The sequence below is a fragment of the Bacillus sp. SRB_8 genome, assembly GCF_003264205.1.
Classification (GTDB): Bacteria; Bacillota; Bacilli; order Bacillales; family Bacillaceae_G; genus Bacillus_A; species Bacillus_A mycoides.
In genome coordinates, this window is the sequence record NZ_NADT01000020.1 from 57,672 (window position 1) to 173,014 (window position 115,343).

The following is a 115,343-nucleotide window of genomic DNA, read 5'->3' on the forward strand; positions in this document are numbered from 1 at the left end:
TCTTCCTCATCATAATCCGCGGTCTCTAAATGCAAATCAAAATACAAACCAGCCATACCATTTAACTCTTCTTCCTCTGCATATTTAAAATGTGCACTCCACTTAAAATTAACAATTCGATGACCATTAGGCCACGGGTTGTCCACAAAATATATTCGATCCATATTCACACATTCCTTACTTTGTTTTATTTCTCGTATACTTACTTTAGATTCCGAGATGAAATGTAAGGCTAGACTAATGTCCCTCCAATACACTGCAAACTAATTTGTTGTTCCTACTCTGTAATTATACCATTACAATAATTTTCACAGTTCGTTTTTAACAGAATATTCCGTTTAAAATTAATGAATGATATACTGAAAAATAAAAAGGAAGCTAGATTTCTCTATCTTCCTTTTCTTACCTTTATATTTCCACACTTTCTTTCCCTTTTGCAACATAGCTCATATCTCCAACCGACTCGACTGTATATGTTCCATCTTGATATACAATCTTCGTCACACTAGCATTTTCCACTCCAAGTTTTGTTTTGGTACTGTCTAACATTTCAATTAATGCAGTAATCAAAAGCCCATGAACGACAACTAGAACGTTGCCACCTCCATTTTTAGCAGCTTCTTCACTAATTTTATCAATCTCTGTTTTTATGCGAGTAGAAAATAATTCCCAATCTTCCGCCTGTTTCGTAGGATCTGCTGCTCTAATAAGATTAATCACTTCTTGAATAGAAAACTTCATGAGTTCTTCTGGTGATGCAACGCCCGCAGCTTTTCCAACCACATCCCACATATTTTCAAGTTTTTCACCTTCAAAAATACCAAAATTTAATTCTCGTAAATTTTTCCTTTGCTCAAGTTTTAAGGTGGATTGCTCACTATATTTTAATACTAAATTAGCAGTTTCAATCGCTCGGCCGCTATCACTACTGTACGCATTCGCAAAATGAACATCTTTTAATCCTGTTCCTAAATTAGAGGCAACTTCCACACCTTTTTCTACTAACGGAGAATCTGCCCAACCTTGCGCGCGCTGGTTCGTATTTAATATTGTTTTTCCATGTCTTGTAACATATAACGTAACTACATTCTCATTGCTATCTGTTTCTCGCTTCTTCATTCTATTCTCTCCCTTTACATTTCTATATCAATTTTACCATCTCAATTATTCATTGAGCAAAATATACGTAAGTAGATCTGCTTAATAAAAAAAGCTATCTTTCTGTATATCCCTACAAAAAGATAGCATCTTTTATGATTACATTTCTTAACCGATACTCCTACTCAGCAAAAGCACTCGAATATTGTACAATTCCTTCTACGCCTTCAAGAGCACTCCCTCTTAATTCCATCACCATAAACACTTCATCTGGCACTTCAAATGGTGCTTTTATATTCCAATCACTTGCTTTCTTAAATCCGAATTTCGGATAGTACTCTGGATGCCCTAATACCACAACAGATTCATATCCAAGTTCTTCCGCCTTTTCTAAAGCAGAAGCGATTAGTTTTCCGCCGATTCCTTTTTTCTGATGGCCCCTAGCAACTGAAACTGGTGCGAGCGCTAATGATTCTACAGAAGTTCCATCCTGTTCTATCGTAATTTTTGATAACATAATATGCCCGACTATTTCCTCATCTACTGCAACGATTGATAATTCAGGAATAAACGCGTCACATTCTCTAATACGTTTTACAAGTTCATGTTCCTTTTTATCACTAAATTCTTCATTTAAAAATGCTTGTTTTACAACTTCTTCTGTCTTACTATAATCATTTTTTTGTTCTTGTCTAATCGTTACCATTCTATATTATCCTCTATTCTTTCTTATTTCTTTTTCAATTTTACGAAGCGCTTTTTTCGATCCGCGCTCCATATCGTGTTGCATTTTTCTTTCTTTATAATCAACAAATAGTGTATTTAAATCATATCCTTCTGGGTATAATTCTTTCGCCGCTACCTCTAAAGTAATACGTTTCACATTCACTTCAACGAATTCACCGTTATAATATACAACGACATTATAGAAATTATCTTTTTCCTTATATACAATCCCGAAATCGTTATGATCTAACAAATTCACACGGTCGCCGATTTTATATTCATAGTCATTTTCTCTTTTTTCTTGCACCATTTTCGGTTTTCTAATCTTACTTTCATTCACTTTTTCTATAGCGTATTCTTTATTTCCCATATACTCTTTCGCTCTTTGCAGTACATGTTCTCTCACATTCATTTTATTCGCAATCCAAAGTGCATTACTTTCACCTGATTTACCGATCACTAATTTATAAAGTGGCTCTAGTGTTTCACTATTAAATTGCATTGCTGCGTTCATAAAATCATCGTGCATTTCTGAAAAGCGTTTAATTTCACCGTAATGCGTACTCGCAATTGTAATACATCCCGCAAGGTAAAATTCTTCTAAAATAGATATCGCAAGCGCCGCACCTTCATTCGGTTCTGTACCGCTTCCTATTTCGTCAAATAACAGTAACGTATTATTATTTGACATCCTCATAATTTCAGAAAGATTTTTCATATGAGATGAAAATGTACTTAGTGCATTTTCGATACTTTGGTTATCACCAATGTCTACAAATATATTTTCGAAAATAGCAATTTCCGTTTCTTTATCTCCAGCGATGTGAAGGCCTGACATTGTCGCTAATGTTAACAATCCAATTGTTTTTAGCACAATTGTTTTCCCGCCTGCATTCGGCCCAGTAATAATTAAACTACGGTATTCTTGACCGATTTCAAAGTTTAATGGTACTACTTTTCCACTTAAAAGCGGATGCTTACAATTTACTAAATGAATGTAGCCATGATCGTTTAATTTCGGCTCTATTCCATCGATTGATTTACTAAACTTCGCTTTCGCAAATACCATATCATATTGGCTAATTAGTTCCATATTAATTTTTATATGATAAATATTTTCTAATACCATTCCTGATAAAGTCGCTAAAATTTGATACTCTTCCATCGCTTCTTCTGCTTTCCAACTTGCGAGTTCCGCATTTAACTTTGTAACCGTATGCGGTTCTATAAATACAGTTGAACCTTTAGCGGAAGCTTCAACTATACTTCCCGCAACTTGATTTTTATAAGAAGATTTAATTGGAATCGTATACCTATCGTCCTTCTTACTAATAAAGAATTCCTGAATATATTTCTTATTTGCACTACTATTTAAAAACTTCGTTAAACGTTCTTTTATTTTTCCGTCTACAGAATCAATGTTATTTCGAATTCGTTTTAACTCTTTACTAGCCGCTGCATCAATGCTATTTCCTTTAATTGAAAAGTTAATTTCCTCTTCAATACTTTTAAATTCAGTCATCGAATTCGCATAAGAAGCTAATACTGGTGCAAAAAATTCTTTATCTAACATAAATTTTTTAATCTTTCTACATCCACGTAAAAAGTCTGAAACACTCACTAACTCTGCTGGATCTAAAATCATCCCTTTTTCTAATTTTTGAATTGTACTAGCGATATTAGAAATTCCGAAGAAAGGCACATGCCCTTCTGCATCTACTATAGCTCGTGCTTCTGTCGTTTCATTTAAGCGATTTCTCACTACTTTTATACTCGTACTCGGCTCTAATTTATTTAATAATTCCTTACCTAATCCACTTACACAATAAGATTTCACTATATCCTTTAATTCGTTATATTGTAACTTTTCAAAAGTCATCGTATTCATTTTGTTTCTCCTCACTATGATTGGTTTTTATCATCAATGAAGATACCTACTCATTAGATTCCAATGAGTTCTACATTATTCAATTATCATTTTTATACATTAAAAACATATACAAAAAAGCTGCGGGGATACCGCAGCTTTTACATTTACAAGGCATGTGTAATAACATATGAGAAAATAAGCCATAAAAACAGATGGCAATCCCCTTATTACACGCTTTATAAAGTATTGTAGGTATCTTCATAGGTTTCGAAATAAGTGCATGACAAAATTAGGGTTATGATATACATAAAAATCCCCTGGTCTTATCCGATTTATTTCATTAAATTTTTCCTATTTAGTACCTACCGCACTCACAAAAAGCACCTCTCATTAATTTATATTTTATGTTCATTGAAATCTAATTTATTGAAATCATCATACTATATGTTTTATAAGAAGTAAAGGTGTCATACTTTAATAACTATGCAGAATGTAAAAAAGAAGAGGAGAACTTATATTTCAGTCTGCCCCTTCTTTTTTATCACAAATTTACTGCTGAATATATATTGAAACTGAGCCTCCATTTACATGGAACTGCCCCCATCCATCTTTATTAATTGTTACAGTATTTGTTTGATTACCCGTAATATCGTACCATACTTCCCCAGCGTTATTCTTTCCAACATCCATCCACTTTGATCCTCCTGGTCCGTCCGAGAGTAATGTCGCTAAACCAGAATTAGCATGTACACCATCGCCTTCTCTTGTCCAGCCAATCACATCTGGATGGTCTAAATAATCACGCTGCGTACCATATGCAAAGTTTTTTCGTGCCGTCAAAATTGGATCAATTTTATCTTTTAACGCTGGAATTTCATAACTACTATTTCCGCTTGTCCCATAGTAATCACCATAGAAAACTGAAGGATAACCCTCTGCACGAGTTAAAATAAATGCATATGCCAGCGGCTTAAACCACGGACTTACTACAGATTCCAATGACTGCCCAGGCTGAGAATCATGATTCTCAACGAGAGTAACTGCGAGTGCAGGGTGATTTTTCATTACTGTTCCATTTAAAATATTTCTCATATCATAATTCCCATTTCCTGTTGAAGCATAATGAAAATTGTAATGAAGCGGTGCATCAAACACAGATTGATTATAATTGACTTTCGCTAAATAATTGTTTAAAGCCTGAACATCATTTTGCCAATATTCAGCTACTGTAAACATTTCTTTCCCCGTTTGCTGTCTGGCATGATTTACCCAATCGCGTAAATATTCATGATCAATATGTTTAACAGCGTCCAAACGAAAGCCATCTAAATTTAATTCATTCGCATACCATGTTCCCCAATTTTTCATCTCATTCGCAACATCAGGATGATCAAAATCAAGATCTGCATACATCAAATAATCATAATTTCCATTTTCGCTAGACACTTCCCAATCCCACGCTTTATCTACACCCCTAAATTTATAAATTCGATTTAATTTCCTTCCTTCATCCCAATCCGTTCCGTCAAAATGATACCATTTCCATTTGAAATTAGAATAAGCATCTCCGCGCCCTGGAAAATTAAACCCCGTCCATGCACTAATTTGATAATCACCTGATACTTCAATATTTCGATTGTTACGGTCTACCTCAACAGCTGTTACGGTTTCAGTATAATCAGCCCCACCTTTATGATTCATAACTACATCACCGTATACGTCGATGTTTTGCTTATGTAATGCGTCAATTGCAGATTTCAACTGTGCTTTTGTCCCATATTTCGTCCGCACCGTTCCTTTTTGATTGAACTCCCCTAAATCATATAAATCATAGGCCCCATACCCTACATCATTTTGCGAAGTCCCTTTATATGCAGGTGGTATCCATACAGATGTGATTCCTTTATGAGCTAAACTTTCAGCATCGGAACGCAAACGATTCCAATGATTCCCATCATTCGGAGCGTACCACTCAAAATACTGCATTAATGTTCCATTGTTCACTGTTGCTGCTTCTGCCTTATTTCCCTCATATATATTAGGAAAAAGCAAAATAAACAATAAACAGACTACCGTAATCCTTTTCAACATATTTACACCATCCCCTTCAAGAAAACGTTTGCATAATTTGTTAAAGTTATTATAATATTCGTTCTACAGTTAGTAAAGTAACAATCTTTTAATCTCTCACATTATTTTTCAAAATATGAATTCAACTATTCCACAAGTACCCCATATAGTTTAAAATTCACATCGGATTCAAAATTGTTTACAATTTATCTATAAAAGCATAACGGAGGGATTTCTATGACCGACTTTCAAAAACAATTTTTTGCAAGATTAAATATAGAAGAAAAACACAAAGTTTCATTTGAAGATTTACCTAACATTATGTACGCAATGGCACAAACTGTCCCTTTTGAAAACTTAAATATTCTCGAAAACAACTTTAAAGAAATATCAAAAGAAAATCTAAAAGAAAAAATTTTAATAAACAACCGTGGCGGCCTTTGTTATGAATTGAATCCGGCTATGTATTACTTCCTTAAAGACTCTAAATTCGATGTCCATCTCGTTTCAGGAACAGTTTATAACGCTGCAAATTCTATATGGGCTGTAGATTCAGGGCATATCGCAACTGTTTTACAACATCATAATGAACTTTACTTAATTGAAGTAGGTTTCGGATCATATTTACCCCTTTCCCCTGTTCCTTTCTCAGGTGAGATCGTTCATTCTGTAACAGGCGACTATCGTATTCGTAAAGAAACGACTGAAAAAGGTAATTATATTTTAGAAATGCGTAAAAGCAATGAGTTTCTAGATCAATCTTCTACTGATGATTGGACAGTAGGTTATGCATTTTACTTGGAAGAAGTGGATGAAACGAAAGCAAATGCAGCACAAAAAATTATTGTTGAACATGAAGGTTCACCATTTAACAAAGTACCTCTTGTTGTAAAACTTACTCATGACGGGCACGCATCATTAACAAAAGATAGCCTTACAGTAACGAAAAATAGAAATAAAACAAAAGAAACAATTACAAAAGAGCAATATACAAACCTCCTTCATTCAACGTTCGGCATTACATTATAACTTTTAAAGCCTCGCCATTTCCGGCAAGGCTTTTCATTTTCCAGCAGGGATTTTTTGCAATTTGTTGTATTTCATAGTTATATAGGAATATAACTACATATTTAGAAAGGAAATGATTATGACTGAACTTAAAGATCGACTACAAGTAGCTGATAAAGAAAAATGGGATTTAACGGATATTTATCATACAATTGAAGATTGGGAAAGCGATTTTCATAAAATTGAAGTATTAACGAATGAATTACACAAGTTTAATGGAAATATTCACGATGGCAATAGTTTATTAGCTTATTTAACAAAGAGTGAAGAAATATCTAGCATAATATCTTTAATGTTCGCTTATGCACGATTACAATCTGATCTTGATACACGCGATACTGACGCTCAATCCCTTGTCGATAAAGTATCACAATTACACGTGAAAGTAAGTGCGGCTAAATCTTTCTTTTCCCCATTCTTACTTAGTGTAGATGAAAACACATTACATTCTTACATAGAAGAAACAGAAGGCTTACACTATTATAAAAAAGACTTATTTGAGCTATACCGTTATAAAAAACACGTTTTGAATAAAGACCAAGAAGAGATTTTATCACAAATGGGTGAAGCACTCTCCTCCCCGCAGCATACATTTGGCATGTTAAATAATGCAGATATAATTTTTGGTGAAGTGACTACTGATGATGGAGAAAAAGTAAACTTAACACGTGGAATGTATTCAAAGCTAATAGAAGATGAGAATCGTGAGAAACGTGAAGAAGCCTATAAAGCTTATTACAAACCATACGTTCAATTAAAGAATTCTATCGCTTCTACTTTGTCCGCAGCTATTAAAAACAATGTTACTGTCTCAAAGCTACGAAAATATCCATCAGCTTTAGAAAAATCATTATTTGGCGACATGGTTCCGAAAGAAGTATATGAAAATTTAATTGAGACAACGAAAAAAAACATTCAATCATTACATACGTATAATGAACTTAGAAAAGAAAAATTAAATGTAGATGAACTACGACAATACGACTTGAGTGTTGATTTAGTAAAAGGTGTAAAACAAGACATTCCATACGACGAAGCGTTTGATATAATGATCGCGTCACTAGCTCCTTTAGGTAAAGAATATATCGAAACATTAAAAAACTTTAAAGATAAACGCTATATAGACGTGAGAGAAACACCAGGAAAACGTTCTGGCGCTTATAACTTTGGTGTATACGGTGTTCATCCTTTCATTCTTTTAAATCATCACGATGATTTAAATAGCCTTTTCACCCTTACTCATGAATGCGGGCACGGTATGCATACGCATTACTCACACGGATACCAACCAAGAATTTCTGCACACTATACTATCTTTGTTGCAGAAGTCGCTTCTACAGTAAATGAAGTGTTATTAATTCATTATTTATTAAAAGAAGCAAAAGAAACGAACGTACGTAATCATTTAATTAACTACTTTATCGATAGCTTTAAAGGTACTTTCTTTACACAAATCATGTTTGCAGAATTTGAAAAAATTACACATGAAATGGCCGAACAAGGTAAACCATTAAATGCCCAAGTCTTTAGCGAAGTTTATGAAAACTTATTTAGAGAGTATAATGGCGACTCTCTCGTATTTGACGAAGAAGTAAAATACGGCTGGGCTAGAATACCGCATTTCTATCGTCCATTTTACGTGTACAAATACGCAACTGGATTCGCTTCTGCAATCCAAATTGCTGATAAGTTATTGAGCGGCGATCCAAATGCTCAGAAAAACTATATTGAATTCCTTAAAGGCGGAAGTTCTGACTATCCATTAAACTTACTGAAAAAACCTGGTGTTGATTTAACTACGCCAAAACCGATTGAAAGTGCACTAAATCGTTTTAGCTCACTTGTTGAAGAGTTTTCAGCATTATAAAAAGCATGCAGAGTATATACTCTGTATGCTTTTTTCATTTCGGTTACTTTATGCTAAATGTTGCTGTGTCACACAGTGAATCATACCACCATACGCAAACAGTTCATTTACATAAATACCAACAATTCTTCTTCCCGGAAACTGCCCTTCCATGATTTGAAGCGCTAACTTGTCATGCTCATCGCCATATATAGGAACCAATACAACTTCATTTCCAATATAAAAGTTCAAATATGAGCCCTTACAGTCTGCTTCTTTTACCATTTTTCTTGTCACCGGTACTGGTATGAGCTGAAATGGTTTTCCATCTATATTTCTTGCTTGTCTCAATTCTTGATAATGCTTTTCGTACGCCTCCAAAAGGTAGGATTCACTCTCCCCAAAAGGATCATATTCATAAAGAATTGTATTTTCATTTACAAAACGCGCTGCCCCATCAATATGGTAATCTGTATCTTCATCATAATTATCCTCTCCGCGAATACCAGTTATCCATATAAAATTCGTTACTCCCAAATACTTCGTTAACTCTATTTCAATCTCTTCCTGATTTAGTGTAGGATTTCGATTTTCATTTATAATAGAAGTTTTTGCCGCCATTAAGGTGCCATTTCCATTTATCTCTATTCCTCCACCTTCTATACAGACACTAGATTTAACTTTTGGAATGCTATACATTTCACTTATTTTTCCCGGAATAACAGCATCATTTTCATACGGATATTTATCCCCCCAACCATTAAATACCCAGTGTGTTAAACAGAGATTGCCTTCCTTATCTTTTACAAAGATCGGTCCATTATCTCTTATCCAAACATCATCCGTTTCTTCAATTAAAAAATCAATTTTATCCATATCTACATTCGCTTCAATTAACTTCGATTGTACATGTACTTTTTCTTCCTCATCAAATACAACAATATGCACATTCTCTCCGTAATGAAGCTCCTTTGCCATCGTTACCCAAATATCATCTAGCTTAGATCTGTAACCTTCGCCTCTATGAGCTTTATCATGAGGCCATTGGAGCCATGTTCCCTCATGTTTTTCCCACTCAGCAGGCATATAATATAAACTATTTCCCATATTTCTCATACATGTTCACCCCTTCTTCGAATGTAAGTTCAGTCTAAACTTTGACATCGTGTTAAGGTCCACAGAAATATATTAACTACTTCATAAACTGATTCTTTATTTTCCCTTGTGATACACTACTTCTCCTTGTAAAACCGTCACTAAAACTTTCGCATTCGGAATCTTATCGGCACTCATTTTAGTAATATCTTCATTTAGTAATACCATATCGGCTGATTTACCTACTTCAATTGAACCAGTAATATTATCAAGACCTAATGCTTTGGCGGGCTTAATTGTATATGCATCAATAGCTGCGTATACATCAGACAAGCCCTTTTCATCAATACTTAGTGCATTCGAAATCGTCACAAGTGGATTTAGTTCATTTACATCCCAATCACTACTAAGTGATACGTTTGCTCCTGTTTTCCAAATGCGTCCTAACGGCATAATTCGTTTCATCTGTTGATTTGAAAAATACGCACTTACCCAGCTTTGTTTAGGATCTTCTGCAAAATCATGGCCTACTTGGAAATCAGCACTAATACCTAACTTAGCAAAACGATTTATATCACTATCTTCTACCATTTCCACATGTGTAAGCGTATAAGGTTGATTCGCCCCTTCTTTTTTCGCTGCTTCAATTGCATTTAAACTTTCTCTTACTCCGCCATCTCCAATTGTGTGGATGAGTGCACCGTAACCAATTTTATTGAGTTCACTCAACCACCACTTCATTTTTTCTTCTGGAATATAGTTCAAACCGTACGGTGTTCCTTTAAACCACTCAAATTTATATTTTTCTAGTATTTTAGCTGTGCTGTTAATGCTAATTCCATCACTATACATCTTCACTTGATTAATAAGCATTCTAGATGATACATCATCACGCTTAATTTTTTTGAAATACTCCATTTGCTCTGCTTCATTTAAGTTCGGATATACCCACGGACGAAGTACTACTCGCGACGTTAACTTTTTCTCATCATTAACTTTATTCCAAACATCTAACCAGCCTCGTTTCCAATAAAGACGTCCATCGCCGACTGTAGTAATACCATTCTTCGCAACCTCATCTAAACCGTCTAACAAACCTTCATAATTTTTTTCAAAGAGATTGGGCTGGGAATTCCATGCTTTTTCCATCACGATATCCCCTGCTGTATCATACAGAAGCCCGAAAGGTTCTCCTGTTTCTGGATCCCGGATGATCCTTCCGCCTTGCGGATCTTTCGTCTCTTTATTTATTCCCGCTACTTCCAATGCTTTTGAGTTAACCCATACAGAATGAGAAGTTCTTTCCATAATTAATACAGGGTTATTAGGAAATAACTCATCAAGAACTTGTAATGGCGTTTGTTGTTCTGATTTTTCTTCCATATCTTTTAACAGCTCTTCCAAACTAAATCCTGTTCCGCTTATCCATTCGCCATCTTTCACATCTTTTTTACAAGCCTTTAAATACGAGCGTTGTTCTTGCAGCGCAGCATCCGGTGAAACACTACAATTCCCTGCTGCTGGTGATTTCGCCTCAAATATATGATTGTGATTGTCCACAAAACCAGGAAGAATAAAACGTCCTTGTAAATCCACCACTTTCGTATCTTCATTTATAAATCCTTCTACATCTTTGTTTGAACCAACAAATGTAATTTTCCCTTCTTTAACGGCTACAGCCTCTACAATGTCTTGCTTGTCATTTGAAGTATAGATTGTACCATTTTTAAACACTACATTTTTTGGCAACTGATTTGGTAGAACGAAGCTACCATTCTCACCTTCTCCTACTCCAGGAGTACACGCTGAAACCCATGTCATACTTAGAATCAGACAAATAATCATGATTGTTCTTTTCATATTCTTTCTCCTTTTTATTATGATGAATTACTTACATAAATAGAATAAGGATTGACATAATGTTAATGTCAATCCTTATTCTCAGTCTATTTTCGTAACTAAAAAACAAATTTGTGTCACATACTCCTCTACTAAACAATCACATTCAGGTCCCTTTATGTAGACCTCATATGGTGAACCATCTATTACATAACCATTTCTTTCAATCCATTTTTCTAACGCAATATAAGCGTAGCCTATATAGTCATAACTTCCATAATGCATAGTAGTAACGATTTGATGTGGATTTAATTTTTTCATTTCATATTCTTGTACTACATCTTTATTGTTCCCATGCATGACCGGAATCCTTAATTCAACATCACTTTCATTTGGAATATACTCTTCATCATAAAAGACCGTAGAGGGCGAACCGACCATTTGTAAGTTATGCTTTTGTACTTTTTCATATAAGTCATAAAAATAATCATCCATATCATCTATATTTATTTGCAGTCTTTGAGCAATTACTGTTATTTCATTTCTCATTCCAATAAATATATCGTAATTTCTATGACAAGCAGTATTTAAAGCATGATTCATATTTACCATTTCATTCATTTCTGAAATAACCTGTAAATTTTGTTTCACCTCATGAGACAACTCTATAATTTGTGATTGCATATGTTTAATAAATGAATCTTGATCTGATGATTGAAGAATTATTTTGATTTTCGGTAAAGGAAACTTATACTCCCTTAGCTTTTTAATTTTCAGCGCTATTTCAAGCTGCCCTTGCTCATAATATCTATATCCATTTACCGGATTCACATATGCTGGTTTCAATATTTCCTCTTTATCATAATGCCTTAGCATCCGTGTACTCATTTTACAAATCCGCGAAAACTCAGTAATTGTATACATATAAATACCCCTTGAATACATTTTCTTATATATAAGCTTATTTATTAAAACCAATCAAATATTTTTCTGATTGAAGAACCTTCATTCTGATCGTTCAGCCTTTTCATTTTTGAAGGTAACAAATGACTAGGACAATACCACGTTAAACAATTCATCGCGCCTCCCATTGTCGATATTTCTCCTACATGACTTTGAATAACTTGTTTCTCAGTATGCTGTTGAATATATCTTAAAACTTCCTCATCTTTAGCTAATCCAAACTTAGGAACGTAAAGCGTATCACATGTTTCTAACATATTTATATATAAACCTTTTGCTGACGCTATCTCTTCATCGTATTGCCCCTTCTCTGTATATGACGAAGGAACAACTATAAATTCAGCCTCTGGCATTTGCTCTTGAATAATCTCTTGAACCTTATATCTAAATTCATGATCCCCTAAAAAATCACTAATAAACATTGTATGTTCATCAATAAATTTAACCATCCCGTCTGCGTGTGCAAGTACATCTCCCTCTTCAGCAGGAATAATAATAACCCGACTCACATCTAAATCCCATTCCAGTTGCTCTATAATTTCTTCTTCCGTCCAATCATAATTATCATCAAATATGCGTTCCGTTAATATAACGGTATCTTTTTTATTCCAAATAAGATTTCCACCGTCTAATATCAATGGAGATGTCACATATTCAAAATCGTTCTTTTTCAACCATTTATTAAATTGTTGATCTAAATATCGTCCTTGATCTTTCGGTAAATAATTCGGTTGATATTTGAATTTAACTAGATGATTTGTTACAACTGGTGCAACATCTCTTAGCCAAATATCATCATACTCAAAAAAGTTTGTATGAAAGTCTTGCTCTTCAACAGATAAAGATATAAGTTGATCGGTAAATGCTTTATTTTCATTTAAGTATTCATTAAAATAAATAATGTCTTCATAAAATGGTCGATAATATTCATTCGATTCATCTGGTATTGCAGTAAAAATAATGCCACTATGTTTTTGTTCCATATTACTTACCTCGCTTTTTAATAATGATTGAATAACTGTTTTCAATAAGCCAACTATTCCCCAATTCATTTCTCTTTTCATTACAATTTTTGAAACGTGCACATTTCATGAATGGATTATAGCACGGAGAAATATTATATATTTATATAAAAAATATAAAGCCGTCGTTAAGCCGTAAACTGACTCTTGACAAGATTTTTAAATTTTAATCGTCGTACACAATGAAGGATTAGATGATTTTTTTATCAAGATTCAAATCCATTACTTCTAATAGAGCGTTTTGATTATATAAATTCACTAAATGCGTTTCTACACCAATGCAAATCCCTTCTAGCGGCAGATCGTTTGGATCTTGACCAAATGGATCCTCAATTTCAACTCCTATTGCTTCAATCCCTATAAATGCAAAACTTATAAACGTAGTTGCAAGTACTGTAAACCATCCAAGACTATCAACAAGACCAATCGATAAAGTCCCGCAAAATATGAGCAGTAAAATTTTAATATGAGCAAAATAAGCAAAAGGAATAGGCGTTGTTTTGATCCGATCACATCCACCCACAGCCATAAGCAGAGTATTCAAATCAGCTTCCATATTAATTATTGCATTTGGGTGAATTTGACCCGTTTTCAAACCTTTTGATAGTATAGTTTTTAACATAAAAACTATACTAATCGGTAAATGAATAGACTCAGCCAACATTTCTTTTTCCTTCTCAGAACAAATATCAAACAATGCTTTTATTTCGGATAAATCTTTTTCGTCTCTCAAATGTCCTTTCGCTATCTTTGGAAAAGCAATTAACAAATGTAAAAATTTTAATTTTTCCTGATTCGTCTTTTTCCCTTCAGACTCCCAATAACATAAAAAACTAACTGCCAAATTTCTAGTACAAGCACCAACCGTGCCAAATAACTTTCTACCTTCCCAATACCTATCATAGGCAGTGTTAGTACGAAAAACTAACAGTAGACCTAAAGCTCCTCCAACAATTACCCAAGGAGTTTGATTAATTTTTATTTCTACATAATAATAATTAATCACAGTTACTATCGTTGAAATACATATATATAATAAAATTTGCGGGAAAATATCTCTTATAACTGTTCCCTTTAATGTAAATATTTGATGTAAACTATTTTGATTATTGTAATGAACCATACTTACAAAAACCTCTTTCCTTATTAACCTTTTATTCTTTTAAATTATGAAAGTATACAATTAAATAGTAGAATCATAAACCCTATTATTATAAAACTGGTTAAGATTATTTCTTTCAATACTGTTACTCCTTTTTACCAAAAGATAAAACATCTTTTTTGATTTAAACAACAAACGTTCACTCTTCTAAATCACGACGCATTATTTTAGAATTTGCAATGAATAAAGCACTAATTAATACAAGAATCGCGCAAGCATATATCAATGAATCCATTGGACTATCATGGTCTATAATAATTAGACGAACAATAGCCGTAATACCTATATATATATAAAATATCGTAATGGAAAATGAAAGTTCATTTGAAAATACTTTATAATCATTACGATGAATTCAAAATATAAAAAGAATACGACAATGCTATCAATTAAATGATAACTAGATTCCTCACTATTTAATTTAAGTTCTTGTATAAATTGAATGACTTCTTTCATAAGAAACACACTTAAAACAATTCCCAAACAGATCAAAGCTACATTTATAATGTACTGTAGAACGATAGGGAAAAACGAAAATACTCTTTTAAAATTCTTTACCACAAACATTTTTCTCCTTTTCCATATAAACCAATAATGACAATATACTTTTATTCAATTATCGTTACATTGAAATTATACATTCCATTCTTGTTACAGATGTTAAAACAAGACAAAATAAGTAAAGATAGCATTTCACCTATTTTGTCTATAAAGCAACATAACGAAACTATAATCGATTACTTCAATTGAATCGGTTGTTGCTGTGTCACACAATGGATCATTCCGCCATTTTTATAAAGCTCTCTCACATCAATTCCCACTACTTTACGATCCGGGTATAATTTCTGAATCGTATCGTTTGCGATTTTGTCATTTGGATCATTATAGTTAGGAACCAATACAACTGTATTCCCAACATAATAATTGATATACGACCCCTTATAATCTAGAGTTTTTCCACCTTCTAAAGTAACTTTATCTTTACTAAGCGGTAAGTATTCGTACTTATATTTCTGTCCTGAAGCATTTTTTGCATCTAACAATTTATCCATATCTTTGTTTGACAAGCCCCATTCAGCCAAGTCATCTTCTGCCATCGTTACGATTGTAGATTTATCATGGAATTTAGCAAATCCATCAATATGAAAATCAGTAATATCTAAATTAGGCACTCCATCTAACCAAATAAAGTTTGTCACCCCAAGGTCACTTATATATTTTTCAATTTCCGCTTCTGATAAATCAGGATTTCTATTTTTATTCGTTACTGCGCTTCGAGTTAATAAAGCAGTCCCATTGCTGTCTAATTCAATTGCGCCACCTTCAAGGACAAATTTCCCCCAATCAATTCTTTCAATCCCTAATTGTTTACTAACATTCTCACGTATACGGGCATCATTTTTATATGGAGTTTTCTTTCCCCAACCATTAAATGCTGGATCTAATATTTTTAGATTTTTATTATTGTCATAAACAAAAATCGGTCCACTATCTCTTGCCCACACATCATCAGTAGGAGCGATAAAGAAATCAACTTTATCCATATTCAGCCCCTTATCTATTAAAAGCTTATTGATTCGCTCTTTCTCTTCCTCATCATATGCAACAATGTGGACTTTTTCACCCTCAGTTAAAGCACTTGCCATCTTAATCCAAATAGGTTCAACTTCTTGTTTATACTCTTGACCATATGTGTATTCATGAGGCCATTGTAGCCATGTACCTTCATGTTTATCTTTTTCATCCGGCATCGTATATTTTCCAGCGTTTTTCTGTACCTCTACTTTTTTATCCTCTTTCTCTTTCCCTTTGGCATTTTCATTATTCCCTTCAAAAGAACATCCACTAATAATCGTTGTAGATAATGTAGCTATTAAACAAAACTTTACTATTTTTTTCATTTTTCAACCTCCTGTTCATGTCTACAATACTGTAAGGCTTAACATAGTGTGAAGCTCAAGCTTTTTCATCAATGTAAAAATTACCAATTATTCTTCCGCATGATAATCACATAATTTCAATACAAATAGATGACATTCACAAAATACACTTCCTATATTTAACATCCATATCATTTAACTTCCTTCATAAATTTATTCTAATACTAATCCCCTCTCATACATGCTTGTTCACTAAATAAAACATTACTAAATAAAAAAATCGGTATTGATAATTTTATATCAATACCGATTTTTAAATAATTATTTTCCTTCTATTAAATCATTCGCTAATTTCCTAAACTCTTGATTAAATGTATCATTCATACCATTTTGTACGTTAGAGAATAATATTACAAACGTTCTTTTATCCCAGTTAAAATTATTAAAAGTGTTCCAGCCAGCTAATACACCGTGGTTATGATAATAATCTGGGTAAATATAGAAGCTAAATCCATATTTTCTCGCAGGTGATACTGTAAACATATCTGATAAGCTTTGTTTAGAAATCAGCTTTCCATCCATAATAGCCTCATCTAATCTTTTCATATCTTCAACGGTCGTATACATTTCACCACAACCATACAGCCAGTTCATTTTTAAGCGGGGTGCAGCTATTAACTCATTATCTTTTTTCGTGTAACCTTCTGCTAAGAAAATATCTTCAGGGAGAGTTGCACCCATACCAGATTCATTCATTTCAACAGGAGTAAAAATGTTTTCTTTCACATATTCAGCAAGCGGTTTATTCGATATCTTTTCTACAATATACGCAAGTACCATATAATTATAATCTGTATATTTCCATCCTGTCCCTGCAGGAAATTGCAACTTTTGCGCTCCAATCCACGTTACTAACTTTAAACGTGATGCCGCATCAACACTACCTTGTCCCTGATCTGGTAACCCGGACGTATGTGTTAACAAATTTCGTAACGTAATGTTTTTATCTGCTGGAAACGATGGAATATACTTATTTACATTGTCTTCAATATTCAATTTCCCTTTTTCTCTTAGCTGTAATATAGATATTGCAACTACTGTTTTCGTTATGGAACCGATGCGATATTTTGTTCTTGGCGTTGTTAAAACTTTATCTTTTATATTCGCATACCCGTAGCCTTTTCGTAAAACCACATTATTTTTATCCGTTACGAGAACCGTTCCGTTAAATCCTTTATCTTTTAAATATTGATCGAGTTTCGTTGCTGCAATATCATAACGTTTTTGCTGATTCGCATCAACTTTCGGTTGAACATTTCCAACTTTATCCTCAAAATTTGAAAATGCCTTCAAACTGTATTTCTTTTCTTTATTTGCATGTATGAGTGCAGCGACACTCCCACAAAAAATAGCAAAAACAAAGAAAGCGATTAACCATTTCTTAAACATATGGGAACCCTCTTTTATCTAGTTTCACTTTATACTTTTCCATTCTATTATATATCTTTTAGTTTTTAAATATCTTATAATCTATCTACTCTATTATTCCTCATAGTAAACTAGATTCCTTTTTCTAACGTTCAAATTTTAACTACTCTCTATTGTAGTTCTTTTTTACAAAATTTCCACCTTACAATCGGATACATCCAACTTTAATTTTAATTTTTTATGTAACATTCGTTACACATTAACAAGAATGGAGGCGTTAATTTGAAAAAGACCGATAAGCGCAATCGTTTAGATGATATGATGTTTCATTATCGAGTAACAAAAAACAATACAGTTTCAATTGAATATTACGGAAAACAGATTATGATTTTAAAAGGAAATGATGCTGAAAAATTTTTAAACAAAATAAATCGGGCAAGTAACGAAAAAGAAAAACAGCTTATTATGGCCAAAATTACAGGTAATTTCAAAAGAGGGAATGAGCGTTAATGAAAACGAATCTCATTTATAACTTGATTATACAACATATTAAAAAAGAAATGTCACTCCCACGACATTTCTTTAGATTTTCTTCATAAAAGATTTACATTTTTAATATTCGTTTACTTTTACATAAACTCACTGCTGAAACGCTTATTAATGCAGCTATCCCCATCCATGCATATGTGTAGCCTTTTCCATCTACTATATAACCAAACAAAGCAGGCGCAAAGATAATAGCAATTTGATTAAGCGTAAGCGCAAAACTCACTGTTACGCCTACCGATTCCTCACTTGCAGACTCAGCAACTTCAACCATAAAAAGACTAAACCAACCGATCGCAAAGAACCCTAGCAGTCCGCTCATCACAAACAATGCCTCAAGTGCCATTGTCTTTATACTCATTACAACAACTAAAATTAAGCAAAAAGAAATACATACAGTTATTAATAAAGGTGTACGACGATCACCTTTGTAATATGTATCACTTATTGTAGCTAATATAATTCGCCCAATCATTCCTGCAACTAGCATAACTGAAAATACTTTCCCTGCTACAATAGGTGTTATCGATTTTTCAATGACTAAAAATTTTATAAAATGTCCGACTAATATCATTTGTAAAGAAATCATGCAAATACCTGTAATAAAAATTGGATACAGCTCTTTTTTACATATTACCTTTTTTAACTGCATCCAAAAAGAAATACTTACATTTTCTTGGCTCGTGTGTTCTCGTACGTACGATTCCTTATAAAATATGAAAAACAATAACCCGCCTATTATACATATAGTTGCAATAACATTTATCGTATAAGATAAACTAAATTTGATTGTAAGCAAAGGGATTATTACTCCTGCTAATGCCCCGCCAATAGGTATACCAGCTTGCCGTATTCCCATAGCTAATCCGCGCATTTCTTTCGGAAACCATTTCAAGATTACTTTACTTCCCCCTGGCTGAGATACGCTATAAAAAGTTCCTATTAAAAGAAGGACAAATAATAGCCCAATAAAGCCCCTTGCCATATGAGCAAGTAAAAGCGCCCCGCCAAGTAATACAGTGCTCGCTCCAATTAATATTCTTTCGTTATATCGATCAAGTAACCTTCCGGCAAAAAGCATACAAAACAGCGGACCAATATTTACAGAACTTATTAACAACCCAACCTGCATATTCGAAAGTACATATTTCTGTTTCCAAAATAAAGCGAGTACCCCTACTCCATATGTTATAAGTGTTGCACTTGCCTGTGCTACCGTTGCCAAAGTTAACATGATCCATTTATTAGAACCACTGTACTTTTCAATTTTTTCTTCACTTATCAACGTTATCTCCCCCATATCCCTTTCATTGTATGAAGGTTCTGATATCATGTAAAATAAGTGTTAATAATAGAATCCATCAAAAAAATTGATACCTTTTTCGGGGTGATAATAAATGGACATAAAAGATTTAACGGTTTTTTACGAAGTTGCGACAGTAGAAAATATATCTCATGCTGCTAAAAACTTAAACTATGTACAATCAGGTGTAACGATGCGTATAAAACAACTAGAAATTGAGTTAGGTGTGCCTTTATTTTATCGAAATGGAAAAGGCGTTACTTTAACTTCTAACGGAGAAATTTTATTAACATATGCAAAACAAATCATCCATCTAATCGATCAATCCATTCAAGCTGTCCAAAGTAACGGAACCGAGCCAAAAGGCACGTTAAAAATCGGGTGTACAGAATCGACAACAGCCGTTCGTCTCCCGCCTATATTAACGACCTATTATGAAAAGTATCCAGAAGTTGAATTGATTCTAGAAACAAATACGACAGACCAATTAACTCAGCTCGTTTAGAGCGAAAACTAGACGGGGCTCTTATCGCTGGAAATATTCAGCATACTGAACTTCATACACTTTCATTTCGAGAAGAAGAACTCGTTCTCATTAGCAAGACTCCTCTATCTTCCTTTAAAACAATAGAAGAACTGAATTTACTCACTTTTAGTCAAGGTTGTTATTACAGAAAACTATTAGAAAACTGGCTTCAAGAAGAAGGGATTTCACCTAAAAGAATACTAGAGTTCGGAACAATTGAAGCAATACTTGCATGTGTAAAATCAGGTATGGGTACGGCTATTATGCTGAAATCTATTATTCCAGATTACGAACATGGTTTATCTTTAAATACATTACCAAATCACTTTAGAAAGGTTCCTACTACTTTTATTATTCGAAAAGATATTTTCCACTCAGCTGCCTTGCAAAAATTTATGGAGATGATCAACAATGCGTGAAAAGAAAATACGCGGAATGAAACGAAAAACAAAAACTCTTATAAAAAGAATTGAAGACGCCACTAAAGCATTTCCGTCTACTTTCTATAACGATGAATACTGGCATATGTCTTTACCAGGCTCTCAAGCTTTTATCGATTCTAATAAAACACCTAGGAAAGTAAAAGGATTGTGTATTCAAACTTTATTAGATAGAGCGGATCTTTTAATGAAAATGAAACCGAACGATACAAATACATATCGAGTCGTTGTTATGATCAAAATAGCAAGCTTATGGAACTCACAAATCATCATATTTAAAAACGATGACTACTTTCAAAATTTTTTCAATAGAGATAACGAATTTCAAAAATGGATTCCTCTCTCTAATGCTTCCGACTTCGGGCATGAATGGAAAATATCAATTTCTAACAGTGTCCAAACATTGCATTTCCAAGAGATAATCAAGGATGAAGATAAATTTTATGATGAAGGAGAACTTTTGTTTATAGGAGAGTTATCATAAAAGGGGAACTGTCAAATGAAAAACTTCCCTTTTTCCACTAAACAACATCGCTATATAATGAATTTAACGTTTCACTATATAGGAGGTTTTCATATGGTAATCCCTAAATATCCTGAAGTCCCACATCTTACGAAAAAACAAATTGAAGAAATAACCGAAATCGCTTTCCTAAAAAAATCAACACCACAACAGTGTGATGCAATTTTCGTTTTCGGTGGTTCCCATCCTGGTAATTGGCAAGCTCCTTTACATGCTTATCAACAAGATTTAGGTGCACAAATTATCGTCACAGGTGGTACTAGTTTACATGGAATGAAACATCCAAACTGGAATTATGGAGATTTATCAGAATCAGAAGTAATTGTTAACAAGTTAATTGAACACGATGTACCGGAAGATGCTATCATTTTCGAGAAAAACTCTCTCCATTCTATCGCAAATGTAATTGAAGCTAAGAAGATTTTTGATTTTACAACAATTAATAGTTTATTGTTTGTATGTAAAAGTTTAGGAGCAGGTCGGCAATATAGAGTATTAAAAAAACATTTGCCCCAAAACATAACCTGTATTCCTTATACATTTGATACAAGCTTTGATGGTGAATTTGTTATTAATAGATATAATTGGATGGAAAATAAAAAAAGTCGTTCTATGATTTTTGGAGAGTACTTAAGAAATGTTTGCTACGGCCGAAAAGGTGGTATTGAGCCACCTGAGAAAGAGATTGAAGGATTAGAAAAATACGTATCATATTACCAACATCTTGCATAATATTTTTCAACATAAAAAATATCGGGAAGCCAATATAAAGGTTTCCCGAACATTCTAATGATGCATAAATAACACTAAAATTACTTTTCCTTTTTCATTCCCCCACATTTCAACAAAGAAAAGATAATCTTTTGGGAAATCTTCTAAAGATACTGGTTCATCAGTAAGACAAATATTATTGTGATATTTTGTATCCCATTCGGCTCTCACATCATCTATTGATTCACGCTCTAAATTACTTCTTCGATCGTCAAAATAATTGGATATAAACACTTCTTCTATTCCACCGTTATAAATCATTTGTTTCAGTTCTGCCAACGTAGGATTATTAGAATATATTTTATTTGAGACTACGATGTCATTGTTGTATAACCGCTTACTCTCATTGTCTATAAAATAACCTTTTCTTCTCATAACGCTCAGCCCTTTATGTTCATTTTATTATACAGATAAGGCATAACTAGCGATATATTATCATAGACGCCTACCATTGTACACATATTAAGCCAATGCAGACGGCGGCAATAATTGTGGTCCTTCCCCCATACGCGCCAATACCCAATTATCGTAATACTACATTTCTGTTCGGCGGCGGCTCATCATATAATCCCAGCATACCTCGCGCTCAAATTCGATGATTTGTCCGTTACCACCAATTGTCACCCAGTTAAAACTTCCGTTATCATGCATCATCTTTACCCATAGAACAGGAAACTCCACAGTTTGTCCACCGTCAACACACTGTGGAGTTTGTTTTTCTATGCGAAGCAAAGTTAGGCCATTTGCATATTGTCGATCAACCTTTTCCATTACATCCATCGCTATTTTCTCTGCCTCATCCTTATGAGGCAGTTTACTAGAGTATACGGGCATCATGTTCGTATAACTCAACAAGTATTTACCATTTTGAGAAGTAATCGTTGTAATATGAGAATCACCATAATTCAGTGGTTCTTCTGCTTGATAACGATGTATTTCAACATTTACGCCATCACGTAATTCTTCATGCTCATGCACTAATTTTATATACTTCGGAATTGGTACTAACATTGAAACTTCTTTACTGCAGTTTTGAAAAGTATAAAATTGATTAGCCATTAAGCATCTCTCCCTTTACTCGTTTCGTTTTGAAATAATGCTTTCGGTACTTTCAAATAATATTTTTATTTTGTAAGTTGAAAGAGAAATATAAAAACACAGGAAGCATTGTCTTATACAAACAACACTTCCTTATTTAATTAAAAATTACATAACAAATTGTTCATCACCTCTTTAAGTACTATATCTGGATTTACTACCGCTTTTTCCGTACGCCATCCAATAAAGCCATCCGGTCTAATTACTACAGCTCCTTCATGCCCTATCCCATATAATTCACTAAAAACATTTTCTTGAGCAACAAAGTCTCCACTTAAACCCACCCGATATACTTTTATACTTACTCCTAATTCAGATAAAACGTCATGTGCAGCTTCATTCCAAGCACTAGGCTCTGCTCCAGTAAGTAACACAAAGTTGCTACCAAATAGATCAAGTATAGAAACTTCTTTTCCTTCATAAGTTCCCCAAAAATGTGGCGCACGCGTTCCCGGGCGTCCGTTCAAATCAACTATATTCATTCTATGCGGTGTGTTACATTCGTCTATAATTGCTTCTGAGCAATACTGATAACCAGCAGTGACAGCTAAACTATCCATATTACTCAAATTACCTTCCTCTCTATTCGCAGCACGAAATAATATACTACTCGCATGGTCCGTCGTTAATTTTGCAACAGGATATCTCTCGTCATGATATGTTTCTAACAATTTTGGATTTGCTTTCCCTTTTATAACAGCCGCTAATTTCCAAGCTAAATTATGTGCATCTTGTATTCCTGTATTTGAACCGAATCCTCCTGTTGGCGGCATAATATGCGCCGAGTCACCAACTAAAAAGATGCGATTGTCCTGAAATTTTACCGCTGTACTTTCACTCGCTTCCCACGGCAAAGCACTTACTATTTCTGGCTTAATATCCGTACTTCCAATTGCAGTTTGAATAATTTGTTTACAGCGTTCTATAGAGAAATCCTCTGGTCGCTCCCCTTTTACTGGATCATAAGCTACATGATAAATCCATTTACTTTCGTTATCGACTGGAATAAGCGCACCAATTACTTCTGGATGAAGTATCATAGTAAAACCGAATGCGTCTCCTTTAATAAATTCACTCAAATCCGCTTCAAAATATATGTTCATATAATAACCACCGATTGTACCACGGCCCTCGGTTAAAATACCTAACTGTTCACGTATTTTACTTTTCGCTCCATCTGCTGCAATTACATAATCACAATGAATCATACTCTCTTCTTTCGTGTCACGATTTCGAATAGTTGCTATTACTCCGTTTCCATTTTGCTCATTAGAAACTAGTTCATGATAAAAAGATAGCTTCCCGCCTAATCTCTGTGCTTCTTGTAACATCATCTCCTCTAAAGTAATTTGATAACAAGCAGTTTGTTTTGATGGGCTAATCTCTTCCACTTTACGAAATAAATTTTCATTATTTTCATACTGCGCCGCCCTTATTTGTTCCAACTCTTCATGCTTTACCTCAGCTATTGTTTGAACTGCAATTCTCCCGTGACAATTCTCTAATGCTTTACCAGCTAATCTAATTCCTTTTTCTAGACCCAGTTCTCGGAATAATTCCATTGTGCGAAATGTAATTCCACCCGCTTTCGGATGAATCGCAGTAGACGGATGCCTTTCAATAAGTACATAATCAATGTTATGTTTCGCAAGAAATAATGCAGACGATAATCCTGATAATCCCCCTCCAACAATTAAAACTGGTACATGTTTCGATTCCATACATTTTCCCTCCACATATATTCTTCTGAGCTCAGTGACATAAATATAATCAAAAAACCAACAAAAATATAGACTTATATTTCATTTTGAATTATCATATAGATAGATTACGCCCCAAATTACTTTTATCCTTTCATACATCTACAAGTCACTTAATTTGTGTGTGTATGAAAGGATAAAAAAGAAGGCCCTACTTTACTTTGAACTATTCTCTGATATAGACATCAAAAATAATAAAAACATTATAAGCGGTCGTAACCTTGTAAATTATACAAGGTTACGACCGCTTATTTTATTGTTAAATGGCTACCCTTTATCCTCGGCAGACATCGTATTGTTAAATCATTTTCTACCTTTCAACTCCATTATTTTCTATTCCCTATAATAACTACTCCATAATTTTCAATACGTAAAAATGGATTCGTCTCGATTTTCTTTCTCAATATTGCAGCTCATACAACATTCATGTAGCATTACCGTATCGATGTAATAGTTCATCATCTTAAACCTTTCGACTAATTATTGGAGGTATAGTGATTGAAATGAATAAACAAGAACAATTAAATGTTATTAAAGAAGATTTTATTAATTGTCAAAAAGTATTAGTGGCAATTGGTGACGAAACACGTCAAGCTATTTTGTTAGTTCTAATGAAAACAAAATGTCGAACTGGATTACGTGTTGGCGAAATCACTAAACAAACATACCTTTCTCGACCAGCAGTATCACATCACCTTAAGATTTTACGAGAAGCTGGTATTATCTTAATGCGTAAAGAAGGTACAAAGAACTTTTATTATATTGACATACGTACAAAATTAGGATTATTAAAAAATCTTGTATTAGATATTGAGAAGCTACTGCAAAACTTTTATTGAACTTTGGAGGTATAAGAAATGAGAGCAATGGTGATTGATAAGTACGGGAAAGTTCCAATGCGTATGACTGAGATGCCCACCCCTGAAATAAATCAGTATGAGGTGCTCGCAGAAATTCATGCAGCTAGCATTAACCCAATTGATTTTAAAATACGCGATGGAAAAGTGAAGTTGTTACTTAAATATAAAATGCCCCTTATTCTTGGTAATGACTTTTCTGGTGTCATTGTAAAAGTCGGAACAAAGGTGACTCAATTTAAAGTTGGTGATGAAATATATGCACGTCCAAGAAAAGATAAGATCGGTACTTTTGCGGAATATATAGCCATTCATGAAGATGATATAGCCTTAAAACCGAAAAATTTAACTTTTGAGGAAGCGGCGTCGATTCCACTCGTTGGCTTAACATCATATCAAGCATTACATGACATCATGCAATTACAAAAAGGACAAAAGATTTTGATTCACGCTGGATCCGGCGGTGTTGGTACTTTCGCAATTCAGTTAGCAAAAATAATGGGTGCCACTGTTGCAACAACTGCTAGTGAAGCTGGTGAAAATTTAGTAAAGTCTCTTGGCGCAGATGAAATTATTAATTACAAAAAAGAAAAGTTTGAAGATATACTGAAAAATTATGATGCGGTATTTGATACACTTGGCGGTACAACACTTGAAAAATCATTCGATATTATAAAAAGCGAAGGGAACATTGTTTCCGTTTCAGGAATGCCGAATGCTCGCTTCGGTAAAGAATTTGGTTCAGGATTTTTCAAAACACTCTTATTTTCATTAGCAAGCAAAAAACTTACTGCACTTGAAAAAAAGCATAATGCTCAATATTCGTTTTTGTTTATGAAACCAAGCGGAGATCAATTACGTATAATTGCAAAGTATATTGAATCTGGACAAATCAAACCTATAATCGATCGCATTTTCCCTTTTGAAGATACTCAAAAAGCAATGGAATATTCAGAGTCTGGAAGAGCAAAAGGAAAGATAATTGTAAAAATCAAATAATAATAAAACTCCATTTTTTTAAAATGGAGTTTTATTATTTGCTGTTAAATAGACATAGTACAATGAAGTCCTTACAATAGATTTCAAGGGGAAATATCATATTATACTTTTAGCTAATTTTACAAAGAATACATACGTACAAATACATAATAAAAAAATAAACAAGGAGGAGATAAAATGACTAAAAATAATGAAGCAGGTTGGAATTTAGATAATAGTTATACGACTTTACCACAATCATTTTATACAGAAATCCCCCCAACTCCTGTACACTCACCGGAGTTAATTAAACTAAATAATTCTTTAGCAATATCTCTTGGCTTTAATCCTGAGGAACTAAAAAAGGACGCTGAAATCGCCATTTTAGCTGGTAATACTATTCCAGAAGGAGCTCATCCACTAGCTCAAGCGTATGCTGGGCACCAATTTGGTCATTTCAACATGTTAGGAGATGGTCGTGCCCTTTTAATTGGAGAACAAATTACTCCTTCAGGCGAACGGTTTGATATTCAATTGAAAGGTTCCGGTCCAACTCCATATTCACGCCGCGGTGATGGTCGTGCTGCACTCGGTCCAATGCTACGTGAGTATATTATTAGTGAAGCGATGTACGCGCTTGATATTCCAACTACTCGCAGTTTAGCAGTAGTCTCAACTGGCGAACCAATCTATCGCGAAACGAAGTTACCTGGAGCTATTTTAACTAGAGTTGCAAGCAGTCATATACGCGTTGGAACGTTCCAATACGCCGCAGCTCGAGGCTCAATCGAAGATCTCAAAGCTTTAGCTGATTATACGATAAAAAGACATTATCTAGAGGTTGAATCTACTGAAAATCCATATGTCGCACTACTACAAGAAGTCATTAAGAGACAAGCAAGCCTTATCGCAAAATGGCAACTCGTTGGCTTCATTCACGGCGTAATGAACACTGACAATATAACGATTAGCGGTGAAACGATTGATTACGGTCCATGTGCCTTTATGGATAGTTATAATCAAGGAACAGTATTTAGCTCTATTGACACACAAGGCCGTTATGCATACGGAAATCAACCATATATGGCTGCATGGGATCTCGCACGTTTAGCTGAATCTTTAATACCGATACTACATGAAGATGAAGAAGAAGCACTAAAAATTGCACAAGATGAAATTTCAAAGTTCAGTGTGCAGTACGAAAACAATTGGTTCCTCGGAACGAAGAAGAAATTAGGACTATTTAGCAATGAAGAGCAAGATCAATCACTTATTGAGAAACTTTTAAAAGCAATGGAAAAATATAAAGCAGATTATACAAATACATTCCGTGCATTAACTGACAATATATTAGAAAATGCACCTTTATTTGAAAGTCCTGAATTTAAAGAATGGTACGAGCTATGGCAATCTCGGTTAGAAAGACAAAAAGAATCGAAAGATGATGCATACAAATTAATGAAAAATAACAACCCAGTAATCATCCCTCGAAACCACAGAGTAGAAGAAGCACTAGAAGCAGCTGTTAAAAATGGAGACTATAGCGTAATGGAGAAACTTCTTCAAGCTTTAGCAAATCCTTATGAATATTCTCAAGAACAAGCGGATTACTGCACGCCTCCAGCGCCGTCGAATCGTCCTTATCGTACTTTTTGTGGGACGTGATTGTTTCATATGTAAAAAGGTGTGTTCATACAAATTGTGTGAACACACTTTTTTTATACACTTCCCTTTTAAACAGATAGACTGAAGCATTTTATAGTTATCCTTACTATATTCCACACTCCCCTCCCTTAAACTAAAGAACAAAACTGACTTTATTCCAATTTGTTTAATAATAAATCCACTAAACAAATATTGAGAAATATAAAACCCCATTTCTAAATATTATTATTTTTGATAATATACTTTATAAGAATATTCAAAAAGTGAGGGGATTTCATGAACGTTCAACTACAAGGTAATGAACAAATTACAAAACTATTTAATGATTGGTATTTAGCTATGCTAAAGCAAGATGTTTCACAGGCAACGAATTTAAAGCATGAAATTGAGGAAAAGGAACTAAACTTTGAAGAAGATGAAAACTTAGCATTATATCATTCATTACTAGACTTTCGATTTAAAGTTTTAGCAGATAGTTTAAGCATTTCAAAACATAGTTTTGATAAGATAGATTCTTATGCAATCTCATCTAACCATTCACTTTCTTACTACTATCATTTATTTAAAGCTATTCATGCTACTTTAACAACAAGTTATAATTTAGCAAGTGAACATTATGAAAAGGCTGGAACACTACTGCTAAATGCCATTGATGATCTAGAAAAAGGTGAATTTAATTATCGAATGGCTATTTTCCATTATCACTTTTACCAGCCAATTGAAGCTATTGAATATGCAACCAAAGCGAAAGAATTCTTCATAAAAGCTGTAGGGTATGAAAAGAACGTCGCCTCTTGTGAAAGCGTATTAGGTGCAGCATTAGTATATTTAAAACAATACGAGCAAGCAGAGGAAAAATATAATTCAGCAATCAATATTTTACAGAAACAGGATGAAGAATCATTACTATTAAGAGTGCGTAATAACTTAGGATGGCTATATGCTAACCAAAACTTATCGACATTAGCTATTCGTCATCTATCTGAAGTGACAACAAAAATGCCGACACATTTTAAAGCAATTTTCTTACAAGCAAGAGAACATTCTAAACTTGGTGAAATAAATATCGCTTCAGAATTTATTAAAAAAGGATTGAAAATTTGTACAGAACTTAAGAATGAAGAATATATGCTTCACTTTAAAATTTTAGAGTCCCTTAACAATAACGAGTCAACTGAAGACTTAGAAAAAATTATTCTTGAAGGAATTACGTATTTCGACAAAGAATCTTTATATAACTACACTCAAGAATATTCAGAAAAGTTAGCCATTAAACTTTACGATGAAAATAATCATATAAAAGCAAGTGAGTATTTTCATAAAGCGTTACAAGCAAAAGAAAAAACATTTGAGAAAGGGGCATTAAAATGATAAAAAAAATTAGTTCTATCGTTTTAGGGTTATCTGTTCTAAGTATTGTATCTATCGGTCTCAATAGTTCATTTACATATCAAGCAGGCCATGCGGATTTCCCGGCACCACAAAGACCTGACTTTGTTCAATCCGTTGAGGTAAGTAAAGACTACAACACAACAACAGCTGAAAAAGCACTTTAAAAAATGAAAGACCTTCAATTAAGAAGGTCTTTTTAAATGCACTTATTTAGTTAATATAATCCAATATTTTTTCATAGCCAAACGGTAACACCCATGATACTAAACAGCCTATCATAATTGAAACACTTAATAAAAAAAAATAAATTTCCGAAATGATATATCATTCCTCTTGTCCCCCGTAAAACAAGCCTTTGTTATAACAAAAACAGTCATCATTATGATAATCGCTGAAAAGATGGCTACTAAAAACACTTCCATTTTGTTTCCCACTATAAAATATCCTAACTTTAATTTTACCATTAAATGAGTATAACAAAGACAAACTATTTCTTAATATACGGTTTTCTATATGCCTCCGACGGGATTCGAACCCGCACTCCTTTCGTAAGCATAGGCTAAGGGGAACACGCTTCCCTACGGAATTTCACCGACAGGAGTTTCACCTGTCTCAGCTTATTTGCTTTTCGGTGCTTCTGAAACCTTCGCCTTGCGACCCGGTTCTACACTGTTTTCCGGCGCTCTTCCCTTCTAGAGCTACGGAGGCAGTTTTTCTTTCAAGTAAAAAATATTTCTACAAAAATAGAAATATCCCTTTGTTTCATATGAAATCACTCTATTTCCTTCATCAATTCTGCAATCCCCCTACTTCCTTCACTACCAACTTTCTCAAGTTCTTCTACAACTAATTTCCGTCTCTCCACAGAATGATTTTGACTTAACTTCGCTTTTCCTTCTATTTTATTTATCTTTATTTTGAACCCAACTATTCCCCTACTTAATCCTTCCATATAATTCGGATCTACATCATTCAGTGAGTACGTGCTCTTTGGATTTTCATATTTATGTACTAAATCTTGAAGAGAATCTATTAATTCCTGTTCATCTTCAACAATTTCTAACTCTCCATATACATGCACCGCAACATAGTTCCATGTTGGTACTGCTTTATTTGTTTCATACCATGACGGCGAGATGTAACTATGTGGCCCTTGGAATATAGCGAGTGCTTGTTGATTCCCACTATCTTTCCACTGTTCATTCGGACGTGCGAAATGGCCATGTAAAGTTAGAGTCTCCCTATTTAATAACAACGGTAAATGCGTTGCATATGGTTCCCCGTTATGCTGAGAAAATAAAGTTGCAAAGCTATTTTGTTCAATCATTTCGTACTTCGTCTCTTCATCTTTTATAGTGAAATGTTTTGGTATGTACATAAGCTCCCTCTTTTCTTATCTTCTTATTTCCCATTATATTTACGAGATTTATTATTTGGCAGGGGCAGATTGTAATTGTTTTATAAGGTCAGTTCATATAGTAAAACCTCTTCTTCAAAAACAATAGGTGGCATTATATGATTTCTGCCACCTTAGTCTATTTTCGTATTGATACAAACTCTTCTATTCAACTATCCTTCATAGCTTTTTCTAATACATATTCAATAAATTCCGTTTTACCTAAGCTATAACCTCTGAATATGCGTATCCTTAAAATCAGTTTCATACTTCAATCCATACCCAAGCATTCGATCCATTCCAATATGTGCTGTCCATATTAAACCAACCATTAAAATTGTATCCATCTTTAAATAGGCCCCTATTAAAACAAGTAATATTGATATGATATATGTGTGAAATAGATTATAAATTTGTGCACCAACACGTTTGTTAATAGCGTACGCCACCATTGCTAAATCAGGTGCAAAAAGTAATACGATAAATAATAACCAACTAAATCCACATAATGCATATATATAAATCGCAGCTAATAAGACGACCAATCCTTCAAAGTGTATAATTCGTTTCTCCAAAATTCATCATTCCTTATCTGTTAGCTTGAAAATTTTATTCGGATTTAAAATATTTTGCGGATCAAGAGCTTTCTTTATTTTCTCCATTACCAATAATGCCGCACCATGTTCTTCTTCTTGATACTTCTGCTTTCCTATTCCAACGCCATGCTCTCCTGTACAAGTTCCGCCACGCTTAAGAGCATACAGTACAATACTTTCATTTATTTCGTCCGCTTTTTTCACTTCATCTTTATCATTTGGATCAATCATTAAGAGCACGTGAAAATTCCCGTCTCCTACATGGCCAAGAATACCACCAACAAGGCCCACCTTATCTAACGTCTCTTTCGCATTTTGAATCGCGCCAGCTAACTCTGAAATTGGCACACATACATCTGTACTCATTAGCTTTTTACCAGGGTAACTATGAACGTAAGAATAAGCTAAGTTATGTCTTGCATCCCATAATTTATTTCTTGCCGCAGTTTCAGTTTCAAAAGCAACTTCTTTACATTTATGATCAAAAACAATTTCCTTCGTAAACTCGATATCTTGCGTTAGCCCTGCTTCATTTCCGTGAAACTCTAAAAACAGTGTTGGTTCTTCTCTGTAATTTGTCTCATTATAATGATTTACTTGTTTCATAGATAATTCATCAACAAGTTCTATTCTCGCAATTGGAATACCAGCTTGCAGTATATTAATAACAGCTTCTACTGCATCATTTATAGTTGGAAACGATGCTCTCGCAGCCATAACATGTTCTGGTATGCCGTATACTTTTAATGTTAGCTCTGTAAAGCATCCAAGCGTACCCTCTGATCCTACGAAAATACCATTTAAATGATAACCTGATGATGACTTCGCCGCTAAATTGCCAGTATGTATCACTTGCCCATCAGCAAGCACCACTTCTAAATCACGAACTTGATCACGCATTACGCCATACTTAACCGCTGTCGTTCCGCTCGCATTCGTAGCAGCCATGCCTCCTAACGTTGCATCTGCACCTGGATCTACACTAAAAAACAAACCGTACTTTTTCAATTCTTTATTGAGCTGAGAACGAGTCACTCCTGGTTGTACTTTCACAAGAAAATCTTTCTCTCTTATTTCAAGTATTTTGTTCATTAATGAAAAATCAACTGTAATCCCCTTTTCATAAGGAATTATATGACCTTCTAAACTAGAACCTACTCCAAATGGAATGACAGGTTTTTTATGCTCACTCGCTACTTTTATTATTGCTCTAACCTCTTCCATTGTTTTTGGAAAAACAACTACATCAGGTAAACTACTATTATGGTAAGATTCATCTTTACTATGTAACTCTCTTACTGTCTTATTAACCACTACTTGATCTTCAGGAAGTACATCCTTTAATTCATTTACTAATCGCTCAATTGTTATTTCCATTACGCACTCTCCTTTTATATTATTTACTCTGCATTAATTATACCATTTTTATACATAATAATCAGAATAGTTAGATTCCTGAGGTTTTATATAAAAAAAGAACTTGCAGTATTCCCTACAAGTTCTTTTTTAAAACTATATTTTAGACGATTTTTTCAATAAAATCATAAACCAAACTAAAGTAAATGCCATCATAGAATGAGAGAACCCTACAATATAAGTTAACCCTTTAAAGTCCGCTCCATTTAGTTGAAGAAGTCCTCTCGCTGCTAGCGAACCTAACATTAAAGTTAATGCGATATTATGTAAAATAAACCAGTTATTAAATCCTTTCACTTCATGAAACGCGAATACTTTCGCTAATCCTAAAGCAATTAAAAAGAAGAAAAAGCCAAGTACTAACGTATGCGTATGCAAAAGATTTAATAAAGTAGAGCCTAAAATCCCTTTATATTTCCCATACTCCCTAGCAAATATTCCTGACAATAAACCGATAATCAAATAAGTAAACGATGCATTATATAATTTCTTCATTATGTACCTCCTTGAGTAGAATGTGTAGTGTGTCATATTTAGTAATAATGATACTTATACAATCAATCCTAATTATAAAATATCCTTTTATACAAAACAATCGAACTTTATGTGAACAGTAACTCTCAATTAAAATAACTTGCACTTTTATTTCGCACAATCCATACTAATTGTTATAACTTTTAAAGGGGGTGCAATAGATTGATAGTTCTTGAAACTGAAAGACTCACTCTTCGCTGGCTCGATGTAAAAGATGCTCCGTTTATTCTTGAATTAGTAAATGATCCTGCATGGATTCAATTTATTGGTGATAAAGGCATTAAAAACTTAGAAGATGCAAAAAAATACATCTTAAACGGACCCGTCGATATGTACAATAAAATGGGCTTTGGTCTTTACTTAGTTGAACGAAAAGAAGATCTCACTCCACTTGGTATGTGCGGCCTTATTAAAAGAGATTCATTAGAAGATGTTGATATCGGCTTTGCTTTTTTAGAAAAATTCCGTTCAAAAGGGTACGGCTATGAATCAGCTGCTGCAGTAATCGAATACGGTGTACAAAAGCTCGGACTGAAACGAATTGTAGCAATTACTTCTATAGATAATGTTGCTTCAGGCACGCTGTTAGAAAAAGTAGGATTGCGATTCGAAAAAATAATTTCAGACTCAGGAGAAGATCTAAAATTATTCGGGTATAACGCATAACAAAAAAGGGTCGCCATTCATGGCGACCCTTTTTTTCACTTCACTTCTACCGTATAATTCCCTGTTCCACCACCATACTGGTATACATGTAAATAGTACTTCCCTGGATACGTATAGTAACTACCTACTAATTTATTTCCTTGTTGCTGTGCATACGTAACATAATTATTTAAATCTGCTTCTGAATAAAGAACCCAGTTTACTCCGATATTATTTTCCTTCGTTACATTAATTTGAAGATTTTTCGCAGTTTCTATATTTATTTCAAAGTAATCACTCGTATCACCGTTTCCTAAACTAGCACGTAAAACTTGATTTAACTGCAGTTTATTTGCCGTTTGGAATGAATTATTTGGCTCTTTTTCTACACTGTTATCTTCTTTCTTTTGAACCGTTACACTTGTTGTAGCAGTATTAGTTAACCCTTTATCGTCTGTTACTGTTAATTTCGCTGTATACGTCCCTTCTTTTGTATAAACGTGAGTTGGATTTTGTTCATTACTTACAGTACCATCACCAAGCTCCCATTTATAAGAAATAATTTTCCCATCTTCATCTTTTGATCCATCGCTTTTAAACGAGATCGCTTCATTCGTATGTCCGCTATACGGACCATTTATAACCGCGACCGGCGCTTTATTCACTGCACCTTCTTCTGTATTAATACCGTGGAACACAACATCATATTCAAATTGCCCTGATGCATTCACACGATAATTCACAAAGTATGCTGTTACAGTTTTATAGCCTGTCCATTCTTTTGCACTTAAACGTTTTAACGTATCATTAACGTTTTGCGTAATTGTTTTCCAGTCTTCATTTTCTCCTTTTGCAGCAGTACCTGTATACGTTCCTTGCAGTGTAAATGTATTGAAGAATTGTGATTTATTTTTCTTTACTGATACATTACTTAATTTTGCTTCCGCTGTAATTTCTGCGGCAATAGCTGAAACTGGTTTCGGTGCATGAGTTGCTAAATAATCATCTGACACTAACGGAACATTATATTTCTCACGGTTGTCTACTAACATTTGCATATAGTCTTGATACTCTTTATTTAAATTCGCATCTTTACTTAAAGCAGAGCGATATGCATCATATGCTGTTACATCATTTTTCCTAATAAGATCATGAACTTTATCAAACATATCGTATCTCTTATTGTACATATACGATTGTAAAGCAAAGGAATAATTATAGAAATCCCACGTTCCATACTTTGCATTTAACGTTCGCTCTGCGGTATAACGTTCTGCTGGATTCGAAGATAGTCCTCCTATAATACTCTTTCTTGGAACGACGTTGTCCGTTCTCGTTGCACCTGCAAAAAACTCAGCATTCCCTTCTTCAAACCAAGATAATCTCTCATTCTCATACATCTTACCTTGTCCCCAAAGTCCTGGCACTTCATATCTACCTTGTAAATAATGCGTGAATTCATGTCGGAACAATTCTTCTAAACTATAAATACTTTCTTCTGGCGTACGTTCATAAGTAAAGAACGTACCTGTTCCTTCTATATAAAGACCGCCGTTATTCGTTTCATACCCGTACAATTGACGATTAAATTGATATTCAGCCGGGCTATTATAAATAACCATCGTTAATACATCATCTGGATTTCCTTTTTCTAACGGTTGGTCACTTTCAACCGTACGATGGAATTGTGCCTTCACTTCTTTTGCTGCCCAATATAAACGTTTAACTTTCTCCTCAGTCACTTTATCTCCCGCTTTTAAAACAATTGCACCATCATCAAACGTATACGTTTTCGGCAAATACTTTTTCTTCCCATCTTCTCGTATTTGATCTAAATTAACAACGTTACCGTTCGCATCTTTCCCGCCATAATTCGTCGTAATTTGCTCAGCTGCTACGAAATATTGCTCACCTAAATAAGGATAGATTTTCATCGCATCTGTTACAACTTGTAATCCTTTTGTCCCTGTACTATGGAATGTGCCGAGTCTACCTGTATAATAAATGCCATTATTAATAAGCCATCCGTTTTTCTCTGTAATCGTTCCCATTAACGCGAATCTACTTAATTCATTAATATAGCTATCTATTTTTTGGTACCATACTGTATCTTTCGGTGCTTTTCTCGTATCGTACAAATACGATTGAATATCGTAATCAACACCTTGCATAATATCGTAAATCGCATTTCCAGCTGAAAGATTATCTACCAATGTAGAAAAATTATCATTATATTGCTTAAAAATCTTTGCAGCCGATGTTATCGTTTCCACATCACTCGAAGCATTTCCCATTAATTTCCCATATGATGATACAACTTTATTTTGTTCTAACGTACCGAGTTTGAAATTTGGATTGTTCGCAATCGTTTTTAATGCAGGTAAGCACTTGTCATGATAGCTACGTTCATTTAGTTTACTTAATTCTGTATTATAAAACCCTAAATAAAACCCTGATCGCAAAACTTCCACTAATGTCTCAATCCCTTTTGAATCGTCTTGCGTATAAGCCTGTCCTTGCTGCTTCAATTTATCAATAATTGCCTGCATCCTACTATCATTTTGATAGAATGCAAGACTGTCCTTATTAAACTGAAATAGCCCCGTAATTTGCTCCCAATCGATTGTAACAAGTAAATCTACTAATTGTTGATTGCTTAATTGATTTAATTCAGCAATTGTATAAGTTTTTGCTACAGCTAATTGCTTACTTTCCTTTTTTACTTCAGGCGGTCTTTGCGATAAATCAGCAAATTGTAGCCTTTTCTCAAAAGACTTGCTTTCTAATACTTTCGATGAATGAGCTAATTCTTCCACGGGCAGTTGTACACCAACCGGCTCCATTTTTAGCACATTTCGATATGAAACTTGCTCTCCCTTAGTATCTTCCGCCAATATGCTTCCTTAAAAACTCCCTAACATTAAACTAGCAAAACTTACCCCTACTAAAACTTTTTTTGAATAGCCTTTCATGCTCTCCCCTACCTTACATTTTTTAGTATCCCACTCCATTATTTTACTATTCTGACTATTTATTCTGTATTGAGAAAAAAGAAGGGAACGTTCACACATGTATCCATTCAAAGCGAAATTAACACTTGACTTCACATGTGATTTATGTCAAAAAAAGGATAGATAATAGCGAAATTCCTGCTACATCTATCCTCTATTTCAACACTATGATTTTAACTTTATAAACGTAATTTCCGGCAATGTTTGCATATGCTGAATAAATGCATTCTTTTCTTCTGACGATATATTTTTCAATTGCATTCCTACCTTATAAACTATTTCTGTATCTTGCTGTAAGGCTTCAACTTCATATGAAAGTATTGGAATACCTTTCACTCGTAGCGTCTCTACTATTTGTTGTACCGCTTCGTATTTATTTATACACATTTGCACCGTTATATTTTGCGGAAATAAAAATTGCACCTTAAAAATACGACTTACAATCTCTAAACCAATCAAAACGAGAATCATCGCTCCAATCCCTACAACATACATACCTGCTCCAATTGCTAGCCCTATTCCTGCTGTAGCCCATAAACCAGCCGCTGTCGTTAATCCTTTCACTGCCTGCTTTTGAATAATGATTGTACCTGCACCTAAAAATACAACTCCACTAACAACTTGCGCTGCAATCCGGCTCGGATCAAGAGCCATATGTTCTTCAAACACAATATCCGAAAAAGCATATTTCGAAACGACCATTATTAAAGCACTCCCTACGACTACTAGGAAATGTGTTTTTAATCCAGCTTCTTTTGAGCGAATTTCCCTTTCAATTCCAATTATTGCTCCTAATAAACCGGCAACACCGATTCGTATAATAAAATCAATATGTAAGCTCACGGGCACTTCCCCCTTTCATTCATTATAGATAGATAAAATAAAAATTATCACAAACATCCGTTTATCGATATAAAAGCATTTCATTAAAATATACTTAATATCTCAACTTATTTATGTTAATATTTTAAATATTAACATAAATAAAACAACCTACTTCTCATACAAAAAAACTTTAAAGTTCAACGTCTAACTTATTTTCAGTTAAAAATGGCATATGAGTTGGATGAAATGAGGTTGAGAAAATAAGGAAACGCTTTCATTTTATATCATAATTTTTGTGAAATAAAACATAAATAAAAGGAGCTTACTAACAATGAACGTCTCTTTACTTACACCTACTACCGATTTACAAGAAGAATATTTAGATTTTTATAACGAATGGAAAGATAGCGGTGAAACGATGATTCCATGGGTTATTTCAAAAAATCCTTCTAATTTCACGGCAATGATTCAAGAATTACACGACGCACATAACGGAATAAATATTCCTGAAACTTGGGTACCAGATTCTACTTATTGGCTTGTTACAAATGAAAATAAAATTGTAGGAGCTGTTAATATTCGTCATAGTTTGACGGAGCATTTATTTAATGCTGGAGGCCATATCGGTTATGGTATTCGCCCTTCTGAAAGAAGAAAAGGTTATGCTACAAAGTTACTAGAGTTATCATTAGAAAAAACGAAAGAATTAAACATCACGAAAGCACTTGTCGTTTGCGACGAAGTGAATACTGCTTCAGAGAAAACGATTTTACATAACGGAGGTCTCCGTGATGATGATTTCACTGAAGAAGATGGGAATGTTGTGAGAAGGTATTGGATTGAGCTCTAAATAATCAAAAACAAGCCAGAAAGTGATTAAACACTTTCTGGCTCCTTTTATCCCGCGTTAACGGGCAGTACAACTCCCACCTCAAAATTCAGCTGGAACAAAGAAGTTAGGTGGGAGATTAACTGCCCATAAACGCCCGATTGGTGAAGGCTAATAATCAGTGGGGGATGAACAAAACCCCCACTGATGAAAGTTTCACTTTATACTGCTTCTATTTCAAACTGCACTGTAATACCACTTGGGTCTACTACATTAAATCCATTTGAAGTTTCATTTATTTCATGTTGTTTTTCTATTAATCTTTCTTTCACTTCATCTAACGCTTCTTTATGCGGTAGTACTATCGTATACACTTTTAGTCCAGTTGCATGTGCTGGTGGATACGGATTATTTACTCCGTTCCACGTATTTGCACCGATATGGTGATGATACCCTCCTGCCGAAATAAATAAGCAATCATCTTCACGCTGCTGCACTTCAAAGCCTACTGTTTCTACATAAAACTCATGTGACTTTTCTACATCAGCTATTCGTAAATGGACGTGCCCAACGACAGTGTCAGCAGGTAATCCATCAAACTCATAATTAACGAGCGTTGCCAGTTCTTTTAAATCTAGTGGCGTACTTCCCCCTGGCCCTTCTCCCCATTGACCTCGAGGGCGATCTGCATAAATCTCGATACCATTCCCCTCTAAATCTTGTAAATAAAACGCCTCACTATACGTATGATCACTTGCACTATTAAATCTTGAAATTGGCAAAATTTCATTTGAATATGTATAACGTCCTTCTTGCTCAGCCGGACTATCAATTACCTTTTTATTGCGAATAACACCAAATAGTGCCGAAGCAAAAGCTTCACGAGTCGGAACTAAAAAGGCAACGTGATATATACCCGTCGTACGCGGTTCTTGTAGCGCTGCATCTTCCAACTGCTCAAGAACAAGTAACGTATTCTTACCACCCTTTCCAGCTAAGTGTGCTTTGTTCTCCTCTTGTTTAATTACTTCTAATCCTACTACATTTTCATAGAAGGCAATTTGACGCTCTAGATCTTTTACTTTAAATGCAACATGACCAATACGTGTTTTCGGATGAATTTGTACCATGAATAACTTCCTCTCCAGTTCCCCTTTAGTTTCTTATGTAAGTTGATAGGCAATAGCCGCATTCAACGAATACACCTTAATTTTGTTTTTTTGTAGCATCAACTTTCAGCCATTTTTTCGATATGTCACTTAATGTTCCATCTTGCTCTAATTCTTTTAACGCCTTGTTTATATCTTCTAACTTTTCACTCTTTTTTGCAAATGGAAATGCAATCTCTCCCCATTCAAGTGGGCCAAATCCAACTTTGACATTATCTAGTTTCGCCTTTGTTATTGTTGTTTCCACTTGAACTTTATCATTATAATAAGCATCGACGCGTCCAAACCCTACTTCGTTCAATTCCGCCGTTGGGTCCTCTGAGTACGTTTTAATCGTAAAAGCATTATTTTTATTTAAAGCTTTTAACTCTTGCTCTCCTGCTGTACCAAGTCCAACACCTACAGTCTTTCCTTTTAGATCCTCTAGCGATTTAATTGTATTATTATTTTTCTTCACCGCAAAAACAGAACCTGAATACACATACGGTATCGAAAAGTCATATTTCTTTTTTCTTTCCGGAGAAACGGATAATTCATTTGCAATCGTATCAATACGGCCTGAATCTAATAAACCGAATAATCCTTCAAAATCAGAAACATTCCATTCTACTTTATATCCAGCTTTTTTAGCAGCCGCTTCAATAATTTCAGCATCAAAACCTTTTACTTTCTCACCTTCTTTAAATATAAATGGGCTACGACCTGCAGAAGTCCCAACTTTCACTACTTTTTCATCTGTCTTTTTACTTGCTGCATTAGAACCACATGCAGACAAAGCTCCAACTGATAGTGTTAATGCTAATGTTAGTAATAATGACGATTTTCTCATAACTCTTCCTCCTAAATAACGAAATGATTTCCTTCTTCAGATGCATTTAATTGCCGTAAAAACTTTTTCGTACGTTCATTTTGTGGGTTTCGAAAAATCTCTTCTGGCGTTCCCTGCTCTACGATAATTCCATCAGCCATAAAAATAACGCGATCAGCCACCTCTTTTGCAAAATTCATTTCATGTGTAACAATAACCATCGTTATATGTTGTCTTGCCAAGTCTTTAATAACTTGTAATACCTCATTAACTAATTCTGGATCAAGTGCTGAAGTCGGTTCATCAAACAATAATACAGCTGGATTTAAAGCCATTGCCCTAGCAATCCCTACCCTTTGCTGTTGTCCACCTGATAACATCGTCGGATAAAAATCTTCTTTATCAGCTAAGCCTACTTGTTTTAATATTTCTCTCGCTATTCCATTTGCCTCTTCTTCACTTTTTTTCTGTACAACCGTTAATGCTGTTGTAATATTTTGCAATGCTGTTTTATTTTTAAATAAATTATAGTTTTGAAAAACCATAGCTGTTTTTTGACGTAATTTTATGATTTCTTTTTGATAAAGTTTCTTTGTATGAATCTCTAAATCTTCAATTCTAATACTGCCATCATCCGGTTGTTCTAATAAATTTAAACATCGTAGTAATGTCGATTTCCCTGAACCAGAAGGTCCAATAATTACTACCACTTCCCCTTTTTTTACAGTAAGTGAGATTCCTCTCAGCACTTCATTATGTTTGTAAGATTTATACAATTTTTTCAACTCGATCACATATATCACCTCATTTCTCTTATAAATACGGTGCATCAAGTTTCTTCTCCAACCTTTTCTGTCCCCAGCTGATTACGATTGTAATAATCCAATACACAATCGCTACCGCTAAATAGCTTTCCATATAACGATACGATTGTGCCGCCAGCATTTTCGCTTGTGCCAATATTTCAGCCACTCCAAGTGCAAAAGATAACGAAGATTCTTTTAACAATCCAACAAAATTATTTCCAAGTGACGGCACTGCTACACGAATAGCCTGCGGAAAGATAATTTGTCGCATCGCTTGTGCTTTTGTCATTCCAACTGATAAACAAGCATCCATTTGCCCTGATTCCACAGCATTTAATGAACCTCGAATGATTTCTGACAAATAAGCAGCATTATTTAAACTGAGGCCAATTAAAGTTGCTTGCATAGCTGTAAGTACTGTAAAAGCCGGAGATATTTGTGGCAATCCGAAATATAACACAAACAATTGAACTAATAACGGTGTCCCTCTAAAGAAAGAGATATACACCCTTGCAATTGGATATAAAAATTTCGTTTTGTTTTTTGTAATGATCGCCAAGCCAATCCCTATAAAGAAAGAAATAATCATTGAAACTACAGTAATCCCTAAAGTTATGTATACATACTTAAATAATTGCGGAAAACTTTCTAAAAAATACGCTACATCAAATTTCACTCTATCCCCCCTCTCTAAACAAAAAACTCTTCTTACACAAATAAGAAGAGTTGAATGTTAATCCATTTCCCTTCATCTTCCAAACGCCTTTTACGTTTGCTGGAATTAGCACAGTGCTTTTTTAGCCTGTTGCTGAGATTTCACCGGGCCAGTCCCTCCATCTCTCTTGATAAGAAAACTAATAAATTTTTCCATTTATTTAGTTGTTATTATGAAGAATACAGTTAAAATTAAACAATGTCAATAAGAAAACTAAGAATTAAACTCAACCCTTTTTCGAACATACTAGTAATACATCAATTTACTATTCTTAATAAACTGTACACAAAAGCCATCTCCTCTGAAATTCAGAAGAGATGGCTTCAATTATAGAAACTATAAATATTTTACTTTCTTATCCTTTAACTACATATTTATTTCATCTTATGTACTTCAGCAACTAACTTTCCGCCCTGAATGCCCATATAAAGCTTAACAGGAGCATCATTCGTGTTTTCAAATACTAAATCTAAATATGGATACGCAATTGTTGCATCTCTTCCCTGAGGGACATAACCTACTGTTTTAGAATGTGTAGTTCTCTCTACCATTTTCAAACCAGCTTGATCTGCTGCATTGTATAGCGTTGATGATGTTTGACAAACGCCACCACCATAACCATCTACTAATTTACCATCGACAATTTCTTTACCTAATTGATATCCTTTATCTGGCGTTGTATCACCGATTAATGCATTGAAAGAGAAACTGTCTCCTTTTGCTAATACAACTCCATTTATGCTCGCTGCCGACAAACGAATATTCTCAATACGGCCACCTGCTGATCCACCTAAATTCGTTTCATATCTACCAATTACCGTGCCACTTCCTTGCGCATCACTTAATGTTGCGGTAGGCTTTTTCTCAACGATAGGTAACTGATATGAAGAATCCCACATACCAACGTTTAATAATTTATCTACTAATTCTTTTTCCATTAATTCAAAAGAAGGCTTTCCTTCTTGCCATGATCCATCAGATGCTATACGTGAAGGGACCATCTTTTTGTCAACACTTTTCCCGACTTCACCTGCAACCTTCGTTACGGATTTTTTGAATTTCGCCTCATCTTCAAAATAACCTAAACTCGATAAGTCTATTTTTTTCACTTCAGTACCAGTACGCCCATCCACTAAGCTAATTGAATCCTGCACATCAGCCTTAGCCTCTACAACATTCCCACCAAAATCACTTACTAATGCCACATCACTTACTTTTGTACCACAACCACTTACTACAGCTACGCATAGCACCCCTACTAATATACCCTTTATTTTTCGGAACAATATACTCTCTCCTTTTCCCCAACATTATTTCTTATGTATTATTTCATTTTTATGTATCTTTTGTTACAATCATTTTACAATATATTTAGAAAATGTTACAAGTTGTTTTTTACTCTATTAAAATTACTCTTTTCCTTTGTAAATGTCTATACATATTTATATAAATTTTCGAGTTTGATAAAATTGTAACTTTTATGCAACCTATCTCCATCCAGTATATACCATTCAACAGATGAAATACAAATGTAACACCCTTTCATTTCACCTCTCTATTCACCTGCATGCTTCAGAAACCGCAATACCGCTTTCTCATATGTGATCATTATTAACAACTTAAACCGAGCTTTTATCGGTAAAAACAATCATTCACTTCCGGTATATAGGTATTTGCCGTGCCACTACTCCGCTTTTGCACATACATTATGATGAATTTAACCTATTATAAAGAAATGGAGGATGTTTTTATGTATCCCTACAATCCTTATGATCCATATAACCAATATGGTTACCAACCTCAGTATGATTTACAGGCACAATACCAACAATATATAGATCAAACAGAACAAGTTAATCCATATGATCAAAATCGACAATTTCAACTTCCAATCTCTTTCCCTGGTACTGGAAACCGTCAATTAGAAAGACGAGTAAATGAGCTTGAGCAAAGAGTACGTCAACTAGAAAACACAGTTGAGCGTCATACGCGTAGATTAAACCGCTTAAATCAGCGTTTACGTACAGTAGAAAATAGGCTAAATATTCCATTTTCAGCATTAGAAGACGGATTTTAATTTCGAAAATAACAAATATATAAGGAAGGGGCTCCCCCTTCCTTATATAAATTGACGAAAGTTTTTTCCATCTCTATACTGATAAGAGTTAATGAAATGAAACAAGGTGATAAATATGGATTTTGAAATAAATTTTCTTTCTTTTTATGTAGTACAAGTAGAAGGAAAAGGTGAAGCAGTTGATAAGCGCTATAAACATTTTCAAACATTAGACGCTGAAGAGTATGAAGATAGCTCTTTAAAAGAATTTTTGAATGGTGAATTATTAAAAATTTCAAAGCGAAAAGTAGAACGTCACGCAAAAACAGAACAAGCCCCAACGAAGATCGGTCGCTTTATTGTAGAAGAAGGGCATGAACTCGATTCAAACCCTCATTACAACTTATTTAATCGTATTCGCTTTGCAGAAACAAAAGAAAACTTCAAAGATATGAGCGAACCTCTCGTTTATACATACCTTGACACAAGCGCTGTACGTGGTGGTGTGTTTTTAATCGCTCAAGCAAAACTACGCAAATACTTTGATGATCCATTCGTATTCGTAATGAAATGTGACTTCGAACCAAAGGTTGCTTCCATTTCTGATGAATCAACACTTATTCGTAACGTTGAAATGGCCATCACAACAAAGAATATGAAATCTATCCAGTACCCATACATGCCTGAAGAAGGTATGGTGGAGCCTGGCGAACTAAAAATACACCAAGCATCACACGCCCGCTACTTTGAAGACTTCTTAAAATTCGTCGAATACGAACGCTCTATGCCTGAAATTATGAAAACACAAGTAATGGACATGGTATACGACCAAATTGAAGATGTATTTGAAGAAGGTACTGAAGAACGTGAACAGTTCGACCAAGCGATGGAAGTATGGGCTGCCAGTCCGAAACGCGAAATTATGGAACAATTTTCAACAGAAGAAGTAATGGAAGCTACCGCTCAAATCGTCGAGCACGCCCCTGAAGTGGAATTAAAGCTAAAAGCAGATCATATCTCTGTGAAGGCTTTGCTTGCTGATTTCGGAGACCTAATACATATTGCAAAGGTAAACGACCGATATGTATTAATGATTGAGGCTGATACACTTACGTTTGAGAAAGGCTTCTCTCCAATTGAGTTTTTGAAGCCGGATGAATTACAAGACGTAATTGAGCGGATTGAGAATAAACAGCAGTATTCTTATGATCCGAATGGGATCGAATAAATGCTTCCATATACCTATTTGTACTGAGCTCTATTAACAAGCGCTCTTTTATTTGGGACATAGTTGACATTTATACTAAAAACCGATTCTACTAAGAATCGGTTTTTCTTCTTTATAACAAATATGCTTATTTTCAAAAAATATTTTTGCTCCAAGATGACATTTCTTGTAGAATCAAGCAGATTCCTTCCTTGTTGTACAAGCGTATTTCCATGAGAGACATCTACTTCAATATTCCTAGTTGACCAAGTCCTTCTATAAGTTTTTGGTGTTTTTCCTTTTAGTCATTATGTATGTTGTTAAAATGAAAATTTCACTTTACTACCTCAAATTTATTGTACTCGTAAAAAGATAATTGAAAACGATATTCCGGATGCTCTCTCACCCAATCGTAGGCTTCTTCTAAAATATCCATTTTATTTTGCACGTCATTAAGTTCACTACATTCGTTCCTTTTCTGTTTACATAGAGGACAGAACCCACCCACTATCTCGGCATTCATCGCACGAATCGTTTTACTTTCTAAGTCAACTACTAGACGAAGAATAAGAGAATGCTCCGCTTTTGTAGTCACCATCATTTCAGCAATTCCATCCTCATTCCAAAAGACACCATTTAATTCCATCTGTACGGTGACATCTTTGATTTCCAAGTCTATCACTATCACACCTCCCTTGTATAAGACTCTTACCTTACTCTTCGATTTTAATCTTTAATACACCACGAGCTAAAGATATATTAAGCTTTTTCCAATTCTTCTTCTTTGCTATGAAAGGAAGTGTAATTAGTGCAAATAGTGTGGTAAATATTATCAAAAAAACTAAAACGGTTAAAATGTTAAAGATTACTTCCATTAAACTACACTCTTTTCTATGTATATCCGTACTAAAAACAACAAAATATTCCATTAACAATACAGGACAAGCCGTGAATTCTCCAACTAAACTTCAGCAACTTAATCCTGAAGTCTAGTTGTACATATGAATAAAATAAATTTTATTACTAACTTTCTTCTACTACTTTCTCCATCTCAGCCAAATACCTAAGCTGCCGCTCCGCTTTTCTCACCGCAGTAGGAAAGTGTTTTTTCAGAAGTTCTACTGCTGATTCACTTATATAATATCTTTCCGTTATACTTTCCCATGTGTCACTACTTTCAAATGCACTCCATACAAAAGGACGCTCTGTATTTTTTCTCAGTTCTTTAAACACCCATTTCCGCATCCTTTTTTTCGCTTTTTCTGTTAGTTTTCCGTTCTTTACAAGTTCAAGCTCACCATGTCTCTTGTATCGCTTGTTAATATCTCTCTCGCCATATACTTTCAGAAAGATATTTGCTGTATTCTCAGCATCTGCTAAAGCCCGGTGCTGCTTCCCTTCCCACGTTAAGCCGAGCTGATCCACTGCTAATTGTAAACTTGGTGTATGCTCAAATAATTCTTCATACGCCTGAAAAACAAATTTTTGCACATCAAATCTACTCTCTTTTTCCATACATGGGCATTCTACACCGTATAATGTACAATCTTGAGATAGAAAACGGTAATCTTCTTTTCCCCATGAAACAAATATTGAATCTTCTCCGATGAACTGAATAAATTTCTCTATAATTTGAGGGAAATTCCCTACACCTATTAAATCTTTCTTTGTAATTCCAGTTAATTTTGTTGTATGACGAGTTAATGGGGCACTTGGTTTTACTAACTCTGAAAATTCTCCAATAACCTTCATTGTACTCACATCTATTTTTACAGCTCCAATATCAACTATTTCTGACGGATCTTCTGATTTATACGGCCTAAAATTCCTTTCAATATCAAACACAATGAAGTGTGTAGCGTTTTTCAATTTATTTACCTCTTTCTAAATTCCTTTTCACACACATACTTTATTTTCAGTATTTATTTATTAATGCACTTTATGCATGAAAAACTTCGCATAAAAATCAAAAATTCAGTCTTATTATTACATGTACATAGGAGGATATTCAATAAAAACGCAAAAAAAAGAAGGGCAAGCCCTTCTTTTTTTCATAATTACTTCTTGTTTACGTTTGTAGCTTGAGGTCCACGGTTACCTTGTTCTACTTCGAAAGTAACTTCTTGACCTTCTTCTAAAGATTTGAAGCCGTCGCCTTGGATAGCTGAGAAATGAACGAATACGTCTTCTCCGCCTTCAACCTCGATGAAACCGAAACCTTTTTCTGCGTTAAACCATTTTACTTTACCGTTTTGCATTTAAAAAATCCTCCTACAATGTACCTATATGTACATATTCATTTTCAACCACTTTACAATAATACATCATATATTAAAAAACTGCAACCCCAGAGGAGATTTAACATTGCTATCCTCCTCGGAAGTTACAGCTCATTTAAATCTCTATATTATTAAAAGTAAAATGGTTTAAAGTAACTATATCATACCAATATAATAAAAGTAAAGTTTTTTTAAAGTTATACAGCTTTTTTTTTCCACTGCATCGTTTTTAATTCACCTGATCCAGCTACAACATAGCCTTCTTTTTCATTAACAATGCGCCAACCATGCCCTTTAACCGAATCACATACTGTAACAATTCCTTCTTCAAGAAGCACACGGCAAACAGTGCTAATTCCCGCCTTATTTTGCGTTGACGTTGTATATAACACATGTTGATCCACACTTAAATCTAAATAACTACTCGCTTTTTGTTCACTTTGACATGTATGCCAACCTATTTTATCACTTTCGATACTCTCATTTATTCTGCAAAAAGAAATATTTCCGCTAATCCCCTTGCACGATCCACTTGCCGCTACTAAATAGGAATTATGTATAGTCAACGCAGAAATCATCTGATTCATCGCTATTTTAATCCTTTTTAATTTACGTGTCTCTAAATCAAAAAGCCAAACACCACCATATTTAGTATGTATTTTCGTACCGATAAATAAGTAATGTTTATATAAAAATAATGATCGAATAGATGGTGCCTCACTACCGTAATTAAGAAATGGCTGAATAGTCTCCCATGTGGAACCAAAATTATTAGAATGATACAGTGTTTTATCTCCATGAGCAATTACTGTTCCATTCTCATTACTACATACATTCCAGCTCGTTGCTTTCGTTGGAAAGCGCTGGATCGTCCACGTTTCTCCACCATTCATACTACGAATAAAAACTCCTTCGTCTCCTACTCCGTAAACTACGTTACCTTCACTATGTAAATCTCGAATTCGTTTTTGGAAACCAGTTAAAGCCTGTTTCCATTCTCCATCTTTTTCAATGAATAAACCATTATATGTAGTAGCTAACAAAAGCTTTCCATCTCTTAACTTTGTAATAGCAGTTGCACTTAACATTGTTTCCACGTTGACACTCCCGTTCCTAGAACTTCTCGGCAAAAGCAATTGCAAAATCACTGCATTTTTCAACGTCTTCTTTATCTTCTGGAGCTAATTCAATTTTCAATCCTTCTTGTACAAGTTCTGCCCCACATTTTACAAGACGTTCTTCAAATATCGTTACCGCTTCACAAAACAGTTCATACGCCGTATCACCTGATCCAAAAACAGCCACTTTTTTACCCGTCAAATCTATATTTTCTAACTCATCATGGAAATCTTCCGCTTCAAATGGTAATTCACCATCACCCCACGTATAAGATCCTAAAATGATTCCATCATAAGCTAATAATTCTTCAGCATCCATACCTTCCATCTCTTGTAATACTACTTCATGATCAAAGGCATCTAAACTTACTTTAATTAAATCAGCAATACTCTCTGTATTCCCTGACATACTTGCATACGCTATTAAAATTTTCGCCACTTTGGCATCCCCCTCTTACAATAAATGATTCTCATTCTCATTATATTAATAATGAGAATCAATTTCAATTATATTTTTTGCTATTTTATTTTATTCCATAAAAAAAAGAACAGATGACTATACAATCATCTGTTCTTTTTTATTACTTTTTAAAAATACCAAAGGGTTTTCCAACTGGTAATACAACTTTTCCGAAGTGTGTATTTAACACAGCTGCTGCTGAACCATAGAAAGATAATAATGAAATACATAGTTCAGAATACGCTGCTAAATTATGCATTGCGTGCGGCATAACACCTAAAGTACTTAATGAAAGACCGATAAATAAGAAATCAATAAGGACGAAAATCATAAATAATACTTTATGTGTTTCCATTGCACCAATTGTCATAAAGATCGTGAAAATCAAGTATCCGATAAAGGCTACACCGAGCTGTTTTGAATCTGCAGTTTGGGCTAATTTTTCACCAAATACTCCAAGTTGAATTAACCAAGTCATTCCAACACCTAACCAAAATAGGCCGTACGCACCAAATGCTGTTGTACCGAACGTATTGTTGTGCTTTGCATCGTGAATGCATGCAAAGATTTGTGCAAATCCTCCTAAAAAGATTGCCCATGGTAATACAAGTGAAACGCCATCTGTTAAGCCTAACTTTTGAGATGATGCTACAAGTGTTACCATCGCTAATCCAAATAGACCGATTCCAGATGGATCTGCTGTTGTCATTTTCACATGATGTGTAGTAGTTTGATTGCTCATATAAACCTCCTGATTATAAACATACTCGAATACAATACTTAAATCAGAAGGCTATGTCAATGGTTTTTTTTGTATGTTGTCAGACCTTATATTCCATAATAATCAAATACACATTTGGCCACATCATAAGGTTTTACATTTAAATTTGGCAACTCATTTACCGGCATCCATAAAGGAATATAACTCCCTCTATCTTTCAGCTCGAACTCCTCGCCTTTACCACTTCCGAAAACTCCACCTATAATATGGGCATTATAATAATACTCCGTACCTTTATACTCCACCTTTGCAATCCGATGCTCCACTTGTATATGTACCCCTAATTCTTCATAAACCTCTCGCTTCGTTGCTTCTTCAGGCGTTTCTCCTTCTTCAATTCCCCCGCCTGGAAAAACAAAATACAGCTCACCTTCTCGAACACGTTTTATAAGAGCGATTTTACCACCTTGTATAATTATAGCTGCACCGCGATTTCTTCTCACTTTATTACCTCAACACCAATCGCAACTGTTCCCCATTCTTTTTCTTGTTCTTTCGTATATATTCCGTATGTACTTTCTAACATTTCTTTTATACTAAGTTCTTCACAATCAAATAATTTTTTATCAATTTGTTCGTACATTGCTTTAAAGCTTTCGTATCGTTTTATCTCCGTTACTTTTACAGCCATCGTTTCTGCTGTCGTAAGGTTCGTAAATACAATTTCATCGTCTTGTTTTATAAGTTGACGTTTTCTATCGTATAAGCGTACTTCATATACTTTTTTTCCTAATTGAATCGACTGAAAAGGTTTATTATATAATCCCATTTCGTATCTCATACATTTCACTCCCTTTTATTCATCTTACCTACTAACATTTTTGCACATTACCATTTCATACAACATAGTTCGCCTTACTTCACCTTACATATAATGTTCCATATCCATTACTTTCTTTAGAGAGGATGCTAAAATTGGTATGTTATATTTAAATCAAAAACCTGAATATAATAAATATGATATCGGTGATTATACTTACAGTAAAGTAGGCCCTATTATTTTTTCTTGGAATGATGAAACAAAATTAAAAATAGGTAAGTTTTGTTCATTAGGAGAAGAAGTCGTTTTCGTACTTGGCGGTGAACATCGTGCTGATTGGATAACAACTTATCCATTTAATGTCCTCTTCGAAGAAGGAGCACACATTACTGGTCATCCTTCTTCAAAAGGTGATATCGTAGTCGGCAATGATGTATGGATTGGTTATCAATCCTGCATTTTATCTGGTGTTACAATTGGTAACGGGGCCATTATCGGGGCCAAGAGTGTTGTTACAAAAGACGTACCTCCATATGCAATCGTCGCTGGTAATCCTGCCAAACTAGTTCGATATCGTTTCCCGCAAGAAATCATTGAAAAACTAGAAAACCTTGCATGGTGGGACTGGGACATTTCCGTTATAAAAGGAGCTATTCCATTTCTACTCTCCAACAAAGTCAACGAATTTTTCACTTCTCCCGAAGAAGAAGCTACTTGATCTAAACAAAAAGAGCATCCTATTCTTTCAGGATGCTCTTTTTGTGTTTATTTTTTATTTATTCGCAACTGATTACACGGAGAACAGTGAAATGGAATTTTGTCTAAACAATTAAAGTTTGTTTCACAAATTTGTTCTATCGTTGGAACAAATGGAATGACAACTATGTTACTATCTATTATTTGTGTAACAGGTGGCAATACTGTGCCTACTTGATGTTCGAAGCGAATACTCGCTTGATTAATATAATTTCCTGAACCACTTGGTGCACTCTGAACTGTTACTTGGAACGAAACTGTCCGTGCTTCACCTGGATTTAAACTTCCTATAAGAAACCCTGATACTGGGCTTACATTTGGCACTGGCGTATTATCAACAGTTACACTTCCAGGAACAAATCGAAAACTACTATCTAACATATCTTGAAAACGAATATTTTGTATCGCTGTATCCCCCGTATTCGTAATAACTGTCGTAAACGTAATAACATCGCCTATCGTTGCTGATTGAAGATCTGCCGTTTTTACGACTGTTGTTGAAACATTTTGAGGAATAAACTGGATAACAACTGTATTACTATCGCCTTCAACTACTACTGGCGGCTCATTAGGATTTACAGTTGCAAGCCCATTCGCTGTAGCTGTATTTGTTACTAAGTTATTTATTTGCCCTCCTGTTATTACAACTTGGAAATTAATAATTGCTGCATCATTCGGCTGAAAATCACCTAAAAGGATACCGGTATTCGGATTGGCAAATGGAAAAGGTACATCATTTACCGTTACCGTGCCATTTATAAATAACGTATTTGGGTCAATGATGTCTGTTAAAATAATATTCGTCACAGGAACTGTACTATCATTTATAACAGCAATTCCGTAAGTGACAACATCTCCTACCATTGCTACTTCAAAGTTTGCTCCTTTTGCAACAAATAAGATTGCAGTATTTACCGTTACAATAACTGTATTACTCGTGTCCATCACTGTAACTGGCGGTTCCCCTGGTACTAAAATATATTCTGCCGATGCCCCAGCAACGTTCACCACTGTACCACCATCTGGAAAACTTGTAATTGTAGCTTCATATGTTACAATCGCCGTCTCACCGACTGGAATGTCTAAAATCGTAAATCCAACCTGCGGATTTACTCCTGGACGTGCTACTCCATTTACCGTTACACTATTTGGTACAAAAGCCGCTTCCGGAGATAACACATCAATAAATTGAACATTCATTGCATCAGCCGTACCAGTATTTAATATGCGAACACGGTACGTTACCGTTTCTCCTACTCCAACAATTGAATGATCTACTTCTTTCAGCATATCTAAACTGCCTCTATTTACTGGTGTGACTGTCGTATTACTTGAATTCGTAATTGTAAACGGTGGTTCTCCTGGAATCAATTCGAAATCACCAGTTACTCTCGCTGTATTCATAATGCTACTAGAAGGCGGAATTACGATTACATTTACTTCAAATGTGATTAGTATGCTATCTCCTACTGCAAGATCCGGTAATGAAAAGCCTACAAAAGGATCTAAACCTACTTGTGGAATCCCATTTATCTGTACACTCCCTGGAACGAATTCTAAACTAGGTGATGGAACGTCAATAAATTGCACATTTGTCGCTGTTACCGTTCCTGTATTTGTAACTTGCACACTATACGTTAACGTATCTCCTAATCGTGTCGCCTGTTTGTTGACAGTTTTTATAACATTGAATCGCCCTCTATTTACCCTTGTTATTGTCGTATTACTCGGCTCTGTTACTACAACTGGTGGTTCTCCTGGTACTAAAGTAAAACTTCCTGTTATATTTGCAACATTCGTTATCGTTCCTGAAGATGGAATATTTGTCACTATCGCTTGGAACGTCACTATAGTCGTATTGCCAACAAGTATATCGCCAATTCCAAACCCAGTAATCGGATTCAAACCAGGTTGCGGAGTTCCATTTACCGTTACACTATTTGGTACAAATGACGCTCCTGCTGAAATCGTATCAATAAACTGAACATCGTTAGCTGTTACTGTTCCTGTATTCGTTATTTGCACTGTATACGTTAATACATCTCCAACTAAGGTAGCAGCTCTATTGACTTGTTTAATAACATTAAAGCGTCCTCTATTTACAGTTGTGAGCGTTGTGTTACTTGGCTGATTTACTATAACTGGTGGTTCTCCTGGTACTAATATAAAGCTTCCAGTAACATTTGCCGTATTGGCAATTGTTCCGTTTGATGGAACACTAACAACGGTTACTTGGAACGTGACTTCTACACTTCCCCCTGAATTTATATCTGGAAGTGGGAATCCATTATTAGGATTGAACCCAGGTTGTATCACACCACCTATCGTTACACTATTCGGCACGAATGCTATAGAGGAAGGTAATACATCACTATATTGAATATTCGTCGCTGTCACTGTCCCTGTATTTTGAACTACTGTCGTATATGTGATTGTATCGCCTACTGCAACAATTGGCTCACTTACTGATTTTAAAACATTCAAACCAGGTTCATTTATTTCGGTTAATGTCGTGTTACTTGTCGTTGTTTCAGTAATAGGCGGCTCTGTTTCACTTACAGCAAATGTAGCCGTAACATCTACAAAGTTAACAACTGTTCCACCTTCTGGTATGCTCGTTACCATCTCTTGATATGTGACAAGTACAAAATCATCTACAGGTATATCTGGAACTGTAAAACCGATAAAAGGATCTAATCCTGGTGCTGGTACCCCGTTTATGCTCACACTTCCTGGTACAAATGCTACACCCGCGGAAGTAGTATCTATAAATTGAACATTCGTCGCTGCCACTGTTCCAAAATTAAAAATCAATACATCATACGTTAAAATTTCTCCTACAGTCGCTACTTCTTTATCTACTAGTTTTAACGGAAAAATAAACGCTATATTAATTGTCGTAACGACTAAATTTGTTAATATCGTTTCCGTAATCGGTGGTTCCTGCGGATTTGGTTGTGAAGTAAATGTAACGTCTGCATCATTTAATATGACTTCATTATCTGGAATTTCTGTAATCGTCACTCGGAACGTTACCTCAATACTTCCACCATTAATTAATAATGGAGTAACTGTAAATCCTATTTCTGGATTTAAACCAAGTTGCTGCACCCCACCTATCGTTACACTATCTTCTACAAATGTCGTTCCTTCTGGTATGACATCTTGGAAGAACACATCTGTAACAGGTATAATTCCTACGTTTGAAATTAGCACGGTATACGTTAATACATCCCCAACTGCTCCAGTTGCAACGTCAACTGTTTTGGTTGCTGTTACTTCACCAGGAGGAGGTAACGGTATCGTAACTACTGTCGTATTACTTGAATTTGTCGTTGTTACAGGGGGCTGTAAAGGATTTAATAAAAAAGTGGCCGTAGCAGCTGCCGTGTTTAGTACGGCTCCACGCATGGATGGCGCAACTACTGTTACTTGGAACGTTACAGTCAATGATGTGCCAGCAGCTATATTAGGAAGCGTAAAACCTATATTTGGATCAAATCCAGGTTGAGGAGTTCCATTTATCGTTACACTATTTGCTACAAATGTTGTTTCTGGAGCAATTGGATCAATGAAAGAGACATTCGTTGCTGTTACCGTTCCATTATTTCTAATGACAACAGAATACGTGTAAATTTCTCCAAGTGCCGCTTGTTGTACAGATGAAGATTTTTGTATATTTAACTGTGCTGTGTTTACTTGCGTCACGACGAAATTGCTATTCGTAACAGTCGTTATTGGAGGATTAGCTGGATTTATAAGAAAACTTGCAGTAACGTTTGATTGGTTTCTAATATTTCCACCACTCGGGACACTCGTCACTATAACTTGAAACGTAACTGTAACGGTTTGCCCAACTGGAATATTCGGAACTGGAAAACCTACCACAGGGTCTGCACCTTGCTGAACAACTCCATTTATCGTGACACTATTCGCTACAAACGCAGTTCCAACAGGAATCGGATCTTGAAAAATAATATTTGTTGCAGGAACAGTTCCTGTATTTTGAATAAGAATCGTATACGTTAACGTATCTCCTACACCTGCTTGCGGTGTGTTTACACTCTTTATTACATTAATTGATCCTACATTCACTCGCGTCACAACAATATTACTAATTGTTACAATTGTAATTGGTGGCTGCAAAGGACTTACTTGAAAATCAGCAGTCACATTTGCATTATTCGGAAGAACTCTATTTGGTGGTACACTCGTGATTGTCACCTGAAAAGCAGCTGTTACCATCCCTCCTACTGGAATATTGGCAAGCGGAAATCCAGTCGTTGGGTTTAAACCTGGCTGAGGTGTTCCGTTTATTGTTACACTATTTGCTACAAACGTTGTTCCAGATGGAATAGGATCGAGGAATGATACATTTGTTGCTGCTACTGTTCCACTATTTTGTATACGAACTGTATACGTTAACGTATCTCCTACACCTGCTTCAGTAGCGCTTACACTTTTCATTACATTTAACCCTGAAGAATTCACGACTGTCATAACAATATTACTTGGTACTGTTACAGTAATCGGTGGCTCTGTTGGATTTACAAGGAAATCTCCAGTTACATTCGCATTATTTACGACATTATTTCCTTGGGGAATTTCATCAATTAATACTTCAAACGTAACAATTACACTCGCGCCAGTAGGCAAATTATTTAATGGGAATCCAAGTTCTGGATCTGCCCCTTCTTGTAAAACACCATTAACAAATACACTGTTTTCAATAAATAATGTCCCTTGTGGAATTGAATCTTGGAAAAATACATTTGTAGCTGGTACACTACCTGCATTTATGACTTCGATTGTATATACTAAAACATCCCCTACCGTTGCAACATCCGTATTCACTGCTTTCACAACTTCAAAATTCCCTGATTGTACAGTTGTATTCACAATGTTACTAGGAACATTGATTGTTACTGGCGGTTCGCTCGGATTCACTTGAAAACTTGCTGTTACATTTGCTTGATTTAAAATATCTTCATTTTCTGGATCCTGTACAATTAATACGTCAAATGTGACTACAACGGTTTGAGCCGCAGGAATATTTGGAAGAGAAAATCCTGTATTCGGATTCAATCCACTTTGCGGTACTCCATTAATCGTTACAGTATTTGCAACAAATGAAACAGCCGAAGAAATAGTGTCTTGGAAAAACACATTTGTTAACGGAACGTTTCCTGTATTTTGGACGGCAATCGTGTATGTTAAAGTGTCCCCTACTGCCGCTTGCGTTGTATTCACTTCCTTTATTACATTTAAACCACCTGTATTAACTTGTGTTACAACTGTATTCGTTTGTCTATTAATCGTTACTGGCGGCTGATTCGGAATAACGACGAAATTAGCCGATACATTTCCACGATTCGCAATCGTCCCTCCTGATGGCGTAGATGTGACTCGTACTTGAAAAGTCACTGTCCTACTTCCACCTGGAGATATATTCGCTACTGTAAACCCAGTCGCAGGATTTGCTCCAGGCTGTGAAACCCCATCTACAGTCACACTATTTGGAATAAAAGTCGTTCCAGTTGGGATCGGATCTTGAAAAATAACATTTGTCGCAAGTACATTTCCTGTATTTTCAATTGTAACGGTGTACGTAAGAACGTCATTAACTGTCGCAAAAGCTCTATCCACTGTTTTTCTCGTTCTTATATCAGCTATATTAATAGTAGTAAATACAGTATTACTTGTCGCTTGACCTGAAATTGGTTGTTGGCCAGGCACTGGAGTAAAGTTAAATGTTACACTTGCACGGTTCGGAATTGGATTTACAAGAGGATTAGATGTTACTCGAACTTGAAAGCGCACTACAGTCGTTTGTGAAGCATTAATACTTCCAAGATTAATACTACTTGATGGATTCGCTCCTGGACGTGCTACTCCATTTACCGTAACACTATTTGCGACAAATGTTGTTCCTGCAGGGATACTATCAACAAAAATAACATTGTTTGCAGCAACATTCCCATTATTCGTGACATTAACTGTGTACGTTAATACGTCATTAAGCGTTGCCGTCTGTAGGTCTACAGATTTTTGCATACTTATAGTTGCTTGATTCACTGTCGTTTGTACTGTATTTGAAGAAGACGTACTTGTAATAGGGGGACTACCGACAAAAGGACGGAATTGATATGACACCATTGCACGATTTGGAATAGGGTTTGGGTTCGGGAACGATGTTATTCGAACTTGAAATGTAACAATTCTTTGCGTGTTATTTGGGATTGTACCTAAATTAATTCCATTCGCTGGATTCGCACTCGGTTGTGTTACTCCACCTACCGTTACACTACCTGCTACAAATGTCGTTCCGTTCGGAATACTATCTTGTAATACAACGTTTTCTGCACTTCCTGTTCCTGTGTTCGGGACCGTAATCGTATAGGTGAGAGTATCCCCTACCCCTGCAACTGTTCTATTAACCGATTTAACAGGATTAATGATTGGACCTGTCGCATCAATTTGAACACCAAAACCAGCTGCAGCGTATCCATCTCCATTTGTGACAAAGCGAACAGTTGCTGACGTCTGATTGTTTACTAAAGAAGATGAGGCGTCTACATTCGTAATATCCCACCCTTGTCTTCGGACTGCTAAAGCGATTCCTAACGGCTGATTCAAATCTCCAAATGTGCCGCTCGTATCTAGATTGCCACTATCATTACAAATTTGTGATTGAAAGAAATTATTCGCGGGGTTTCTCGGTCCGAATAATGCGACTGTAGCATTTGCATTCGGTCCAAAGCGAAGCTGATCTCCAACAATGTTAGAATCACCTTCTTGAGCAGTTACGAGCACTCTTCCTGTAACAGCTCCTGTTGCTGGAGTAGCAAATCCTGAAATAGTAGCATCAACTGGCGGGGATGAAGCATCGATAATTTCTTGACCTGCATATACTGACAAATTCCGAAGTGGTAAACTTGCATTTTGATAAACTACCTCAAGCGTCCAGCCAGCTGAACGACTGATTGTTGGATCAGCTGAAGTTCTTGCAGCTGGCACGGCACCTGTTGTATATGTGCCTGCCCCACCTGCACTTACAAGATTCGTTACATTAGCAGAGCGAGCATAATAAAACTGGTTTCCTACCGAACCTTGCTGCGCGGTAGCAGGGTCTGGCGTAACTGAAAATGTTCCTGCTGGTGTTGTAAATGTAATATTATCATTTAAAAATGATAATACATCTTCCGTATCAGTCCGGAAAGTACCAGCCCAAACCAACTCTGCATACAAAATACTACTCCCTGCCGGAAGGTTTAAAATTGCACTTGAAGAATTCAATTGCCAGTCATCCGTTGTTCCTGCTGGGAATCCTGGTACTTGTAACGACGTATTTACTGTCGTAAATACAGCAAGTGTACCAAAAATATTACCTGGCGCAGGCGATGTAGGACTAAGTCCCAACGTATTCCCAGTGAACGTGACGGCACCAGTTACTGTTGTTGTAAAGCGATTCAAAAAAGGCACGTAATCATCTCATTTCATTTATAGTAAAAAGTGCTCTATACTATAAAATGTAGACAAACTATAGAGTGTACGGTGTCCAAAAAAATTCCGCACATACGAGAGGAGTTTATAAAACTATGCGCTACGTTATCGTAACAGGAACTTCACAAGGTTTAGGTGAGGCAATCGCCGCACAATTGTTAGAAGAAAACACAACCATCATCTCTATTTCTAGAAGAGAAAATAAAGAGCTTACTAAACTCGCAGAGCAAAAAAACAGTACTTGTATTTTCCATTCCGTAGATCTTCAAGATGTACATAATTTAGAAACTCGTTTTAGCGAAGTCGTTTCATCTATAGAAGAAGACAAAGTTTCATCTATTCATTTAATTAATAATGCAGGCACAGTCGCACCAATGATGCCAATTGAAAAAGCAGAAAGCGAACAATTCATTACGAACGTTCACATTAATTTACTTGCACCTATGATTCTTACATCTACTTTCATGAAACATACGAAAAACTGGAAAATAGATAAACGAGTTATAAATATTTCGTCTGGAGCAGGGAAAAACCCTTATTTTGGATGGGGCGCTTATTGTACAACGAAAGCCGGTGTAAATATGTTTACGCAGTGCGTAGCTACTGAAGAAGTAGAAAAAGAATACCCTGTAAAAATCGTTTCTTTTGCACCAGGTGTTGTTGATACAAATATGCAAACACAAATTCGTGAAACAAATAAAGAAGACTTCACAAATTTAGACCGCTTCATCTCATTAAAAGAAGAAGGAAAGCTATTATCACCTGAATATGTTGCGAAAGCTATTCGTAACTTACTAGAAACGGAGGACTTCCCGCAGGGTGAAGTAATTCGAATTGATGAATAACAAAGAGGCACGCTATAATAGCGTGCCTTTTCATTCTATTTCTCTAAAAATATGAGTACAGACTCCATCATCTTCTCATAACCAATCTCTTGATAAATTTTATTTGATGTTGGATTTGCCAGGTCCGTATATAATGTCGTTGTTTTGTAGCCTTCATCTAACATACGTTGACTAAGTGCAGCGACACAACTAGATGCGTACCCTTTTTTCCGAGCTTCTTTCGGTGTATATACGAAATTAACTGTTATATTGTTTGTAGTCGGTCTCGTTTTTGCAGCTACAGAAACAATCTTCCCGTCTACTTCTAAACCAAATAGACGATGATTAGTAATTAATGTATGAGCAGTTTGTTTCGCTTCTTCTTTCGTAGTAGGAAGCTTCACATCTTCGCAAAATTGATATATCCACTGCTCTATTAATGTTAGCTCATCACTACTTACTTCTCGAAAGATTCCATCTTCGTTCCACTTTTTCTTTACTTGTTTTAATTCATATATACCTTGCTCCATTGCAACATTAGTTTTCTTATTCTCTAACACTGCAATCTCTTCCGCTAATTTCTGTACGATTTTTTTATTACCAATCAATCCAGGAATATGTGGATATACTTTCGTTAACTCTTTTGCAAGTTCCTTAATAGCTACTGCCGAAATCTCAGACGTAGCAACAATTATTTGTTTCTTTTCTTCTGTTTGAAGAAATACAGCTGCAATTTCTTCCTCTTGTTTTGCTACTCCTATAAATATCGGTTCTTGGACCATTTGTAATACACCTAATATGAGATTATTTTCCTGCTCATTCTTCTCTAAAAATGGTGTAACCTCTTCTGTAAAATTAAGAATCTCTTCATATACATGTAATTGAATCATCGACAATCTCTTCCCTCGATTTATATTTAAATTAAGTATTGGCGATTAATTCATTAAATCCTTCTTTTACGATTCAATAATGTTCGAAGCTAACGTATTCAAATCATTTTCAGCTTGTAAAATTCTTTGTTTTTCCTTTTCAAATACCTCTTCTTCTTTTTGAAATGACTCTTTTCGATTTTTAATCATACGCTCCATCTCTTTTTTACTCGGTCCACCATATACATTTCTTTTTTGAATAAAAGCTTCTGGTGATATAATTTCTTTCCACTCTTCTTCTAATAAATTTACTTTCAAATTTTCTTGTAAGTATACATTTATGTCTTTGAAATTTAATTCATGTAACTCCTTTTTCTGCTCCAATGACATATTTGCAATCGCACTTGCTGCATGATGTGCATGCCGAAATGGTATTTCATAGTTTTTTGTTAAAACATCTGCGAAATCTGTAATCGTAATCGCGTGTTTATATGAACGACTTTTTAACGTTTCCTCTTCTACTTTCATCGTTCGAATAACTGCGTTCATCATACAAAAAACACGAATCGCCTTTTCGATTCCTTTATATAAATACGGCTGCAAGTCATCCTCCGTATCGACAATATCGCCAAATGGTGTATTATGAATCATTTGAAATACAGTAAATGCTTCCCCTAAAGCACTACTCGTAATAGCACGGGCATGTTCTATTGAAACAGGATTTCGTTTTTGCGGCATAATACTACTTATTTGCACATATGGCTTCGCTACAGTAATCCCATCATATTCTTTCGTCGCTAATAGTAAAAAATCATGAATCCATCTACTCGTATTCGTCATAATAACCATTAGTAACGAGCTAACTTCTAATAAATAATCTGCTCCAGCAACAGCATCATATGAGTTCTCAATTACATTTGTAAACCCAAGTAACTGTGCCACTCGTTTTCTCTTAATTGGGAAGCTTGTTGTAGAAAGGGCAGCTGCCCCCATTGGAGAATGATTTAAAAGATGATACGCTTTTTTCATTCTTTCTAAATCTCGTTGCATCGTATCATAAATTGCCAAAACATAATGACCAAATGTTGTCGGCTGCGCCGGTTGTGTATGTGTATACGCGGGCATAATTGTTTCCATATGTTCACCGGCGAGCTCCAGCATACTTTCTTGCAGCAATAAATGATGTTCCATTAACCGCAATATAAATTGCCGTAAACTCATGCGATACATCGTTACACCCATATCATTTCTACTTCTACCGATATGCATATTACTTACAAATTCACACTTTGCTTCTTGAGAAAGCAAATGTTCAACTAAGAAAAAAAGATCTTCATGTTTCTCTGTATATAGCAACTTCTCCTTTGGAATCCCCTCTACTTTTTTAAGTGCGATTAATATAACTTTCGCTTCTTCTCTTTTCATTAACTTCTCTTCAGTTAACATAGTAATATGTGCCCTATGCACTTGAAACATATCTTTTAATAAATAATTACGCTGAAAATTAAATACGTGCTGTAATACACAATCTACATATGTTTTCCCAGGGAAATCAGCGCCTTCATTCTTAATAAACTCTTCTTTACTCTGTTTCATCACCTTTTCCCCTTTCACCTAAGTGTTACTACCCATCATACCCAGGGATGGTGAAAAAGTGCTTGTACATAAAAATAAACTCGGCGCTCATAGCACCGAGTTTATTTAATAAAAGTCGCATCATACTTATCACTTTGCAACACTTGAAAGTGTAGATTTGCTAAATGTTTACGTATTTCAGCACTGTCATCTTCATTTAAATTATTTGCCAAGAAAACAATTTCTGTACAGTTTCCGCGTTTATCCATTGCATAAACTGCTTTTGTTACCGTCCATGGTGTATAACCATTCTTTTGTCCAGCATGCCTGAATGTTTTACGATATTTCTTTGCGCTCATATCTGTTTCAACGATATTCGCCCACACTTTTTCTTCCGCTTCTGTAAGACCACCTTGATGATTTGCCTTTTGAAGCAGTACCATATAATCGTTAGCGGAAGCAGCCGGCAATCTATCCGACCAAATTTTGTCGTAACGTTCCTCTAAATACAGAGGAATTTCCTTCTGTAATAATGGCCCCTTCTTTTTTAAGCGTTCATGAATAATCATAGCATATTCACGATATTGCTCTTGAGACATTTCTTTTAACTTTTTCTCTATTTTATATTTTGGAACATGTAATTCTTTATGCAAATATCCCGGAATGTATAAAGATGAAACAATCGGAAATAGCGGTTGATGTGCAGGAAGTGCTAAACTTTGTAAATTCCGATTAATATTGTCTAATCCTAATACCTCCATTAAATATTCAGTATTTGCATTAGAACTAAACTTAACCATTCCTTTTGCAACTTCTTCTAAAGAAACCGCTCCTTCAGTTATCTTTTCTTTTTTTTGCAAATAATTTTGCCATCTATCTTGTGCACCACCATCTGTACCCGGCACATAATAACGATTCACATCATTAATTGAAACGAAACTAGACGGATCGATTTTCCCCTCTGTAACTTGTTTCGTATATTCAAGCGCCACAATTAACTTCATCGTACTAGCAACTGGCAATACAACATCCGGATTCACAGAATACACGACTTTATCATTTCTTTTTATTAAAAGTGCACTATTCTTTTCATCTTTATGTTCTTCAATAAAGGATGCTATGTACTGCGCATCATCATTATTTGAACTCCACACTTTTTTCACTAAAAAGTTACCTGATATCAGCAAAACAAAAATACCCACAATCACTGCGCATACTATAGTTTTTTTCAAGTAAAATTCCTCTCCTATTGTGTAACTCTTCTCTATTTATCTCTTAAAAACAAAATAATGGAGATGATTGTTTAAATAATCATCTCCATTATTTTAACTTGTATGCTACTATTATGTCTACGTCATAATTTTCACAAAATCCTCTAGAAACTTTTTATAATGTAAAGACCAGCCAATTTTAACCCAATTTTTCAACGCTTTTGCTTCAGGTTGCGGGCGAAAATCAGCGATACTTTCCCCTTTCGCAACTCCAACCGTATCTACATCAACACGACGATACACGTAATCTAAAATTGATGGATTTGCCGCTACCATCATCGTTACTACATCATGCACTGGGCTCCCTGTTATTTTAGGATTCAGATTTTTATAAGCTTTATAATAATAATTGAAAATCGGTTCTATTAATTTCTTGAAATTCGTTTTAGAATGTTTCGTAATGTATTTCACCATCTCCGGTGTAATAATCGCTTCTGATGTAACGTTAAGTGGTATTAATGTCACATTTTTTGCATTTTGCATAACTAATTGTGATGCAATTGGGTCACCATGAAAATTGGCTTCCGCGACTGGTGTAACATTTCCGGGCATTAAAAAAGCTCCGCCCATTATATAATATTCTTTCACATACTTCATCATTGGTTTTTCTAAAATAAATGCCGTCGCTAATGTTGTTGATCTGCCGGCATCAACAATAATTAGTTCTCCTTTATATTTTTCAATGATATCGAAAAATGCACAAAAAGGTTTAATATTGGGAGAAAAAGTTTTAGGAGGCTTAATAGGTCCCAAACCGTCTACCCCATGAATTTCCGGATAATATGTTACAAAATCCCCAGATAAAGGAATTTTCGCTCCATTAATAACAGGTATATCTTCCCGGCCCGCCATTTGCAATAAATACGCCGCATTACTCGTCGCCTTTTCCTGCGTTACATTCCCATATCCTGTTACTACTCCAACAATATCAATATCAGGATGCAATAATCCATACATAATTGCTAAAGAGTCATCAATTCCTGGGTCTCCTAAAAATAATATTTTTTTCATAGACCTCAACTCCATCCCATCAATTGTTATTACTTTATGAATACATGACGGAATACAGAATGAAAAAGATAAATTTTGTATAAACAAAAAACGTAGGAACTTCATATTAGAAGTTCCTACGTTTTTCTATATTTTTATGCTACCTTTTTCATCGTAACCATACTACCAATTATATAAGAGATAAATGCAAAGCAAATCGGGAAAACAACTGTATGTATACCGAATGGATTAGGGTAGCAAAGGTGAATAAACATATAGGAACCTACTCCAACTAAAATAGATGCGAGAGCTCCAGTTGCATTTCCTTTTTTCCAATATAAACCTAACACAATCGGCCAAATGAACGCTGCTTCTAAACCACCGAAAGAAAATAAATTTAACCAAATTAAAAAGTCTGGTGGCTTAATAGCGGCAGCATATACGAGTAATCCTACGATACCAGTAATCAATAGGCTACCTTTCTTTATCGTACTATCCGCGGCATCTTTATTTATGTAGTTCACATATATATCTTTAATAATTGACGAACTTACAAGTAATAATAATGAGTTCACAGTAGACATTATCGCTGCCATTGGTGCAGCTAAGAAAACTCCAGCTAACCAAGGTGGCAACACTTCCATTGCGAGTAGCGGCATTACTTTATCTGGTACCGTTATGCCTGGAAGGACTACTCTTGCAAACACACCTGTTAAATGCATACCAATCATAATTGTACCGACGACAACCGTTCCAATGATTAATGCTTGGTGCATAGCTTTTGAATTTTTATAAGACATAGCACGCACACTAATTTGCGGTAATCCAACGACACCAATCCCAATTAAAATCCAAAATGATGTGACATATGATTTCGTTAAACTTCCATCCGCTCCGAACGGTGTTATTAGATTCGGATTAATTTGAATAAGTTCCTGCATAATCTTTTCAACTCCGCCACCAGCAATGACAGTAGCAATTAAAATGATTGTTGTTCCGACTAACATAATGATTCCTAATAACGTATCTGATAAAGCGACTGCACGAAATCCACCAATTAACACATACACAAGTACAGAAAATGTAAATAAAAATAGTGCCGTTGTGTAGGAAAGTCCTGTTAGCGACTCAATTAATCGTCCGCCGCCAACCCACTGGGCTACTGTTGCTGAGAACAAAAAGATTATAATACATAACGCAGAAAGAACAACTACCGCTTTATTATTGTATCTGCCCTTTAAATAATCAATAAGCGTAATTGCTTCCATCTTTCTAGCGATAATAGCAAACTTTTTACCAATAACTGTTAAAACGATATATCCTGTTACAACTTGAATCGCTGATAACAGCACCCATCCAAGACCCATATTGTAAGCAATACCAGGCCCGCCTATAAAGCTACTTGCACTACCGTACGTAGCAATCATCGTCATAGCTAATAATAAGCCACCAAGTTCACGCCCACCAAGAAAATATTCTTGTAAAAATTTATTATTAGCGGTTGCTTGTACACGTCTTGATGCATATACACCTATTAAAAACACAACGATAAAAGAAATTATCATTGGGATTATTACATACCAATTCATCTATCATTCCTCACTTTTTTCTTCCTCATCGAGTGAAATATCTTGAAATAAAAAACGAACAACTAAAATAAGCAAAATAACCATTACGATAAATCCAACGATACAGCTATAAAAAAACCATGCTGGAAAACCTAATACATATGTATATTCACTCGGATCCTTACTTCCAAGCCCATAGGCAAATCCATACCATATTATAAAATTAATAATAGCTAATCCAAGACCAATTAACGCTTCTCTATGGGCAACTCGAAAGCGCGGATCATCATGATAATTCTTCATTTTCCCCCTCCTCTCACGATGTATAATTGTACCACTGTTTTTCTAGTTTTTCCTACTAGAAAACAAAAACGCGCAGGATTTTTTGTAATTATATAGAATACAATGTTTCATTACATATTTTTTACAATTGTAACGAAAATGAAATTTGAATTTTCAGCATTTTTTATTTATGATTTTAAGTAGAGGCTTTTCATCTAGTTCCCACATCCTTGATTTCGGAATAAACGCCGTCTCGTACTGCGTTTAAATTATATTTTCAAGGGGGTTATACAATGAGTCAACTAGCTGTAAATCTTCATGAAAAGGTAGAGAAATTTCTTCAAGGCACAAAGAAACTATATGTGAACGGAGCGTTCATTGAAAGCGCTTCCGGAAAAACATTTAAAACGCCTAACCCAGCAACTGGTGAAACACTCGCTATCGTTGCTGAAGCTGGTCGCGAAGACATTCATAAAGCTGTGGTAGCTGCTCGAATGGCTTTCGATGAAGGTCCTTGGTCACGCATGAGCACCGCTGAACGCAGCCGTCTTATGTACAAGCTCGCTGATTTAATGGAAGAGCATAAAGAAGAGCTCGCACAGCTCGAAACGTTAGATAACGGAAAGCCAATCCGTGAAACAATGGCGGCAGACATACCACTTGCAATTGAGCATATGCGCTATTATGCTGGCTGGGCGACGAAAATTGTTGGTCAAACAATTCCTGTTTCCGGTGATTACTTTAACTATACACGCCATGAGGCTGTTGGTGTCGTCGGTCAAATTATCCCTTGGAACTTCCCACTTCTTATGGCAATGTGGAAAATGGGAGCTGCGCTTGCTACAGGATGTACAATCGTTTTAAAACCTGCAGAACAAACTCCACTATCCGCTCTATACTTAGCTGAATTAATTGAAGAAGCTGGATTCCCGAAAGGTGTTATTAATATCGTTCCTGGATTCGGTGAATCAGCTGGACAAGCACTTGTTAATCATCCACTCGTTGATAAAATTGCATTTACTGGTTCTACTCCAGTCGGTAAACAAATTATGCGACAAGCATCTGAATCATTGAAACGTGTTACTTTAGAGCTTGGCGGTAAATCACCGAACATTATTTTACCAGATGCCGACTTATCTCGCGCGATTCCTGGTGCACTTTCTGGTGTTATGTTTAACCAAGGACAAGTATGCTCTGCTGGATCACGCTTATTTATTCCAAAGAAAATGTATGATAATGTCATGGCTGATCTCGTCCTCTATTCTAAAAAACTAAATCAAGGTGCCGGTCTTAACCCTGAAACAACAATCGGTCCTCTCGTTTCCGAAGAACAACAAAAACGTGTAATGAGCTACATTGAAAAAGGGATTGAAGAAGGCGCTGAAGTACTTTGCGGAGGAAGTAATCCATTCGATCAAGGCTACTTCGTTTCTCCTACAGTATTCGCTGACGTAAATGACGAAATGACGATCGCAAAAGAAGAAATTTTCGGTCCAGTTATTTCTGCAATACCTTTTAACGATATTGATGAAGTAATTGAACGTGCAAATAAATCACAATTCGGCTTAGCGGCTGGTGTGTGGACAGAAAATGTTAAAACAGCACACTATGTTGCAAGTAAAGTACGTGCTGGTACTGTATGGGTAAACTGTTATAACGTCTTTGATGCAGCATCTCCATTTGGAGGATTTAAACAATCCGGTCTTGGCCGCGAAATGGGATCTTACGCGCTGAACAACTATACAGAAGTGAAGAGCGTTTGGATTAACTTAAATTAACGAGAAAGAACCTGACCTACTCGGTCAGGTTCTTTTCATTATGTATTCATTTACACTTGCAACCCACCGCTCACATTTAATACCTCTCCTGTAATGTAAGACGCATACTCTGATGCTAAAAAGGCAGCTGCGTTTGCAATATCTTCCGGCGTTCCAATTCTTCCAACTGGAATCGCTCCAACCATTTTCTCTTTTACTTTATCCGGTATTGTTTTTGTCATATCAGTATCCATAAACCCTGGACAAATCGCATTACACGTAATACCAAAACTTCCAACCTCTTTCGCTGCTGTTTTTGTTAAGCCTACAACCCCTGCTTTTGTAGCCGCATAATTTGCTTGTCCAATGTTTCCTTCCCTACTAATAGAAGAAATATTAATAATCCGTCCATACTGTTGTTGTCTCATATAAAGAAGTGCTGGCTGCATACAATAAAAAACGCCAGTTAAGTTCACTTGTAATACTTGTTCCCAAGCAGACTTCTCCATCTTATGTAACATTGCATCTTTTGTAATCCCAGCGTTATTCACTAAAATATGTAATGTACCAAATTTTTGCACCGCATATTCAATTAACGACTTCGCTTCATTTTGATTACTCACATCACATCGATATAAACTCACATCATACCCTTCATCTGATAATTCACGTGTCGTTTCTTGTAGCTTCTCTTCATTTACATCACTAATTAATACTTTGGCCCCTAGTTTTGCAAAAACTCGTGCGATTTCTTTTCCAATCCCCTGCGCAGCACCCGTTACAACAGCTGTTTTCCCATTCAACAATTCCATCTCTATCCCCCATTTCTATTAGTTATATTGTATATTTCGGCTCTATGCTTTCCAAATCCTCTTTGTATAAAAAAGTCTATTTGTGTCAAACTAACTTTGCAACGCCGCATAAAACACAAGGAGATTGTGTCGAATGAAAAAAAAGAATGTAAATCAAAACAAAGCTGCCGATGGCATTGATGTTGAGTTCGCTCGCGAACTCGCTGACCACAATGACTTAGAAGCAAACGCACGTGCAAATGCCGCTGATGCACGTCAAAAACGCCAATCAACAGAAAAATAAGGAACTACAACGTTCCTTATTCTTTTCAACAGGGACCTACTACCCATCAAAATAAACCGAGAGTATCTCTCGGTTTATTTTCTATATTTCTTTACGTAGTGCGCTAAAGCAAGTAACGGATATATATGCCCATAACTATGATAGCGAATATAAAAGCCCCCCGGTAACCCTGTACCAGTAGGATATTTTTCATTCATAGTAGACTGCGCGAGCAAATATGTAATTCCTTTTCGAATAATCGGTGTTTCTTGATCGTAGTAAGAAATGAGTGCATCAAGTGCCCACGCTGTTTGTGACGGCGTACTAAAAGGTAAAGAAATAAATTTTTTCTCTACACTACTTTGACAGGATTCTCCCCACCCTCCGTCTTCATGCTGCAAATGTTCGAGCCATGAAGCTGCTTTTTTCAACGATGGATGAGTAGAAGGCACTCCTAATGCACGTAAGCCTGTCATCGTTGCCCATGTCCCATATATATAACATATCCCCCATTTTCCATACCATGATCCATTCTGTTCCTGTACATCCATTAACCATTTGATAGCTTTCTTTTTTTGCTCTTCAAGCAATTCATTCGGTGCATACGTTCCGAATAATTCTAACACCCTACCTGTAATATCTGGTGTGGACGGATCGGTTATCATATCACTCGCATTTTCAATCGGCAAATTCGATAGTAACTTGCTCGTTACCCCTCGTTCAAAAGCTCCCCAGCCTCCATCATTGTTTTGCAATCCTTTTACCCATTCCACACCTCTTCCCCACGCATCATCTACTCTATCATTCCCTCTACTTCGCGCTAACGCTCTAAGGGCAGCTGTAGTATCGTCTATATCAGGGATCGTCGTATTAACATCTGAAAATCCCCAACCGCCAGCTACAAGTGATGATGCATGTACGCTCCAATCTACCTTTTTAGTTTGTTGTTTTTGCAATAAATACTCCGTCGCCCTTTGAATCATCTTATTTTCATTTGTAACTTTAGCTTCTTGCAATGAATAGCTAAGTAAAGCGGTATCCCATACGGTAGAAGGAGAATTTTGCAAATGACTTCCTCTGTCCATCTTCCATATATAAGATTTTAATCCTGTCACAGCTTTCTCAATAATTGGAGACTGAATAGAGTGCCCTAATGCAAGCAAAGCATAAATCATATAAAACGTAGCACTGGCGTAACTATATAATGTTCCATTTTCATCTATACGCTCCTTCATAAAGCGCTCTACTTCTTCGTATCCTTTATGATGTAACGATAATGGATAAGATATTACCTTTTTCACATCACCTAAAAACGATTGAAACAGCGGAGACCGCTCCTCTCGAAACCATTGCCCACCCCCGCCTGCAATATGATTTAAATTTGGCAATAACTTTTTCTCTACACGGAATCTCTTATTCATACAAATCATCATCGGAATTAAATGTATACGCGCTGAGCTGCTTAACCCAAATATACTGAGGGGGGAGTCATCTTGTAAAAATAATATTGGTGTTGGAAAGTGAAAAAGCGCAGGAAATTCATATTCTCCATGAATCGCTAATAAAAATTTCGTCATAAAATGGGCACGAGAAACTCCCCCGTGTTCCTTAATAAACATTTCAGCTCGCCTCATATTCATATCTTCTTTCGAATATTTTTCCGAAGCAAGTAAAGCAGCATATGCTTGAATCGTCGCGGATAAATTCCCTCCCTTTTCATCTTCGTATAATTTCCAAGTCCCTTCATTTGTTTGAAGAGATACTAACCTTTTCACAAACGGTTCTATTTCGTCATTTCGCCCTAATAATTTGAGTAAAAAAATCATGTGACAATCCGTTAGCAAAGCTCCTTCAAAACAAAATTGCCACGTTCCGTCTTGCCTTTGCATCGTTTGAAGTGCAGTCGTTCTCCGCTCTATCTCCTCATGCACTTTGTCATATAGTAGCACACCGCTCACCCACCCTTTCTAAGTCCGTATACGATATTCGAAAACTCATCTAAATATGTATGAAAACAAAGAAAAGCAGAACGTGCATTACACACATTCTGCTTACAAACAATACCCAACCCCGACAACAATTCCTAATAGTGCACCAACAACAACTTGATACGGTGTATGTCCAACGAGCTCATTTAACTTTCTATATTCTGTTTGTCTACCATGAAAAAAATCATTCAATATTTTCGCTTGCTTACTTACCGCAAGCCTTACTCCTGAAGCATCGTACATAACAATAATGGCAAAAATAGCGGCAACCGCAAATATTGGACTCTCCACACCTTCCACCACTCCGACACCTGTAGCAAGTGCAGTAACAGTCGAAGCATGCGAACTTGGCATTCCACCTGAAGCAAAGAACTTAGCAAAATCAAACTCGCCTGTTTTTATTAATTTAAAAACGACTTTCGTTAACTGTGCTAAAAACCAAGAAATTATAGCTGCTATAAGTGGATCATTATGTAAAATTGTTTCCATGTTTTTCAGCTCCCTACTGACTATAATGGAAATCTATATAGTATCAGTATAAAGAAAAATGCGTAGAAAATACTACGCATTATGATACTTTTGCTGATTTATTTTTAATAAATTTTGGTTGCTTCTGTAGTAGAAACTTTGTTTTCGCCATTGAAAAGACAAATAAAGCAATCCATATACAGAAAAACGCAATCATATGAGTAGATGTGAAATGTTCACCAAAAACGAACACACCTAAAATTAAACTAATAGTCGGCGCGATGTATTGTAAAAATCCTATCATATAGAGCGGAATAAGTTGTGCTCCTTTAGCAAAATAAAAGAGTGGTAACGCTGTAACAATACCTGCCCCTATTAAAAGAAACGTTGATATTGCCGAAATAGAACCGAACGAACCAAAGCCATGAACTCCTGTCATAAACAAATATATAAGTGCAAATGGCGTCACTAACATCGTTTCCATCGTAAGCCCAATTGTTGCATCATAATTTAATAATTTTTTTGTTAATCCATATAATCCAAATGAAAAAGCAAGTGAAAGAGAAACCCATGGAATAGATCCGAAACGGACTGTTAAAATGATAACCCCTATTCCAGCTAAACCAACTGCAACATATTGCCAAAAGTTTAACTTTTCCTTTAAAACGACTGTACCAAGTAAAATACTAATAAGCGGATTAATATAATATCCAAGACTTGCTTCAATGACATGATTATGATTAACGGCCCATATGTAGACAAACCAGTTTCCGCTAATCAAGACTGAAGCTATTGTTAATGACATTAATAATTTAGGTCGTTTAAAAAGATTCACGAACTCCCCAATAAACTGACGAAACCTCTTCGTAACACCTAACACAAGTAACATAAAAACAAACGCCCAAACGATACGGTGTGCTAATATTTCATCTGCTGGAACTTCCTCAACCCATTTCCAATAGATTGGTAGGATTCCCCACATCGTATAAGCACCAGCCGCATATATAATCCCTTTTTTTTGCTGTGCGGATTGACTCCCCATCTTCCCTTTTCTCCTCTTCTCATTTTTCTCCATTATACGGTCCCGCATGCTCACTTTACCAATAATCAATCTGCAATTCTTTCGACATTTCTCATACAGCAAAAAGTAAACATACTGTTATAACGACAAGTAACGGTATACCGAAAACAAATTTCTTTTTATGTGTTTTATGGTGAAACATATACATACCGATCCAAGCACCAACTGCGCCTCCAGCTGCCGCTGATAAAAACAACGTACTTTCTGGCGTTCTCCACTGTTTCTTCTTCGCTTTTCGTTTATCAAGCCCCATAAGGCTAAAAGCTATAACGTTAATAATAATAAAATAAATCCATTTCATCGCTTTCTCTCCCTATGAAAAATTCGCTTAATGGTAACATGAAAAAACGATGGAAACAACTGAAGAACACTTTTCATTAATTAGTTACCTTTATATTTAAATAACCAACTAAAATCGCAGTTAAAGCAATTAAATAGAAAGATATTATGAGCAGAACCTTATATTGCATTCCCTTCATCCACTACCATATCATCGAAAAAACTTCTCTCAATCTCTTTTTCATCAAAATGCAGAACTACAATTAGTCCTACATATAAAGAAACGAAATTTAGAAACCATTCCCCATTATCATCTTTCTTAGCTAAACATTTAAATATCTCTTGAAATTGCATACGTTCATCTGCAGCAACAACCGGGCGCACACCAAAATATTTCAATACGAAATGTAGGTTCAGCTGCACGGATAATGATAAAATATATTTTAATATCTCCGTATACTCCGCACTATCTTTTTGACTATACAACTTCACAAGCTTTTGATGTAAAATAGAAATCGATAATTCTTCGTCAGTCACTTTAGTTGCTTCTATCGTTTCAATCATCTTTTTCATATCCATTACATTCACCCCTTCTGCAAAAAAACAAAAGCCAAAGCGTATTTATTTTATAATCAGCAATAATTGAGTATTTCTCATCTCTCGTTCTTCTTCACTAACTAAGTCATACTTTTTTAAAAGATGAAAGATATCATTTAATATTTCCTGTGAATGATTACCTTGCAAAAATCCCTTCAATCCTGTAAAAATCTCTTTAGGCAAAAAACTCTTCTGACTTTCAAGCTTATTCATTACATCTTCCATAGAATGATCGATATTACACGCCATACTAAACTTCCCCCTCTATCCTTTATAAATAATATCCTCCGCTAACGATGTAAACACTTCTCCTACAAGAGAGTCTTCATCATATACAGATGAACCGTTATTTTCTTCTCGTTTTGCAAAAGGTATTTGTGCAATCACTTCTGTTTGCAATTGTTCTGCAAGCATTTCGCCGCCACCTTTTCCGAAGAGATAATTTTTCGATCCATCTTGTTCTTCATAATAAGCCATATTTTCTACAATCCCTAAAATCTCGTGTTTCGTATGTTTTGCCATAACACCTACTCTAGATGCTACGAATGAAGCTACGTTGTGTGGTGTTGTAACGATAATTTCTTGCGCCTGCGGGATCATTGCTGCAACATCAATAGCTACATCTCCTGTGCCAGGTGGTAAATCAAGAAGTAAATAATCTAATTCTCCCCAGTGCGTATTCGCAAGGAAATTTTGAATCCATTTATTTAACATCGGTCCGCGCCACATAACTGGGTTATTTCCTTCCGTAAAAAATCCCATCGACATAATTTTAACACTGTGACTAACAACTGGAATTGCTGTTTGATCAATCATCGTCGGTTTTTGATTCGTTTCCATCATAGCTGGAATGCTAAAACCATATATATCTGCATCTAATATCCCCACTTTTTTGCCCATACGAGCTAAAGCAGTTGCAAGGTTAATTGTCACCGTTGATTTTCCAACTCCACCTTTACCGCTCGTTACAGTAATAAATCGTACCCCTGAATCAAGGTGAAGCATGCTTGGCATTCCAGTTTCTGTTCTAGTATTTTTCTTTAACTTCTCTGTTAGCGCAGCTCGTTCTTCTTGTGTCATAGAACCAAATGTCAAATCTACCTTAGATGCACCAATTGCCTGAAGAGACTCTTCCACATCTTGTTGAATTTTTGCCTTTAATGGACAACCTTGAATCGTTAGCACTACTTCAAGTTTAACCTCTGTTCCATTCATTTGTATATTTCTAACCATATTTAATTCTACAATACTTTTGTGTAACTCCGGATCCTCTACATGTTTTAATGCGTTCATTATTTGTTCTTGAGTAATCATAGAACTCATCCCTTCTCGTATTCGAATTTATATACAACATCTTCTTGGCGAAAAAGCTTATTATCCCCCACTAACGGGCGGGATTAATGCGACTATATCTCCGGCTTTTATCATCTCTTCATCCGTTACAAACTCTTCATTAACAGCCACCATCACTCTATCAAGCGATTGTAAGCAATAGCTTGCTTTGAGCCATTCTGTTAATTGTTGAACTGTCATTTCTTGCTTTTCTAAAATTACTAGTCGATCCGATCCGACTTCCTCACGTAAATTTGCGAACAATAAAATTGTAATCATCTTCTCATTCTTCCTTCTTCGGTTTTCCTTCTGGATATGCCGTATTTTCAAGTTGATCTCCAATCCACATCGTCCCATCTTCCCAAAATTCTTTTTTCCAAATTGGGACGATTTGTTTTATACGTTCAATCGCGTATTCATTCGCTTCATACGCTACTTTACGATGCGGTGATGAAACTGCAATAACGACCGCAATATCCATGATTTCTAGCCGCCCTACTCGGTGCATAATTGCTACTTTTGCGTCCGGCCATTTCCCGTTAATTTCTTCTCCAATTTTCGTAAGTTGTTTTACTGCCATCGGTTTATATGCTTCATACTCTAAATGTAACGTTCGTTTTCCTTTTGTTAATTCTCTCACCGTACCAATAAATGTTGTAATTGCACCTGCTTCTCTTCTTGCGACTTTATTCGTTACTTCTTCAACTACAATCGGTATATCTACAATCTCAAATAGCGCTTGTCCCATTAAAAACACCTCTCACTTTATAAAATGCCCCAGGCCATTCACTACCTTCGTTATCTTCCAGCAAGAGAACATCTACGAACATATCTTTTTTATAACCTCTCGTACCACCTGGAAGTACAATAAATATATTTGTCTCTGCTAGAGAAGAAACCGAGCTAGATTTATCAAACCCTGACGGATAAGCAATTAATTGCCCTTCGTTATATGTCAGTTTTGCTCGCACAAATCTTGTAAATGGATTTGGTTTTAGAAAATCTTCTCCTAATAACGCTTTTTCTCTTTTTACATGTGCTTTCTCACTAAACATATACGTCCGAATACAAGGTCTTACAAATAATTCAAATCCTACGTAACAAGCAGATGGATTTCCTGATAAACCAAATAATAACTTGCCATTTAATTGTGCTACAGTCGTAACACTACCTGGCCGCATTGCAACTTTATTGAAAAGAATCGATGCACCTAACTTTTCATAAATAGCTGGTAAATAATCGTAATCCCCTACTGATACACCGCCTGTTGTAATGAGCATATCTACTTGGCTTAACGCTTCTTTTACAGCTGTGAAACATGTATGAAAATCATCGCTAAACTTCCCAAAATATTTTACTCTTCCGCCCGCTCTTCGAATTTGAGACAATATCATATACGTATTACTATTTCGGATTTTCCCTGGTTGTAATGAATCATTTACATCCAGCAATTCACTACCGGTCGCTAATAGTCCAATTACAGGCTTTCTCGCAACTGGCACCTCGCTATACCCGAACGTAGCAAGAAGAGCTGAAATACCTGGATGAATGTATGATCCTTTTTTTGCAAGAACCGTTCCTTTACGAGCATCTTCACCTTGAAAAGAAATATTGTCGCCCGCTTTGAATGATCGCTTCACTTCCATATAATTGTTGCCAGCTTCCTCATATTGACAAGTCAGCTCTAACATAACAACCGCATCACACCCATTCGGAATTTGTGCTCCCGTCATAATTCGAACTGCTTGAAACGGACCTACATTCTCATCGAATAGCGATCCTGCGCCAATTTCACCAACTACTTTAAATGCAATTGGCGTTTCATAACTCGCTACATTCGTATCTTCTGCTCTAATAGCAAATCCGTCATACGGTGAACGATTGAATGAAGGTACGTCATGGTCAGCTATTAAATCCTCCGCTAATATACGTCCGTAAGCTAATTCAATAGGTAGTAGCTCCTTTAATCCCTCATTAGCAAATCCCATTACTTTACGAACAGCTTCTTCAACCGTAATTGGCACTCTTCTTTCCATTATTGACAACCCTTTCTATTAACCGAATACGCGATAATATAATTGTTTCGCTTTCGAAATATCATTTGTACCATGAATGAAAACACGAGCATCTCGAAAAATAACGACGCGGTAATCATTTAGTTGGCAAGATAGTAAATACGGATTCCGATCTACTTTCCCTAGTTTATTTAATACCTTTTCCATATCGTCAAAATCGTACTTTCTATTTTCCACTGGCCTAATTTGCACTGTATTTCTTCCGCATAAAGCAGCTACCTTCGTTTGGTTTTCGTATGATAAATAAGGATAAGTTCGATTCGAACCGCACGAAGGGCAATCGTCTGTTTTGATTTTCCCTAGTTTTATAAAATGGTTTTGATTACTCCATATATCAAACATGAAAAATGTTTTTCTAATTGCTGAAAAATCTCCTACTAAAATTTTGAATGCTTCCGCCACTTGATATGCTGCGACAACTTGAACAGTCGGGCTAATAATTCCAGCTGTATCACATGTCACACCTGTAACAGGAACGTTCTTCAGCACACAATGTAAACATGGTGTCTCTTGCGGAATAACCGTATAACTCATACCGTACGATCCAACGCAAGAACCATATACCCAAGGAATATTATGTTTTTGTGATAAATCATTTATTACAAATCGAATATCGAAATTATCTGTTGCATCAATTATTACATCTACATTTTTTAATAGGTCTTCCATGTTTTCTGCACTTGCATCCATTACGAAGGCATCTATGTGTACTTCCGAATTAATTCGCTCTAACCGGTTTTTAGCAGCAATTGCTTTCGGCATTTTCTCTCTCGCATCTTGTTCAGAGTACAATTGTTGCCTTTGTAAATTACTCCATTCAACGTAGTCACGATCAATAATCGTCAATTTGCCAATACCTGCACGTACGAAACTTTCGGCACTTGCACTTCCTAATGCGCCTGCTCCTACAATTAACACATGTTTATTTCGAATTTTTTCTTGCCCTCTACTCCCAATCGGTTTGAACAACTGTTGTCGTGAATACCGCTCAGCCATTACATACCCTTCCTCTCAAGAACTCTATTTCATATTAGAATGTTGTTTTTGATAACAAGCAAAGTAAGCAAATCCAACAAATCCAGCTCCTCCAATTACATTTCCGATAAAGACAGGAACAAAATTTCTAGCAAGATCCATCCACGTCAGATGACCTGCAAAAATAACTGCCGAGATGACAAACATATTTGCTACTACTTGCTGAAATCCAATCACTACAAATGCCATAATTGGAATCCAAATTCCGATTATTTTCCCGACAAAATCACTCGTCCCATAAGCGAGCCAAAGCGCAAGACAAACGAGCCAATTACATCCAATGGCTAAAATTAAAGTTCTTCCAAACGTTTCATGTAACTTTCCTTCTGCTATCGCTACCGTTTTATTTAAATAATCTCCCTCTGTTAATCCGCCAAGATGACCGAAACAATACGCAACAAAAATAGCTCCCACGAAATTCATGAAAGTAATCCAAACCCAGTTATTTAGTACACTTACCAATGTAATTTTCTTTGCATAAAGCGCCATAGAAAGTGACATCATATTTCCGGTAATTAATTCTCCTCCTGCTAATACGACGAGCATCAGTCCAACAGGAAAAACCGCTCCTCCTAAAACATTCACTAAACTCCCCCAGCGCTCAGGTAAATTACCTAAAACGCGAATGTTAAGTAAAAAACCGAGCGAAATAAACGCTCCTCCTAAAAAACCGAGAATAAGCATTGCTGGCAACGTCTGACTTACTTTTTGAACACCGGCCTCAATTACGAGTTCAGCAATTTGTTCCGGTTTATGAAATGCCATTACTAATTCCTCCATTTTCTCCAAATAAAAAAGCAGCTTCAAAAAACCTCCTCAAAATAAAGGTTTTTGAATGCTGCTTAATTTCTCTGCACATCTTTTACAGAGATATCAATCATCACTTTTACTATAAAATAGAAAATCTACAAACGTTGCACATTTTCCATTTTGTATATACTTCATCATAGCGTCACTTTTATATATCAACCACCAATATGTGACATTTCAATTTTAGGTATTCTTTTTTTACTTGTATTATTTAAGCGTTCATCTGAATAACGATCTTCTCGATTGTTCCATATATCGCGTACGATATATGTTATTTCCTCGTCAGTGTATCCAGATCGAAGTAGTTCTCTCAAGTCATTTCCTTTAGAAGCGAACAAACAAGTATATAATTTTCCTTCTGCAGAAATACGTGCTCTCGTACATGATGAACAGAAGGAATCTGTTACTGATGAAATAATACCTATCTCTTCATCACTTCCAATATAACGATAGCGAGTAGCAACTTCACCTGCATAATTCGCTTCTATCCGTTCTAATGGCATAACTTGATGAATGGCATCTACTATTTCTTGTTTAGAGACAACCTCTTTTAACTCCCAACCGTTATAATTTCCAACGTCCATATACTCAATAAACCGAAGAATATGCTTATTTCCCTTAAAGTATTGCGCCATCTGCAAGATGTCCTGTTCGTTTTTCCCTTTTTGAACGACCATGTTTATTTTAATTTTCATACCAACTTCAGCTGCAGCCTGTATTCCTTCCAGAACCCTTTGCACTTTGCTTCTATTACCATTCAAATAGAAAAATCGCTCTTCTTCTAAGGAATCTAAACTAACTGTCACACGTGATAAACCCGCCTTATATAAATCAGGAGCAAACTTTTTCAGTAGTGATCCATTGGTTGTTAAACCGATATCCTCCACACCTTCTATTTTATTAAGGCGCTCAATAAGCTGCGGAAGACCTCTTCGAAGTAACGGTTCTCCGCCTGTAATTCGTAACTTTCTTACACCTAAAGAAACAAAAATACGTGTTATCCTTTCAATCTCATCAAAAGATAAAATTTTATCATTAGACAAAAACGAATAATCAGGACCAAATATTTCTTCTGGCATACAATAACGACAGCGGAAATTACAGCGATCAGTAACAGAAATACGTAAATCCTTTAAAGGACGTTGTAGTTTGTCTAATGTGACAGATTTCATATTTATTGCCTCACTTTTACTTATTTTATATTTACAACACGCTCTGGATGCGTATATATATTTAAGGATTGATTACGAATAAACCCTATCGTAGTAATACCTAATTCTTCTGCTAGCTGCAAAGCCAACTCAGTTGGAGCTGATTTTGACAATATAATTTCACAACCAATCTTTGCAACTTTCAATAATATTTCCGAAGAAATACGACCACTAAATACAATGATTTTATTCCTTATAGAAATATTATTTTTTAAACAATAACCGTAGATTTTATCTAATGCATTATGCCTACCGATATCCATTCGGCTTAAAACAATGCCATTCACATCGCACAAAGATGCATTATGAACGCCACCTGTATGTTGAAACGTCTCCGCAGATTGCTGCATTTCTTTCATTAATCGAAAGCAGTCTTCTGCAGCAACCTGTACATGGACACCATTCATTTTTTTAGCGCTTAGTGCATCATTTGCAAAAACAAACCCTTGTCTACTCATACCACAACAGGAAGTAATATATCGTTTATTTTGCATTTGTTCATAATACGGATTTACTTTTGTCGTTGTTACATGTACAAATCCTTCTTTTTCCTGTACCCATATGTCATCAATATCTTCATACTTCCGAATGATTCCTTCAGATGCCAAGAACCCGATTACCATGTCTTCTATATATTCTGGAGTACTAACCATTGTAACAAACTCCTGTCCGTTCATTTTGATCGTGACTGGAAACTCTGTTACAATGCTGTCCTCTATATGCTTAAACGCCCCTTGTTCATAACGGAAGATTTCTCTTTCTACCTGTATCGGTTTCACGATCAGTATCCTTCTCTCACGTTATATTTTTATCAAAAACAAATACCGAAACTGCAATATCCTCTTCTACTTTCATATCTGAAAATAAATTCACTAATTTCGCTTCAACAAGTTCCTCCAAGTGTTCACGGGAATTCGCAGCATACACTTCTTGAATCATTTTCGTTCTAGCCATATGAACCATTTCCGCACCGTCCATCGTACTTGAAATGAATTTTTCAGTAGGTGTTAAGTTTCCATAAAGGGTTGCAATCGCCATATTTTCAGCAAATACAGTATGAATTCTTTCCGGCCCTTTTCCGAAAAGTTCTTTTCGAAGTTTTCGTATCATATCATTAAATTCATGTACTTTTTTTGACATACAATTATACCTCCCAAAAGCCTCATTTTACTTTATTATATATTTTACCAAAATGATCCTTCCGCCCAAACTATTTCGTACAAACATTTGGGCGAAAAGGTTCACTTCATGAAGTTTATTCGTCTTTTAACCCTTTCCCCATACCTTTTAAGAAATGAAGTCCAAACCCGATAGCACGGTTAATGTCTGGGTCTTTCAATACTTTCATAAGATCGAATACCCCTACTTTTTTGTTACTCTCTAGATGTTCATTACCTTCTTCTAGTCCTACTAATAAGCTACCTATAAGCTTTTTCGTAAGCCCCGGATCAAGTTCTGTTAGAGCACCCGCAGCACCCATCATATTATTAATTAAATTTGTAACAGGCTCACGAGTCACTTGGCCAAGAACAATCTTTGCGATTGGTTCTTTCGCCTTTAGCATAGAATTTGCAGCTTCTAGCATTCCGATGTCATTTAATTCCCCAACAATATTAAACATTTGATTTAAAGCTTCTTCATTATTAGCTAGGAGCTCTTTTAAATCATCTAATTTTTGCTGTTTTATTTCTTCCTCAGTTAATTCTTGTTTTTGAATCATTTTTATAGGTGCAGCCATATTTTTCTCCTCCTACTTATCCGTTAAATGCACATACCCTGGACGTGCCCACTTACGATTTACCTCAATACCAGCTTGAGGATGACGTTTTTTGTTACGTGGGTTCGCTTTTGGCATCGGATTTGCGCCATCAACTTCTAGCACTTCCATACGCACTTTCGTTTGTTTATAAGCAGGTGTGTTCGTACGTACGTCCACAGCAGGACCTGTTAAGAAATTAATTGCTGTTTCATTATCTGTAGAGTTCATCGGTAAATATAACTCATTCGCTTTTACACGGTCTGTTACAAGTGCACGTAATTTTAATGCTCCAAAAGGAGAAACAAGACGAACTAATGAACCTGTTTTCACTCCACGTTCTTTTGCAAGTGCTGGAGAAACTTCAACAAACACACCAGGTACTTTCGTTTGAATACCTGTTGATTTATTTGTCATATTCCCTTCATGGAAATGTTCAAGCATACGACCGTTATTAATGTGAAGATCGAACTCCGCTGGGAATTCAGCTGGACGTACCCAGTCAGCAATCGCAAAACGAGCTTTTTTATCTGGGAAATTAAATCCATCTTGGAAAAGTAATGGTGTATTCGTTCCATCAAAACTTCCCCAATGGAAACTATTCCAGCCTTCAAGTACTTCATAATTTGCTTGTGAGAATAGGGTGATAAACTTGCCATTTCCGCAAAAATTTCACTTGGATGGCTATAATTCCAGTTTGCTCCTAATTTATTAGCAATCTCCTGCACAATCCACCAATCTGGCTTCGCATCTCCAAGCGCAGGAAGAACTTGATACAATCTTTGTACACGACGCTCTGTATTTGTGAAAGTACCTTCTTTCTCAAGAGACGGTGCTGCCGGTAATACAACATCTGCATATTGAGCAGTTTTAGATAAGAAAACGTCTTGCACAACGAAGAAATCAAGGCTTGATAACACTTCGTGTACGTGGTTCGCGTTTGAGTCTACAAGAGCCATATCCTCTCCGACAAGATACATAGCTTTCATTTTTCCTTCGTCAATTGCGTGCAGCATTTCAATATTATTAAGACCTGGTTCACTATTAATTTTCACTCCGTACGCCATTTCAAATTTCGCACGTTCCATATCATTAGTAACGTGCTGATATCCAGGAAGCCATCCGGGTAAAGTACCCATATCACAAGCACCTTGTACGTTATTATGACCTCGAAGTGGATATGCACCAGCACCTGGACGACGATAATTACCTGTTGCAAGAAGTAAGTTTGAAATCGCAGCGGAAGTATCAGATCCACCTGTATTTTGCGTTACTCCCATACCCCAAAGGATACATGTACCATCTGCATCACGAATCATTTCAGCCATTTCAATAAGTGTTTCTTTTGAAATACCAGTCATTTCTTCTGCATATTCAAGTGTATATTCTGTAAGACTCTCTTTAAAATCTTCAAAGAAATTTACATTCTCATCAATAAATCGTTGATCGTGCCAGCCTTGATCAATCATATATTTCGTAACAGCCATTAACCATACTTGATCTGTTCCTTGTTTCGGGCTAATAAAGACGTCTGAACGCTCTGCCATTTCTGTTTTACGAAGATCAGCCACAATTAATTTTTGTCCGTGTAATTTATGCGCACGTTTAATGCGTGTAGCTAATACTGGATGACCTTCTGTCGGATTACAACCTACAATCATAACAAGACCGGATTGTGCGATATCTTTAATTGTTCCAGCATCTCCGCCCATACCAATTGTACGGAATAATCCGTCCGTTGCTGGTGATTGACAATAACGTGAGCAGTTATCAATATTATTCGTTTCAAATACTTGTCGAGCTAATTTTTGAATAACATAATTGTCTTCATTCGTAATTTTAGATGAAGAAATAAAACCGATAGCATCTTTACCGTACTCTTCTTTAATCGATCCTAATTTACTTGCAACTACATTCAATGCTTCTTCCCATGTAGATTCAACAAACGCTCCATTTTTACGAATTAAAGGTTTCGTAATTCGTTCCTTAGAATTTACGAAATCCCAACCGAATTTTCCTTTTACACAAGTAGAAATTGCGTTAACTGGCGCATCAGAAGAAGGCTGTACTTTAAGGATTTTACGCCCTTTCGTCCACACTTCAAATGAACAACCTACACCACAAAATGTACATACTGTTTTCGTTTTCTTCGTACGAGTATCACGCATGGCCGCTTCCACTTCTGATACCGCAAAAATACCGCTATATCCAGGCTCAACTTCTTTAATTAAATCTACCATCGGTTCAAGAATATCTGGTTTTAATCCCGTCATAAATCCAGCTTCACCGAGCATCGTCTTCTCCATTAAAGCGTTACAAGGACAAATGGTTACACATTGACCACAGCTCACACATGAAGAATCATTAATATTTACTCCTTCATCCCAAATAACTCGTGGACGTTCCGCTTCCCAGTCTATTGATAACGTTTCATTTACTTGTTAGTTTTGACACACCTCAACACATTGACCGCATGCAATACATTGATTAGGATCATAACGATAAAACGGATGCGTCATATCAACTTCACTTACATCTACTTTCGGTTCATAAGGATATTTTTGATGCTCGATTTCCATTAATTCTGCTGTATTATGCAGTTTACAATTCCCATTGTTGTTGTCACATACCGTACAGTATAGTAAATGATTTTCTAGCAATCGATCCATCGCCTCTGTTTGCGCTTCTTTTACACGAGCAGAATTACGTTCAATGTTCATACCTTCTGTCGCCACTGTCGAACAAGAGCGCATTAACTTTCCGTCAACTTCTACGATACAAGTGTCACATGTTTGAATAGGATCTACTTCTGGCACGTAACAAATTTGTGGATGTTCAATACCGTTCTCATTAATAATACCCAGTACCGTTGAACCGGGCTCCGCTGCATACTTTTTTCCGTCAATTGTAATATAAACCATGTTGTCATTCATGGTCTTTCCCCCTTTTTGAGAATAAAAAAACTCCACCACGAAAATATACGCACCACATTTCGGCACGTTATTGTCATGGTGGAGTAGTTTATTAGCACATCTTGCTAAAATACCAATCCATTTATTCATAAATAAAACGATAGATTCATAACAGGTCATATCACGATTCCATCTTTAACACTGTAATTATAGCGTTAAAGCTAAAAATATACAATATAAAATTTAAACTACGCATATGTCCGCATGGAACTATCCATAATAACCCATATAAACATAACAAGGAGTAAGCGAACAAATGGGGCCTTTTAATAAATGGATACGTGGTGAAAAATCTTTTTCTGCACAAGAGCAAGCTGATCACATATTAAATAAATCTATCTCTTCTTCTCTTTCCCTTAATCTAAAGCACTTGTCAAAACTTTTTAGCGGTATTCCAGAATTAATTACACGCACTTTCCCGTTAAAAAATGGAAAAGAAGCCGCTCTCATATATATGGAAGGACTTGTAGATAAAACTGTTATTAACATCGATATTCTTCGCCCCCTCCTATTTAAAGAGTGGAATGAGGACAATTTTTGGGAATCTTCAGTTACAATCGGAAATGTAAAAAAAGTTCAGCAATGGTCAGATATTGAACAGTCCCTTTTACATGGTAAAAGTATTTTATTTATAAATGGACAGCTTACAGCGTTAGAACTAGATACGCAATCGACGCCAAAAAGGAGTATTGAAGAACCTACAACAGAAACTTCCATAAAAAGCTCACACGAAGGATTTAATGAGGTAGCGAGCGACAGCCTTGCACTAATTCGTCGATATATTCCAAATCGCGAATTGAAGGTGAAGGAATTCACTGTTGGTGAACGAGCTACTTCAAAGGTTTTTTTGCTGTACCTAGCAGACATTGCAAACGAAGATGTCGTACAAGAAATGGCATGTCGCATCGAATCAATCAAAGTGGATGCCATTATTACTACCGGAGAATTAGAAGGGTTTGTTGAAGATAATTCCTACACTCTCTTTCCGCAATTATCAATAACCGAACGCCCTGATACAACGGCCCATCACATTTTGAACGGAAGAATTGCTGTTGTTGTAGACCGCTCACCCGGCGTATTAATTGGACCTATGACCTTTTCATCTTTTTTTCAGACGATAGATGATTATAGCTTTAGACCTATGATTCCGTCTTTCATACGATTACTTCGTTTTACCGGATTATTTATTGCTATATTTGCTCCAGCTCTTTATATTGCTATGATTTCGTTCCATTATGAAGTGATTCCACTTAAATTATTGTTAACAATTGGAGAATCTCGAGCTAAAATTCCTTTTCCCCCTATATTAGAAGCACTTTTGATGGAATTAGTACTTGAAATGCTCCGCGAAGCTGCAGTTCGGCTTCCTGGTCCCGTTGGACAAACGATTGGCGTCGTAGGAGGGATTGTCATTGGACAAGCTGCTGTTCAAGCAGGAATAGTAAGTAATGTTATGGTTATCGTCGTATCTATTACCGCAGTCGCTTCTTTTATCATCCCTAACATGGAAATGTCAGCAGGAATTCGGCTTCTTCGCTTTCCAATGATGATAATCGCTTCTTTATTTGGGGTCATTGGCATTATGGTTGGGATGGCAGTTATCATCATTCATATTCTTTCTATGGAATCACTTGGTGTTCCTTATGGTAGTCCTTTTTCTCCGTCTTTTGCTTCGGATTTAAAAGACATTCTTATACGTTTACCATGGAAACTAATGAAGAAACGACCACTATCCCTTAACTTAAAACAAGAAAAGCGACAACGCGATATAGAAGAAACGGAGGAAAATAAGTGACAAAGCGAGCAAAGAGGGAGATTAGTTTATTTCAATACATTTTAACGATTAGTGGTGTTCAAGTGGGATTCGGTGTACTTACACTGCCACGTGAAGTTGCACAAGGGGCGAATACAGATGGCTGGATGTCTATTATTATAGGGTGCGCTATCACTACTTTAGTCAGTCTATGTATTATAAAAATTATGGAAAATCATCCTGGATATACTTTACTTGATGTGCTAACTCGTTACCTTGGGAAATGGCTAGGAAGAGTAGCAATGATTTTTTGGATTTTATATGCTGTTCTTGCAGCTGTTTCCTTAATTTTTTCCCTCTTATACGTTATTCACATTTGGATTTTACCTAGATCTCCAATGTTTTTAATCATGATGTTATTATCTATCCCAATGCTTATGCTCGCATGTAAAGGTGTTCTTATTATTAGTCGCTATGCTGTTTTTACTGTCTTATTTACACTCTGGATGCCATTGCTATTATTTATCCCACTTAAAGATGGGCATTGGGTTTATCTTCTTCCTCTCCTGAAAGAGGGATGGATACCAGTTTTCAACACAGTAAAATCAACTATTATTGCCTTTCTCGGATTTGAGTTTGCATTTGTCCTTTATCCTTATCTCAGTAATAAATCATCTGCCAAAAAAGGAATTGTTCTTGCGAATTTGATTACGCTATTTGTTTATCTTCAAGTTACGTTCGTTTCTTTCCTTTATTTTAGCCCAGATGGTATAACTAAGTTTTTATGGCCCACTCTTTCTCTTGTTACACCATTTCACTTTTCATTTCTGGAACGATTTGAAATTATCTTTTTGTCATTTTATCTCTTCATTATTTTTGATTCTTGCATTCCTTATATTTTTACTGCCTCAGATGGAATCAATCAATTACTTAACAAAAAAGGGAGTTCATTACCTATTTGGTTATTGTTATTCGGGTGTGTTTTCGTTTTATTCTTTTATATCCCTTCTTCTTATCAAATAAGTGCCTTGCGGAATTTTTGGGGAACTGCAAGTTATTTTATCGTTTTTCTATTCCCAGTCTTCTTTCTCTTATACATGACACTTTATCAGCATTGGAAAAGGAGAAAAATTTAAATGAGACGCTTTATTCATTTCACTATACTTTGCTTTCTCATAATCTTTTTAACAGGTTGTGGAGATCGGCTCGACTTAGAAAAACAATCGATTTCATTAATTTACGGTTTTGACGCAAAAGCAAAAGGAAAATTAATTGTGTACCACGTAAACCCTATTTTTAATGAGGATGTAGAGAAAAAGTACGAAACTCATGAAGCGAAAGTACGTACACCTCGAGAAGCAAAAGCCACGTTTAATAGTTCAAGTAGTGGCTTAGTTTCTACAGAAAAATTACAGCTCATTTTATTTAGCACGAAGTTTTTAAAACAAGAAGGAGCTATGCCTTACCTTGATGTTTGGTATCGAGACCCTAAAAACACAGGAAATATGCGTATGGTTGCAGTAGACGGTCCAATTTCTTCAGTTATATATAATAACTTTAAAGATAAGCCTGCACTTCCTGAATATTTAACAGATTTAATTAATACGAACAAACTATACAATCGAACCGTGTTTACGACATTCCATGAATTTCATAGGCAAACTTTTAATAAAGGTATAACACCTGCTATCTCAGAAATAAAAAAAGGAAAAAAAGATGTGATTGTTACCGGCTCTGCACTATTAACTTCTCGTGGAATCTATAAAATGTCTTTAAATCGATATGAAAGTGCCCTTCTTCTTATGTTGCAAAAGAAAGCGAATATACCCGTTTCACTTACCCTGAAAATCCCTTCTCATTCAGTTGAAAGTAATAGTCATCTAAAAGATACCGACGGCGACGATTTCGTAACAATAAATGTTCTTAGCATCAATCGTGATATTCATACAGGCTATAACGATAACCACTTCAAATTTAATATTGCAATGGATTTTAAAGTTTCCGTATCTGAACTTACATTCAACATGGATATAGACAAAGATAGAAAGAAATTAACTTCACTTATTACAAAACAACTAAACAAAGATTTAAACGATTTAATCCACAAAATTCAAAAACAGCAACTTGATCCATTCGGGTTTGGTGATTATGCGAGAGCATTTCAATATAAAGAATGGAAAACGGTTGAAGACGATTGGCCGAGTGCTTTTTCAAAAGCTAATGTGAAAGTAGCACCTACTATTAAAATTTTAGAGAACGGGATTATTAAATAATAAAAACACGCTACTTGCTCTTATACGTGTAAAGAGAGCAAGTAGCGTGTTATCATTTTTATTTTGAAGTTTCCTATACAGTTACGCTTCTGTTTCTGATTCTTCGTTTTCCGCCTGTTCCAATCTTTGCTGCTCCGCAAGTTCGGCTGAAATCATTCCATAATAAATTTCTGGATATAATCCAAATATTTGATATACACTACCTAAAAACGGCATCGGAATCCCTCACTTCTAAAGTTGTATTGTCATTCTTAAGGATTCCCTTTTCATTCATTATACATTCGTTTTTGGCACTTCTTCTTCATCGGGAACATGTAATATATTTTGCCATTTTTTATAAGGCGCACTATTTGGATCCACATACCCTTTCGCATACGAACGATCCCACAATTGTTTCATAAACATCTCTTTCTCTTTCTTTGCAACCATATCTGCACCTGTTCCGTAATAGTTTTGGAAATACAGCTCAATTTCATCAAGGAATAACCTTAACAAATCGTCAGATGTTTCTTCTAACGTCGGGTCATATTTTGCCTCACGGTCATACATTAAAATCATATCTAAAATATTATGAACATGCTCTTTACGGAGCCATCTTATATCTTGAGCGCCTAATACAAATGCATGTGTATATAAATGTCCACCTTGTATCATTGCCTTTTCTTGTTCTTCTTCAAATCGTGACAAGATGTTTTCATAAATAAACGGATTATGAAGCAATGCTCTGTGCAACTTATAACTTTCACTTGAAATATTTTTCCCCATCGACTGAATTAAAAAGCTACGGCCGACACCGTTATATTGATACACGAATTGTCCATCAACAGCAACTAAGCTAATCCAGCGATACATATACGCGTATAGAAGAGCACGATTACATTTGTCGTAATCTAACTTCGTTTGCGTTGCATTCAAGTCTGGCATAAAGGCTGGTAAGTGCCAATATTTATCTAAATGCGGCGTCAAACTAGATTTTTTACTATTTAATTTGTTCAGGCGGCGATAATACGATTGAAAATAATCACCTTTATCGTTCATAAAACCATTCGCAATATGTCCAGATGAAAGCTTAGGAAAATCTTGTAGCGATAATCCGTAATGAGCACGATAACAAATCACTTCAAATGGTGAAAACGCCTCGTTTACCGTATCTTTTTCTTTAAACATTTCTTGCAATAACTCTTCTTGCAATTCTTGTTTTAAAGATGGATGTACGCCCCAATATTGTAATTCTCTATGATGAGAAACTTTCGGAACGAACGGACTTGCTAAATGGAAAAGATCTTCAATTTTTTCACGAACGTATTCATCACGATCACGCTTCTTGAAATCTGCTTCTTTTCGCAATGCTTCAACGATATTAAGCTCTAATTTGTCACGATAGCGCACTTGAAGTTCGTCATAACAATAACTCAATATATGTTCACGATAGAAGTCTTCCACCTTTTTCGACTGAATTTCTTCGGCTTTCGCATCACGACAATATTCCCCGTACAAGCTCATATAAATTTCGGACGATATATCTTTCGGTAATACACCTAAATTTAAATGTTGCTGCATATCTTGCCAAATCTTTTCTTGCAATTTCTCTTCAGCTAATACGTATACATTCGTCGGGTTCGTTTTCCCCTCAAATTCCTTGCTTCGCTTTTGGATTTCAAACAATAAATTTTCACGTGTTTCGTATAAATTATCAAAGAATCTTTCCCAATATTGAATCATTTTATCAACTGCTTGGTATAGCGATTGATACACGAGTTCTAACAACATTTCTTTACGATACTCACTTAATTTGTGTACGTACTGCGTTACAATATCTTCAAATTCTTTTTTAAACAAACGTTGCTGATTATTAATCATTTTTCCAAACCAGCCTTGTTGCTGCGCAATTTCAACGCGGCGAACAGCCGTTACAGTTCCATCAATATTACTCACATTAAATTTCTTATCGTAGTTTTGAATTAAATTACGCTTTTGTTCATTATTTTCATGTAGTCGATTCATCTTCTCTACTAACTGCTTACGAATTTCATACAGCATAAAACGTGCTGCAACTGGATGAACTGGATCCGTTTTCTTTAAAAACCATGTATTTAATTGGTAAGACTGTCCTTCTGAGCCACTCGGTATAAAGCGGTCTGATTCGATCATGTCATATAAAAGGGTAGTAACATGCTCATGTACACGGCTCGGAATGGCATAAGCATATAAACGAACCGCATGATCAACTCTCGCTACTTCCCCCTTCATTTGTTCCATCATTTTAAGCTTCGCAGCCGATATTTTGCACTCATGCTGCAGGCGGTTTAATTCCTCATCTTTTTGCACTGTACGGTGTACGTAACTCTCTACAGCATCTAAAAACAATTTTGATTTTGCAACACCGAGCTTACCACCCTCTGCCCCTTCACGTGTTTCATGGTACATTTGTCTATAAAAAATATGAGCTTGTTCTGGCCGAGTAGCAAGATGCTCTAAGTCTTCTAAATAACTTTTCCCGCGCTCTGGCTTTTCACGCTGCATACCGCGTTTTACATCTTGATCGTATCTTTGCCTCTTCTCTTGAAATAGTTGATCTAAATGAAGCCAAGATTCATCTAAACCTTGCACCGCCCATTTTAAAGCACAGTATTTCAAAACGTGCTCATACGGATAAATAAGTTTTGCCGTTCCTGCTCCGCAATATCTCCCTTTCCCACTCGATTCTGCCAATTGCTGAATTTGATTATCTTCTTGGGCAAAATGATTTGCAGACATTGGACTAAATAACTGTAAATAAATCGTATTTGCCATTTGCTCCATATAATCCGATAAATTGTGCAAATGGTGCCCATGTAAATTTTCATAATCATATAAGAAACAATAATTGTACGGTAAATGATGCTGCTTTATCGTATGGTTTGTTCTTCCATCTTCATCCACTTGATCAGGACGATATTCTAATTCAATCGTTACGCCGCCTCGTTTTGATAATTCACCAGTCGACCCAAGCGTAATAGCGTGCAACTCTTTTAACGATGCATAACCATTCGCTTGCACAGTTTCAAACTCTTTCGCACTAACCGTTCTCGTCTTAACTAAAACATCCGGCATTAAAAAAGCACCGCGAATTAAAATGTTATGATGCTGCAATTTCTTCCGGAGCATCTCACGCAAATATAATGCGATTTGTAAAAACATCCCTGAACCTGTTCCGCCGGCTAGTGATGTTACAATAATGACACGTACACCATATTCGGTCTGATCACTTGTAACTGGAAAAATCTTCTCGATTTCTTGCCAAAACGATGTGAGTTTATCTTCTTTCATCGCAGCACGTAACGCTAACCGTGAAATGACGCGTAACTGTCCAGCCCCTTCTGTTAACGGTTTATCAAGTATAGTCGGATCCATCGGAAACCACTCTGGAATCGTTGGATCTCCCGCAATATACTCTCTCGGTGTTTTACTCGAGCTCGTTTGCGTCTTAAACTTCCGAATATGATCAAATTTACTCAATGTATTCACATCTGTATCAAATACATGCATCGCTACCTTTTTACGACGCTCCTCAGGTAATCTTTCATATATTTGATGTGTGACAGTACTACCGATTCCACCTAAGCCAATTAAAATTGTTGGAACTTGTAATGTCATGTGAACCACCTTCCTATTCTTGCTTGTTTGAAAAGAAGAATAAAGAGAGCCGGGCCTCCTCCGCCCCTCTTACACCCTATCTACTATTCACATTCGTACCGGTAAATCTCCTTACCATATCCTCTATCAATTACTAAAAGTTCATTGGGATACAACGTCTTATGCTCCATTCCTACCTCTTCCTCTGTTATAAACATCCCATCAATAATCATCCCAACCACTTGCGATTCTTTTGCTACAAATATAGATTTCGATCCTTTTTTCGCTATTAATGTTACAGATTGCACCGCCTTTCTTTCTGCTCGAAATGGAATGCCAAAATAGTGCTTCCACCATTTATTTTTAAGTAACTCTGGTTCAGATTGATAAAGCCAATCTTTCGCTACTTCTTGATCCCATTCGTAATATAGTAATGCTTTCCGATGAAATCTCGGACGAACAATCCATCCTAAAATAATAATTCCTACTATTAAAAGTAATAAAGTAATAGGAATTACAAATTTAAAAACGAGCGCATACTTCTCAAAAAACGGCGCATTTTCAATGTGCAGTACGATCTTTTCCTTTACTTCTTGTAATTTTGAATCATTGATCGTGATGGTAGCCTCTACGGTGCCGGTATCTGTAAAATTGAATGTGTCGGAGTAATAAGGTCGAGGATAAACATAAACTTGACTACCATGCTGTTTTAATTCATAGTTGATCGATTGATTCGATGTGACACCAGTAGATTTTAATAGTTTCTTTACAGCCTCTTCTGTCATCGGTTTACCATTTAACTGGGGCTGTAAAATAAATGGTTTACTATTTTCTAAATTTGTTACCTTTTCTTCATAATCTTTCGTAACAGCTTGAAGTGTTAATTTTGGTTTTTCAGCTGGTTCAATCTTGAATTCTTTCGTCTGTCTATAAAATCCCTTTATATTCATATGGACTTTCCCGCGTACTAACTCTTTACCAACCTTTGTCTCGTAATAAAACACATGTCTTTTATCATCCCACTTCATCGGATACTGCTTTCCGTCTATTTCTACTTCTGCTTCGAAATAAGAAGTTTGAATTGGTAATTCAGTAGGTTTCGCTTCAATAACAGCTGTCACACCTTCATACATTTTCTCAACATTTTTTCTATCTTTATCATCTTTGTCGTACGTAAAAACAGTATAATTAAGCGCTGGTTCAACAAGTACTTGTAATCCCTCTTTCTCAATGTCCTGATCCACTTCTATCGTATATGTCCCTGGCTTAATCACTTCCTGATTCGCTGTACTTACATGCACTATATTTCCGAATAATTTAGCTTCTCCTGGTGCATGTATAGAAAAAGAAGACTGCAATTGTAACGGTTTGGAAAGTTGCATAACTTTATAATTAGACAAAGAAGGTGATTGTCGTACAAGCGTCATACGCTTTAATGGAAACGGTGTTGTAATCTCTACTTTTTTTCCTACTATTTTCGTTTTGACAATCGATTCAACAGAAGAAAATGGATCACGATTTGCAACTAATGCTGCCACTTGATTCACACTTTGTACAATACCATCCTCACCGCTAGACGGCATGACAACTCCATTCATTTCTTTTTTCCAAATCTCTTTAAACGTATTTAACTGCAGCTTCTCTTGCTGCCCTAAATCCTCTTCCATCGTGATTAAGACTGGGTGTAAAGAGATCTTTTTAGAATCCATCTCTTTCTTAAACTGTGCTAACTTCTGTGTAATTTGTTCTTTTCCGCCAATCTTATCTTTCTCCAAATCATTAAATGCCCCGTCAGTTAATACAATAAGCCAAAATTCACGTTTTCCATCTATATCTGCTTCCTTCTCTATAGATTGCATCGCCGTTTCTACTGCGCTAAATGGAGTATTTAAATATGTTTTCCACGCCCCAATCCCCTCAATTTCTGTTTGCCTTTGATCCTTTGTTAATGAAATGTTTAATGGAGCATCCGGCTTACTCATTGGAACGTAAGAAAATTTATCTTTCTCATCTAATAGCGCAACTAAACTTTGCAAGGCGTAATTGGCATACTTCCAGCGATCGTTATTTCTCATGCTGCCCGAATCATCATATACAAGTGAAACGACCCTTTCCTTTGCCTCCTCTCCTTTTGCAAAAACTGAAAAAGGTAAACATATAAATAGAAACAGCATGAACGTGGCACAAATTCGAATTTTCATGATGAGGCTTCGCCACCTTTGTAGACAAATTCCTATGTTTAAATTTATGAGAGGAAACAAGATATATGACTTGTATTTTAGGACAACAGTTCACAGCAATTACATTATGTAAACAAAAATGAACTACTCCCATATTTTATTTCGAATTTTTTCCTTATTATATATCTGAAATAACACATAGATTTCATACTTTTCCCGCTATAAATTCCACCATTAAAGTTTGATTTTCTTTTCAATACAAGAAATAAAGAGCACGCTATAATTAGCGCACTCTTTACTTCTTCACATATACTTCAACAATCGGATTTTCCTTTTGATCTGCATGTAAACGTATATTCTCTTCACCCGTATTATAAATGCTAGCTACCAGCATAACTGTTAACAAATTAGGGATTTTCCCGTCACTTCCATATTTTCGTTCAAGAGCTTCTGTATACTCGAAATCCAAATCACCCTGCACATATGTATACACTTCAAAACCATCTTTCAAATTACATACGACCGTATCAATAATATCCGCCCCTACTTGTTTCTTCATTTCACCTCGCAGTGCTTCTATTAATTCCTCCCAAGGAATTTCGTACGTCTGAAATTGGTCTGTAGATTTCATTTCTCTTCCTCCTCGTTATGTATCCTGTTCGTATATTTCCCCTTTCGTATAACAATTATGATAGATAGGTCATTCGTACAAGCCGCACTTGTCCTGCTTACATATCGTATTACGGTAATACGGAAGGAGGAAAGAACATGCATAGAAAAAGATGTTATGATACATGCCAACGTTATTTCGGTAAAGTTGTTCGAATTGAAGATCGGGATGGTCGCATTCACTTAGGCAAAATAATAGATGTAACAAACGATTCTGTTTGGATTGAACCAATGCAACAGCGCTCATCTTTTGATACAGGATTCGGGTACTATAACGCATATTCAAACGGCGGATGTGATATTTGCGGTGGTATTAGCAGATGTGATAACTGTGGATTTGGATGCGGTGGTGGATTCGATGGTGGATTTAGTGGCTGTGGATGCGGCGGTCGTGGTTGCGGTGGTTGTGGCGGCGGTGGCTGGGGCCTTGAACTCGGATTTGGCTTTATTTTTGGAATTACTTTGGCTGCATTATTTTTCATCTAACATAGTAAAGAGTTGACTATCTTTAGCCAACTCTATTTCTATTTTTCACATATAAAAATCCGATGCCCTAAAATATGTTGATACATAAGCAGTACTTGTTCGTGTTGCACCCACGCCTCATACAATTCTTCCGGAATAAACGGTGATACATTCCACTCTGGCTCTTCCACATGTCCTGCAACTGTTTCTGCAATAGTTCCGCCACCCGCAATTGTAATTCTTTTAAAATTTGCTGCTTGAAATAAATGAATCCACTCATTCTCAGTTAATAATTCTTTCATACCGTATAACTGTCCAATCTTTTCCTCCTCTTTCTTCTCAATATGTTTTTCGGTAATCATTTCAATGACAACAAGTCTCCCATCCTTTTGTAATACACGATAACATTCCGAAATAACCTTTTCTTTATTTGTAAAAGCGAGTATAGATTCTCCAAGTACAAGCTCAAAAGAATCATTTAAACACGGTAACCTTTCTACATCTCCTTGAATCAATTGTATATTTAAACCATCAAACAACCATCTATCTTTCGCTTTTTGAATCATAATTTCATTCTTTTCAACCGCTGTCACTTTATAACCCAATTCTTTTGTCATATACGCCGCTGTTTTCCCCGTGCCGCAACCTATCTCAAGAACATTTGCTCCGTGTCTAAGCGGCAATTGAGATAGTAATTGCTTCGTTAACGTAAAACCACCAGGATGAGCACTCCCTATTCCGTAATAAGCTAAAAAATCAATGTACGAATTTCTTTTCATGGGATTCTCCTTCATTTTTCTATAATACTTATATTCATTCATAAAAAAGTGGTGCAAAAAAAAACATTTCCAAAGTGCTTTACTACACCTTAGAAATGCTTTTATTTGTTATTATTTATCTTCTACATACGCCCATTTGAAACTATATTCCGGACTAATATTATGTTTCACAATTCCCTTTACATTTGGTTGCATAACATATGATCTAGCATTTTGATATAAAGGTACAAGTGCTACATCATCTTCAAGTAACAATTTTTCTGCCTTCCCTAACTCTTCCCAACGTTTCTTTGCATCAGACATTAATTCTGTTTTACTCTTTTTAATACTCTCATCATATTTTGAATTTGAGTAACTCATTTGATTCTGAGAATTCGTTGTTTCAAACATATCTAAGTATGTCATCGGATCTGCATAATCTGGGCTCCAACCACCATATGCGATATCATATTCTTGCTCTGATTCTAATTTTAATTTTTGCTTAAACGGCTGAAGTTTAATATTTACTGTTACACCTTTTAAGTTTTTCTCAATCTGATCCTTTACATACTCTCCAACTTTTTTCGCATTACCAGTATCGTAGTTTAAGAATTCAATTGTCACCTGATCTTTTCCAAGTTCTTTTTTCGCTTCGTCCCATGCAGCCGCAGCCTTTTTAGTATCTTGTTTCAAACCATTTTTAAATGTTTCTTGGAAATCTTTACCGTCAGGTCCAGCTGCTAAACCCTTCGGAACTAAATAATCGGCTCCTTTTGAACCATCATTTAAGATGACATTTGCTAAATTCTTTTTATCTATCGATAATGCAATTGCTTCACGTAATTTCTTGCTTTTTAGTGGTGTATCTTGACCAGCACGCTTTTGATTTAAACGTAAATAGAATGTACTTGGTTCTGAATATGTTCCAAACTCATCTTTTTTATTTCTATACTTATCAACGAATTCTCCTGATAAAAGCGCGAAATCAATTGCACCTGTATCATATAAATTTACCCTTGTAGCTACTTCTTTTACTACACTGTAATTAATTTCATCTAGTTTTACAGTCTTTTTATCCCAATATTGGTCATTTTTCTTCAATTTCCAGCCTTGCTCATGTTTCCAATCAGTAAGTACAAACGGTCCATTATAGACTGTCGTATCAGATTCTAAACCGAACTTCTCTCCTTTTTCTTTTACGAACTTCTCATTTAATGGATAGTATGATGGGAATGCCACTAAGTTTAAGAAGTATGGTACCGCTTGCTCTAATTCTACTTCAAGCGTATAATCATCGGTTGCTTTTACTCCTAATTCAGTTACAGGTTTTTCTCCTTTATTAATCGCTTCTGCATTTTTAATATAGTAAGTAATAAATGCATACTCAGCAGCTGTTTTTGGATCTAATAGACGTTGCCATGCAAATACGAAATCTTTTGCAGTTACTGGATCACCATTTGACCATTTTGCATCTTTACGTAGCTTGAATGTATATTTTTTACCATCCTCGCTTTTTGTGCTAGATTCTGCTGCAGCTGGGATTGGCTTATTATCTTTATCAAGACGATATAATCCTTCCATCGTGTTTCCTAAAATTTGTGAACCAAGTGTATCCGTACTTTTCGAAGTATCCATCGTCGGAATTTCATTCGTTTCTGTTCGATTTAATACTTGTTTTGCTGCATATTTAATATCGGATTTTTTCTCTTCCCCACCATTAGACGTTGTAGTTGTTTTCTTCTCTCCACCTGATCCCGAGCAAGCTGTTAATGCCATACTCATTGCTAGAACTGGTGCTACAACCGCTGTTAATTTTGTCATCTTTTTTCTCTTCATTTCTTTGTACCCTCCCCAATTATATGTACGATATTAACAGTTAGAGATTCTCTATTAACTTTCGTTATCAGAAAATTCTTATTAATTAATATTCTGCTATTTTTTCCGGTTTTGTAAAGTATTTTTGTAAATTTTCTAAATATTTATTTTTTTATGATAATAACTTGCTATTTTACTATTACTACTATATGAATCATCCCCCGTCTACTATATGTAAACATATCCCCTCTTATTCTTCTCTATTGCTATGTTCTATATTTTTCTCATCAATATGAAATCTCTGCTATCATTTATCTATCCAATTGTTGAACTCCTTTCTAATTTCCATGTGCCTTATTCTCCTATTCATACAAAAAAAGCATTTCAAAAGCATATTAGCCACTTTTGAAATGCTTTCATGTTATTTCTTTCCGCCATCCTCAGTTACATACGCCCACTTAAAGCTATATTCTGGACTAATGTTGTGTTTCACAATTCCTTTTACATTCGGTTTCATTACGTACGCTCTTCCTGTTTGATATAAAGGAACTAATCCTGCATCTTCTTCAAGGAATATTTTTTCTGCTTTCCCTAACGTTTCCCAGCGCTTCTTCGGATCAGACAATAATTCATTACCTGCTTTTTGTACCATTTCATCGTATTTCGGATTTGAATAACTCATTTGGTTATATGGACTCTTCGATTCAAACATATCAATAAATGTCATTGGATCCGAATAATCTGGGCTCCAACCTGCAAACGAAACTTCATAATCTTGCGCTGACTCTAATTTTAATTTTTGTTTAAATGGCTGAATTTTCGTGTTAACTGTTACACCTTTTAAGTTTTTCTCAATTTGATCTTTAAAATAATCGGCAATCTTTTTCGCAGTTCCATCATCATAGCTTAGTAATTCGATTGTAACTTGATCTTTTCCAAGTTCTTTTTTCGCTTCTTCCCAAGCTGCTGCGCCTTTTTTCACATCATATTTCAGACCATTTTTAAATGTATCTTGATAATCTTTACCATCCGGCCCTATCGCAAGCCCTTTTGGAACCAATTGATCCGTTGCTTTTGATCCATTATTTAATATAACGTTTGCTAAACCTTTTTTATCAATTGATAATGCGATTGCTTCACGAAGTTTTTTGCTCTTTAACGGTGTATCTTGTCCATTACGCTTTTGATTTAAACGTAAGAAGAACGTACTTGCTTCTGAATACTCACCATATTCATCTTTGTTCGATTTATATTTATCTACAAATTCTCCTGATAATAATGTAAAGTCAATCGATCCTGTATCATATAAATTTACTTTTGTAGCCACTTCTTTTACAACGCTGTAATTAATTTCTTCTAATTTCACAGTCTTATTATCCCAATACTTATCATTTTTCTTCAGCTGCCAACCTTGTTCATGTTTCCACGATGCCATTACAAATGGCCCGTTATACAATGTTGTATCTGCTTCTAAACCGAATTTCTCTCCTTTTTCTTTTACGAACTTTTCATTTAAAGGATAATATGACGGGAATGCTAATAAATTTAAGAAGTACGGTACCGGTTTTTCTAATTCTACTTCTAGTGTATAATCATCTACCGCCTTTGCTCCTAATTCAGTTCCAGGTTTTTCTCCTTTATTAATCGCTTCTGCATTTTTAATATAGTAAGCAATAAATGCATATTCTGCCGCTGTGTTTTTATCAAGTAAGCGCTGCCATCCATATACGAAATCTTTCGCTGTTACAGGCTCTCCATTTGACCATTTTGCATCTTTACGCAGTTTAAACGTATATTTTTTACCATCTTCGCTTTTCGTACTTGATTCTGCAGCAGCCGGAATAGGCTTATTATCTTTATCAAGACGATATAATCCTTCCATTGTGTTCCCTAAAATTTGTGCCCCTAACGTATCAGTAGATTTAGAAGTGTCCATCGTCGGAATTTCTTGATTTTCCGTACGATTTAATACTTGCTTCGCTGCATATTTAATATCAGCTTTTTTTTCTTCCCCACTATTAGATGTAGTAGTCGTTTTCTTCTCCCCACCTGATCCAGAGCACGCTGTCAATGCAACACTCATTGCTAAAACTGGTACTACAACCGCTGTTAACTTTTTCATCTTTTTTCTCTTCATTTTTGTACCCTCCCTAATTATATGTACATTACCAACCCTTGAGAGACCCCTTGCTAACAATTAATTTTCTGAAAATTATAACTAATATTATTCTACTCTATTTTTCGTATTTGTAAATAGTTTTATTTTAAATATTCTGATTTTTATCTTCATAAATTAGTATGATTTATCCCCCATCTACTATATGTACGTACTATACGCCTTATTCTTCTCTATTTAACTGAGCTAAAAAAAAGCATTTCAAAGTAGCTAAGCTACTTTAAAATGCTTTTTTAACTCTATTATTTTTCAGTCACGTATGCCCACTTAAAGCTAAATTCTGGACTGATATTATGTTTTACTACACCTTTTACATTTGGTTGTAAAACATAAGAATCCCCACGTTGATATAAAGGTACAATCGCTACATCTTCTTCAAGTAATGTTTTTTCAGCTTTTCCTAACTCTTCCCAACGTTTCTTCGCATCGCTCATTAATTCCGTTCCAGCTTTTTTCACCATGCCGTCATATTTAGGGTCAGAGAAGCTCATTTGGTTATGAGAATGTCCAGTCTCAAACATATCTAAGAACGTCATTGGATCTGCATAATCTGGATTCCAACCACCGTATGAAATATCATATTGTTGCTCAGATTCTAATTTTAGTTTTTGCTTAAATGGTTGAAGTTTAATGTTAACTGTTACACCTTTTAAGTTCTTCTCAATTTGGTCCTTAATATATTCTCCAACTTTTTTCGCATTACCAGTATCATAGTTTAAGAATTCAATTGTAACTTGGTCTTTACCTAGCTCTTTTTTCGCTTCTTCCCAAGCTGCAGCAGCTTTTTTAGCATTTGGTTTTAAACCATTTTTAAACGTTTCTTGGAAGTCTTTACCGTCTGGTCCAGTTGCTAAACCTTTTGGTACTAAGAAGTCAGCTTCTTTTGATCCATCATTTAAAATTACGTTTGCTAAATTCTTTTTATCAACTGATAGTGCAATTGCTTCACGTAACTTTTTACTCTTTAATGGTGTATCTTGTCCATCACGTTTTTGGTTCATACGAATGAAATACGTACTCACTTGTGAATATGTTCCGAATTCATCTTTCTTATTTCTGTATTTATCTACGAACTCTCCAGTTAATAAAGCAAAGTCAACTTGACCGCTATCATATAAATTGATAAGAGTTGCTGGTTCTTTAACAACACTGAAGTTAACTTCTTCAAGTTTTACAGTCTTTTTATCCCAATATTGATCATTTTTCTTTAATTGCCATCCTTGTTCATGCTTCCAATCTTTAAGAACGAACGGTCCATTATAAACTGTTGTATCAGACTCTATACCGAACTTCTCCCCTTTTTCTTTTACGAATTTTTCATTTAATGGGTAGTACGATGGGAATGCTACTAAGTTTAAGAAGTACGGTACCGCTTGCTCTAATTCAACTTCAAGCGTAAGATCATCTACCGCTTTCACTCCTAATTCAGCTACAGGTTTTTCACCTTTATTAACCACTTCTGCATTTTTAATTGGGAATGCGATAAATGCATACTCAGCAGCTGTTTTTGGATCTAATAGACGTTGCCAAGCATATACGAAATCTTTCGCCGTTACTGGATCTCCATTTGACCATTTTGCATCTTTACGCAGTTTAAATGTATATTTTTTACCATCTTCACTTTTCGTGCTAGATTCTGCTGCCGCTGGAATAGGCTTATTATCTTTATCCAGACGATATAATCCTTCCATCGTATTCCCTAGCATTTGTGAAGATACTGTATCTGTTGATTTAGAAGAATCCATCGTTGGAATCTCTTGGTTTACTGTTCGATTCAACACTTGTTTTGCCGCTAATTTCCCCTCTGACTTGCTATCTCCACTTGAGTTTGTGCTTGTCTTTTTATCTCCGCCTGATGTAGAACATGCTGTTAATGCCATGCTCATTGCTAAAACCGGTACTACAACTGCTGTTAGTTTTTTCATTTTTTTCTTTTTCATTTTTGTACCCTCCCTAATTCTAAACGATAGCTATTTAAGAATTTTCTGATAATTCTGTTTTTCTTTATATATTTATCAGACGATTCTTACTACTTCTTATTCTACTAATTTTTTAAAATTTGTAAAGTGTTATTATTGAAAATTATTAAAAAATTATTTTCTTACAGTAATATTCATAAAAATTCCATATAGTTTTTTAACATCGTTTTTTATCGTTACATATACACTAATTTAATAGTATTAATTATATTTTCTAATAAACAGACTGTAGATTATCGTTAATAAATAATGTATATTCCGGAAAACTTTTTCCTACAAAAACAAAAAAAGCAGATATAAGATCTGCTTTAATTTCCCTCAATTTGTTTCTCACTTAATCCAAGATGTGTTCTGAGTGTATTACTCAAATTTTGTAAGTCTTTTTTATTAGGATTATAATAATATACACGCTTTCCATTTGGGCCATTTGGTAAATATAAATCATCACCGTTCAGTTGAATCTTCTCCACTGAACAATCTAAACCATATTTATAAAAAGATAAAATATCATCCAATGCTAAATTTGTTTTAAAATCACCATCGACTGCCTCAACCATTTTCTCCAGTTTTGTAATAGACCCTACACTTTTTAATTTACTTAAAATGGCCTCAATAACAAGTTGTTGGCACTGTCCCCTCATTGCATCACTATCAATATGGCGAGTTCTCGCCAAAGCAAGTGCTTCTTCTCCCGTTAATTTTTGAACCCCTTTTTTCAAGTGAATCGTATCAGGTTCATCTTTACTATTTTGTTCAGTAAATTCAACCGGGACATCTACCTCAACACCATCGAGCCCATCAACAATTTTAATAAATGACCCAAAATTAAATTTTACAAAATAATCTACCGGTACTTGCAGTAACTTTTCTACTGCCTCAACAGAAGCTTGTGGCCCTCCATCTTTTCCGTTTTTAACGAAACCACTTCCATATGCGTGTGTTATTTTATCTTTTTTCTTTTCGATTGGAACATATGTATATGTATCTCGTGGTATACTGGTTAATTTCACTGTCTTATCTTCTTTATTAAACGTAGCTAACAATAATGCATCCGTATGAAATGCACCATTATAGCCCTTTTGCCGTTCTTGATTTTCATCAATCCCCATAATTAACATTGAAACGTTGTGTGTAATTGGCTTTACAGCTTTCTCACGTAAATTTGATTTTTCACCACGCGATAAGTTCAAATTAGATTTTTGTACGAGATTAGAAGTTTGCATATATACATAGGCACCATACCCAACTCCGCCAAATAGTAATACTCCTAACAATACACTTATTATCGTTGTCTTTTTATATTTTCGTTTATTTTTCTTTTCTCTTGAAGGAGAGGTATTCTCCATATAGTTCCCTCCGTTTTCTATTCATCTAATATGTTTTTTCAATTTTTCATAATTAGTGCTATCCTTTTGAAATACATTCTCTTTCAATCCTTTGTTTATTTGTATCCATTCAGTCGTAATCGAATATTGAATCATACCTTCATGGAAACTAAGGAACTTCAACATAATCCCCGTATTTTTCTCTACAACCATTTCAAACTTCCCACTCAAATCTTCAGATGTACTTACAGGCATTTCTATGTTTATTACTCCTTCTATTTTGTAGCAATCGAGTCCAAGATACTTCGTTTCTTTATAACTCCAATCTTTATATCGAATTAATAGATCAGCAAATTCTGATTGAATACTGTACTTAGCGAATCCCACATATTCGTCATCATACCGTTTCTTCTCACCTGATTTTCTCAATAACCTTTCCGTAGGGCTTAATTTTAATAGTTCATTATTTCTTTCTTTTGGACTCCATCTCGTCTCTTTATACGTATTATTCTTATCATTAAACTCTTTTTTTCCTTCCTCGCTATAAATCATCGTGCTTTTTTTCGATAGCTTGTCTTCTTTAGATGAAATACCACTTTGTTTCTCCGTATCAATCGCATATTTATATGTTGTAGCAATTCTTGTAGAGCTAGAATATTCTTCGAATTGCCCTGAAACATTTTGGAAATGATCAATTGAATCAAGCATCTTTTGATGAATCTTTTCCTTATCTGGATAATTGACGTTCGACTTTATTTCTTCTTCATTCTCATAATCAGAAAACGCATTCTTCTTTACGTAATTAAACATCCCTCCATTTTGTGCAAAGCTCTGTATAGAAAACTCAGACATAGATACAATTGATAGCGTTAGAACAGCGGCACTAATAAACATCATATGTACTCTATAACTCTTTCTTTTTACAGGAAGATTATGAAGTGTATCATTAATTTTTTCATTTAGTGCCTGTGGCAATACGGTATTATCCTTTTCTATTCTCTTTTTTAATTTTTCATCAAATGATTTTTCTTTATCCATTTTAACCACCTCCTACTCCATCTTTAATCGCTCTTCTAATTGTTCCCTTGCACGTGACAATCTTGATTTAACCGTACCTTTTGGAATTTCTAAAAGCGTTGCAATATTTTCTTGATTCATATCTTCATAATAATAAAGTACAGTTACAGCTCTTAGTTCTTCCGTTAAAGACTGGATAGCATTACAAAGGTCAATATCTTCATATCGATCGAACGCCACCATATTACTATCATGATCCTCAATTACAATTACTTTTTTATAAGAGCGAATTATATTGTTACACTCATTTATTAAAATTCTAATGAGCCAAGTTTGAAAAAACTCTTCCTTTTTCAGTTTTTTTATATTTTCATAAGCTTTTAAAATTGTTGCCTGCATCGCATCCTCTATATTCGTCTCATCACGTAACATCGCCTTCGCAATGCGATACATCTTTACTTTTTCTGTATGTATAAGTGTCATAAAAGCCTCGTGATTACCCTTTTTTGCTAAAGAAACATCCGTTTCTTCTTTTACAATCATCTTATATAAAGGAATTACTTTCACAATTGGTCCTCCTGTTTCAGCCTCTCTATTAATTAAACTTTACACATATTAGACGGAGTATCCTAGAAAAAGGTTTAATTCTTTTGAATATTTCTACAAGAAAAAATGTAAACATTCCATTTTGACTATCTACTTAAATGTTTCTCTAAAAGATATCCCTTCGAATTTACAAACAAAAAAAAGCCCACTTTCTCAGTGGACTTTCTAATTTACAACGGTAAATCCCTCTTCCTAAACACTACTATTGCTACTATGAAGATACAAAGTGCTCCAGCAGTTAAGCCTATACTTACTGGCCATATATTATATGTTCCTTCAGCAATTTCTTTCGGACGAAACAATGTAAATAAAGATATATTTCTCATCCACTCTAACTTATCACTTAATTTCCCTACCATATCTAATACGAAAAATAAGATTGTTAAACTGGCTGAGTAGCTAAGTGCCTTTCTTTCATCATTACATATACAAGAAAAGAAAAATGAATAGGCACTAACTACTAAAAATATAAGCCCTCCAACTACATTTATTTTCAAAAATAATTCTCGATTTAAGTTATTATCTTTTAAAAACCATTCTGCACCTAATATACCAGCTACATAAGTAACAATTACAATTATTAGTAGCCCCAATATGAGAACAGCAACTTGTGTAATTGCAATTTGCACCCTTGATACAGGTGTTGCTAATAAATATGCCATCGCCCCTTTATCTACATGACGAGCAATTAAATGCGTTGCAACCGTGACACAAAAAATTGTTAAAATGATAATAAACAATAGACTATAATATTCACCAGCTAAAAAATCCATTACATTTTGAATCGGACTTTCCATTCCAACAATTTTTTTCACACTATCAGGCATGGCACTTATTAATTCGTTTAAACCTTTGGCTGAAACCATCGATGGGAATATCCAAATTAATAACCATAAATAAAGAGCTGCACCAGTAGCATAGCTCAATATACTTTTTTTCGTTTCTTTCAAACTAGCTAAAAATAGTTGTTTATTCATGCTTTACCCCTTCTTTCTTCTCGTAATAATGCATAAATAAATGTTCTAAATCCGTCGCTCTCGTTTGAAGTGCAGTTACATTATAGTTTGAAAGTATTTGTAAAACAGTTTGATAGTTTCCTTGCACAATAATTGACGCCTCTCTACCTTTCACTCCTTCAAATTGCAAATCACATTGTTTAAGAGACTCGATTTCTTCTTGAGATGATACTGTTACATCTATCACCTGTCTTCTCATGCCTTGTAAATCATGAATGTTTTCAACGGTTACAAGACAACCATCTTTAATAATAGCTACTCTGTCACAAGTTCTCTCAATTTCAGTGAAAATATGTGATGACATAAGGATTGTTTTTCCTCTTTGCTTTTCCTCTAATATTAAATCTATAAATACTTGTTGCATAAGTGGATCGAGTCCTGATGTCGGTTCATCTAAAATTAACACTTCTGGATCATGCATAAATGCCGCAACTATACCTACTTTTTGTTTCATTCCTTTAGACATTTTTCGAATTGGTGTTTTCACATCGAACTGCAAACGCTCTATCAATTCATCTCGTCTTTTTATATTTTTTAACCCACGCATTCCTTGCATCAAATTTAAAAACTCTAATCCATTCATTCCTTCAATAAAAGAAATCTCTCCTGGTAAATAGCCAACTTCTCTTTGAATTTTCGCAGCATCTTCCCAACAATCTAATCCGAAAATTGTCGCTTTACCAGCCGTCGGTTTTATAAATCCCATTAAATTACGAATCGTTGTTGATTTCCCAGCACCATTTGGTCCTAAGTAGCCAAAAACTTCTCCTTCTTTCACTTCAAATGTAATATCAAACAAGCCTTTTCCATTTGAAAACTGTTTTGTAACATTTTGAACTAAAATCATAAACCCACCTCATTTTTTGAAATATTTAACATGTGATATTTCAAAATTATTGTACTCCTCATCTTTCATATTCGCAACAACTTTTTGAAATATTTGTATGTCCATATTTCAAAATTATTGTTTTCAATTATTTTTTCTTGTATATTTTAAATGAGGTGATTGTATTGAACGGCTTTGAAAAAGTGAAAGAAAAGAAAAAACGTGCCATTAAAGATGCGGCCTTTACATTATTTTCAGAACGCGGATTTAATGAAGTAAAAATAGAACATATTGCAAAAAAAGCAAACGTTTCTCAAGTTACAATTTATAATCATTTTGGAAGTAAAGATGCGTTATTTAGGGAGCTTATACAAGAATTTATAATATCTGAATTTCAATATTATAAAGAGCTTGCAGAAGAAAAATTACCTTTTCATGATATGATGCAAAAAATGATTGTAAGAAAAATGAATACTGGGGGGTTATTTCAGCCTGATATGTTACTACAAATGATGCAAAGAGACGAAGCGCTCCGAGAATTTATTTATAGTTATCAAAACGAAAAAATCTTGCCTTGGTATTTAGAAATATTAGAACAAGCACAGCGCAAAAATGAAATTAATCCACACCTTTCAAAAGAAATGATGTTACTTTACATTCAAATGTTCACTAAATTAGGTGATGATTTCGGGGCGCAGCTTCTTGAAGGAGATCGAGAAAAACATATACAAGATATAGTTACGATGTTCTTTTACGGACTTTCTGTTCCAGAAAAATAATTTTTTCTAAAGAACAAACAAAATCATAAAAAAGCCCTTTGGATATTTAAATCTCAAGGGCTTTTTCATGTCGAAAAGAATTATTAAAACTAACTTTATCTCAAAGAAGTTAAATGATGTTTTATAGATAATACCTTATTATAGATTAAATCTTTCAGCATGACAGGCTGAATTGAGATAATCGTTTTTCCGAAATTCAAAAAATAACTTGAAACAAAATCAACTTCTTTCTTGTTAAAATAGCCTTTTATAATGTAATTTTCATTTTCTTTTTGTATCCTCATGGAAGGATAATTCTCTTTATCAAAAATGTCTTTTCCTTCTTGATTAACAATGACAATAAAATCAATTGCATCAGGCTTTCTGTGAAAAGTAGTAAGATAACTTAATAGTTCTTCGAGCTTTTTTGGATTAGTATTGCTTGTTTCCATAATAGAAAGAATTTTATCACATCTAATTATTTGAACATTACTTGTCTCAAAATTAAAAATTTCAGCATACCACTGTCCAAATTTAGATTCTATTCGAATAAATTGGGCGACCAATGCTTTCTCCTCATCTTTTTTCAAATATGTTAAACGATAAACCCGTTCAGCAAAAATCCCCTGTAAAAGTTCTTTTAAGAACGGACTAAAGTTACTATGATTTGTTACTTCAAAGGAAAGCGTTCGTTCCATGATTGAAATATTTTTACTCACATTATCAGGTAATACATGTTTAAATTTATTTTCAAGCGCAATACTTTCTATATTAAATGGCTTTGTTTTGTATCCATTTAATGTAAGAATCGAAAAGTATAACGCATACATTTCATCCACACTAAAATATATTGGTGATAACACACTATTTTCTATAATTTTATAACTCCCATTTCTACCTAGTTCAGAATATATTGGTACACCTATTTCTTCTAATGATTGAATATCTCGTAGAGCGGTACTTTTAGAAATATCATATCTAACCATTAAATCTTTTAAATTAAAATATCTTTTATTATTTAAGAAAATAAGCATATCATTTATTCGTTCAGTTTTTTTCATATCTCCCTCCATAAAAGGTGTCATGTATTGAAACCTTTTTAGTCTATATTATAATTATTAACTAATAAAGGAGTTATATATTTATGACATTAGAAATAGCTATTTTTCTTTCAATGAATGGGCAAGCAAAGGAGGCAATTAATTTTTACACACGTAATTTAGAGGCCAAGAAGTTAATGATTGTTACGTATGAAGAACTGGCCAAAAGAGATAGTTCTTTTGAAATTACAAGTGAAAATAAAGATCATATTGCCCACTCTGTTTTACAAATTGGGAATACAAAGCTAATGATAGCCGAAGATACAATGAACCCTACTGAACGTTATAGCGTTGGAAATAACATGTCACTTTGCATTCAAAGTGCTGATTTAGAAGAAATGCAAAGATTTTATAATAATTTAATTTCCGATAAGCATGTGAAAATAATCTCTCCACTAGAAAAAAATATATTTAGTGAAGCATATGGTATTATTGAAGATCCTTACGGCATACAAATCCAATTAATGTATGACAAACGACTAAACTAAATAATGAGTCATATTCGCATATTCCTAATAAAAAAAGACACGAAATTCGTGTCTTTTTTATTTTACCGCAATGACTCTACCCGTTTCACTACTTTCAGTCGCCAATTGAATCAATTTAATAACGTCTAAACCTTCTTGAGCAGTTACAGGTAGTTTTTCACCATTTAATATGCTATCTCGCACGCCTTTATAATACATGTCATAGCAGCCGACTTCTGTTGGAATACGCTCTAAGCTTTCTTCTGTTTCTAAAGTAGCAAAATTCTCTTCAGAGTCTGATCCATAACCATTATCCCCTGGCTTCATTCCAGTCTTTAATTGTTCTTCCTGTGAATCCATACCATACTTCACGATAGAACCTTTATCTCCATGCAGTGTAAAATGTGGTCCAGCTTGCTTTACGTAACTGCTACTATGTAAAATAACGCGCTTCACTCCATAGTGAAGTACAACATGGAAGTAATCATCCACTTCTGCACCTGGTCGTTGTTTTATTACATCTGCGCTTATCGCATCTGGTTTCCCAAATAATGATAATGCTTGGTCAATTAAATGCGATCCTAAATCATATAATATACCTGATCCTGGTAAGTTCTTTTCTCTCCAGCGATCGCGTACATGTGGGCGGAAACGATCGAAATGCGCTTCATATGCGTATACATTCCCTATTCTTTTTTCTTGTAATAATTTCTTTATCGTTAAGAAATCATTATCCAAACGGCGATTATGATACACACTTAAAACGACATTATGTCGGTTCGCTAATGAAATAAGTTCTTCTCCTTCTTCAATTGAAACAACGAATGGTTTTTCCACAACAACATGCTTACCGTGTACAATTGCTTCTTTTACATATGGAAAATGGGTTGTATTCGGCGAAGTAATGACCACTAAGTCAATATCAGCTCGATTTACTAATTCATCAATTGTACCAACAACTTCAGCATTTGGTAATGCTTGTTTCACTACTTCTTCTTTTGATGATAAAATAGCACGAATATCGTATTCTTCTATCGTTTGTAATAACGGGATGTGAAATGTTGTACTAGAAAATCCAAATCCTACAATCCCTACACCTATTTTTTTCATGTTGCCCCTCCATTTGTCCCGCTTTAACGGGCAGTAAGATTCCTAACTCAAAATTCAACGAAAGCAAAGAAATTAGGTGAGGAATCAACTGCTCGTAAAAGCCCGATTGGCTCAACTAATAATCAGTGGGGATAAAGAAAATCCCCACTGATTAAAGTTTCACTTTATGAGAACGATTTCATTTCATTATTATAACAAGATTATTTTTATATACATAATGATTTGCTTAGAAAAAAGCATCTTGCTATCATTCATAGCAAGATGCTCCCTTTATCCCGCATTAACGCGCAGTAAGACTCCCACCTCAAAATAAGGGGAATGCGAGGGAGTTAGGCGGGAGACCAACTGCCCGTAAAAGCCCGATTGGTGAAGGCTAATAATCAGTGGGGGATGGAAAAAAACCCCACTGATTAAAGTTTCACTTTATTCCGTTCTTTTCTTTGTCCACGTTTCAATTACTTCACCAGTATCATTAACATCTAGTACTAAACTACCATTACTATACCGGTCTTTATTTCGAAACGCTTTCGGATCAATTTCTTCTACAATGTGTTTCTCTGTCTTCATGTAAACTAATTCATCATCTCGAACAATTTCAATACCGACAATGCGGTACGGATTACGTTTTAACTCTTTAAAAATTACAAGGCCTCGCTTCGCCCTCGTTGATTTCTCAATTTCCGATGCCTTTATACGCTTCACAGCACCTCGCTGCGTAACGAGAATAAGTTGATCTTTTTCACCATTTAACGGTTTACCAGAAGCAACATAGTCATCTTCTTTTAAATTAATTGCTTTCACACCAGCTGCTCTGACACCAACTGGACTTACTTCTTCTTCATTGAATACAAGTGCATATGCACCATGTGTTGCAAGAACAATATCACTTGTCCCATCTGTCGCAAATATATCAACAACTTCATCATCTTTTTTCAAGTTTACAGCAACGAATGCCCGTGAATAACGCTGCACTTTATATTGGTTTAATTCTGTTTTCTTAATCATACCGTTTCGTGTAACAAATACGATAAATCGTTTTTCTTCTTCAAAATTCGGTACGACTGTTGCCCAAATTAACGATTCATCTCGCTCGAGTGAAACAAGATTCGCAACGTGTTGACCTAAATCTTTCCAACGAATTTCTGGCATTTCATACACAGGAAGATAAATATAATTTCCTTTGTTCGTAAATAAAAGAACGGTTTCTGTCGTGTTTGTATCGAAACGCTCAAGTAAGATGTCACCCTCTTTCATACCGAAGTATTTCCCGTTCGATGCATTATGCGAACGCCAACCTGTTCGTTTCACATAGCCTTCTTTCGTTACAGTAACGATGACATCTTCTTGCGGAATCATAACTTCCACATCGATTTTAATTTCTTCAATTTCCTCTTCAATTATCGCACGGCGATTATCACTATATGTTTTCTTTACTCTCTTCAAATCTGTTTTAATAACTTGAAAAAGTCTTTTTTCACTTTGTAAAATTGACTGTAACTCTATAATTTTCTTACTAAGTTCCGCTGCTTCTTGCTCTAGCGCTGTAATATCTGTATTTGTTAAACGATATAATTGCAGTGAAACAATTGCTTCTGACTGCGCCTCTGTAAATCCAAATTTCGCACTTAAATTATCTTTCGCATTACGCTTATCTTTAGACCCACGGATCGTTTCAATCACTTCATCTAAAATTGATAATGCTTTCTTTAAACCTTCTACAATATGCTGACGATTTTCTGCTTTTCTTAATTCATATTGTGAGCGTCTTGTAACAACATCTTTCTGATGTCCAATATATGCATCCAAAATCTTAGGTAATGTCATAAGTGTCGGACGACGATTATTTATCGCTACCATATTAAAGTTGTATGGAATTTGCAAATCTGTATTTTTATATAAATAATTTAAAATACCTTCAGCATTCGCTTCTTTTTTTAATTCTACAACGATACGAAGACCTGTACGATCTGTCTCATCACGTACTTCAGCAATTCCATCTAGCTTTTTATCTATACGTAATTCATCCATTTTCTTAACAAGATTCGCTTTATTTACTTCGTACGGAATTTCTGTAATAACGATTTGTTGCTTCCCGCCACGAATCGTTTCAACCTCTGCTTTTCCGCGAATAATAATTTTACCTTTACCTGTTTCATACGCTTTTTTAATGCCATCTATCCCTTGTATAATACCACCTGTAGGGAAATCGGGTCCTTTAATAACTGTTAACAAGTCCTCCACAGAACTATTCGGTTGATCGATACGCATAATTGTAGCATCAATTACTTCTCCAAGATGATGCGGTGGAATTTCTGTTGCATAACCAGCGGAAATCCCTGTAGATCCGTTCACTAATAAGTTCGGGAACATTGCCGGTAATACAATAGGTTCTTCACTCGTATCATCAAAGTTTGACACGAATTCTACTGTTTCTTTATCAAGATCACGTAATAACTCAGATGCGATTGGTGATAAACGTGCTTCCGTATAACGCATTGCCGCTGCTGGATCCCCATCAACACTACCGTTATTTCCGTGCATTTCAACTAAAACATTACGTACTTTCCAAGTTTGACTTAAACGGACCATCGCCTCATATACAGAGGAATCACCATGTGGATGATAATTACCGATAACATTACCTACTGTTTTAGCTGATTTACGAAACGCTTTATCATGTACGTTTCCTTCTACATACATAGAATATAAAATACGTCTTTGTACCGGTTTTAAACCGTCACGCGCATCTGGAAGCGCGCGGTCTTGAATAATATATTTACTATAACGTGCAAAGCGGTCACCTAACACGTCTTCAAGCGGGAGGTCATGAAACTTCTCTGCCTGCATGTTATTCCACCTCCGTCTCCATAATCATTTCATTTTCTAAAATATTTCCTTCTTCTTGCATACCAAATTGTACATTACGCTCAATCCATTTACGGCGAGGTTCTACTTTATCCCCCATCAATGTCGTAACTCGGCGCTCAGCTCTTGATGCATCGTCAATTTTCACACGGATTAACGTACGTGTTTCAGGGTTCATCGTTGTTTCCCATAATTGATCGGCATTCATTTCACCAAGTCCTTTATAGCGCTGCAACATGTAGCCTTTACCGACCTTTTTCGTTACACCACCTAATTCTTCATCAGACCATGCATATTCAATTACTTCACTTTTCCCTTTTCCTTTACTTACTTTATATAAAGGTGGAAGTGCGATAAATACTTTACCAGCTTCAATAAGTGGTTTCATATAACGGTAGAAGAACGTCAGTAGTAACACTTGAATATGTGCTCCATCCGTATCTGCATCGGTCATAATAACAACTTTATCGTAGTTAATATCTTCAACAGCGAACTCATTCCCTACGCCGCCGCCAATTGCGTAAATAATTGTATTGATCTCTTCGTTCTTAAAAATATCAGCAAGCTTTGCTTTTTCCGTGTTAATTACTTTACCACGTAATGGTAGCACCGCTTGGAAACGACGATCTCGCCCTTGCTTTGCTGAACCACCAGCCGAGTCACCCTCTACTAAATACAATTCGTTTTTCTGAGGATTACGTGATTGTGCAGGTGTTAACTTCCCGCTTAAAGTACCTTCTGATTTTTTCTTCTTCTTACCAGTACGCGCTTCTTCTCTCGCTTTACGAGCAGCCTCACGTGCTTGTGCTGCTTTAATTGCCTTTCTCACAAGAAGTGTAGCTACATCCGGGTTTTCTTCTAAAAAGTAAGCTAAATGCTCAGATACAATTGCATCAATTGAAGAACGAGCTTCACTTGTACCTAGTTTCCCTTTCGTTTGCCCTTCAAACTGGAGTACGTCTTCTGGTACACGTACAGAAACAATCGAAGCTAATCCTTCTCGAATATCTGTACCCTCTAAATTTTTGTCTTTTTCTTTTAATAAAGAAACTTTACGAGCATACTCATTGAACACACGTGTCATTGCTGTTTTAAATCCAGCTTCGTGTGTACCACCGTCTTTTGTACGTACATTATTTACAAACGAAAGAATGTTTTCT

General features: G+C 35.4%; 97 protein-coding genes, 7 pseudogenes and 1 riboswitch (2 of these 105 cut by a window edge). Of the genes and pseudogenes, 25 read left to right on the top strand and 79 right to left on the bottom strand.

The annotated features are described in order from the left end of the window. The 5 genes from B5P40_RS18590 to amyS all read right to left on the bottom strand — a co-directional run. Window positions 1–164: the beginning of a hypothetical protein gene (locus tag B5P40_RS18590; RefSeq protein ID WP_113709599.1), read on the bottom strand. The gene continues 529 nt to the left of window position 1, outside the view; 164 of the gene's 693 nt are visible here — the first part of the coding sequence; its start codon is at window positions 162–164; its stop codon lies off the left edge, out of view. A 244-nt stretch (window positions 165–408) separates the two neighbouring features. Then, a complete protein-coding gene (locus B5P40_RS18595) occupies window positions 409–1,119 on the bottom strand; it encodes a histidine phosphatase family protein (RefSeq protein ID WP_113709600.1) in 711 nt (236 codons plus the stop codon). Between the two features lie 160 nt (window positions 1,120–1,279). Beyond that, window positions 1,280–1,804 carry a GNAT family N-acetyltransferase gene (locus tag B5P40_RS18600; RefSeq protein ID WP_002190298.1) on the bottom strand — a complete coding sequence of 175 codons (525 nt, stop codon included), beginning with the start codon at window positions 1,802–1,804 and terminating at the stop codon, window positions 1,280–1,282. Between the two features lie 6 nt (window positions 1,805–1,810). Further along, window positions 1,811–3,712: an endonuclease MutS2 gene (locus B5P40_RS18605; protein ID WP_113709601.1), complete on the bottom strand. Its 1,902-nt coding sequence runs from the start codon at window positions 3,710–3,712 to the stop codon at window positions 1,811–1,813. Between the two features lie 531 nt (window positions 3,713–4,243). Beyond that, complete coding sequence (gene amyS / locus B5P40_RS18610) at window positions 4,244–5,785, bottom strand: alpha-amylase (RefSeq protein ID WP_113709602.1); 1,542 nt, start codon at window positions 5,783–5,785, stop codon at window positions 4,244–4,246. A 216-nt stretch (window positions 5,786–6,001) separates the two neighbouring features. On the opposite strand from amyS, the gene B5P40_RS18615 reads away from it, so the two are divergent. Next, window positions 6,002–6,793 carry an arylamine N-acetyltransferase family protein gene (locus B5P40_RS18615; RefSeq protein ID WP_002033438.1) on the top strand — a complete coding sequence of 264 codons (792 nt, stop codon included), beginning with the start codon at window positions 6,002–6,004 and terminating at the stop codon, window positions 6,791–6,793. A 118-nt stretch (window positions 6,794–6,911) separates the two neighbouring features. After that, the gene (gene pepF, locus B5P40_RS18620; RefSeq protein WP_113709603.1) at window positions 6,912–8,699 is read left to right on the top strand and encodes an oligoendopeptidase F; all 1,788 of its coding nucleotides are present in this window, start codon (window positions 6,912–6,914) and stop codon (window positions 8,697–8,699) included. A gap of 48 nt (window positions 8,700–8,747) precedes the next feature. Here pepF and B5P40_RS18625 read toward each other — a convergent pair whose 3' ends face one another. From B5P40_RS18625 to B5P40_RS18660, 8 genes and pseudogenes are all read right to left on the bottom strand, one after another. Beyond that, window positions 8,748–9,794 (bottom strand): agmatine deiminase family protein, encoded by a 1,047-nt coding sequence (locus B5P40_RS18625; protein WP_113709604.1) that lies wholly within the window; start codon window positions 9,792–9,794, stop codon window positions 8,748–8,750. A gap of 96 nt (window positions 9,795–9,890) precedes the next feature. Next, window positions 9,891–11,633, bottom strand: coding sequence for an amidohydrolase (locus B5P40_RS18630; RefSeq protein ID WP_113709605.1), 1,743 nt, complete (start codon window positions 11,631–11,633; stop codon window positions 9,891–9,893). An 81-nt stretch (window positions 11,634–11,714) separates the two neighbouring features. Next, a complete protein-coding gene (locus tag B5P40_RS18635; protein WP_113709606.1) occupies window positions 11,715–12,536 on the bottom strand; it encodes a MerR family transcriptional regulator in 822 nt (273 codons plus the stop codon). Between the two features lie 44 nt (window positions 12,537–12,580). Continuing rightward, window positions 12,581–13,558 carry an agmatine deiminase family protein gene (locus tag B5P40_RS18640; protein ID WP_002128426.1) on the bottom strand — a complete coding sequence of 326 codons (978 nt, stop codon included), beginning with the start codon at window positions 13,556–13,558 and terminating at the stop codon, window positions 12,581–12,583. Between the two features lie 229 nt (window positions 13,559–13,787). Then, entirely contained in the window at window positions 13,788–14,720 is a 933-nt protein-coding gene (locus B5P40_RS18645; protein ID WP_113709607.1) for a bestrophin family protein, read from the bottom strand. Between the two features lie 178 nt (window positions 14,721–14,898). Then, window positions 14,899–15,320: pseudogene (gene psiE, locus B5P40_RS18650) on the bottom strand (phosphate-starvation-inducible protein PsiE). Window positions 15,321–15,496: 176 nt separating this feature from the next. After that, window positions 15,497–16,660 (bottom strand): agmatine deiminase family protein, encoded by a 1,164-nt coding sequence (locus tag B5P40_RS18655; protein WP_002167874.1) that lies wholly within the window; start codon window positions 16,658–16,660, stop codon window positions 15,497–15,499. 300 nt (window positions 16,661–16,960) lie between these two features. Next, window positions 16,961–18,088, bottom strand: a complete 1,128-nt coding sequence (locus tag B5P40_RS18660; protein ID WP_088032392.1) for a serine hydrolase domain-containing protein — start codon at window positions 18,086–18,088, stop codon at window positions 16,961–16,963. 261 nt (window positions 18,089–18,349) lie between these two features. On the opposite strand from B5P40_RS18660, the gene B5P40_RS18665 reads away from it, so the two are divergent. Beyond that, window positions 18,350–18,577 carry a hypothetical protein gene (locus B5P40_RS18665; RefSeq protein WP_113709608.1) on the top strand — a complete coding sequence of 76 codons (228 nt, stop codon included), beginning with the start codon at window positions 18,350–18,352 and terminating at the stop codon, window positions 18,575–18,577. Window positions 18,578–18,671: 94 nt separating this feature from the next. Here B5P40_RS18665 and B5P40_RS18670 read toward each other — a convergent pair whose 3' ends face one another. Further along, window positions 18,672–19,898, bottom strand: coding sequence for an MFS transporter (locus B5P40_RS18670; protein WP_113709609.1), 1,227 nt, complete (start codon window positions 19,896–19,898; stop codon window positions 18,672–18,674). Window positions 19,899–20,010: 112 nt separating this feature from the next. Between B5P40_RS18670 and B5P40_RS18675 the strand changes: the two are divergent. The 3 genes and pseudogenes from B5P40_RS18675 (at window position 20,011) to B5P40_RS18685 (ending at window position 22,137) form a co-directional block, all read left to right on the top strand. Next, window positions 20,011–20,861: pseudogene (locus tag B5P40_RS18675) on the top strand (LysR family transcriptional regulator). Continuing rightward, window positions 20,854–21,366, top strand: a complete 513-nt coding sequence (locus B5P40_RS18680; RefSeq protein WP_113709610.1) for a DUF3916 domain-containing protein — start codon at window positions 20,854–20,856, stop codon at window positions 21,364–21,366. Before B5P40_RS18675 ends, B5P40_RS18680 begins: the two are co-directional and overlap by 8 nt. A gap of 93 nt (window positions 21,367–21,459) precedes the next feature. Next, window positions 21,460–22,137: a YdcF family protein gene (locus B5P40_RS18685; protein ID WP_113709611.1), complete on the top strand. Its 678-nt coding sequence runs from the start codon at window positions 21,460–21,462 to the stop codon at window positions 22,135–22,137. Window positions 22,138–22,191: 54 nt separating this feature from the next. Here the strand turns inward: B5P40_RS18685 and B5P40_RS18690 are convergent, their stop codons facing one another. From B5P40_RS18690 to B5P40_RS18700, 3 genes and pseudogenes are all read right to left on the bottom strand, one after another. Further along, window positions 22,192–22,551, bottom strand: a complete 360-nt coding sequence (locus B5P40_RS18690) for a hypothetical protein (RefSeq protein WP_113709612.1) — start codon at window positions 22,549–22,551, stop codon at window positions 22,192–22,194. An 87-nt stretch (window positions 22,552–22,638) separates the two neighbouring features. Further along, window positions 22,639–23,235, bottom strand: a pseudogene (locus tag B5P40_RS18695) (hypothetical protein). A gap of 140 nt (window positions 23,236–23,375) precedes the next feature. Then, window positions 23,376–24,995: an FAD-dependent oxidoreductase gene (locus B5P40_RS18700; RefSeq protein ID WP_113709613.1), complete on the bottom strand. Its 1,620-nt coding sequence runs from the start codon at window positions 24,993–24,995 to the stop codon at window positions 23,376–23,378. A 533-nt stretch (window positions 24,996–25,528) separates the two neighbouring features. On the opposite strand from B5P40_RS18700, the gene B5P40_RS18705 reads away from it, so the two are divergent. From B5P40_RS18705 to B5P40_RS18725, 5 genes are all read left to right on the top strand, one after another. Then, a complete protein-coding gene (locus B5P40_RS18705; RefSeq protein WP_113709614.1) occupies window positions 25,529–25,873 on the top strand; it encodes an ArsR/SmtB family transcription factor in 345 nt (114 codons plus the stop codon). A gap of 18 nt (window positions 25,874–25,891) precedes the next feature. Further along, on the top strand, window positions 25,892–26,890 hold the full coding sequence (locus tag B5P40_RS18710) for an NADP-dependent oxidoreductase (RefSeq protein WP_113709615.1): 999 nt from the start codon (window positions 25,892–25,894) through the stop codon (window positions 26,888–26,890). Window positions 26,891–27,067: 177 nt separating this feature from the next. After that, on the top strand, window positions 27,068–28,534 hold the full coding sequence (locus tag B5P40_RS18715) for a protein adenylyltransferase SelO (RefSeq protein WP_113709616.1): 1,467 nt from the start codon (window positions 27,068–27,070) through the stop codon (window positions 28,532–28,534). A gap of 276 nt (window positions 28,535–28,810) precedes the next feature. Continuing rightward, entirely contained in the window at window positions 28,811–29,905 is a 1,095-nt protein-coding gene (locus B5P40_RS18720) for a response regulator aspartate phosphatase (protein ID WP_113709617.1), read from the top strand. Beyond that, window positions 29,902–30,090: a Phr family secreted Rap phosphatase inhibitor gene (locus B5P40_RS18725; RefSeq protein ID WP_002142645.1), complete on the top strand. Its 189-nt coding sequence runs from the start codon at window positions 29,902–29,904 to the stop codon at window positions 30,088–30,090. Before B5P40_RS18720 ends, B5P40_RS18725 begins: the two co-directional genes overlap by 4 nt. Window positions 30,091–30,136: 46 nt before the next feature. Here B5P40_RS18725 and B5P40_RS34065 read toward each other — a convergent pair. The 5 genes and pseudogenes from B5P40_RS34065 to B5P40_RS18750 all read right to left on the bottom strand — a co-directional run bounded on the left by B5P40_RS34065 (window position 30,137) and on the right by B5P40_RS18750 (window position 33,829). Continuing rightward, window positions 30,137–30,348 (bottom strand): annotated as a pseudogene (locus B5P40_RS34065) (hypothetical protein). Between the two features lie 350 nt (window positions 30,349–30,698). Then, the gene (locus B5P40_RS18735; RefSeq protein WP_113709618.1) at window positions 30,699–31,304 is read right to left on the bottom strand and encodes an FMN-binding negative transcriptional regulator; all 606 of its coding nucleotides are present in this window, start codon (window positions 31,302–31,304) and stop codon (window positions 30,699–30,701) included. A 245-nt stretch (window positions 31,305–31,549) separates the two neighbouring features. Then, window positions 31,550–31,897: a DUF4260 domain-containing protein gene (locus tag B5P40_RS18740; RefSeq protein ID WP_113709619.1), complete on the bottom strand. Its 348-nt coding sequence runs from the start codon at window positions 31,895–31,897 to the stop codon at window positions 31,550–31,552. Window positions 31,898–31,903: 6 nt separating this feature from the next. After that, complete coding sequence (locus B5P40_RS18745) at window positions 31,904–33,295, bottom strand: FAD-binding oxidoreductase (RefSeq protein WP_113709620.1); 1,392 nt, start codon at window positions 33,293–33,295, stop codon at window positions 31,904–31,906. A gap of 135 nt (window positions 33,296–33,430) precedes the next feature. After that, window positions 33,431–33,829, bottom strand: a complete 399-nt coding sequence (locus B5P40_RS18750; RefSeq protein ID WP_002033617.1) for a DUF2871 family protein — start codon at window positions 33,827–33,829, stop codon at window positions 33,431–33,433. A 201-nt stretch (window positions 33,830–34,030) separates the two neighbouring features. Here B5P40_RS18750 and B5P40_RS18755 point away from each other — a divergent pair, with 201 nt between their 5' ends. After that, window positions 34,031–34,534, top strand: coding sequence for a GNAT family N-acetyltransferase (locus B5P40_RS18755; protein ID WP_002137638.1), 504 nt, complete (start codon window positions 34,031–34,033; stop codon window positions 34,532–34,534). A 35-nt stretch (window positions 34,535–34,569) separates the two neighbouring features. Here the strand turns inward: B5P40_RS18755 and colA are convergent. Further along, window positions 34,570–37,485, bottom strand: a pseudogene (colA, locus tag B5P40_RS18760) (collagenase ColA). 204 nt (window positions 37,486–37,689) lie between these two features. Next, window positions 37,690–38,367: an MgtC/SapB family protein gene (locus tag B5P40_RS18765; RefSeq protein WP_113709621.1), complete on the bottom strand. Its 678-nt coding sequence runs from the start codon at window positions 38,365–38,367 to the stop codon at window positions 37,690–37,692. A 313-nt stretch (window positions 38,368–38,680) separates the two neighbouring features. Here B5P40_RS18765 and B5P40_RS18770 point away from each other — a divergent pair, with 313 nt between their 5' ends. Then, on the top strand, window positions 38,681–39,199 hold the full coding sequence (locus B5P40_RS18770) for a GNAT family N-acetyltransferase (RefSeq protein ID WP_002033611.1): 519 nt from the start codon (window positions 38,681–38,683) through the stop codon (window positions 39,197–39,199). Between the two features lie 200 nt (window positions 39,200–39,399). On the opposite strand, the gene B5P40_RS18780 is transcribed toward B5P40_RS18770, so the two are convergent. The 5 genes from B5P40_RS18780 to B5P40_RS18800 form a co-directional block, all read right to left on the bottom strand. Further along, entirely contained in the window at window positions 39,400–40,308 is a 909-nt protein-coding gene (locus B5P40_RS18780) for a VOC family protein (RefSeq protein WP_113709622.1), read from the bottom strand. Between the two features lie 76 nt (window positions 40,309–40,384). Beyond that, a complete protein-coding gene (locus B5P40_RS18785) occupies window positions 40,385–41,176 on the bottom strand; it encodes an amino acid ABC transporter substrate-binding protein (RefSeq protein ID WP_002066495.1) in 792 nt (263 codons plus the stop codon). 11 nt (window positions 41,177–41,187) lie between these two features. Continuing rightward, on the bottom strand, window positions 41,188–41,949 hold the full coding sequence (locus B5P40_RS18790; protein WP_165689470.1) for an amino acid ABC transporter ATP-binding protein: 762 nt from the start codon (window positions 41,947–41,949) through the stop codon (window positions 41,188–41,190). 19 nt (window positions 41,950–41,968) lie between these two features. Beyond that, window positions 41,969–42,637, bottom strand: a complete 669-nt coding sequence (locus tag B5P40_RS18795) for an amino acid ABC transporter permease (RefSeq protein ID WP_002066492.1) — start codon at window positions 42,635–42,637, stop codon at window positions 41,969–41,971. Between the two features lie 69 nt (window positions 42,638–42,706). Then, a riboswitch (SAM riboswitch) is annotated at window positions 42,707–42,813 on the bottom strand. 237 nt (window positions 42,814–43,050) lie between these two features. After that, window positions 43,051–43,962 (bottom strand): VanW family protein, encoded by a 912-nt coding sequence (locus B5P40_RS18800; protein ID WP_002128453.1) that lies wholly within the window; start codon window positions 43,960–43,962, stop codon window positions 43,051–43,053. 464 nt (window positions 43,963–44,426) lie between these two features. Here B5P40_RS18800 and B5P40_RS18805 point away from each other — a divergent pair, with 464 nt between their 5' ends. Continuing rightward, a complete protein-coding gene (locus tag B5P40_RS18805; protein ID WP_002087720.1) occupies window positions 44,427–44,753 on the top strand; it encodes a hypothetical protein in 327 nt (108 codons plus the stop codon). 115 nt (window positions 44,754–44,868) lie between these two features. Beyond that, window positions 44,869–45,960: a DUF3900 domain-containing protein gene (locus B5P40_RS18810; protein WP_002014380.1), complete on the top strand. Its 1,092-nt coding sequence runs from the start codon at window positions 44,869–44,871 to the stop codon at window positions 45,958–45,960. Between the two features lie 313 nt (window positions 45,961–46,273). On the opposite strand, the gene B5P40_RS18815 is transcribed toward B5P40_RS18810, so the two are convergent. The 8 genes from B5P40_RS18815 to B5P40_RS18855 all read right to left on the bottom strand — a co-directional run bounded on the left by B5P40_RS18815 (window position 46,274) and on the right by B5P40_RS18855 (window position 51,358). Then, window positions 46,274–46,621 carry a hypothetical protein gene (locus B5P40_RS18815; RefSeq protein ID WP_002087722.1) on the bottom strand — a complete coding sequence of 116 codons (348 nt, stop codon included), beginning with the start codon at window positions 46,619–46,621 and terminating at the stop codon, window positions 46,274–46,276. A gap of 341 nt (window positions 46,622–46,962) precedes the next feature. After that, complete coding sequence (locus B5P40_RS18825) at window positions 46,963–47,808, bottom strand: exonuclease (RefSeq protein ID WP_002128455.1); 846 nt, start codon at window positions 47,806–47,808, stop codon at window positions 46,963–46,965. 188 nt (window positions 47,809–47,996) lie between these two features. Next, complete coding sequence (gene cspB / locus B5P40_RS18830; protein ID WP_001179147.1) at window positions 47,997–48,197, bottom strand: cold shock-like protein CspB; 201 nt, start codon at window positions 48,195–48,197, stop codon at window positions 47,997–47,999. 218 nt (window positions 48,198–48,415) lie between these two features. Then, the gene (locus B5P40_RS18835) at window positions 48,416–49,315 is read right to left on the bottom strand and encodes a WD40/YVTN/BNR-like repeat-containing protein (protein ID WP_002087724.1); all 900 of its coding nucleotides are present in this window, start codon (window positions 49,313–49,315) and stop codon (window positions 48,416–48,418) included. 16 nt (window positions 49,316–49,331) lie between these two features. Next, window positions 49,332–49,775, bottom strand: a complete 444-nt coding sequence (locus tag B5P40_RS18840; protein ID WP_001062757.1) for a flavodoxin — start codon at window positions 49,773–49,775, stop codon at window positions 49,332–49,334. Between the two features lie 142 nt (window positions 49,776–49,917). Next, a complete protein-coding gene (locus B5P40_RS18845) occupies window positions 49,918–50,538 on the bottom strand; it encodes an acetate uptake transporter (RefSeq protein WP_000070943.1) in 621 nt (206 codons plus the stop codon). An 86-nt stretch (window positions 50,539–50,624) separates the two neighbouring features. After that, window positions 50,625–51,020 (bottom strand): NUDIX hydrolase, encoded by a 396-nt coding sequence (locus B5P40_RS18850; protein ID WP_060749166.1) that lies wholly within the window; start codon window positions 51,018–51,020, stop codon window positions 50,625–50,627. Then, complete coding sequence (locus B5P40_RS18855) at window positions 51,017–51,358, bottom strand: ASCH domain-containing protein (RefSeq protein WP_012261378.1); 342 nt, start codon at window positions 51,356–51,358, stop codon at window positions 51,017–51,019. Before B5P40_RS18855 ends, B5P40_RS18850 begins: the two co-directional genes overlap by 4 nt. 139 nt (window positions 51,359–51,497) lie before the next feature. On the opposite strand from B5P40_RS18855, the gene B5P40_RS18860 reads away from it, so the two are divergent. Then, complete coding sequence (locus B5P40_RS18860) at window positions 51,498–52,055, top strand: CatB-related O-acetyltransferase (protein WP_002128459.1); 558 nt, start codon at window positions 51,498–51,500, stop codon at window positions 52,053–52,055. Window positions 52,056–52,102: 47 nt separating this feature from the next. Here the strand turns inward: B5P40_RS18860 and B5P40_RS18865 are convergent, their stop codons facing one another. Then, window positions 52,103–59,575 (bottom strand): DUF7507 domain-containing protein, encoded by a 7,473-nt coding sequence (locus tag B5P40_RS18865; RefSeq protein ID WP_113709623.1) that lies wholly within the window; start codon window positions 59,573–59,575, stop codon window positions 52,103–52,105. 116 nt (window positions 59,576–59,691) lie between these two features. On the opposite strand from B5P40_RS18865, the gene B5P40_RS18870 reads away from it, so the two are divergent. Further along, on the top strand, window positions 59,692–60,441 hold the full coding sequence (locus tag B5P40_RS18870; RefSeq protein WP_063219678.1) for a (S)-benzoin forming benzil reductase: 750 nt from the start codon (window positions 59,692–59,694) through the stop codon (window positions 60,439–60,441). Between the two features lie 35 nt (window positions 60,442–60,476). Here the strand turns inward: B5P40_RS18870 and B5P40_RS18875 are convergent, their stop codons facing one another. From B5P40_RS18875 to B5P40_RS18900, 6 genes are all read right to left on the bottom strand, one after another. After that, window positions 60,477–61,310 (bottom strand): GNAT family N-acetyltransferase, encoded by an 834-nt coding sequence (locus tag B5P40_RS18875; protein WP_113709624.1) that lies wholly within the window; start codon window positions 61,308–61,310, stop codon window positions 60,477–60,479. A 66-nt stretch (window positions 61,311–61,376) separates the two neighbouring features. Then, window positions 61,377–62,885 carry an argininosuccinate lyase gene (gene argH / locus B5P40_RS18880; protein WP_113709625.1) on the bottom strand — a complete coding sequence of 503 codons (1,509 nt, stop codon included), beginning with the start codon at window positions 62,883–62,885 and terminating at the stop codon, window positions 61,377–61,379. 101 nt (window positions 62,886–62,986) lie between these two features. Then, window positions 62,987–64,096: a serine hydrolase gene (locus B5P40_RS18885; RefSeq protein ID WP_002128464.1), complete on the bottom strand. Its 1,110-nt coding sequence runs from the start codon at window positions 64,094–64,096 to the stop codon at window positions 62,987–62,989. A gap of 117 nt (window positions 64,097–64,213) precedes the next feature. After that, the gene (locus B5P40_RS18890; protein ID WP_002033591.1) at window positions 64,214–65,146 is read right to left on the bottom strand and encodes a nucleoside hydrolase; all 933 of its coding nucleotides are present in this window, start codon (window positions 65,144–65,146) and stop codon (window positions 64,214–64,216) included. Between the two features lie 134 nt (window positions 65,147–65,280). Then, complete coding sequence (gene panF, locus B5P40_RS18895; RefSeq protein WP_002087740.1) at window positions 65,281–66,714, bottom strand: sodium/pantothenate symporter; 1,434 nt, start codon at window positions 66,712–66,714, stop codon at window positions 65,281–65,283. A 3-nt stretch (window positions 66,715–66,717) separates the two neighbouring features. Then, on the bottom strand, window positions 66,718–66,996 hold the full coding sequence (locus B5P40_RS18900; protein ID WP_002014357.1) for a YhdT family protein: 279 nt from the start codon (window positions 66,994–66,996) through the stop codon (window positions 66,718–66,720). A gap of 272 nt (window positions 66,997–67,268) precedes the next feature. On the opposite strand from B5P40_RS18900, the gene dhaS reads away from it, so the two are divergent. After that, window positions 67,269–68,753 carry an aldehyde dehydrogenase DhaS gene (gene dhaS, locus B5P40_RS18905; RefSeq protein WP_002014355.1) on the top strand — a complete coding sequence of 495 codons (1,485 nt, stop codon included), beginning with the start codon at window positions 67,269–67,271 and terminating at the stop codon, window positions 68,751–68,753. 50 nt (window positions 68,754–68,803) lie between these two features. Here dhaS and fabG read toward each other — a convergent pair whose 3' ends face one another. Further along, window positions 68,804–69,544, bottom strand: a complete 741-nt coding sequence (fabG, locus tag B5P40_RS18910) for a 3-oxoacyl-ACP reductase FabG (protein WP_002014354.1) — start codon at window positions 69,542–69,544, stop codon at window positions 68,804–68,806. 133 nt (window positions 69,545–69,677) lie between these two features. Between fabG and B5P40_RS18915 the strand changes: the two genes are divergently transcribed. Continuing rightward, window positions 69,678–69,827, top strand: coding sequence for a YfhD family protein (locus B5P40_RS18915; protein WP_016100859.1), 150 nt, complete (start codon window positions 69,678–69,680; stop codon window positions 69,825–69,827). A 74-nt stretch (window positions 69,828–69,901) separates the two neighbouring features. On the opposite strand, the gene B5P40_RS18920 is transcribed toward B5P40_RS18915, so the two are convergent. The 17 genes and pseudogenes from B5P40_RS18920 to fdhF form a co-directional block, all read right to left on the bottom strand. Continuing rightward, window positions 69,902–71,755, bottom strand: a complete 1,854-nt coding sequence (locus B5P40_RS18920) for a terpene cyclase/mutase family protein (RefSeq protein WP_113709626.1) — start codon at window positions 71,753–71,755, stop codon at window positions 69,902–69,904. 102 nt (window positions 71,756–71,857) lie between these two features. Then, window positions 71,858–72,283: a divergent PAP2 family protein gene (locus tag B5P40_RS18925; protein ID WP_113709627.1), complete on the bottom strand. Its 426-nt coding sequence runs from the start codon at window positions 72,281–72,283 to the stop codon at window positions 71,858–71,860. Between the two features lie 79 nt (window positions 72,284–72,362). Further along, window positions 72,363–73,304 carry an EamA family transporter RarD gene (rarD, locus tag B5P40_RS18930; protein WP_113709628.1) on the bottom strand — a complete coding sequence of 314 codons (942 nt, stop codon included), beginning with the start codon at window positions 73,302–73,304 and terminating at the stop codon, window positions 72,363–72,365. A 91-nt stretch (window positions 73,305–73,395) separates the two neighbouring features. Continuing rightward, window positions 73,396–73,644: a DUF1294 domain-containing protein gene (locus B5P40_RS18935; RefSeq protein ID WP_016086864.1), complete on the bottom strand. Its 249-nt coding sequence runs from the start codon at window positions 73,642–73,644 to the stop codon at window positions 73,396–73,398. Window positions 73,645–73,802: 158 nt separating this feature from the next. Next, window positions 73,803–74,201 carry a nucleoside triphosphate pyrophosphohydrolase family protein gene (locus B5P40_RS18940; protein ID WP_113709629.1) on the bottom strand — a complete coding sequence of 133 codons (399 nt, stop codon included), beginning with the start codon at window positions 74,199–74,201 and terminating at the stop codon, window positions 73,803–73,805. 42 nt (window positions 74,202–74,243) lie between these two features. Further along, entirely contained in the window at window positions 74,244–74,468 is a 225-nt protein-coding gene (locus B5P40_RS18945; protein WP_000752391.1) for a hypothetical protein, read from the bottom strand. A 15-nt stretch (window positions 74,469–74,483) separates the two neighbouring features. Then, a complete protein-coding gene (locus B5P40_RS18950; protein WP_113709630.1) occupies window positions 74,484–75,533 on the bottom strand; it encodes a P-loop NTPase in 1,050 nt (349 codons plus the stop codon). A 60-nt stretch (window positions 75,534–75,593) separates the two neighbouring features. Next, complete coding sequence (gene moaD, locus B5P40_RS18955; RefSeq protein ID WP_046957769.1) at window positions 75,594–75,830, bottom strand: molybdopterin converting factor subunit 1; 237 nt, start codon at window positions 75,828–75,830, stop codon at window positions 75,594–75,596. A 4-nt stretch (window positions 75,831–75,834) separates the two neighbouring features. After that, window positions 75,835–76,299 (bottom strand): molybdopterin synthase catalytic subunit MoaE, encoded by a 465-nt coding sequence (gene moaE, locus B5P40_RS18960; RefSeq protein WP_113709631.1) that lies wholly within the window; start codon window positions 76,297–76,299, stop codon window positions 75,835–75,837. Next, window positions 76,280–77,587, bottom strand: a complete 1,308-nt coding sequence (gene moeA / locus B5P40_RS18965; RefSeq protein WP_113709632.1) for a molybdopterin molybdotransferase MoeA — start codon at window positions 77,585–77,587, stop codon at window positions 76,280–76,282. Before moeA ends, moaE begins: the two co-directional genes overlap by 20 nt. Before the next feature lie 18 nt (window positions 77,588–77,605). Beyond that, window positions 77,606–78,622 (bottom strand): molybdopterin-synthase adenylyltransferase MoeB, encoded by a 1,017-nt coding sequence (locus B5P40_RS18970; RefSeq protein WP_113709633.1) that lies wholly within the window; start codon window positions 78,620–78,622, stop codon window positions 77,606–77,608. A 24-nt stretch (window positions 78,623–78,646) separates the two neighbouring features. Beyond that, complete coding sequence (locus tag B5P40_RS18975) at window positions 78,647–79,426, bottom strand: formate channel (protein WP_002107908.1); 780 nt, start codon at window positions 79,424–79,426, stop codon at window positions 78,647–78,649. Between the two features lie 200 nt (window positions 79,427–79,626). Then, window positions 79,627–80,643 (bottom strand): GTP 3',8-cyclase MoaA, encoded by a 1,017-nt coding sequence (gene moaA, locus B5P40_RS18980; protein ID WP_113709634.1) that lies wholly within the window; start codon window positions 80,641–80,643, stop codon window positions 79,627–79,629. A 20-nt stretch (window positions 80,644–80,663) separates the two neighbouring features. Beyond that, entirely contained in the window at window positions 80,664–81,461 is a 798-nt protein-coding gene (gene fdhD / locus B5P40_RS18985) for a formate dehydrogenase accessory sulfurtransferase FdhD (RefSeq protein ID WP_113709635.1), read from the bottom strand. Between the two features lie 16 nt (window positions 81,462–81,477). Further along, window positions 81,478–81,822, bottom strand: coding sequence for a Na-translocating system protein MpsC family protein (locus B5P40_RS18990; protein WP_113709636.1), 345 nt, complete (start codon window positions 81,820–81,822; stop codon window positions 81,478–81,480). A gap of 115 nt (window positions 81,823–81,937) precedes the next feature. Further along, a complete protein-coding gene (locus tag B5P40_RS18995; RefSeq protein ID WP_000729895.1) occupies window positions 81,938–82,420 on the bottom strand; it encodes a helical membrane plugin domain-containing protein in 483 nt (160 codons plus the stop codon). 12 nt (window positions 82,421–82,432) lie between these two features. Further along, window positions 82,433–85,371, bottom strand: a pseudogene (fdhF, locus tag B5P40_RS19000) (formate dehydrogenase subunit alpha). A gap of 295 nt (window positions 85,372–85,666) precedes the next feature. Here fdhF and B5P40_RS19005 point away from each other — a divergent pair. From B5P40_RS19005 to gerSC, 3 genes are read left to right on the top strand one after another with little or no spacing between them, the layout of a single operon-like run. Next, complete coding sequence (locus B5P40_RS19005) at window positions 85,667–87,205, top strand: spore germination protein (protein WP_113709637.1); 1,539 nt, start codon at window positions 85,667–85,669, stop codon at window positions 87,203–87,205. After that, entirely contained in the window at window positions 87,202–88,299 is a 1,098-nt protein-coding gene (locus tag B5P40_RS19010) for an endospore germination permease (protein ID WP_113709638.1), read from the top strand. Before B5P40_RS19005 ends, B5P40_RS19010 begins: the two co-directional genes overlap by 4 nt. After that, a complete protein-coding gene (gerSC, locus tag B5P40_RS19015; RefSeq protein WP_113709639.1) occupies window positions 88,300–89,436 on the top strand; it encodes a spore germination protein GerSC in 1,137 nt (378 codons plus the stop codon). It begins immediately after the preceding gene. Window positions 89,437–89,517: 81 nt separating this feature from the next. Here gerSC and B5P40_RS19020 read toward each other — a convergent pair whose 3' ends face one another. The 4 genes from B5P40_RS19020 to B5P40_RS19035 all read right to left on the bottom strand — a co-directional run bounded on the left by B5P40_RS19020 (window position 89,518) and on the right by B5P40_RS19035 (window position 95,862). Further along, window positions 89,518–89,652, bottom strand: coding sequence for a hypothetical protein (locus B5P40_RS19020; protein ID WP_001116181.1), 135 nt, complete (start codon window positions 89,650–89,652; stop codon window positions 89,518–89,520). Window positions 89,653–89,709: 57 nt separating this feature from the next. Further along, entirely contained in the window at window positions 89,710–93,072 is a 3,363-nt protein-coding gene (locus B5P40_RS19025) for a tubulin-like doman-containing protein (protein ID WP_113709640.1), read from the bottom strand. Between the two features lie 83 nt (window positions 93,073–93,155). Next, window positions 93,156–95,252: a vWA domain-containing protein gene (locus B5P40_RS19030; protein WP_113709641.1), complete on the bottom strand. Its 2,097-nt coding sequence runs from the start codon at window positions 95,250–95,252 to the stop codon at window positions 93,156–93,158. Window positions 95,253–95,526: 274 nt separating this feature from the next. Next, the gene (locus tag B5P40_RS19035) at window positions 95,527–95,862 is read right to left on the bottom strand and encodes a hypothetical protein (RefSeq protein ID WP_002190357.1); all 336 of its coding nucleotides are present in this window, start codon (window positions 95,860–95,862) and stop codon (window positions 95,527–95,529) included. Window positions 95,863–95,999: 137 nt separating this feature from the next. Between B5P40_RS19035 and B5P40_RS19040 the strand changes: the two genes are divergently transcribed. Beyond that, window positions 96,000–96,386, top strand: a complete 387-nt coding sequence (locus B5P40_RS19040; protein ID WP_002128474.1) for a hypothetical protein — start codon at window positions 96,000–96,002, stop codon at window positions 96,384–96,386. A 38-nt stretch (window positions 96,387–96,424) separates the two neighbouring features. Here the strand turns inward: B5P40_RS19040 and B5P40_RS19045 are convergent, their stop codons facing one another. The 9 genes and pseudogenes from B5P40_RS19045 to B5P40_RS19085 form a co-directional block, all read right to left on the bottom strand. Continuing rightward, window positions 96,425–97,144 (bottom strand): class I SAM-dependent methyltransferase, encoded by a 720-nt coding sequence (locus tag B5P40_RS19045; RefSeq protein WP_113709642.1) that lies wholly within the window; start codon window positions 97,142–97,144, stop codon window positions 96,425–96,427. A 111-nt stretch (window positions 97,145–97,255) separates the two neighbouring features. Then, entirely contained in the window at window positions 97,256–98,959 is a 1,704-nt protein-coding gene (locus B5P40_RS19050; protein WP_113709643.1) for a peptide ABC transporter substrate-binding protein, read from the bottom strand. Window positions 98,960–99,359: 400 nt separating this feature from the next. Next, window positions 99,360–101,075: a peptide ABC transporter substrate-binding protein gene (locus B5P40_RS19055; protein ID WP_113709644.1), complete on the bottom strand. Its 1,716-nt coding sequence runs from the start codon at window positions 101,073–101,075 to the stop codon at window positions 99,360–99,362. A 281-nt stretch (window positions 101,076–101,356) separates the two neighbouring features. Beyond that, entirely contained in the window at window positions 101,357–103,054 is a 1,698-nt protein-coding gene (locus B5P40_RS19060) for a peptide ABC transporter substrate-binding protein (RefSeq protein WP_002066447.1), read from the bottom strand. 347 nt (window positions 103,055–103,401) lie between these two features. Continuing rightward, window positions 103,402–104,439: an LCP family protein gene (locus tag B5P40_RS19065; RefSeq protein WP_113709645.1), complete on the bottom strand. Its 1,038-nt coding sequence runs from the start codon at window positions 104,437–104,439 to the stop codon at window positions 103,402–103,404. Between the two features lie 17 nt (window positions 104,440–104,456). Beyond that, window positions 104,457–105,456, bottom strand: a pseudogene (locus tag B5P40_RS19070) (anti-sigma factor). Window positions 105,457–105,468: 12 nt separating this feature from the next. Beyond that, window positions 105,469–106,002, bottom strand: coding sequence for an RNA polymerase sigma factor (locus tag B5P40_RS19075; protein WP_098777403.1), 534 nt, complete (start codon window positions 106,000–106,002; stop codon window positions 105,469–105,471). A gap of 209 nt (window positions 106,003–106,211) precedes the next feature. Further along, window positions 106,212–107,018, bottom strand: coding sequence for an ABC transporter permease subunit (locus B5P40_RS19080; RefSeq protein ID WP_113709647.1), 807 nt, complete (start codon window positions 107,016–107,018; stop codon window positions 106,212–106,214). Next, window positions 107,011–107,904, bottom strand: coding sequence for an ABC transporter ATP-binding protein (locus B5P40_RS19085; RefSeq protein WP_113709648.1), 894 nt, complete (start codon window positions 107,902–107,904; stop codon window positions 107,011–107,013). Before B5P40_RS19085 ends, B5P40_RS19080 begins: the two co-directional genes overlap by 8 nt. A gap of 164 nt (window positions 107,905–108,068) precedes the next feature. On the opposite strand from B5P40_RS19085, the gene B5P40_RS19090 reads away from it, so the two are divergent. After that, the gene (locus B5P40_RS19090) at window positions 108,069–108,662 is read left to right on the top strand and encodes a TetR/AcrR family transcriptional regulator (RefSeq protein ID WP_044439934.1); all 594 of its coding nucleotides are present in this window, start codon (window positions 108,069–108,071) and stop codon (window positions 108,660–108,662) included. Between the two features lie 95 nt (window positions 108,663–108,757). Here B5P40_RS19090 and B5P40_RS19095 read toward each other — a convergent pair whose 3' ends face one another. Further along, window positions 108,758–109,726 carry a helix-turn-helix transcriptional regulator gene (locus tag B5P40_RS19095; RefSeq protein ID WP_113709649.1) on the bottom strand — a complete coding sequence of 323 codons (969 nt, stop codon included), beginning with the start codon at window positions 109,724–109,726 and terminating at the stop codon, window positions 108,758–108,760. Between the two features lie 59 nt (window positions 109,727–109,785). Between B5P40_RS19095 and B5P40_RS19100 the strand changes: the two genes are divergently transcribed. Further along, window positions 109,786–110,229 (top strand): VOC family protein, encoded by a 444-nt coding sequence (locus B5P40_RS19100; protein ID WP_113709650.1) that lies wholly within the window; start codon window positions 109,786–109,788, stop codon window positions 110,227–110,229. 57 nt (window positions 110,230–110,286) lie between these two features. Here the strand turns inward: B5P40_RS19100 and B5P40_RS19105 are convergent, their stop codons facing one another. The 3 genes from B5P40_RS19105 to parE all read right to left on the bottom strand — a co-directional run. Then, a complete protein-coding gene (locus B5P40_RS19105) occupies window positions 110,287–111,318 on the bottom strand; it encodes an oxidoreductase (protein WP_002014316.1) in 1,032 nt (343 codons plus the stop codon). A gap of 423 nt (window positions 111,319–111,741) precedes the next feature. After that, on the bottom strand, window positions 111,742–114,165 hold the full coding sequence (gene parC / locus B5P40_RS19110) for a DNA topoisomerase IV subunit A (RefSeq protein ID WP_113709651.1): 2,424 nt from the start codon (window positions 114,163–114,165) through the stop codon (window positions 111,742–111,744). A 1-nt stretch (window position 114,166) separates the two neighbouring features. Beyond that, window positions 114,167–115,343, bottom strand: partial view of a DNA topoisomerase IV subunit B gene (parE, locus tag B5P40_RS19115; RefSeq protein WP_002087772.1) — the 3' portion only. Its footprint extends 788 nt past the window's final position; the window shows 1,177 of its 1,965 coding nt (coding positions 789–1,965); its start codon lies beyond the right edge, outside the window — the gene reads right to left on this strand; it ends in the stop codon at window positions 114,167–114,169.

Bases quoted from the DNA above. Each gene is read 5' to 3' on its own strand.
- B5P40_RS18785 (WP_002066495.1), bottom strand. From the start codon at position 41,176: ATGAGAAAATCGTCATTATTACTAACATTAGCATTAACACTATCAGTT.
- B5P40_RS18640 (WP_002128426.1), bottom strand. From the start codon at position 13,558: ATGGAACAAAAACATAGTGGCATTATTTTTACTGCAATACCAGATGAA.
- moaE (WP_113709631.1), bottom strand. From the start codon at position 76,299: ATGGGACAAGCGCTATTTGAGATTGTAGATATACCGATTGTAGTTGAA.
- panF (WP_002087740.1), bottom strand. From the start codon at position 66,714: ATGAATTGGTATGTAATAATCCCAATGATAATTTCTTTTATCGTTGTG.
- moeA (WP_113709632.1), bottom strand. From the start codon at position 77,587: ATGGAAAGAAGAGTGCCAATTACGGTTGAAGAAGCTGTTCGTAAAGTA.
- gerSC (WP_113709639.1), top strand. From the start codon at position 88,300: ATGAGACGCTTTATTCATTTCACTATACTTTGCTTTCTCATAATCTTT.
- moaD (WP_046957769.1), bottom strand. From the start codon at position 75,830: ATGATTACAATTTTATTGTTCGCAAATTTACGTGAGGAAGTCGGATCG.
- B5P40_RS18805 (WP_002087720.1), top strand. From the start codon at position 44,427: ATGTATCCCTACAATCCTTATGATCCATATAACCAATATGGTTACCAA.
- B5P40_RS18770 (WP_002033611.1), top strand. From the start codon at position 38,681: ATGAACGTCTCTTTACTTACACCTACTACCGATTTACAAGAAGAATAT.
- B5P40_RS18995 (WP_000729895.1), bottom strand. From the start codon at position 82,420: ATGGCTGCACCTATAAAAATGATTCAAAAACAAGAATTAACTGAGGAA.
- rarD (WP_113709628.1), bottom strand. From the start codon at position 73,304: ATGGGGAGTCAATCCGCACAGCAAAAAAAAGGGATTATATATGCGGCT.
- B5P40_RS18710 (WP_113709615.1), top strand. From the start codon at position 25,892: ATGAGAGCAATGGTGATTGATAAGTACGGGAAAGTTCCAATGCGTATG.
- B5P40_RS19035 (WP_002190357.1), bottom strand. From the start codon at position 95,862: ATGAAATCTACAGACCAATTTCAGACGTACGAAATTCCTTGGGAGGAA.
- B5P40_RS19100 (WP_113709650.1), top strand. From the start codon at position 109,786: ATGACATTAGAAATAGCTATTTTTCTTTCAATGAATGGGCAAGCAAAG.
- B5P40_RS18735 (WP_113709618.1), bottom strand. From the start codon at position 31,304: ATGTACATACCAAAACATTTCACTATAAAAGATGAAGAGACGAAGTAC.
- B5P40_RS18975 (WP_002107908.1), bottom strand. From the start codon at position 79,426: ATGGCATTTCATAAACCGGAACAAATTGCTGAACTCGTAATTGAGGCC.
- B5P40_RS18900 (WP_002014357.1), bottom strand. From the start codon at position 66,996: ATGAAGAATTATCATGATGATCCGCGCTTTCGAGTTGCCCATAGAGAA.
- B5P40_RS19025 (WP_113709640.1), bottom strand. From the start codon at position 93,072: ATGACATTACAAGTTCCAACAATTTTAATTGGCTTAGGTGGAATCGGT.
- B5P40_RS18870 (WP_063219678.1), top strand. From the start codon at position 59,692: ATGCGCTACGTTATCGTAACAGGAACTTCACAAGGTTTAGGTGAGGCA.
- fabG (WP_002014354.1), bottom strand. From the start codon at position 69,544: ATGGAATTGTTGAATGGGAAAACAGCTGTTGTAACGGGTGCTGCGCAG.
- B5P40_RS19040 (WP_002128474.1), top strand. From the start codon at position 96,000: ATGCATAGAAAAAGATGTTATGATACATGCCAACGTTATTTCGGTAAA.
- B5P40_RS19055 (WP_113709644.1), bottom strand. From the start codon at position 101,075: ATGAAGAGAAAAAAGATGAAAAAGTTAACAGCGGTTGTAGTACCAGTT.
- B5P40_RS18915 (WP_016100859.1), top strand. From the start codon at position 69,678: ATGAAAAAAAAGAATGTAAATCAAAACAAAGCTGCCGATGGCATTGAT.
- B5P40_RS18970 (WP_113709633.1), bottom strand. From the start codon at position 78,622: ATGGCTGAGCGGTATTCACGACAACAGTTGTTCAAACCGATTGGGAGT.
- amyS (WP_113709602.1), bottom strand. From the start codon at position 5,785: ATGTTGAAAAGGATTACGGTAGTCTGTTTATTGTTTATTTTGCTTTTT.
- B5P40_RS19005 (WP_113709637.1), top strand. From the start codon at position 85,667: ATGGGGCCTTTTAATAAATGGATACGTGGTGAAAAATCTTTTTCTGCA.
- B5P40_RS18855 (WP_012261378.1), bottom strand. From the start codon at position 51,358: ATGAGATACGAAATGGGATTATATAATAAACCTTTTCAGTCGATTCAA.
- B5P40_RS18680 (WP_113709610.1), top strand. From the start codon at position 20,854: ATGCGTGAAAAGAAAATACGCGGAATGAAACGAAAAACAAAAACTCTT.
- B5P40_RS18940 (WP_113709629.1), bottom strand. From the start codon at position 74,201: ATGGATATGAAAAAGATGATTGAAACGATAGAAGCAACTAAAGTGACT.
- dhaS (WP_002014355.1), top strand. From the start codon at position 67,269: ATGAGTCAACTAGCTGTAAATCTTCATGAAAAGGTAGAGAAATTTCTT.
- B5P40_RS19105 (WP_002014316.1), bottom strand. From the start codon at position 111,318: ATGAAAAAAATAGGTGTAGGGATTGTAGGATTTGGATTTTCTAGTACA.
- B5P40_RS18715 (WP_113709616.1), top strand. From the start codon at position 27,068: ATGACTAAAAATAATGAAGCAGGTTGGAATTTAGATAATAGTTATACG.
- B5P40_RS19020 (WP_001116181.1), bottom strand. From the start codon at position 89,652: ATGCCGTTTTTAGGTAGTGTATATCAAATATTTGGATTATATCCAGAA.
- B5P40_RS18660 (WP_088032392.1), bottom strand. From the start codon at position 18,088: ATGTTTAAGAAATGGTTAATCGCTTTCTTTGTTTTTGCTATTTTTTGT.
- B5P40_RS19060 (WP_002066447.1), bottom strand. From the start codon at position 103,054: ATGAAAAAGAAAAAAATGAAAAAACTAACAGCAGTTGTAGTACCGGTT.
- B5P40_RS18685 (WP_113709611.1), top strand. From the start codon at position 21,460: ATGGTAATCCCTAAATATCCTGAAGTCCCACATCTTACGAAAAAACAA.
- B5P40_RS18745 (WP_113709620.1), bottom strand. From the start codon at position 33,295: ATGGAAATAACAATTGAGCGATTAGTAAATGAATTAAAGGATGTACTT.
- B5P40_RS19080 (WP_113709647.1), bottom strand. From the start codon at position 107,018: ATGAATAAACAACTATTTTTAGCTAGTTTGAAAGAAACGAAAAAAAGT.
- B5P40_RS18810 (WP_002014380.1), top strand. From the start codon at position 44,869: ATGGATTTTGAAATAAATTTTCTTTCTTTTTATGTAGTACAAGTAGAA.
- B5P40_RS18600 (WP_002190298.1), bottom strand. From the start codon at position 1,804: ATGGTAACGATTAGACAAGAACAAAAAAATGATTATAGTAAGACAGAA.
- B5P40_RS19085 (WP_113709648.1), bottom strand. From the start codon at position 107,904: ATGATTTTAGTTCAAAATGTTACAAAACAGTTTTCAAATGGAAAAGGC.
- B5P40_RS18890 (WP_002033591.1), bottom strand. From the start codon at position 65,146: ATGAAAAAAATATTATTTTTAGGAGACCCAGGAATTGATGACTCTTTA.
- B5P40_RS18935 (WP_016086864.1), bottom strand. From the start codon at position 73,644: ATGAAATGGATTTATTTTATTATTATTAACGTTATAGCTTTTAGCCTT.
- B5P40_RS18845 (WP_000070943.1), bottom strand. From the start codon at position 50,538: ATGAGCAATCAAACTACTACACATCATGTGAAAATGACAACAGCAGAT.
- B5P40_RS18945 (WP_000752391.1), bottom strand. From the start codon at position 74,468: ATGGCGTGTAATATCGATCATTCTATGGAAGATGTAATGAATAAGCTT.
- B5P40_RS19065 (WP_113709645.1), bottom strand. From the start codon at position 104,439: ATGGAGAATACCTCTCCTTCAAGAGAAAAGAAAAATAAACGAAAATAT.
- B5P40_RS18645 (WP_113709607.1), bottom strand. From the start codon at position 14,720: ATGGTTCATTACAATAATCAAAATAGTTTACATCAAATATTTACATTA.
- B5P40_RS18615 (WP_002033438.1), top strand. From the start codon at position 6,002: ATGACCGACTTTCAAAAACAATTTTTTGCAAGATTAAATATAGAAGAA.
- B5P40_RS19095 (WP_113709649.1), bottom strand. From the start codon at position 109,726: ATGACACCTTTTATGGAGGGAGATATGAAAAAAACTGAACGAATAAAT.
- argH (WP_113709625.1), bottom strand. From the start codon at position 62,885: ATGAAACAGAGTAAAGAAGAGTTTATTAAGAATGAAGGCGCTGATTTC.
- B5P40_RS18950 (WP_113709630.1), bottom strand. From the start codon at position 75,533: ATGATTACTCAAGAACAAATAATGAACGCATTAAAACATGTAGAGGAT.
- B5P40_RS18925 (WP_113709627.1), bottom strand. From the start codon at position 72,283: ATGGAAACAATTTTACATAATGATCCACTTATAGCAGCTATAATTTCT.
- B5P40_RS19030 (WP_113709641.1), bottom strand. From the start codon at position 95,252: ATGAAAATTCGAATTTGTGCCACGTTCATGCTGTTTCTATTTATATGT.
- B5P40_RS18780 (WP_113709622.1), bottom strand. From the start codon at position 40,308: ATGGTACAAATTCATCCGAAAACACGTATTGGTCATGTTGCATTTAAA.
- parC (WP_113709651.1), bottom strand. From the start codon at position 114,165: ATGCAGGCAGAGAAGTTTCATGACCTCCCGCTTGAAGACGTGTTAGGT.
- B5P40_RS18630 (WP_113709605.1), bottom strand. From the start codon at position 11,633: ATGAAAAGAACAATCATGATTATTTGTCTGATTCTAAGTATGACATGG.
- B5P40_RS18875 (WP_113709624.1), bottom strand. From the start codon at position 61,310: ATGATTCAATTACATGTATATGAAGAGATTCTTAATTTTACAGAAGAG.
- B5P40_RS18655 (WP_002167874.1), bottom strand. From the start codon at position 16,660: ATGAAAAAAATAGTAAAGTTTTGTTTAATAGCTACATTATCTACAACG.
- B5P40_RS18720 (WP_113709617.1), top strand. From the start codon at position 28,811: ATGAACGTTCAACTACAAGGTAATGAACAAATTACAAAACTATTTAAT.
- moaA (WP_113709634.1), bottom strand. From the start codon at position 80,643: ATGAAATCTGTCACATTAGACAAACTACAACGTCCTTTAAAGGATTTA.
- B5P40_RS19050 (WP_113709643.1), bottom strand. From the start codon at position 98,959: ATGAAGAGAAAAAAGATGACAAAATTAACAGCGGTTGTAGCACCAGTT.
- B5P40_RS18700 (WP_113709613.1), bottom strand. From the start codon at position 24,995: ATGGAATCGAAACATGTACCAGTTTTAATTGTTGGAGGGGGATTATCA.
- B5P40_RS18690 (WP_113709612.1), bottom strand. From the start codon at position 22,551: ATGAGAAGAAAAGGTTATTTTATAGACAATGAGAGTAAGCGGTTATAC.
- B5P40_RS19045 (WP_113709642.1), bottom strand. From the start codon at position 97,144: ATGAAAAGAAATTCGTACATTGATTTTTTAGCTTATTACGGAATAGGG.
- B5P40_RS18595 (WP_113709600.1), bottom strand. From the start codon at position 1,119: ATGAAGAAGCGAGAAACAGATAGCAATGAGAATGTAGTTACGTTATAT.
- pepF (WP_113709603.1), top strand. From the start codon at position 6,912: ATGACTGAACTTAAAGATCGACTACAAGTAGCTGATAAAGAAAAATGG.
- B5P40_RS18750 (WP_002033617.1), bottom strand. From the start codon at position 33,829: ATGAAGAAATTATATAATGCATCGTTTACTTATTTGATTATCGGTTTA.
- B5P40_RS18860 (WP_002128459.1), top strand. From the start codon at position 51,498: ATGTTATATTTAAATCAAAAACCTGAATATAATAAATATGATATCGGT.
- B5P40_RS18635 (WP_113709606.1), bottom strand. From the start codon at position 12,536: ATGTATACAATTACTGAGTTTTCGCGGATTTGTAAAATGAGTACACGG.
- B5P40_RS18625 (WP_113709604.1), bottom strand. From the start codon at position 9,794: ATGAGAAATATGGGAAATAGTTTATATTATATGCCTGCTGAGTGGGAA.
- cspB (WP_001179147.1), bottom strand. From the start codon at position 48,197: ATGCAAAACGGTAAAGTAAAATGGTTTAACGCAGAAAAAGGTTTCGGT.
- B5P40_RS18605 (WP_113709601.1), bottom strand. From the start codon at position 3,712: ATGAATACGATGACTTTTGAAAAGTTACAATATAACGAATTAAAGGAT.
- B5P40_RS18990 (WP_113709636.1), bottom strand. From the start codon at position 81,822: ATGTCAAAAAAAGTACATGAATTTAATGATATGATACGAAAACTTCGA.
- B5P40_RS18725 (WP_002142645.1), top strand. From the start codon at position 29,902: ATGATAAAAAAAATTAGTTCTATCGTTTTAGGGTTATCTGTTCTAAGT.